The 115,343-nt window shown below is 44.5% G+C and carries 102 protein-coding genes (2 of these 102 cut by a window edge); 41 read left to right on the top strand and 61 right to left on the bottom strand.

The window, feature by feature from the left end; translation table 11 throughout:
- A protein-coding gene (locus M4S28_RS13435) for a uracil-xanthine permease family protein (RefSeq protein ID WP_004734317.1) crosses the window boundary here: on the top strand, window positions 1-274 show its 3' end. Its footprint begins 965 nt before the window's first position; the window shows 274 of its 1,239 coding nt (coding positions 966-1,239); the start codon falls outside the window, past its left edge; its stop codon occupies window positions 272-274.
- A gap of 150 nt (window positions 275-424) precedes the next feature.
- Here M4S28_RS13435 and upp read toward each other — a convergent pair whose 3' ends face one another.
- Window positions 425-1,051, bottom strand: coding sequence for a uracil phosphoribosyltransferase (gene upp, locus M4S28_RS13440; RefSeq protein ID WP_004734318.1), 627 nt, complete (start codon window positions 1,049-1,051; stop codon window positions 425-427).
- 169 nt (window positions 1,052-1,220) lie between these two features.
- Between upp and purM the strand changes: the two genes are divergently transcribed.
- Entirely contained in the window at window positions 1,221-2,261 is a 1,041-nt protein-coding gene (gene purM / locus M4S28_RS13445; protein ID WP_004734319.1) for a phosphoribosylformylglycinamidine cyclo-ligase, read from the top strand.
- A gap of 120 nt (window positions 2,262-2,381) precedes the next feature.
- A complete protein-coding gene (gene purN, locus M4S28_RS13450) occupies window positions 2,382-3,068 on the top strand; it encodes a phosphoribosylglycinamide formyltransferase (RefSeq protein ID WP_099426121.1) in 687 nt (228 codons plus the stop codon).
- 164 nt (window positions 3,069-3,232) lie between these two features.
- Here the strand turns inward: purN and M4S28_RS13455 are convergent, their stop codons facing one another.
- Together M4S28_RS13455 and lpcA are read right to left on the bottom strand one after the other, a co-directional pair.
- Window positions 3,233-4,078, bottom strand: a complete 846-nt coding sequence (locus tag M4S28_RS13455; protein ID WP_017079424.1) for a class II glutamine amidotransferase — start codon at window positions 4,076-4,078, stop codon at window positions 3,233-3,235.
- Between the two features lie 65 nt (window positions 4,079-4,143).
- A complete protein-coding gene (lpcA, locus tag M4S28_RS13460) occupies window positions 4,144-4,719 on the bottom strand; it encodes a D-sedoheptulose 7-phosphate isomerase (RefSeq protein ID WP_004734322.1) in 576 nt (191 codons plus the stop codon).
- 327 nt (window positions 4,720-5,046) lie between these two features.
- On the opposite strand from lpcA, the gene fadE reads away from it, so the two are divergent.
- Window positions 5,047-7,512, top strand: a complete 2,466-nt coding sequence (gene fadE, locus M4S28_RS13465) for an acyl-CoA dehydrogenase FadE (protein ID WP_249631954.1) — start codon at window positions 5,047-5,049, stop codon at window positions 7,510-7,512.
- 161 nt (window positions 7,513-7,673) lie between these two features.
- Here fadE and M4S28_RS13470 read toward each other — a convergent pair whose 3' ends face one another.
- The gene (locus M4S28_RS13470; protein ID WP_249631955.1) at window positions 7,674-8,921 is read right to left on the bottom strand and encodes a TIGR03503 family protein; all 1,248 of its coding nucleotides are present in this window, start codon (window positions 8,919-8,921) and stop codon (window positions 7,674-7,676) included.
- A gap of 9 nt (window positions 8,922-8,930) precedes the next feature.
- Window positions 8,931-9,698 (bottom strand): DNA polymerase III subunit epsilon, encoded by a 768-nt coding sequence (dnaQ, locus tag M4S28_RS13475; RefSeq protein WP_017084141.1) that lies wholly within the window; start codon window positions 9,696-9,698, stop codon window positions 8,931-8,933.
- Between the two features lie 56 nt (window positions 9,699-9,754).
- Here dnaQ and rnhA point away from each other — a divergent pair, with 56 nt between their 5' ends.
- Complete coding sequence (gene rnhA / locus M4S28_RS13480) at window positions 9,755-10,219, top strand: ribonuclease HI (RefSeq protein WP_004734327.1); 465 nt, start codon at window positions 9,755-9,757, stop codon at window positions 10,217-10,219.
- Between the two features lie 118 nt (window positions 10,220-10,337).
- Here rnhA and M4S28_RS13485 read toward each other — a convergent pair whose 3' ends face one another.
- The gene (locus M4S28_RS13485) at window positions 10,338-11,120 is read right to left on the bottom strand and encodes a class I SAM-dependent methyltransferase (protein WP_004734328.1); all 783 of its coding nucleotides are present in this window, start codon (window positions 11,118-11,120) and stop codon (window positions 10,338-10,340) included.
- A 53-nt stretch (window positions 11,121-11,173) separates the two neighbouring features.
- Here M4S28_RS13485 and gloB point away from each other — a divergent pair, with 53 nt between their 5' ends.
- The 3 genes from gloB to M4S28_RS13500 all read left to right on the top strand — a co-directional run bounded on the left by gloB (window position 11,174) and on the right by M4S28_RS13500 (window position 14,260).
- A complete protein-coding gene (gloB, locus tag M4S28_RS13490) occupies window positions 11,174-11,932 on the top strand; it encodes a hydroxyacylglutathione hydrolase (protein ID WP_004734329.1) in 759 nt (252 codons plus the stop codon).
- A 70-nt stretch (window positions 11,933-12,002) separates the two neighbouring features.
- Window positions 12,003-13,577, top strand: a complete 1,575-nt coding sequence (locus M4S28_RS13495; RefSeq protein ID WP_102540468.1) for a LysM peptidoglycan-binding domain-containing protein — start codon at window positions 12,003-12,005, stop codon at window positions 13,575-13,577.
- Window positions 13,574-14,260, top strand: a complete 687-nt coding sequence (locus tag M4S28_RS13500; protein WP_004734331.1) for a YIP1 family protein — start codon at window positions 13,574-13,576, stop codon at window positions 14,258-14,260. The genes M4S28_RS13495 and M4S28_RS13500 overlap by 4 nt, the downstream gene beginning before the upstream one ends.
- Window positions 14,261-14,381: 121 nt before the next feature.
- Here M4S28_RS13500 and M4S28_RS13505 read toward each other — a convergent pair whose 3' ends face one another.
- The 21 genes from M4S28_RS13505 to rpsB all read right to left on the bottom strand — a co-directional run bounded on the left by M4S28_RS13505 (window position 14,382) and on the right by rpsB (window position 37,181).
- Window positions 14,382-15,224 (bottom strand): endonuclease/exonuclease/phosphatase family protein, encoded by an 843-nt coding sequence (locus M4S28_RS13505; RefSeq protein WP_249631956.1) that lies wholly within the window; start codon window positions 15,222-15,224, stop codon window positions 14,382-14,384.
- Window positions 15,225-15,284: 60 nt separating this feature from the next.
- Window positions 15,285-15,623, bottom strand: a complete 339-nt coding sequence (gene glnB, locus M4S28_RS13510; protein WP_004738609.1) for a nitrogen regulatory protein P-II — start codon at window positions 15,621-15,623, stop codon at window positions 15,285-15,287.
- A gap of 130 nt (window positions 15,624-15,753) precedes the next feature.
- Complete coding sequence (locus M4S28_RS13515) at window positions 15,754-16,065, bottom strand: c-type cytochrome (protein ID WP_029222103.1); 312 nt, start codon at window positions 16,063-16,065, stop codon at window positions 15,754-15,756.
- Window positions 16,066-16,123: 58 nt separating this feature from the next.
- Window positions 16,124-17,458, bottom strand: coding sequence for a tRNA lysidine(34) synthetase TilS (tilS, locus tag M4S28_RS13520; RefSeq protein ID WP_249631957.1), 1,335 nt, complete (start codon window positions 17,456-17,458; stop codon window positions 16,124-16,126).
- 124 nt (window positions 17,459-17,582) lie between these two features.
- The gene (gene accA, locus M4S28_RS13525) at window positions 17,583-18,542 is read right to left on the bottom strand and encodes an acetyl-CoA carboxylase carboxyl transferase subunit alpha (RefSeq protein WP_004734336.1); all 960 of its coding nucleotides are present in this window, start codon (window positions 18,540-18,542) and stop codon (window positions 17,583-17,585) included.
- 45 nt (window positions 18,543-18,587) lie between these two features.
- Window positions 18,588-22,067 (bottom strand): DNA polymerase III subunit alpha, encoded by a 3,480-nt coding sequence (dnaE, locus tag M4S28_RS13530; RefSeq protein WP_017084146.1) that lies wholly within the window; start codon window positions 22,065-22,067, stop codon window positions 18,588-18,590.
- Window positions 22,068-22,260: 193 nt separating this feature from the next.
- Window positions 22,261-22,881 (bottom strand): ribonuclease HII, encoded by a 621-nt coding sequence (gene rnhB / locus M4S28_RS13535; RefSeq protein WP_004734338.1) that lies wholly within the window; start codon window positions 22,879-22,881, stop codon window positions 22,261-22,263.
- Window positions 22,882-22,914: 33 nt separating this feature from the next.
- Window positions 22,915-24,111, bottom strand: coding sequence for a lipid-A-disaccharide synthase (gene lpxB / locus M4S28_RS13540; RefSeq protein WP_102503509.1), 1,197 nt, complete (start codon window positions 24,109-24,111; stop codon window positions 22,915-22,917).
- A 129-nt stretch (window positions 24,112-24,240) separates the two neighbouring features.
- Window positions 24,241-25,029 carry an acyl-ACP--UDP-N-acetylglucosamine O-acyltransferase gene (gene lpxA, locus M4S28_RS13545; RefSeq protein WP_004734340.1) on the bottom strand — a complete coding sequence of 263 codons (789 nt, stop codon included), beginning with the start codon at window positions 25,027-25,029 and terminating at the stop codon, window positions 24,241-24,243.
- A gap of 1 nt (window position 25,030) precedes the next feature.
- Complete coding sequence (gene fabZ / locus M4S28_RS13550) at window positions 25,031-25,483, bottom strand: 3-hydroxyacyl-ACP dehydratase FabZ (protein WP_004734341.1); 453 nt, start codon at window positions 25,481-25,483, stop codon at window positions 25,031-25,033.
- A 93-nt stretch (window positions 25,484-25,576) separates the two neighbouring features.
- A complete protein-coding gene (lpxD, locus tag M4S28_RS13555) occupies window positions 25,577-26,608 on the bottom strand; it encodes a UDP-3-O-(3-hydroxymyristoyl)glucosamine N-acyltransferase (protein ID WP_017093244.1) in 1,032 nt (343 codons plus the stop codon).
- 4 nt (window positions 26,609-26,612) lie between these two features.
- Complete coding sequence (locus M4S28_RS13560) at window positions 26,613-27,113, bottom strand: OmpH family outer membrane protein (RefSeq protein ID WP_004734343.1); 501 nt, start codon at window positions 27,111-27,113, stop codon at window positions 26,613-26,615.
- Between the two features lie 27 nt (window positions 27,114-27,140).
- Complete coding sequence (gene bamA, locus M4S28_RS13565; RefSeq protein WP_017084150.1) at window positions 27,141-29,546, bottom strand: outer membrane protein assembly factor BamA; 2,406 nt, start codon at window positions 29,544-29,546, stop codon at window positions 27,141-27,143.
- Window positions 29,547-29,594: 48 nt separating this feature from the next.
- Window positions 29,595-30,953 (bottom strand): sigma E protease regulator RseP, encoded by a 1,359-nt coding sequence (gene rseP, locus M4S28_RS13570; protein ID WP_017079406.1) that lies wholly within the window; start codon window positions 30,951-30,953, stop codon window positions 29,595-29,597.
- Window positions 30,950-32,158 carry a 1-deoxy-D-xylulose-5-phosphate reductoisomerase gene (gene ispC, locus M4S28_RS13575; protein ID WP_102455826.1) on the bottom strand — a complete coding sequence of 403 codons (1,209 nt, stop codon included), beginning with the start codon at window positions 32,156-32,158 and terminating at the stop codon, window positions 30,950-30,952. The genes rseP and ispC overlap by 4 nt, the downstream gene beginning before the upstream one ends.
- Window positions 32,159-32,209: 51 nt before the next feature.
- Window positions 32,210-33,052, bottom strand: a complete 843-nt coding sequence (locus tag M4S28_RS13580) for a phosphatidate cytidylyltransferase (RefSeq protein WP_249631958.1) — start codon at window positions 33,050-33,052, stop codon at window positions 32,210-32,212.
- Window positions 33,053-33,067: 15 nt separating this feature from the next.
- Window positions 33,068-33,820, bottom strand: coding sequence for an undecaprenyl pyrophosphate synthase (gene uppS / locus M4S28_RS13585; protein ID WP_029222668.1), 753 nt, complete (start codon window positions 33,818-33,820; stop codon window positions 33,068-33,070).
- A gap of 98 nt (window positions 33,821-33,918) precedes the next feature.
- On the bottom strand, window positions 33,919-34,476 hold the full coding sequence (frr, locus tag M4S28_RS13590; protein ID WP_249631959.1) for a ribosome recycling factor: 558 nt from the start codon (window positions 34,474-34,476) through the stop codon (window positions 33,919-33,921).
- Between the two features lie 98 nt (window positions 34,477-34,574).
- Complete coding sequence (gene pyrH / locus M4S28_RS13595) at window positions 34,575-35,306, bottom strand: UMP kinase (RefSeq protein WP_017072669.1); 732 nt, start codon at window positions 35,304-35,306, stop codon at window positions 34,575-34,577.
- 156 nt (window positions 35,307-35,462) lie between these two features.
- Window positions 35,463-36,308 (bottom strand): translation elongation factor Ts, encoded by an 846-nt coding sequence (gene tsf / locus M4S28_RS13600; RefSeq protein ID WP_017072670.1) that lies wholly within the window; start codon window positions 36,306-36,308, stop codon window positions 35,463-35,465.
- Window positions 36,309-36,446: 138 nt separating this feature from the next.
- Window positions 36,447-37,181 carry a 30S ribosomal protein S2 gene (gene rpsB / locus M4S28_RS13605; RefSeq protein WP_004734351.1) on the bottom strand — a complete coding sequence of 245 codons (735 nt, stop codon included), beginning with the start codon at window positions 37,179-37,181 and terminating at the stop codon, window positions 36,447-36,449.
- Between the two features lie 458 nt (window positions 37,182-37,639).
- Between rpsB and map the strand changes: the two genes are divergently transcribed.
- The 3 genes from map (at window position 37,640) to M4S28_RS13620 (ending at window position 41,880) form a co-directional block, all read left to right on the top strand.
- Window positions 37,640-38,518 carry a type I methionyl aminopeptidase gene (gene map / locus M4S28_RS13610; protein ID WP_004734352.1) on the top strand — a complete coding sequence of 293 codons (879 nt, stop codon included), beginning with the start codon at window positions 37,640-37,642 and terminating at the stop codon, window positions 38,516-38,518.
- A gap of 138 nt (window positions 38,519-38,656) precedes the next feature.
- A complete protein-coding gene (glnD, locus tag M4S28_RS13615; RefSeq protein WP_004734353.1) occupies window positions 38,657-41,278 on the top strand; it encodes a bifunctional uridylyltransferase/uridylyl-removing protein GlnD in 2,622 nt (873 codons plus the stop codon).
- A 218-nt stretch (window positions 41,279-41,496) separates the two neighbouring features.
- The gene (locus tag M4S28_RS13620; RefSeq protein ID WP_004734354.1) at window positions 41,497-41,880 is read left to right on the top strand and encodes a DUF3461 family protein; all 384 of its coding nucleotides are present in this window, start codon (window positions 41,497-41,499) and stop codon (window positions 41,878-41,880) included.
- Between the two features lie 143 nt (window positions 41,881-42,023).
- Here M4S28_RS13620 and truC read toward each other — a convergent pair whose 3' ends face one another.
- Together truC and M4S28_RS13630 are read right to left on the bottom strand one after the other, a co-directional pair.
- Window positions 42,024-42,773, bottom strand: coding sequence for a tRNA pseudouridine(65) synthase TruC (truC, locus tag M4S28_RS13625; protein ID WP_065605781.1), 750 nt, complete (start codon window positions 42,771-42,773; stop codon window positions 42,024-42,026).
- Window positions 42,773-43,087 carry a YqcC family protein gene (locus tag M4S28_RS13630; protein ID WP_065605779.1) on the bottom strand — a complete coding sequence of 105 codons (315 nt, stop codon included), beginning with the start codon at window positions 43,085-43,087 and terminating at the stop codon, window positions 42,773-42,775. The genes truC and M4S28_RS13630 overlap by 1 nt, the downstream gene beginning before the upstream one ends.
- Window positions 43,088-43,174: 87 nt before the next feature.
- Here M4S28_RS13630 and M4S28_RS13635 point away from each other — a divergent pair, with 87 nt between their 5' ends.
- Complete coding sequence (locus tag M4S28_RS13635; protein ID WP_249631960.1) at window positions 43,175-44,215, top strand: DUF3549 family protein; 1,041 nt, start codon at window positions 43,175-43,177, stop codon at window positions 44,213-44,215.
- 147 nt (window positions 44,216-44,362) lie between these two features.
- Window positions 44,363-44,671: a DUF3301 domain-containing protein gene (locus M4S28_RS13640; RefSeq protein WP_004734358.1), complete on the top strand. Its 309-nt coding sequence runs from the start codon at window positions 44,363-44,365 to the stop codon at window positions 44,669-44,671.
- Here the strand turns inward: M4S28_RS13640 and M4S28_RS13645 are convergent.
- A complete protein-coding gene (locus M4S28_RS13645; protein ID WP_102573235.1) occupies window positions 44,637-45,155 on the bottom strand; it encodes a GNAT family N-acetyltransferase in 519 nt (172 codons plus the stop codon). The two genes, M4S28_RS13640 and M4S28_RS13645, sit on opposite strands and share 35 nt — an antisense overlap.
- A 770-nt stretch (window positions 45,156-45,925) precedes the next feature.
- Between M4S28_RS13645 and M4S28_RS13650 the strand changes: the two genes are divergently transcribed.
- From M4S28_RS13650 to M4S28_RS13670, 5 genes are all read left to right on the top strand, one after another.
- On the top strand, window positions 45,926-46,210 hold the full coding sequence (locus M4S28_RS13650) for a hypothetical protein (RefSeq protein WP_016800689.1): 285 nt from the start codon (window positions 45,926-45,928) through the stop codon (window positions 46,208-46,210).
- An 89-nt stretch (window positions 46,211-46,299) separates the two neighbouring features.
- The gene (locus M4S28_RS13655; protein ID WP_004734361.1) at window positions 46,300-46,743 is read left to right on the top strand and encodes a YaiI/YqxD family protein; all 444 of its coding nucleotides are present in this window, start codon (window positions 46,300-46,302) and stop codon (window positions 46,741-46,743) included.
- Window positions 46,744-46,861: 118 nt separating this feature from the next.
- Window positions 46,862-47,617 (top strand): MipA/OmpV family protein, encoded by a 756-nt coding sequence (locus M4S28_RS13660; RefSeq protein WP_249631961.1) that lies wholly within the window; start codon window positions 46,862-46,864, stop codon window positions 47,615-47,617.
- Between the two features lie 188 nt (window positions 47,618-47,805).
- Window positions 47,806-48,969: a BamA/TamA family outer membrane protein gene (locus tag M4S28_RS13665; RefSeq protein WP_249631962.1), complete on the top strand. Its 1,164-nt coding sequence runs from the start codon at window positions 47,806-47,808 to the stop codon at window positions 48,967-48,969.
- A gap of 9 nt (window positions 48,970-48,978) precedes the next feature.
- On the top strand, window positions 48,979-49,908 hold the full coding sequence (locus M4S28_RS13670) for a hypothetical protein (protein ID WP_249631963.1): 930 nt from the start codon (window positions 48,979-48,981) through the stop codon (window positions 49,906-49,908).
- Window positions 49,909-50,024: 116 nt separating this feature from the next.
- Here the strand turns inward: M4S28_RS13670 and M4S28_RS13675 are convergent, their stop codons facing one another.
- The 3 genes from M4S28_RS13675 to M4S28_RS13685 all read right to left on the bottom strand — a co-directional run bounded on the left by M4S28_RS13675 (window position 50,025) and on the right by M4S28_RS13685 (window position 52,386).
- Window positions 50,025-51,611: an AbgT family transporter gene (locus M4S28_RS13675; RefSeq protein ID WP_004734363.1), complete on the bottom strand. Its 1,587-nt coding sequence runs from the start codon at window positions 51,609-51,611 to the stop codon at window positions 50,025-50,027.
- A gap of 387 nt (window positions 51,612-51,998) precedes the next feature.
- Window positions 51,999-52,124, bottom strand: a complete 126-nt coding sequence (gene ykgO, locus M4S28_RS13680; RefSeq protein WP_081008126.1) for a type B 50S ribosomal protein L36 — start codon at window positions 52,122-52,124, stop codon at window positions 51,999-52,001.
- Window position 52,125: 1 nt separating this feature from the next.
- The gene (locus M4S28_RS13685) at window positions 52,126-52,386 is read right to left on the bottom strand and encodes a type B 50S ribosomal protein L31 (protein WP_054541634.1); all 261 of its coding nucleotides are present in this window, start codon (window positions 52,384-52,386) and stop codon (window positions 52,126-52,128) included.
- Between the two features lie 123 nt (window positions 52,387-52,509).
- Here M4S28_RS13685 and tsaA point away from each other — a divergent pair, with 123 nt between their 5' ends.
- The 6 genes from tsaA to M4S28_RS13715 all read left to right on the top strand — a co-directional run bounded on the left by tsaA (window position 52,510) and on the right by M4S28_RS13715 (window position 57,077).
- Entirely contained in the window at window positions 52,510-53,205 is a 696-nt protein-coding gene (gene tsaA / locus M4S28_RS13690) for a tRNA (N6-threonylcarbamoyladenosine(37)-N6)-methyltransferase TrmO (RefSeq protein ID WP_249631964.1), read from the top strand.
- A 101-nt stretch (window positions 53,206-53,306) separates the two neighbouring features.
- The gene (locus M4S28_RS13695; RefSeq protein ID WP_249631965.1) at window positions 53,307-55,025 is read left to right on the top strand and encodes a proline--tRNA ligase; all 1,719 of its coding nucleotides are present in this window, start codon (window positions 53,307-53,309) and stop codon (window positions 55,023-55,025) included.
- Window positions 55,026-55,227: 202 nt separating this feature from the next.
- Window positions 55,228-55,917 (top strand): tellurite resistance TerB family protein, encoded by a 690-nt coding sequence (locus M4S28_RS13700; RefSeq protein WP_017086220.1) that lies wholly within the window; start codon window positions 55,228-55,230, stop codon window positions 55,915-55,917.
- Between the two features lie 204 nt (window positions 55,918-56,121).
- The gene (locus M4S28_RS13705) at window positions 56,122-56,325 is read left to right on the top strand and encodes a YaeP family protein (RefSeq protein WP_009847436.1); all 204 of its coding nucleotides are present in this window, start codon (window positions 56,122-56,124) and stop codon (window positions 56,323-56,325) included.
- 1 nt (window position 56,326) lies between these two features.
- Window positions 56,327-56,518: a DUF4250 domain-containing protein gene (locus tag M4S28_RS13710; protein WP_102467014.1), complete on the top strand. Its 192-nt coding sequence runs from the start codon at window positions 56,327-56,329 to the stop codon at window positions 56,516-56,518.
- Between the two features lie 232 nt (window positions 56,519-56,750).
- The gene (locus M4S28_RS13715) at window positions 56,751-57,077 is read left to right on the top strand and encodes a hypothetical protein (RefSeq protein WP_004736794.1); all 327 of its coding nucleotides are present in this window, start codon (window positions 56,751-56,753) and stop codon (window positions 57,075-57,077) included.
- A gap of 337 nt (window positions 57,078-57,414) precedes the next feature.
- Here M4S28_RS13715 and glyA read toward each other — a convergent pair whose 3' ends face one another.
- Window positions 57,415-58,665: a serine hydroxymethyltransferase gene (glyA, locus tag M4S28_RS13720; protein WP_017084166.1), complete on the bottom strand. Its 1,251-nt coding sequence runs from the start codon at window positions 58,663-58,665 to the stop codon at window positions 57,415-57,417.
- 347 nt (window positions 58,666-59,012) lie between these two features.
- Here glyA and M4S28_RS13725 point away from each other — a divergent pair, with 347 nt between their 5' ends.
- The 3 genes from M4S28_RS13725 to M4S28_RS13735 all read left to right on the top strand — a co-directional run bounded on the left by M4S28_RS13725 (window position 59,013) and on the right by M4S28_RS13735 (window position 62,274).
- Window positions 59,013-59,615, top strand: a complete 603-nt coding sequence (locus M4S28_RS13725; RefSeq protein ID WP_016784986.1) for a YitT family protein — start codon at window positions 59,013-59,015, stop codon at window positions 59,613-59,615.
- 82 nt (window positions 59,616-59,697) lie between these two features.
- On the top strand, window positions 59,698-61,263 hold the full coding sequence (locus M4S28_RS13730) for a winged helix-turn-helix domain-containing protein (RefSeq protein WP_249631966.1): 1,566 nt from the start codon (window positions 59,698-59,700) through the stop codon (window positions 61,261-61,263).
- A 102-nt stretch (window positions 61,264-61,365) separates the two neighbouring features.
- Window positions 61,366-62,274 (top strand): hypothetical protein, encoded by a 909-nt coding sequence (locus tag M4S28_RS13735; protein ID WP_249631967.1) that lies wholly within the window; start codon window positions 61,366-61,368, stop codon window positions 62,272-62,274.
- A 145-nt stretch (window positions 62,275-62,419) separates the two neighbouring features.
- Here the strand turns inward: M4S28_RS13735 and treC are convergent, their stop codons facing one another.
- The 5 genes from treC to gmhB form a co-directional block, all read right to left on the bottom strand.
- Window positions 62,420-64,105 carry an alpha,alpha-phosphotrehalase gene (gene treC, locus M4S28_RS13740; RefSeq protein WP_249631968.1) on the bottom strand — a complete coding sequence of 562 codons (1,686 nt, stop codon included), beginning with the start codon at window positions 64,103-64,105 and terminating at the stop codon, window positions 62,420-62,422.
- A 140-nt stretch (window positions 64,106-64,245) separates the two neighbouring features.
- Window positions 64,246-65,670: a PTS trehalose transporter subunit IIBC gene (treB, locus tag M4S28_RS13745; RefSeq protein ID WP_102447363.1), complete on the bottom strand. Its 1,425-nt coding sequence runs from the start codon at window positions 65,668-65,670 to the stop codon at window positions 64,246-64,248.
- Between the two features lie 203 nt (window positions 65,671-65,873).
- Window positions 65,874-66,818, bottom strand: coding sequence for a trehalose operon repressor TreR (gene treR, locus M4S28_RS13750; protein ID WP_004734376.1), 945 nt, complete (start codon window positions 66,816-66,818; stop codon window positions 65,874-65,876).
- An 89-nt stretch (window positions 66,819-66,907) separates the two neighbouring features.
- Window positions 66,908-67,243 carry an MliC family protein gene (locus M4S28_RS13755; protein WP_249631969.1) on the bottom strand — a complete coding sequence of 112 codons (336 nt, stop codon included), beginning with the start codon at window positions 67,241-67,243 and terminating at the stop codon, window positions 66,908-66,910.
- A gap of 118 nt (window positions 67,244-67,361) precedes the next feature.
- A complete protein-coding gene (gene gmhB, locus M4S28_RS13760; protein WP_249631970.1) occupies window positions 67,362-67,913 on the bottom strand; it encodes a D-glycero-beta-D-manno-heptose 1,7-bisphosphate 7-phosphatase in 552 nt (183 codons plus the stop codon).
- Window positions 67,914-68,153: 240 nt separating this feature from the next.
- Here gmhB and metN point away from each other — a divergent pair, with 240 nt between their 5' ends.
- From metN to M4S28_RS13775, 3 genes are all read left to right on the top strand, one after another.
- Window positions 68,154-69,188: a methionine ABC transporter ATP-binding protein MetN gene (gene metN / locus M4S28_RS13765; RefSeq protein ID WP_004734373.1), complete on the top strand. Its 1,035-nt coding sequence runs from the start codon at window positions 68,154-68,156 to the stop codon at window positions 69,186-69,188.
- Window positions 69,178-69,861, top strand: coding sequence for a methionine ABC transporter permease (locus tag M4S28_RS13770; protein ID WP_004734372.1), 684 nt, complete (start codon window positions 69,178-69,180; stop codon window positions 69,859-69,861). Before metN ends, M4S28_RS13770 begins: the two co-directional genes overlap by 11 nt.
- Window positions 69,862-69,942: 81 nt before the next feature.
- Window positions 69,943-70,752, top strand: a complete 810-nt coding sequence (locus tag M4S28_RS13775; RefSeq protein WP_004734371.1) for a MetQ/NlpA family lipoprotein — start codon at window positions 69,943-69,945, stop codon at window positions 70,750-70,752.
- Window positions 70,753-70,844: 92 nt separating this feature from the next.
- Here M4S28_RS13775 and M4S28_RS13780 read toward each other — a convergent pair whose 3' ends face one another.
- The 3 genes from M4S28_RS13780 to M4S28_RS13790 form a co-directional block, all read right to left on the bottom strand.
- A complete protein-coding gene (locus M4S28_RS13780; protein ID WP_004734370.1) occupies window positions 70,845-72,050 on the bottom strand; it encodes a carbohydrate porin in 1,206 nt (401 codons plus the stop codon).
- 405 nt (window positions 72,051-72,455) lie between these two features.
- Window positions 72,456-73,232 (bottom strand): Zn-ribbon-containing protein, encoded by a 777-nt coding sequence (locus M4S28_RS13785; RefSeq protein WP_017079382.1) that lies wholly within the window; start codon window positions 73,230-73,232, stop codon window positions 72,456-72,458.
- Between the two features lie 245 nt (window positions 73,233-73,477).
- Window positions 73,478-81,883 carry a VCBS domain-containing protein gene (locus M4S28_RS13790; protein WP_249631971.1) on the bottom strand — a complete coding sequence of 2,802 codons (8,406 nt, stop codon included), beginning with the start codon at window positions 81,881-81,883 and terminating at the stop codon, window positions 73,478-73,480.
- A gap of 368 nt (window positions 81,884-82,251) precedes the next feature.
- On the opposite strand from M4S28_RS13790, the gene M4S28_RS13795 reads away from it, so the two are divergent.
- The 3 genes from M4S28_RS13795 to M4S28_RS13805 all read left to right on the top strand — a co-directional run bounded on the left by M4S28_RS13795 (window position 82,252) and on the right by M4S28_RS13805 (window position 86,181).
- Window positions 82,252-83,565 carry a TolC family outer membrane protein gene (locus M4S28_RS13795; RefSeq protein ID WP_249631972.1) on the top strand — a complete coding sequence of 438 codons (1,314 nt, stop codon included), beginning with the start codon at window positions 82,252-82,254 and terminating at the stop codon, window positions 83,563-83,565.
- Complete coding sequence (locus tag M4S28_RS13800; RefSeq protein ID WP_102444378.1) at window positions 83,565-84,176, top strand: OmpA family protein; 612 nt, start codon at window positions 83,565-83,567, stop codon at window positions 84,174-84,176. The genes M4S28_RS13795 and M4S28_RS13800 overlap by 1 nt, the downstream gene beginning before the upstream one ends.
- A 346-nt stretch (window positions 84,177-84,522) precedes the next feature.
- Window positions 84,523-86,181, top strand: coding sequence for an ABC transporter substrate-binding protein (locus M4S28_RS13805; RefSeq protein WP_249631973.1), 1,659 nt, complete (start codon window positions 84,523-84,525; stop codon window positions 86,179-86,181).
- 100 nt (window positions 86,182-86,281) lie between these two features.
- On the opposite strand, the gene syd is transcribed toward M4S28_RS13805, so the two are convergent.
- Window positions 86,282-86,827: a SecY-interacting protein gene (gene syd, locus M4S28_RS13810; protein WP_017089736.1), complete on the bottom strand. Its 546-nt coding sequence runs from the start codon at window positions 86,825-86,827 to the stop codon at window positions 86,282-86,284.
- Between the two features lie 131 nt (window positions 86,828-86,958).
- On the opposite strand from syd, the gene queF reads away from it, so the two are divergent.
- The 5 genes from queF (at window position 86,959) to xni (ending at window position 94,464) form a co-directional block, all read left to right on the top strand.
- A complete protein-coding gene (gene queF, locus M4S28_RS13815) occupies window positions 86,959-87,804 on the top strand; it encodes an NADPH-dependent 7-cyano-7-deazaguanine reductase QueF (RefSeq protein WP_017087479.1) in 846 nt (281 codons plus the stop codon).
- A gap of 58 nt (window positions 87,805-87,862) precedes the next feature.
- Entirely contained in the window at window positions 87,863-90,121 is a 2,259-nt protein-coding gene (locus M4S28_RS13820; protein WP_004734388.1) for a tetratricopeptide repeat protein, read from the top strand.
- Window positions 90,122-90,239: 118 nt separating this feature from the next.
- Window positions 90,240-91,805, top strand: coding sequence for a GGDEF domain-containing protein (locus M4S28_RS13825; protein WP_017080073.1), 1,566 nt, complete (start codon window positions 90,240-90,242; stop codon window positions 91,803-91,805).
- A 376-nt stretch (window positions 91,806-92,181) separates the two neighbouring features.
- Window positions 92,182-93,549, top strand: coding sequence for a nucleotide 5'-monophosphate nucleosidase PpnN (gene ppnN / locus M4S28_RS13830; RefSeq protein ID WP_004734386.1), 1,368 nt, complete (start codon window positions 92,182-92,184; stop codon window positions 93,547-93,549).
- A gap of 141 nt (window positions 93,550-93,690) precedes the next feature.
- Window positions 93,691-94,464: a flap endonuclease Xni gene (xni, locus tag M4S28_RS13835; protein WP_004734385.1), complete on the top strand. Its 774-nt coding sequence runs from the start codon at window positions 93,691-93,693 to the stop codon at window positions 94,462-94,464.
- A 198-nt stretch (window positions 94,465-94,662) separates the two neighbouring features.
- Here the strand turns inward: xni and M4S28_RS13840 are convergent, their stop codons facing one another.
- From M4S28_RS13840 to pomA, 8 genes are all read right to left on the bottom strand, one after another.
- Window positions 94,663-96,693: a TonB-dependent receptor plug domain-containing protein gene (locus M4S28_RS13840; protein WP_249631974.1), complete on the bottom strand. Its 2,031-nt coding sequence runs from the start codon at window positions 96,691-96,693 to the stop codon at window positions 94,663-94,665.
- A gap of 387 nt (window positions 96,694-97,080) precedes the next feature.
- A complete protein-coding gene (gene rlmM / locus M4S28_RS13845; RefSeq protein ID WP_004734383.1) occupies window positions 97,081-98,172 on the bottom strand; it encodes a 23S rRNA (cytidine(2498)-2'-O)-methyltransferase RlmM in 1,092 nt (363 codons plus the stop codon).
- Window positions 98,169-98,567, bottom strand: coding sequence for a DUF423 domain-containing protein (locus tag M4S28_RS13850; protein WP_004734382.1), 399 nt, complete (start codon window positions 98,565-98,567; stop codon window positions 98,169-98,171). Before M4S28_RS13850 ends, rlmM begins: the two co-directional genes overlap by 4 nt.
- The gene (locus tag M4S28_RS13855) at window positions 98,557-99,180 is read right to left on the bottom strand and encodes an alpha/beta fold hydrolase (protein WP_249631975.1); all 624 of its coding nucleotides are present in this window, start codon (window positions 99,178-99,180) and stop codon (window positions 98,557-98,559) included. The genes M4S28_RS13850 and M4S28_RS13855 overlap by 11 nt, the downstream gene beginning before the upstream one ends.
- The gene (locus M4S28_RS13860; RefSeq protein ID WP_017080068.1) at window positions 99,173-100,081 is read right to left on the bottom strand and encodes a transcriptional regulator GcvA; all 909 of its coding nucleotides are present in this window, start codon (window positions 100,079-100,081) and stop codon (window positions 99,173-99,175) included. The genes M4S28_RS13855 and M4S28_RS13860 overlap by 8 nt, the downstream gene beginning before the upstream one ends.
- A gap of 663 nt (window positions 100,082-100,744) precedes the next feature.
- Window positions 100,745-102,193 (bottom strand): tRNA uracil 4-sulfurtransferase ThiI, encoded by a 1,449-nt coding sequence (thiI, locus tag M4S28_RS13865; protein ID WP_004734408.1) that lies wholly within the window; start codon window positions 102,191-102,193, stop codon window positions 100,745-100,747.
- Window positions 102,194-102,532: 339 nt separating this feature from the next.
- Entirely contained in the window at window positions 102,533-103,480 is a 948-nt protein-coding gene (locus M4S28_RS13870; protein WP_004734407.1) for a flagellar motor protein MotB, read from the bottom strand.
- Window positions 103,481-103,492: 12 nt separating this feature from the next.
- Complete coding sequence (gene pomA, locus M4S28_RS13875) at window positions 103,493-104,257, bottom strand: flagellar motor protein PomA (RefSeq protein WP_004734406.1); 765 nt, start codon at window positions 104,255-104,257, stop codon at window positions 103,493-103,495.
- A gap of 298 nt (window positions 104,258-104,555) precedes the next feature.
- Here pomA and xseB point away from each other — a divergent pair, with 298 nt between their 5' ends.
- From xseB to dxs, 3 genes are read left to right on the top strand one after another with little or no spacing between them, the layout of a single operon-like run.
- Window positions 104,556-104,798: an exodeoxyribonuclease VII small subunit gene (xseB, locus tag M4S28_RS13880; protein ID WP_004734405.1), complete on the top strand. Its 243-nt coding sequence runs from the start codon at window positions 104,556-104,558 to the stop codon at window positions 104,796-104,798.
- 20 nt (window positions 104,799-104,818) lie between these two features.
- Complete coding sequence (ispA, locus tag M4S28_RS13885) at window positions 104,819-105,703, top strand: (2E,6E)-farnesyl diphosphate synthase (protein WP_004734404.1); 885 nt, start codon at window positions 104,819-104,821, stop codon at window positions 105,701-105,703.
- Window positions 105,704-105,724: 21 nt separating this feature from the next.
- A complete protein-coding gene (gene dxs / locus M4S28_RS13890; protein ID WP_249631976.1) occupies window positions 105,725-107,608 on the top strand; it encodes a 1-deoxy-D-xylulose-5-phosphate synthase in 1,884 nt (627 codons plus the stop codon).
- 125 nt (window positions 107,609-107,733) lie between these two features.
- On the opposite strand, the gene M4S28_RS13895 is transcribed toward dxs, so the two are convergent.
- The 10 genes from M4S28_RS13895 to M4S28_RS13940 all read right to left on the bottom strand — a co-directional run.
- Entirely contained in the window at window positions 107,734-108,093 is a 360-nt protein-coding gene (locus M4S28_RS13895) for a putative quinol monooxygenase (protein WP_004734402.1), read from the bottom strand.
- 50 nt (window positions 108,094-108,143) lie between these two features.
- Complete coding sequence (pgpA, locus tag M4S28_RS13900) at window positions 108,144-108,650, bottom strand: phosphatidylglycerophosphatase A (protein WP_249631977.1); 507 nt, start codon at window positions 108,648-108,650, stop codon at window positions 108,144-108,146.
- Window positions 108,650-109,624 (bottom strand): thiamine-phosphate kinase, encoded by a 975-nt coding sequence (gene thiL / locus M4S28_RS13905; protein ID WP_104215029.1) that lies wholly within the window; start codon window positions 109,622-109,624, stop codon window positions 108,650-108,652. The genes pgpA and thiL overlap by 1 nt, the downstream gene beginning before the upstream one ends.
- Window positions 109,625-109,738: 114 nt before the next feature.
- Window positions 109,739-110,206 carry a transcription antitermination factor NusB gene (gene nusB, locus M4S28_RS13910; RefSeq protein WP_004734399.1) on the bottom strand — a complete coding sequence of 156 codons (468 nt, stop codon included), beginning with the start codon at window positions 110,204-110,206 and terminating at the stop codon, window positions 109,739-109,741.
- Window positions 110,206-110,676, bottom strand: a complete 471-nt coding sequence (ribH, locus tag M4S28_RS13915; protein WP_004734398.1) for a 6,7-dimethyl-8-ribityllumazine synthase — start codon at window positions 110,674-110,676, stop codon at window positions 110,206-110,208. The genes nusB and ribH overlap by 1 nt, the downstream gene beginning before the upstream one ends.
- Before the next feature lie 280 nt (window positions 110,677-110,956).
- Window positions 110,957-112,066 (bottom strand): bifunctional 3,4-dihydroxy-2-butanone-4-phosphate synthase/GTP cyclohydrolase II, encoded by a 1,110-nt coding sequence (gene ribBA, locus M4S28_RS13920; protein WP_249631978.1) that lies wholly within the window; start codon window positions 112,064-112,066, stop codon window positions 110,957-110,959.
- Between the two features lie 108 nt (window positions 112,067-112,174).
- Window positions 112,175-112,831: a riboflavin synthase gene (locus tag M4S28_RS13925; RefSeq protein WP_004734396.1), complete on the bottom strand. Its 657-nt coding sequence runs from the start codon at window positions 112,829-112,831 to the stop codon at window positions 112,175-112,177.
- Between the two features lie 84 nt (window positions 112,832-112,915).
- Entirely contained in the window at window positions 112,916-114,040 is a 1,125-nt protein-coding gene (gene ribD / locus M4S28_RS13930) for a bifunctional diaminohydroxyphosphoribosylaminopyrimidine deaminase/5-amino-6-(5-phosphoribosylamino)uracil reductase RibD (RefSeq protein WP_102536676.1), read from the bottom strand.
- 40 nt (window positions 114,041-114,080) lie between these two features.
- Complete coding sequence (nrdR, locus tag M4S28_RS13935; protein WP_004734394.1) at window positions 114,081-114,530, bottom strand: transcriptional regulator NrdR; 450 nt, start codon at window positions 114,528-114,530, stop codon at window positions 114,081-114,083.
- A 156-nt stretch (window positions 114,531-114,686) separates the two neighbouring features.
- Window positions 114,687-115,343 carry the 3' portion of a glutamate-5-semialdehyde dehydrogenase gene (locus M4S28_RS13940; protein WP_050649653.1) on the bottom strand. The gene runs 594 nt beyond the window's last position, so 657 of the gene's 1,251 nt are visible here — the last part of the coding sequence; the start codon falls outside the window, past its right edge; the stop codon is at window positions 114,687-114,689.

Genomic DNA, 115,343 nt, shown 5'->3' on the forward strand with positions numbered 1-115,343 from the left:
TGTGATGGGCGGCATCATGATTCTACTGTTTGGTTCTATCGCGACGGTAGGCTTGAATACTCTAATTCAGAATAAAGTAGACCTACATAAATCACGCAACCTTGTGATTGTGGGTATTACGTTAGTCTTCGGTATTGGCGGCATGGCATTTGGCATCGGTGACTTTAGCCTACAGGGCGTAAGCTTATGCGGTATCGTGGCAATCCTACTTAACCTAGTCCTTCCAGAAGAATTAGGCGACAACACCGTAGTAGACAAAGCTCAAATCGATTAATTTATCGGTAAGGCTAGATTCAAAAGAATCACAACCTAACAAGATCAAAAAAGGGAGAGCATCGAATGCTCTCCCTTTTATTTATACGGCTAATTAAGCAGGTTCAGTTAAGTTTAAAAACTCTTTAAATTAACTTAAACCGAAACTGAATTACTTAGTACCGAAGATCTTATCACCAGCATCGCCAAGACCAGGAACAATGTAGCCCTTGTCGTTTAGCTTCTCATCGATTGCAGCCGTGTACAGCTCAACATCTGGGTGCGCTTTTTCTAGAGCAGCGATACCTTCAGGAGCAGCAACAAGCACAAGAATTTTAAAGTGCTTACAACCTTTCTCTTTCATAAGGTCGATAGTCGCGATCATAGAACCACCTGTCGCAAGCATTGGATCTACCACTAGAGCAATACGCTCGTCGATGTTAGATGCAAGCTTGTTGAAGTATGGTACTGGCTCAAGCGTTTCTTCGTCACGGTAGATACCAACAACGCTGATACGTGCACTTGGGATGTGCTCTAAAACGCCGTCCATCATGCCTAGACCAGCACGTAGGATTGGCACTACAGTTACTTTTTTACCTTTAATTTGGTCAACTTCTACTGGACCGTTCCAACCGTTAATCGTCACACGCTCAGTTTCAAAATCTGATGTCGCTTCGTATGTTAGAAGGCTACCCACTTCTGTCGCTAGCTCACGAAAACGCTTAGTGCTAATGTCACCTTCACGCATCAGGCCAATTTTATGTTTTACTAGCGGGTGTTTCACTTCAACAACTTTCATTTCCAACTCCGGCAATATTTAAACAAACCTGTAGATTATACACGAACTGTGGGGTTATTTCAGAATCTTTATTCTAATAAAAAAAACCGCGCAAACGTTTGCTCTTGGTAATCAAGCCCTGTTAGAATAGCGCCGTTTTCACATCCAACTTAAGTTCGAGGACTATCCCGTGAGTGGTAATACTTCTTCTCTAAGCTACAAAGACGCTGGTGTTGATATCGACGCAGGTAATGCACTAGTAGACCGTATCAAAGGTGCTGTTAAACGCACTCGTCGCCCTGAAGTAATGGGCGGTATTGGTGGCTTTGGCGCCCTATGTGAACTTCCAACGAAATACAAAGAGCCAGTACTTGTTTCAGGTACTGATGGTGTTGGTACTAAACTTCGCCTTGCTTTGGATCTGAAAAAACACGACACCATTGGTATCGACCTAGTGGCAATGTGTGTGAACGACTTAATCGTTCAAGGTGGTGAGCCGTTATTCTTCCTAGACTACTACGCAACAGGTAAGCTAGATGTAGATACAGCAGCAGACGTTGTTTCTGGTATCGCTGAAGGTTGTGTTCAAGCTGGCTGTGCACTAATCGGTGGTGAAACGGCTGAAATGCCTGGCATGTACGAAGGCGATGACTACGATGTTGCTGGCTTCTGTGTTGGTGTCGTAGAAAAAGCTGACATCATCGATGGCACTAAAGTAGCTGCAGGCGACGCACTTATCGCTGTTGGTTCAAGTGGTCCACACTCAAACGGTTACTCTTTAATTCGTAAAGTTCTAGAAGTTTCTGGTGCTGATAAAAGTGAAGAGCTAGAAGGTCGTACTATTGGTGAGCACCTACTAGAACCGACTAAGATTTACATCAAATCGGCACTTAAGATGATTGCTGAGCATGACATTCATGCTATCTCGCACATCACAGGTGGTGGTTTCTGGGAAAACATCCCACGCGTACTTCCTGAAGGCACTAAAGCAGTGATTGACGGAAAAAGCTGGGAATGGCCTGCTATCTTCAACTGGCTACAAGAGAAAGGGAACGTGGAAACATTTGAAATGTACCGCACTTTCAACTGTGGTGTAGGCCTAGTTGTTGCTCTACCTAAAGATCAAGCAGACGCTGCTGTTGAACTACTGAAAGCTGAAGGCGAAAACGCTTGGGTTATCGGTGAGATCGCAAACTCTGAAGCTGGCGAAGAGCAAGTAGAAATCAAATAAGTGATACGCTCACTTACTTAGTTAATCAATGAGGACCTTATGGTCCTCATTTTGCTATTTAGCCCGCAGAAAACCTTAGTTTATGTAGGTACATTGTAAATACTTCAGTTAACCAATCGCATGACCCACTCTATGAAGAACAGCCATTCTATGAATAACAGTCACTCTAAGAAAAACATCGTCGTTTTAGTCTCAGGAAGCGGAAGTAACTTGCAAGCCATTTTGGATGCCTGTGACAGCCACACGATTGACGCCTCTGTTAAGGCCGTTTTCTCAAATAAAGCGGATGCTTTTGGTCTAGAGCGTGCAAAATCAGCAGGTGTTGACGCTCACTCGGTGAATCCAAAAGAATTTAACTCCCGTGAAGAGTTTGATCATGAATTGATGGTTCAGATCGATGCTTACCAACCCGATCTAATCGTACTCGCTGGCTATATGCGTATTCTGAGTTCAGAGTTTGTTCGCCATTACGCGGGGAAAATGATCAATATCCACCCTTCTCTGTTACCTAAGTACCCAGGCCTACACACCCACCAGCGTGCCATTGATGCGCAAGACAAAGAACACGGCACCAGCGTTCACTTTGTTACCGAAGAACTCGATGGTGGCCCTGTGATCTTACAGGCTAAGGTGCCAGTATTTGAAGATGATGATGCTGACATGTTAGCAAGTCGAGTGCTGACTCAAGAACACTGCATTTATCCTATGGTCTGTAAATGGTTTGCCGAAGATCGTTTATCGATGGTAAACGGGCAAGCTGTCTTAGACGGTAAAGTATTAGGCAATCACGGTTACGCAGAAGAGTAATTTGTATAGCTGTTCGCGCAATAGTAAATCACGGAATAAAAAGTAAATCACTGAAGAGCAGCCCTTAAAAATCAGAAAACAAAAAGGCCGCTTACTGACTTATTAGTTCAGTAAGCGGCCTTTCTTTTGTTCGGATCAAAAATGATACTATTCGGAACGTTTATTTAGCTCAATGGCTCAGTTGGTGCTTGGCTTGCAACCTTTTTAGGTGCATAAGCAACATCTTCCAATGCTTTGTGGTTATTGCCGATCAGCTCACCAAAATGAAACAACGCGTATTCGCCCGGCTTCATTCTAAACCACTCTTCATTGCATGTTAGAGGCTGAGTTGCTACCACCGTGACCACATCATTCGGCGTGGTCTCTTCTTGGAAGTTTATCTCAACATCTTCATCAATCAGGCTCGCATTACCAAAAGGCGCGCGTCTTGTTATCCAGTACAAATGATTCGTACAGTAGGTCATCACGTACTCGCCATCACTGAGTAACATGTTGAAGACGCCTTTCTCTCTTAGCTGATCACAACACTCAGCGACAAAGCGAAACATACCTTCCATGTCTTGAGGTGGCTCAGGAAAACGATCTTCTAGTTGTTTCACTAACCAACAGAAAGACAGTTCACTGTCCGTCTCACCGACCGGTCTGAAACGACCACTAACCAGATCATCGTAATCCGTTAATTGGCCATTATGGGCGAAGGTCCAGTATCGTCCCCAAAGCTCACGGGTAAATGGGTGAGTATTTTCTAGATTAACGCCACCACGATTGGCTTGACGGATATGACTGACAACAGCTTGACTTTTAATTGGGTAGTTTTGAACCAACTCAGCGATCTTGGATTCACAACTAGGGTTAGGATCTTTAAACGTACGGAAACCCTTTCCTTCATAGAAAGTAATACCCCAGCCATCGCGGTGCGGGCCGGTATTGCCTCCACGCTGCATAAGACCAGTAAAGCTAAAACAAATATCAGTTGGCACATTCGCGCTCATACCGAGCAATTCACACATGGTTTAATCTACTCCCTATCAAAACCAATGGAGCCTAAGTTGGGCTCCAAATGTCTTTAAAACTATTATTCCATTTCTTTTTCAACAAGCTGAATCACAATGTGGATGATCTTAATGTGAATCTCTTGGATGCGGTCCGCGTAACCAAAATGCGGAACTCGAATTTCGATATCGGCACAACCTGCCATTTTACCGCCATCTTTACCGGTTAACGCAATGGTTTTCATGCCTTTAGCTTGAGCAGCTTCAATCGCTTTCAAAATGTTGGCAGAGTTACCTGAAGTCGACAAACCAAACAACACGTCACCCTTACGGCCTACGGCTTCTACATAACGAGAAAATACGTGGTCGTAGCCAAAGTCGTTACTTACACAAGATAAATGGCTAGGGTCTGAAATCGCAATACCAGCGTAACCTGGACGATTTTCACGGTATCGGCCAGTAAGCTCTTCCGCGAAGTGCATCGCATCACAGTGTGAGCCACCGTTACCACAAGAAAGTACTTTACCCTCTTGCTTAAATGAATCTGCAATCAGTTTTGCGGCAGCTTCAATTTGGGCAATGTTATGGTCATCACTCAAGAACTTGTTAAGAACGTCAGCAGCTTCGTTCAATTCACTTTTGATTAGGTCATGGTACATAAGGCTTATCTCTTATATTTTTTTACGCAACTTAAAGTACGTGAAATGAGAGCTGAGGGTTTTTCCCTCTATTACCTGAGTTTACCCACAAACATGAAATAGTGTCGACACTTAAGCCCAAAGATTGCCACCTTTATTAGCCTGTCACTGCCGATCCGCCCAAATATTCGCCACCAACCTCTCACAATTAGAACTTTAACTCTATTGAGATCACTTTTTATCCACTTTAGAGTTTTACAAATATTTAATATTTTGTTTACACTTGACTGGTTAGACCTCTTACCTAAACTTAATAACAATAAGTGATCTCTGAAAAGGAAATCGATCATGAACATATTGCTCTCCCTACTCGGCATGACAGCTGTCTTAAGCGTCTGTCTTTACCATAGAGTTAGCCTAGTACGCGCATTAATCGTATTAACCGGCGCAATGGTAGCATTAACACTGTTTGGCGGCGTAGCTGTCACTGGCTGGCTTTGTTATCTCTTAGCCATTGCGATTTTTGCTGTACCGGCAATTCGTCAGACTATCATCAGTCAAAAAGCGCTTTCTTTGTTTAAGAAAGTACTGCCTGCAATGTCTCAGACAGAAAAGGAAGCATTAGAAGCGGGTACTGTATGGTGGGAAGCAGAGCTGTTCAAAGGCAAGCCTGAATGGAAGAAACTTCAAAACATCGCTGACCCGAAGCTGTCTGAAGCTGAGCAAGCATTTTTAGATGGTCCAGTAAATACAGTGTGCGAAATGGTCAATGATTACCAAGTAACGCATGAGCTGGCTGATTTGCCACCAGAAGTATGGCAATACCTGAAAGACCATAAATTCTTCGCAATGATCATCAAGAAAAAGTATGGCGGTTTAGAGTTCTCGGCTTACGCTCAGTCTTTAGTGCTACAGAAGCTAACGGGCGTTTCTAGCGTATTGTCATCAACCGTTGGCGTACCTAACTCGTTAGGCCCCGGTGAGCTATTGCAGCACTACGGTACAGAAGAACAAAGAAACCACTACCTACCCCGCTTAGCGGAAGGTAAAGAGATCCCTTGTTTTGCCCTAACTAGCCCAGAAGCAGGCTCAGATGCCGGCTCAATCCCCGATTACGGCATCGTATGCAAAGGTCAATGGCAAGGCGAAGAAGTTCTAGGTATGCGCCTCACTTGGAACAAGCGCTACATTACCCTTGCACCTGTCGCAACAGTATTGGGACTTGCGTTTAAATTACGAGATCCAGACGGCCTACTTGGTGACAAGCAAGAGCTCGGTATCACTTGCGCGCTTATCCCTACAGATTTAAAAGGCGTGAAGATTGGTAATCGTCACTCCCCACTTAACGTACCGTTCCAAAATGGCCCAACCCAAGGTGATGATCTCTTCGTTCCTATCGATTTCATCATTGGTGGCCAGAAAATGGCAGGACAAGGCTGGCGTATGCTAGTTGAGTGTCTATCTGTTGGTCGTGGTATCACACTGCCTTCAAACTCAACGGGCGGCATTAAATCGGCTGCGCTGGCAACCGGTGCTTACGCTCGCATTCGTCGCCAGTTCAAACAACCTATTGGTCGTATGGAAGGGGTTGAAGAGCCGCTTGCACGCCTAGCAGGTAATGCCTACGTAATGGATGCAGCGAGTAACCTAACGGTTGCAGGTATCGATCTTGGCGAAAAGCCTTCGGTTATCTCAGCAATCGTGAAGTACCACTGTACTCACCGTGGCCAACGCAGCATCATCGATGCGATGGATATCGTCGGTGGTAAAGGTATTTGCTTAGGCCCATCAAACTTCTTAGCTCGTAGCTACCAAGGCGCGCCAATCGCGATTACCGTGGAAGGTGCCAACATCCTAACTCGTTCGATGATCATCTATGGTCAAGGTGCAATTCGTTGTCATCCTTACGTACTGAATGAAATGGAAGCCGCTTATTCTGAAAGCAGCGATGCACTGGATAAGTTTGATTCAGCGTTAGCAGGACACGTTAGCTTTACGATGAGCAACCTAGTCCGCAGTGTGTGGTTTGGTTTAACCGATGGTCGAGGCTCAGACACGCCAACACCATCTAATAAAGCGGACAAACAGACTCAACGCTACTACCAAAAATTGAACCGCTACAGTGCCAACTTAGCGCTACTTTCTGACATTTCAATGGCCGTTTTGGGTGGTTCACTGAAACGCAGAGAGCGCCTATCAGCAAGATTAGGCGATATCCTAAGCCAACTGTACCTAGGTTCAGCAACACTTAAGCGCTTCGAAAGTGAAGGCAGCCACGCTGAAGACTTGCCGTTAGTACATTGGGGTATGCAAGATAGTTTACGTCAGACTGAAGTTGCGATTGATGAGTTCCTAGCGAACTTCCCTAATCCTGTGATTGGGCGTTTACTTCGTGTTGTGTTGATGCCATTCGGTCGCATTCGTCGTGCACCAAACGACAAACTGGATAGCCAAGTCGCGCACATTCTACAAACGCCAAGCGAAACACGTTCTCGTATCGGCCGTGGCCAATACTTGGAAGCGACTGAATACAACCCAGTGGGTAAGATTGAAAAAGCACTAGAAGTGATTCTTCAAGCAGAACCTCTATTCGACAAAGTCTGCAAAGAGACGCACCAAAAGCGCGCTTTCTTACGACTAGACCTTGTTGCTCAATTAGGTTTAGAGAAAGGCATCTTAACGCAAGAAGAGGCAGACCTGCTGACTAGCGCCGAGGAACATAGACTGTACACGATTAACGTTGACGACTTCTCTCCAGAGGAGCTTGCAGCAAAGTCTCAGTACCCAGACCAATCGATTGATAACGTCGCTTAAGGTTAGAAAAAGAAACAAAAACGGGACTCCTATGAGTCCCGTTTTTTTGTTCATGACATCGTTGTCACAAATTTTAATGCTGACATTCTCGAAGCTTACTTTCTCGAGATTTGTTTTCTTGAAGTTTGCTCTCTCAGGACAACTCTAATGATATAGACAAGTTACTTTGGTGCCTTAAGCTGCATCTCTGGTTGAGCTTTTTTCTTCGCCTTTACCCGACGAACCACAAACCAAATCAATAAACCTATTAGAATCGCGACCACATTACCCACCGCAATAATGATCATACTGCGCTGTCTGTCATCTTCACGCTTCTGAAGTATCATCAACTCTGCTGCGATACGCTTTTGCTCAGCAAGCGCTTGTTCTTGCAGGCGTCGTGACTCCGCTAAGTCGATATCTTCAACAACGCTGTACGAGTGCTCGGTAATGGGAAAGATCAGTGGACGTTGGCTTGAGGCATCAGTGGCGTAAACCATCCCCGACCAGTTATAAATCCCCAAATCGCCATTATAAGGCACCTCTAAAGCGACTTTCATTGCATCGACCTCAGCTTGGCCCTGCTTATACATTTCGTATTCATCCGGAGCCTTGTGTTCAACATGAACCGCTAACGAACTCGGCGCAATCATGCCCGGCTCCCCTGAAACGACAATCGTATGAGGCAGCCCCTCTTTTCGAGACTGAATGAAGGTTGTAGTGATCGGTGTTGGGTACACCAAAACTTCTTGCTCTTGCGCTCGCAGGAACACACCATTGCCAGAAGTAATACGCGCGCGGTATTTACCAGGCTCAATATCAATAGGCAACGACACAGTGAAAACGCCATCTCCGGCTTTTTCATCAAGACCACTGCCATCGTCGGCAAACTCGCCCATCACAACCGGAATTGGGCGCGCCTCTCTCACTAAAGACTCTTCATTTTCAACGAACTTAGTAAAAGTGACCTTAAGTTTCACGCGATCTAAAAAATCACGCAGCACAAGAGGCTTGCCGTCAGAGGTCAAACGAGCCGTAAATTTAATGTGTTCGGTTTGATACAGTTTGTCTGGGAAGTCATTGGCATCTAAAACAAGGTGAGACAATAGCTTGATGTTGTTCTTAGGTGAGACTTTACCAACCGCTTGCCAAGGGCCTGGCATCGGATCGTCGATAGAGATAATGTCCATGGACGATTCTTCGTACCAGCGGACATTATCAGCATTGCGCCAAGAGTAGTATTTCTTGCCATCCGGACGAACCAAAACGACAGGTTTAGAGTTATCGGCTCGATAAATCACAAAAGTGACTTGTTCAATACTGGGATCAACTCGAAAACGGTTGTCTAATAAACTCATTACGGATTCTGTTGCCGCATGTAAGCTAAAGCTTAACAACAATAAGCAACCGGTAGCCAATACCCTTAACATACTTTCTCCCTACTGACGCCAGAGGCAGCTTCCGCTTTTCTCGACGAGGTCTAAACGACTTTGATGCGCTTCTACTTCATCGGCCGTAGCTCGTAAAACCTTTAGGGATTTTCGACCACTTTCTGCTCTTCGTATACTTTCACCTTCACCTTCCTTTTGGCCTGCGTTAAATTGCAGCGAAGTTTGCCCACCCGTCATCAATAAATAGACGTCGGCTAGGATCTCCGCATCGAGCAATGCGCCGTGGAGGGTACGGTGCGAGTTATCAATACCGTAACGATCACATAAGATATCTAGGTTGTTTCTTTTGCCTGGAAATATCTTCTTCGCCATGGCCAAGGTATCGGTAACTTTACAGTAGTCATCCGTTTTACCTATCGCAGGGTTGAGCTTCTCAAATTCATAGTCCATAAAGCCCGTATCGAAGGGCGCGTTATGAGCTACCAGCTCAGCACCTTTGATAAAGTCGAGAAACTCTTTATGTATGTCTTGGTATTCTGGCTTATCAATCAAGAATTCATCGGTAATACCGTGAACGCCAATCGCCTCTTCTTGAATCGCACGATCGGGCTTGATGTAGACGTGGAAGTGACGCCCGGTCAGCCTACGGTTGATGATCTCTACCGCACCAATTTCAACGATGCGATGCCCCATATAGTGAGGGCCACCTTCTGTATTCATACCTGTGGTTTCGGTATCGAGTACAATGATGCGCTTATTTTCGTCCGAACTGTTTTTTTCGTTCGTGTTTTGTTCTGGAGTGCTACTGGTATTCATAAGGATAACTGTGTCAGACTATGCCGATAATGTGCTTGAGGTAATAGTATCAAATCATGACGAAACAAGTTGAAATTTTCACTGACGGTTCTTGTTTAGGCAACCCAGGTCCTGGTGGCTATGGCATCGTACTTCGCTATAAAAAAGTAGAAAAGACACTAGCCGAAGGCTTTACACTAACGACCAACAACCGTATGGAAATGCTCGCAGCTGTCATCGCTCTCCAAGCACTCAAGGAACCTTGCTCTGTGATTCTGACCACGGATAGCCAATACGTTCGCCAAGGCATCACACAGTGGATCCACAACTGGAAAAAGCGTGACTGGAAAACCGCCGACAAGAAACCGGTTAAAAACGCAGACCTGTGGCAAAGGCTCGATAAAGAAACTGCTCGTCATAGTGTTGATTGGCGCTGGGTGAAAGGACACGCTGGGCACCGAGAAAATGAAATGTGTGATGATTTAGCGCGAAATGCAGCGGAGAATCCGACTCAAGAAGATACGGGCTATCAACCAAGCTAACCGTCTTTTAAATGAGATGCAGATTTCAGAAACAGATTCATACTTTCCAAACCTGATTGATAGTTTCCTAAACTAGTTGATAATTGATTAACCTAATTAATAGATAAAAAGCCGACTACTAGTCGGCTTTTTCTGTTTTCAACGGATATGAAGCTTTAGCTGAATCCATGGTACGACGCGTATTGGTTCTAAAGCTTGCTCCAACCGGAGAGAAACGTCGCTTAAGGTGCCAATGTGGCTTGATAGGCTTAAGTGGGTAAGTTCGTTTACGAGCAACAATAAAGTATTGGCTGCCAGCAAAGGAAGCACAGCCGCCTAAACTATTCTCCAACCACGTCCACATCGCCTGATACTTACTCATCGGAAATAGTGCATAGGTATCGCAATGAATCACTTCGTAGTTCAATACACCTAACCAGTCTTTAATTCGGTTTGGCGTGTACATACGTCCACTCCAAGGCAAGCTGTTCTTTCGCCAAGGCAGTAAACTTGCGAGTCCGGTAATACTAAACGGATTGAAGCCAGTAATGATGATATAACCATCGTCCATCATCACTCGGTCGACTTCTCTCAATAATCGATGCGGGTCATTGCTATAATCTAACTGATGACTCAGCACCACAACATCAAAGCTTTTCTCCAAAAAGGGTAAATTATAGACATCCGCTATCACATTATGTAATGGGTTCTGGATATCTAGGTTTACTTGATGTTGAATGTTGCATGTGCAGCTAGAAATCTCACTACTGAGACCGCCAAGCTTGAGCATATGGTAACCAAATAGCTTTGGGCACCACTCATCGAGTCGAGTTTGAATAGATTCTCTCAACCAGTCCCCATTGTGCAATTGTGCCCAAGTGTAAGGACGCTCAAACTTCTTTCTGCTACGTGCTGGCTTCATCAATAACCTGTCTCACTTATTCTGTCTCACTAAAAGTGACTGGAGAATCAATAATGTTACATATCAAAAGCATACCTGCATTTAACGACAATTACATCTGGCTGATTCAAAATAGCGATCGTCGTTGTGCTGTCGTCGACCCTGGTGATGCGGCTCCAGTATTAGAGTACTTAGCACATCATGAGCTAACTTTAGATGCAATCTTGATTACACACCACCACCATGATCACATTGGTGGCGTTCCAGAACTAGTCAGACAGTTTCCAAGCATAGATGTTGTGGGCCCAAGGAATGAACCGATCCCGACCTTAACTCACCCCGTTGATGATGGTGACCAATTAGAATTGTTTGGTGAAGTCTTTTTAGTACTCGGGCTCAGTGGCCACACAGCTGGTCACATTGGTTATGTGGGCGATGCCAAACTATTTTGTGGCGATGTGCTGTTTTCAGCAGGCTGCGGTCGAATCATGGAAGGCACGCCACAGCAAATGTTTGATGCACTGAACAAGATCACAGCACTGCCTCAAGAAACCGAGGTTTACTGTGCTCATGAATACACCGCCGCGAACATCGCTTTCGCACTGGCTGTTGAGCCTGACAACCAACATTTGCAGCAATATCGCGACCAAGTGAACCGACTGCGAGCTCAGAATAAGTCGACCATCCCCACAAATTTGAGACAAGAGAAGTTTGTGAACCCTTTCTTGCGCTATACCGAGCCAAGTGTAGTGAAATCAGTATCTAATCGTACTGAGCAGACCGATCCTTTATCGGTATTTACCGCTTTACGTGCGTGGAAGAACGAATTTTAACAAATACAGACTTGTCACTCATAGGGGGTGGCAAGTATTATCACCGGCCGTTAATTAAAAAGGCTGTAACATGCGAGTTAAGTACAGCTGGGCTTTGGTATTACTACTTTCTGGTTGCCAATTAACTCAGTCAGAGAATCCAGACCAAGCTTCCGAGCAAACCAACACATCTCCTACTAAAGAAGTTTCTCAAGCGAACGCTTCATCAGAAGCAACAGCCAAAGAAGATCAAAAAGTTGAAGCACCTGTCGTTACTCCACAAACACAAGAAGATGTTTGGAAACGTATTGCGATGCAACTTGAAATGGAAGTACCCGACCAAAAGAAGGTTGATTACTACCGAACTTGGTATTTAAAGCACCCTAGTCATCTAAAAACCGTCTCACAACGTGCTGAACCTTTCCTTTATCTGATCACAACTAAGATTGAAGAAAAAGGCTTACCACTAGAATTGGCACTATTACCCGTTGTAGAAAGTTCTTTCGATGCGTTTGCCTACTCTCATGGCAGCGCAGCAGGTCTATGGCAATTCATTTCTGGCACAGGCAAAGACTACGGGCTTGAACAGAACTTTTGGTATGATGGCCGCCGCGATGTTGCCGCTTCTACCGACGCCGCATTGGACTTCCTCTCAGACCTTAACCGACGTTTCGATGGCGACTGGAACCATGCCATTGCTGCCTATAATAGTGGCGGCGGTCGTGTAAACAGTGCTATCCGCAAGAACAAGAAACTGGGTAAGCCAATCGACTTCTTCTCTTTGGACTTGCCAAAAGAGACCAGCAGCTACGTACCTAAACTGCTTGCTCTAGCTGATGTGATTGCCAACCAAGAAAAGTATGGCATCGATATCCCTGCGATTCCAAACAAGCCAGTACTGGCCCTGGTTAACCCAAACGAACAGCTTGATTTAGCGATTGCTGCAAGCTACGCAGGTATTCCAGTCAAAGAGCTGCAAGGCTACAACCCGGCTTACAACCAGTGGGCGACAGCACCAGAGAAACACCAACAACTATTACTTCCTTTAGACTCAGTTGAGAAATTCAACAAAGAAGTCGCTGCCAATAAAGGCAAAGGCATGAAGTTGGTGCGTTACAAGGTTCAGTCTGGTGACAGCATTAGCGTGCTAGCAAGTAAATATAACACCACCAGCAAAGTGATCCGCTCTGCAAACGGTTTGAGCAACAACAATATTCGTATTGGACAGCACTTACTTATCCCAACATCCACCAAAGACGACAAGACATACGCACTAAGCGCTTCAAATCGCCTAGCAAGCACACAGTCGAAGAGTCGTGGTCAATATAAGCTTAGTCATACCGTAAAAAGTGGTGACAGCCTATGGACGATTGCACGCACAAATAAGGTATCTCACCAATCACTAGCTAAGTGGAATGGTATGGGGCCACGCGACACGCTTCGAATTGGTCAAGAACTGGTCATTTGGAAGAATAGTTCCGACGGTGCCATCATCCGAACTGTCTTTTATAACGTAAGATCAGGTGACACAGTCAGCGGTATTGCATCAAAGTTCAAAGTAAAAAGCGCAGATGTTGTAAAATGGAACGCTTTGCAGAACAAGAAATACCTACAGCCAGGACAAAAACTGAAGCTGTATGTTGATGTAACTAAGGTAAGTGTATGAACCCGTCAAGTAACCCACTCGTCATGCTGTTGGATATATTCCGTTCACCAACAGCTTGTTTCTTAGCGCTTTATCAGCGAAGTGCTTGGGGATGGCAACCCTACGTCGTATTAATGCTCAGCCCGTTTTTATTCTGGGGTGCTTATTTTTCGAATGTAGATTTTGCATGGTTAAGTGCAGAATTGTCACAACAACTGGCTCAAACGAACCCTGACCAATTGGCGTTACTTGACAGTAATACCCTACTCGCGAGTGAAATCATCAGCGATGTGTTTGGCCGAACATTAACCATCATTCTGTTGGCATTCTGGTTTAATCTAGCAACCAAACCAAGCCAGCATCAACATAGCTTTTGGCGATGGTTTGCAGCGGCATCGGTTGTGATATTCCCGGCTGTTTTAGGTGATGTAGCAAGCTACGCAAGCCTGATACTCAAGCATGGACAAGTGATGAGCTACGCTGCTGACTTGAACAGCTTAAACGGCTTAATCAAGTTACCACTGACCAATGATTGGTCGCAGTTTGCCAGCTCTTTACCACTGTTATTACCATGGTATATCGTGTTGGGTTATGCAGCCGTATTAACGTGGACTGAGTTTGAACGTGGGCAAGCGCTTGTGATTTCAGGCTTACCATGGGTTGGCTACTACCTAATCTGGGCGCTCTACATTTTAATCTTTTAAGTTGAAGAGATAAGGCTAGCGATAACTCTCTAGCCTATTTGCTCCGTTAGATTACCCAACGTAACCACCGTGCGAATGGCAAATAGCTAAGCTCGTATGACTAATAGCCAATAGCTTATTACTATTTAGCCTTAAAGGTCACTCGCATAGGGTTATGATCAGAAGCGTCCGTAATGGGCGCTTTTGCATTTTCTACCTCTAGCCCTCGATAGAACACATGGTCGAGCACCAATCCTGTCATAAACTGAGTTCGGTTATCCGGTTCAAAGGCAACCTCCGTCAAACCGACCTGTTCCAACGCGCCTTTCAATACCGCAAAGCGAGCCTCACTCCAGCTATTAAAATCTCCAGCAAAAATAACAGGCCCGCGATACTGTTGCAGATTGTCAGTTAAGCTCTTCAGCTGAGCCTCGTAATCTTCCGTACCAAAGGTAAAGTTCACGGCATGGATATTAATCACAGCCAACTCTTCGCCATTGCTTAGTTGGTAACGCGACCAAAGCGCCGATTTAGGCAATTGAAGCCAAGGTTCTTCATGAGTATAAGCACAAGCTTCGATCGGTAAATGCGTCGCTAAGTTAAGTACGCCAGCACTTTGTTCAAAGGCTTTAAACGCATTCACACGAGTGCTTCCCCAGTGGCCGCTTGTCACCCATTGGCGAAGCTCTACTGTCATACTCGCTTCTTGCAGCAAGACTAAATCGCTACCTGCCGACAGCTTATTTAACTCACTCTGCCAATTATTTCGGTTTTGCTTGTAGATATTCCACACCGTAATGTCTAAACCATCAGACACATCAATCGCTTTCGGTGCAGAGTTTTGGTAACAACTGTAGATGTCGTTACTGGTACTTTGAGAGGAAGTGATCAGGTTGGGTTTATTCGGGATCACGAAGATAAAATGAAAACTAACGACAGCAAGCGTTATCAATAGCGTGATAACAATGATGGTTTTCTTAAACATACAGCACCCTACCAGAAATGAAAAAGGAGCGATAAACGCTCCTTTTAGGGTAATAGTTTTTTATACGGCGTCTTCGTCTTCTTCGCCAGTACGAATACGTACCACACGTTCAACGTCAGTAATGAAGATCTTACCGTCGCCGATTTTACCGGTTTGAGCCGTTTCGATAATGGTATCAACACACTGGTCAGCCACTTCGTCGGTCACAACGATTTCCAATTTCACTTTAGGTAAAAAGTCGACCATGTACTCTGCGCCGCGATATAGCTCAGTATGACCTTTCTGGCGTCCAAAGCCTTTAACTTCAGATACTGTCATACCCGTAATACCCACTTCTGCAAGTGCTTCACGTACATCATCAAGTTTGAATGGCTTGATAATGGCTTCAATCTTTTTCATGTTCATCCCTTAAACTGTGCGAATAGCTCATTATCGGTTAGCTATAGTAAACATTCAATGAAAAAAGCCAGAGCTTTAAAGCTCTGGCTCGAAATTTATCATCTTGTTTAATCAGCGCTTTGAGAAGGTTTTACTTAAGGCTTGCGTAGTAAGCGGCTAGATTCGCGATATCTTCATCACTCAGCATAGAAGCTTGAGCCTGCATCACAGCGGCCAAGCCACCATTACGCTGTTTTGTTTTGTAAGCGTTGATCGATGAAACGATGTACTGCTCGTTTTGTCCTTTCAGGTTTGGGTAACCTGGGATCATAGCGATACCATCGGCGCCATGACAAGCCGCACAGATTGCTGCTTTAGCTTGGCCCGCAGCAACATCACCCGCCAGAGCGTTACCACTCAATAGTCCAAGTCCGAGAACTAATCCTAGTGTAATTTTCTTCATTGCATATTCCATTAATTATTTTTATTAAAGTGACGGTGAATTGTGACACAAACTTTTTCTACTTGCTCCAAAGCGCTTCACAATCTTGACCTTCGTAGTTTTTATCTACGAATAAGCCTAAAACAGCGATCACTCGATCGCCATCCATTAATATCGGCGTTCTGCGTCTTAACCAACTGGGTACTTGGTATTCCTGAAACAGCTTCTTGAGTTTTCTACTATGCCCGCGCCCAACAGGGTGAGCCGAAAGTCCTTCAGGGTTAAAGATCACTCTGAGTGTTGCGTTTGTATCCGACAAACTAAAGCTTTGCACATCACGGTTGTTCGATGCGCCATCACTCAGTGCTGAATTTAAGCTTAGCTCCCCTAAGCCATCGGGTAGCGTCACACTCTCTCCCATTGAAAGATGGCTTTGCCAGTCGGATAAGTCTTTAGTCTCTCTCACCAAATAGAGCTGATGATTAAAGCGTCGAACTTCGGCATCATTCAACACCAGCTTAGGGTTGGCGTCCGCCTGAGCGCATGCGACTTCATCCCAAATAAGCTTGAGCTGCTTTTGACTCGGCATCGGTTGATTGCAATGACTCAACCACATTCTTAGCAGGCGTGCTCGTAACAAGTCTGAGTGTTGAGATAACGTCTCAATGCTTAAGTTTTGGCTATCTCCTAAAGCTTGCTGAAAGTGTGATTCAAGCAACTCATCCAACAGTAACTCTTGCTCTGCACATAGCTGAGCACTACGACTGACCGCCTCTCGAAAATTAGGCCAACGCTCGGTCAGTGCCGGAGTGACTTGATGACGAATAAAATTGCGGTCAAAGCGAACGTCTTGATTACTCTCATCTTCGACCCAAGTTAAACCCATGTCGTGCGCCGACGCTTCAATGTCTGCTCGGGTCACTGAAAGTAGCGGTCGAACGATAAACGCTTCGCCAAACGACATCACTTTCGCCATTGAAGAAAGCCCTTTAGGGCCACTTCCCCGCTTCAACGCTAACAAGAAAGTCTCAAGTTGATCATCGATGTGTTGACCTGTAATGAGAACATCACCAAAACTCAGGTGCTTCTGAAACGCATCATAACGAGCATCTCGAGCCAGCTTTTCTACGCTCTCACCACTATCGATATCCAGCGAGACTCGTTCTATAGCTAACGAAACTGACAAAGCATCACACCATGTTTGGCACTGCTCAGCCCAGTGATCAGCATTCTTGCTTAAACCGTGGTGAACGTGCACCGCGCAGCACTCAATGCCATGCGTTTGCGCGTACTGCGCTGCTAACTCTAACAAAACTCGAGAATCAACACCGCCACTGAAAGCCACGATCAACCGATTAGGCTTGAGTGCGCTTTGATTAAGTACAGATGTGAAGGTTTCGATTATGTGAGTCATGAGTGAGTGAACCATGAGAATAGGTTTGAAGGGAGAATGTTCTAATAATAAAAAAGGGTTGGCACTGAGTCCAACCCTTTCATCATCTTGTTACTTGAAGCTGCCTCATTTCAAGGCACGCTTATCAGCAGTAACCGTAGCTCATTAGGCGTTGGTAACGACGCTCAAGTAGTGCTTCGTTATCAAACTGCTCTAGCTCTTCTAGCTGTTTAACTAGCATGTCTTTCATGTTCTGAGCCGTTTGTACTGGATCGCGGTGCGCGCCACCTAGAGGCTCAGGAATGATTTCGTCGATAAGCTCAAGATCTTTCAGACGAGGAGCAACTAGGCCCATCGCTTCAGCAGCTTGTGGTGCTTTATCTGAATCACGCCACAAGATTGAAGCACAACCTTCTGGAGAGATTACTGAGTACGTAGAGTACTGAAGCATGTTCACGTAGTCACCAACACCAATCGCCAGTGCACCACCTGAACCGCCTTCACCAACAACGTTACAGATAACTGGCACAGATAGGCCAGCCATAACTTTAAGGTTCTTTGCGATAGCTTCAGATTGACCACGTTCTTCAGCACCAACACCTGGGTATGCACCCGCTGTGTCGATGAAAGTAATGATTGGCATGTTGAAACGCTCAGCTGTTTCCATTAGGCGAAGTGCCTTACGGTAACCTTCTGGCTTTGGCATACCAAAGTTACGAATCACTTTTTCTTTAGTCTCACGACCTTTCTGGTGACCAATAACCATAACAGGACGACCATTTAGACGAGCCATACCACCCACAATTGCTTTGTCGTCAGCGAAAGCGCGATCGCCCGCCATCTCTTCAAATTCTGTGAAGGCATGCTCCAGGTAATCTTTGGTGTACGGACGTTGCGGGTGACGAGCAAGTTGAGCTACTTGCCATGCACCTAGGTCACTAAAGATTTTCTGTTTAAGCTCTAAGCTTTTTTTCTCTAGTTGTTCAATTTCTTTGTCTAGATCTACCGCTGTGTCACCACCGTGACGTGAAACGTCACGTAGCGCTTCGATTTTTGCTTCAAGTTCAGCGATAGGCTTTTCAAATTCTAGAAAGTTCAGGCTCATCTATGAATCCTTGTTGATTCAGCTCCGCATTCATGGAGCTAAATTTTAGTTAAATTCGAGTTCTACTTGGCTATTTCCAAGCAGCTGTTTTAATTCGTCTAGTAATGTATCACTTGGCGTCACACGCCATTCTGTGCCCAATGTTAACCGCGCTCTAGCGTCGGCACGCTGGTAGTATACATTGACTGGGACCGTTCCGGCTCTATAAGGTTCTAAGATTTGACTAAAGCGTTCAAAAAATTGACCATTAATTTGGGATTGGTCGATAGATATCGACACCCCACGAGCATATTTCTCACGGGCGCTTCCTAAGTCCATGACCTCGCGCGCGGACATTTTAAGCCCACCATTGAAATCATCAAAGCTGACCTGTCCAGAAACGACCACAATTTTGTCTTTTTCAAGCAATTCAGCGTAGCGATCGAGCGCATCAGAGAACAACATCACTTCCATTCGTCCCGATCGATCGTCGAGAGTCATCAAACCAATTCGAGTTCCACGCTTCGTGGTCATTACCCTAGCTGCGATCACCAAACCTGCAATCGTTAAAGACTGATCACGACGAGTTGGCGTAGCGTCTTTCAAACGACAGCTAGTGTATTTGGCTAACTCTTTAATGTAAGCATTAACCGGGTGACCTGTTAAATACAAGCCCAGCGTTTCACGTTCACCTTCAAGCCAAACTTTTTCAGGCCATTTAGGTACTTGGGTATACTTGTGTTCAACCTCTTCCGGAGCATCGGTTAACACACCGAACATATCCGATTGACCAAACGACTCGGCATGGTGATGTTGGCTCGCTGCCTTCACCGCATCTTTCAATGATGCCATCATCGCCGCTCGGTGAGGACCTAATCTATCTAAGGCGCCCGACAGAATCAACTTTTCAATAACACGCTTGTTCACTTTTTTCAGATCAAGTCGTGCACAGAAGTCGAACAAGTCTTTAAAGTAACCGCCTTTGTTACGCGCTTCAATAATGGCTTCAATTGGGCCTTCACCCACCCCTTTAATCGCACCGATGCCATAAACAATCGCACCATCTTCATCCACATTAAAACGGTATAAACCGGAATTAATATCGGGTGGAAGAAGCTTGAGCTTCATACGGAAACATTCATCAACAAGGCCAATAACCTTCTCGGTGTTATCCATATCCGCGGTCATTACTGCCGCCATGAATTCTGCAGGGTAATGCGTTTTAAGCCATAGCGTTTGATAAGAAACCAGTGCGTATGCAGCCGAGTGAGATTTGTTAAAGCCGTAGCCCGCAAACTTCTCTACCAAGTCAAAGATCTTCATGGACAGTTCGCCATCAACACCATTGGCTTCAGCACCTTCTTTAAAGGTACCGCGCTGTTTTGCCATCTCTTCAGGCTTTTTCTTACCCATCGCACGACGCAACATATCGGCTCCACCAAGCGTATAACCCGCAAGGATCTGAGCGATTTGCATTACCTGTTCTTGATACAGGATGATGCCGTAAGTCGGTTCTAGTGTTTCTTTTAACGATTCGTGTTGCCACGTTTCATCAGGATAAGATACAGCTTCTCGGCCGTGTTTACGGTCGATAAAGTTATCTACCATGCCTGATTGCAGAGGGCCCGGACGGAACAAAGCTACCAATGCGATGATATCTTCAAAAGAGTCGGGTTGTAGACGCTTGATCAGATCTTTCATACCGCGTGATTCCAGTTGGAATACCGCCGTCGTTTCAGAATTTTGTAATAGGTTAAATGACGCTTGGTCATCTAGAGGAATCGATTCAATACGAACCGGCTCTTTACCCTCTTTCTTCAAGCGTGGGTTTACGAGGCCTAACGCCCAATCGATGATGGTCAGGGTACGTAGACCCAAGAAGTCGAATTTAACCAAACCGGCGGTTTCAACGTCATTCTTATCGAATTGCGTTACCGGGAAGTTGCCTTCCGCATCGGCATAAATAGGTGCAAAGTCGGTAATCGTGGTGGGTGAGATAACAACACCACCCGCGTGCTTACCGGCATTTCGCGTACAACCCTCAAGAATACGACACTTATCAATCAGTTCGCGTACTTCTTCATCACCGTCGTAGAGTTCTGGCAATGCTGGCTCAGCAAGGAAGGCCTTCTCTAGCGTCATGCCCGGATCAGGTGGAACTAGCTTAGAAATACGGTCAACGAAACCAAACGGGTGGCCCAAGACTCGGCCAACGTCACGAATTACCGCTTTTGCCGCCATAGTACCAAAGGTGATGATCTGAGAAACGGCATCACGACCGTACATCTCGGCTACGTGATCAATAACTTGGTCGCGTTTATCCATGCAGAAGTCGATATCGAAATCGGGCATAGATACACGTTCTGGGTTCAAGAAACGTTCGAACAGCAAGTCATATTCAAGTGGATCAAGATCGGTGATATCCAATGCGTAAGCCACCAAAGAACCGGCACCAGAGCCACGACCCGGACCTACTGGTACGTCGTTATCTTTTGACCACTGGATGAACTCCATTACGATCAAGAAGTAACCCGGGAACCCCATATTGTTGACAACTTCAAGTTCAATCTTAAGTCGCTCATCGTATTCAGGTCTGCGTTCAGCTCGAATTTTCTCATCAGGGAATAGAAACGCTAAACGACGCTCAAGGCCTTCTTCTGATTTTTTAATCAAGAAGTCTTCAATCGCCAAACCTTCCGTTGGGAAGTTAGGTAAGAAGTATTCGCCCAGTCGAACTGTTACGTTACAACGCTTAGCAATTTCGACACTGTTTTCCAGTGCTTCAGGGATGTCTGAGAACAACTCACACATCTCTTCTTCACTACGCAAGTATTGTTGTGAGCTATAGTTTTTCGGTCGACGTGGATCAACCATTGTAAAACCGTCGTGAATCGCCACACGAATTTCATGGGCATCAAACAAGTCTTCAGAAATGAAAACCACTTCGTTGGTCGCGACAACAGGCAGGTCTTCTTGTTCAGCAAGCTCTAGCGCAAAGTGCAGATAAGACTCTTCATCCGGGCGCCCAGTACGAATGAGCTCCAGATAAAAACGGTCTGCGAAATGTGTTTTGTAAAACTCAACGCTGCTTGCAACTAACTCTCGATTGCCTTTCAGCAACGCCTTACCAATCTCACCCTCTTTTGCTCCCGATAGAAGAATCAGGCCTTCGGCATGTTCAATCAGCCACTCTTTATCAATAACAGGCTGATGTTGTACATGACCACGAAGGTAAGCTTTTGAAATCAATAATGTTAGGTTGTTGTAACCTTTATTATTCGTTGCAATAACAGTGAGTTTGGTCAATTCATCGCCAAAATCCTGAGACTGCATCAAGAAGTCAGCACCAATAATTGGCTTAACCCCACACCCATGGGCAGTACCGTAAAATTTCACCAAGCCACATAGGTTAGTAAAGTCGGTCAATGCTAGAGCGGGCATACCCATTTCAGCGACTTTCTTAACTAATGGTGGCACCTTAGATAGGCCATCCACCATCGAAAAATCACTGTGTACGCGTAGGTGAACAAATTTTGGATCTGACATTATTTTTCCTGAGTTCTAGGTTTAGGCCTAGGATTACAACTGTGTGTATTCTATTTTTTTCTACCGCAAATAAGCAACTTTATTCGATGCCTTGCTCCGGTCAACATGAGTCTAAGCAATATAAAGCTCTAATTATTATAAAGCTCTAACCAATACTAAGCCCTAATCAATATACAGCCTTAGCCGACGAGTTTTAATCGAGACCTAAAATGCGCTTTACTGGCTTAAAGCTTTTGCGGTAATGCTCGGTTACACCATGTTTTTCAATCGCTTCGAAATGCGCTTTGGTCGGATAACCTTTATGTTGAGCAAAACCAAACTCTGGATGAAGTTTATCAAGTTCTTCCATCTCTTGGTCACGAACAACTTTAGCGATGATAGATGCCGCACTGATTTCAGCAACTCGCAAGTCCCCTTTTACAATCGCAAGACCATCCATCGGCAGTTCAGGAACGCGGTTTCCATCGATTAGTGCCATATCAGGTTGAACGCTTAGCCCAGCGATCGCTCGCTGCATAGCAACCATGGTCGCTTGCAGAATATTCCACTCATCAATTTCTTGCGGGGAACAACGACCAACAGACCAAGCCAAGGCTTTCTCTTTGATTTCAGGAAACAGAGCCAGACGCTTCTTCTCAGACAGTTTCTTTGAGTCGTTCAAACCTTCGATTGGATTATTAGGGTCGAGGATAACCGCAGCTGTAACAACATCGCCAACTAACGGCCCGCGCCCTACCTCATCAACACCAGCAAATAACTGGTAGCCTTGAGGATACTCAAAAGGAGGAAGCTCTTTTTTCTCTTTTACTGCCATAATTCTTCTCTTAATGTTCTGTAAACAAGCACTTTATGACTCAACACATGGTCGATCTATCAATTTCAATACCGCATTAGCGGCTTGTTTATCCGCGTCTTTACGAATCCAATGATGCATCTCGGTAAAGCGTTCGATTAATGCACTGTTATCAGCGGATAGCATCTTATCGACAGACGGAAACAAGAAGTCTGGGTGACACTCTTCAAGAATATGCTCTTTCACAATCTCTTCGCCAGCCAAAATGTTCGGCAACGATACGAACTCAGTAATCGATAATTTCTTAACAATATAACCCGTCAGTTTATTTACTTTGTAGCCAACGACCATTGGGCGTTTCAACAACATGCATTCGAGAGCAACAGTACCCGAAGCTAACAGAACAGAATCAGCAGCGGTGATCACGTTGGTGGCGGTATCTTCTACCAATGTAAATTCAAGTTCAGGTGCCGTCGATTGCCAAATTTCAGTGAACTGCTTTTTACGTTGCTCATTAACGAGCGCAACAACAAAGTTGATATCAGGGTATTTTTGCTTAATACGCTGGCAAGTCTCAATAAAGGGTTGAGCAATCAAACTCATCTCACCACCGCGACTACCCGGTAATACGGCTAACCAAGGCTTATCTTGATCTAAACCTAAAAGCTCGCGAGCTTCTTTTTTATTCGGTTCTAGTGGAATGGTGTCTGCCAATGTATGGCCAACAAATTCACAAGCAACATTATATTTATCGTAGAATGCCTTTTCGAACGGCAAGAAAGCCAGTACCAAGTCGGTTGCTTTGTCGATTTTAAAGATACGCTTTGGACGCCATGCCCATACTGAAGGGCTGACATAATGAACGGTCTTAATACCCGCGTTCTTAAGATCCAATTCAAGTCTTAGGTTGAAATCTGGCGCATCGATACCAACGAAGACATCTGGCGGGTTTTGAGTGAAATACTTAACCAGTTCCGCTTTCACTTTTAACAAACGAGATAAACGACCAAGCACTTCTACAAGCCCCATCACGGCTAGCTCTTCCATTTCGAAAAGAGACTCACAACCAAGCGCTTTCATTTTTGGTCCGCCAATACCCACGAATTCAGCATTCGGATATTGTGATTTGACCGCTTTAATAAAACCCTCGCCAAGCGTGTCACCCGAGAGTTCTCCGACGACGATACCTACGCGTAGAGGTTCATTCGAAACAAAGTCCGAGCTATTGGTTGCTGCTTCTTGCTGTACCATAGTTTTCCAATTCCCTTCTTGCCTAAAACAAAAAAGACCGCCCAATGAGTAGCGATCTTTTTGTTATACCAATCTGATTAAGTCATTATTGTCGTACTTGATATGATTGGTAAACAATCATATCAAGTATTAACGAATAATACCGCGCTCAGAGTTCTCTAGCATTTCTAGCATAGGAGTAACCGAAGTAAACTCTTTCGCCATTTCAACTAAAGCCGCTTTCGCTTCTTCAAGTGTTTTACCTGAACGGTATAACTCTTTGTACGCTTTCTGTAGTGCACGAATTTCTGGTTTCTCAAATCCGTTACGCTTCAAGCCCACTAGGTTAAGGCCAAATGGAGCCGCATGGTTACCCTGTGCAAGCACGTACGGCAGTACATCTTGAACAACAGCAGAACAGCCGCCAATGTAAGCGTAAGCACCTATTGAACAGAAAGGGTGAATCGCAGATAGCGCCATTACACCAGCGTAGTCACCCACTGTTACGTGACCGCCAAGAATAGCGTTGTTACCAATGTGAGTGTGGTTACCAACAATAACATCGTGTGCTACGTGAGCATTAACACAAAGTAAGTTGTCATCACCGATCACTGTGGTTGCTTTGTCTTGAGTTGTACCACGGTGAATTTGAACCGCCTCACGAATCACGTTGCGATCACCGATCACAACTGTTGTCTCTTCGCCACCGTACTTCTTATCTTGGTTCTCTTCACCGATAACAGCGTGTGGGAAGATGCGGTTTTCTTTACCAATGGTTGTATGACCTTTGATCACCACATGCGACATCACTTCAGTGTCGTCACCAATTGTCACGTTACCAGCAATGTAAGTGAAAGGCCCAACCGTCACGTTAGCACCGATAGTTACATCACCTTCGATTACTGCTGCCGGGTGAATTTTCGCTGTTTCATGAATCATATTAAAACTCTCTACGAGCACATTTAAGTTCAGCTGAACATACAACTACGCCATCAACTTTAGCAACGCCGTTAAACGATGCAATACCACGACGCTCTTTTAAGAATTCAACTTCGATAATCAGTTGGTCACCTGGCACTACTGGCTTGCGGAATTTAGCTTTATCTACACTTGCAAAGTAGTAAAGCTCGTTACCAGAAGGGGCACCAAATGATTTAAATGCTAGAAGACCTGTTGCTTGCGCCATTGCTTCTAAGATCAACACGCCTGGGAATACAGGAAGTTGAGGGAAGTGGCCTGTGAACTGAGGTTCGTTAACAGAGACATTCTTAATCGCAGTGAGTGTTTTTTCTTTTTCAAAGCTAGTCACACGATCAACCATTAAGAATGGGTAGCGATGAGGTAATAGTTCCTGAATTTCAGTAATGTTCATCGTTGTCTGTTCAGTAGTCAAAGTCGTATTCCTATGTATATTCTTTATTTAATTAGAAGGATTATAAACGAAAAAGACTCGCTGTACGCGAGCCTTTTATTAGAAATGCTGGAATTATGATTCCGCGCTCTTCTCGATAAGTTTTTCAACGGTTTTCAAACGCTTGTTCATTTCATCAATACGATGTACACGCGTTGCTGTTTTACGCCAATCTTTGTTTGGCTGTAAAGGAATACCCGAAGAGTACATGCCTTTCTCAGTGATACTGCGCATTACCATCCCCATACCGGTGATTGTAACGCCGCCAACGATTTCAATATGACCATTAATCACACAACCGCCACCAATAATACAGTACTTACCTATCGTCGTGCTGCCTGCGATAATAGTACCACCTGCAATAGCAGAACCATATCCGATGTGAACATTGTGAGCAATTTGAAGCTGGTTATCTAAGATAACGTTATCTTCAATGATTGTGTCATCTAATGCGCCACGGTCGATGGTTGTACACGCGCCAATTTCCACACGGTTACCAACGCGAACTGAACCGACTTGTGGAATCTTAACCCACTCACCTTTCTCGTTCGCATAACCAAAGCCATCAGAGCCAATGACAGTGCTTGATTGAATCAAACACGCGTCACCAATCACGACTTCATGGTAAACACTTACATTAGCCCATAGCTTAGTGCCTGTGCCAATATTTGCATTTTTACCAATAAAACAACCAGCTCCGATGATCACATCATCACCAAGTACCACACCAGACTCAATCACAGCGTTCGCACCGATAGACACATTTTGTCCAATGGTTGCATCGCTTGAAATTGAAGCAGAATCAGCGATAGCCGCTGCGGGTGCAGGAGTAGTATCAAGCGCTTGAGCAACTTTAGCAAAAGCAACGTAAGGGTCGCTGACCACAATCACGTTGGTCTTACACAGTTCGCGCTCACTCTCTTTAACCATAATAGCGGATGCTTTACAGTCACCAAGGTGCTTGCTGTACTTCACGTTCGAAAGGAACGTAATGTTTCCTTCTTGCGCTTTATCCATAGGAGCAACTGCTGAAACGGTAACCGTACCGTCTCCGTGTAGCTCTCCCCCGGTAATCGTTGCCAATTCGGCTAAAGTCAGGTTCTTCATAAACTTATTTCAGTGATTTAATTACTTGCTCGGAGATGTTGTATTCCGGCTTGCCGTACTGCAGAGCTTGAATATCAACAATCATGTCGTAGCCTTCTTTCTCTGCAACTTTAGTTACAGCATCTTGAATCACTTTGAATAGCTTCTGCTTCTCTTGTGCTTCACGACGTTGGCTTGCTTTTTCTAGTGCTTGAGCTTTGATTTTGTACTTACTGTCTAGTTGACCGACTTCGATACGAAGCTTCTCAACTTCGTCAGGACCTAGTAGTTCACCATCACGCTTAAGCTTTTCAATCTTAGTTTTTGCTTCTGCTTGAATGCTCTGCAGCTCAGCAGCTTTATCTTTGAACTCTTCCTGCATTTTTTGAAGAACAACTTCGCGCTGAGGTAGAGCCTGGAATACTTGTGCAGTGTTTACATAACCCACTTTTTGCGCAGCTTCAGCAGCTGTTGCAAAGAAAGAAGAGCTAAGAACTACAAGGCCTAAACCTGCTGCTTTAATCATATTTTTCAAAATATTGTCCTTTAAATATTAGAAAGTTCTACCAATGGTAAATGTGAAGAATTCCTCATCATCACCTTCGTAAATTTTAACGGGTTTCGCTAGAGAGAAAACCAATGGGCCCATCGGCGACATCCATTGAAGGGCTGCACCATAAGATGAACGGTAATTTGTTGGATCAGAGTAATCGTAGTAATACTGGCTGCCACTGTTAGGTGCACCACGGTCTACGAACTCGGTATCCCATACACTTGCCATGTCAAAGAAGACACTGGTTCGAATCTGGCTACGTGCTTCATCAGAAGCAAACGGCGTAGGTACAATTAACTCTAAACTTGCCAAGGCAACCGCATTACCGCCAACCGAATCATCGGTTGCTGAGCTGTACGTTGGGTTGTTACCCGTACTGCTCCCGTAAACGGCTTTTGGACCCGCTGAGTTAGAGCCAAAGCCACGCAACGTTGTAAAGCCACCCGCGTAGTAGTTCTCGTAGAATGGGAACAAGTTATCATTACCATCCGTTTGACCGTAACCATTACCATAGCCTAATCGGCCACGCATCAAAAGTGTGAACTCATGCTTTTTGGTCAGCGGGATGTAATGTTTTACATCGTACTGAGCTTTGAAGTACTTAGCGTCAGAGCCTGGTACAGTCATTTTAGCGAAAGCACGTTGGTGGTTACCCTCGGTTGGGAAGAAACCACGGTTAAGGTTGTTACGAGTCCAAGAGATATTGATATCGAAGTCATCGGTTAAGATGTTTTCGTCACCATATTGGTTAATACTTCTCGCGAACTGTTCCACTTGGATATAAGTCGGAACGTTACCGATCTTGTTATGCGTATAGCCAACACCAAATTCGATACGGTTCAGCTCATCCATAGGGAAGCCCCATGTCAGGCTGGTACCATAACTTTGGTTGGTATAATCGACAATACCCGCTTCAGAGGCTTCGAATTCGTTGTAGAAGATCTTACCGCCTAAGCTCACACCATCAAGGTTCCAGTATGGATCACGGTAGTCTAAGCTCACGTTCTTTTGGTAATCGTTCATCATGGCACTTACGCCAACACGGTTACCTGAACCCGCAAAGTTATCTTGTTGCAAACCAACTTGGAAGCTGACACCTGATTCGGTACCGTAACCAACACCAAAGTTGATACTGCCTGAGTTCGCTTCCTTAACGTTGTAAACCAAGTCAACTTGGTCTTCACTGCCAGGAACACGCACTGTTTGTACATCAACCGTTTCAAAGAAACCTAAACGGTTAAGGCGGCTCTTACCGGTGTCAATTGACTTAGAGTTAAGCCAGCTGCCTTCCATTTGACGCATTTCACGACGTAGTACTTCATCTTTGGTCGAGTTATTACCCGTAAATCGAATATCACGAACGTAGATACGGCTGCCTGCTTCTACATTAATCACCAATGATACTTCTTTGGTCTCATCGTCAAATTCAGGAATAGTACGTACTTGTGGGTACGCATAACCAGACTCACCAAGAATACGCTTTACGCCCTCTTCTAGTGATGTAACAGAAGAGCCGTTGTACGTATCGCCGTCTTCAAATGGAACTAATGCTTCAAAATCAGCCTCACGGCCAATCAGCTCACCGCGAAACGCGACATCTTTAACGGTGTAGGCTTCGCCTTCATCAATACCAAGCGTGATGTAAACGCCTTTCTTATCTGGAGAGATCGCTACTTGTGTAGAATCCACCTTAAATTTAAGGTAACCACGGTCAAGGTAGTACGATTTCAACGCTTCGATATCACCCGCTAATACTTGCTTCTGGTATTTTTCATCCGCAAGGAAATTCCACCATGCAACATCAACATTCAGGTTGAAACGGCTCAGTAGCTCAGCATCAGAGAAGACTTCATTACCAATAAAGTTGATTTGCTGAATCTTAGCGGATACGCCTTCAGTAAATACAAACTTAAGGTCAGAACGGTTACGTGGCAAAGGTGTCACAACCGCTTTTACTGTCGCGTTGTACTTACCAACACTGTAGTAAAAATCTTCAAGGCCTTTCTCGATGTTACTCAGCGTTGTGCGGTCAAGGGCTTCACCTTCACGAACACCAGATGCATCTAGGTTCTGCTGAAGTTGCTCTTCTTTGATCGCTTTGTTCCCTGAAAATGAAATGCTTGCGATGGTCGGTCGTTCTTTTACTTGAACAACTAAAACACCTTCATCGCGAAGGACCTTAACATCCTCAAAGTTACCTGAAGCATACAGTGCACGAATGATCTCAGATACATCGCCTTCATCCACTTCATCGCCAATACGCACTGGCATTTTCAGTAGAGCTGCACCAAGTGCAACACGCTGTAAACCTTCGATCTTGATATCTTGAACTACAAAGTTTTGTGCTCCGTTCGCAGCCACACTAGTGGCCAATAGACTTGCGAACAGAATTTGCTTAATCGCCATACTTATTCTAATTATTCCTTGCTACTACCAATGCCTGTGAGAAACCATTCACAGACGAGTAAAATCATTAAATATTGCCAGAGCCATCAAAGAGAAGAGGATTGCACCTCCCACTCTGTATCCCATTTCCTGAATTTTTTCAGGGACAGGTTTACGAGTAATGGCCTCAATAGCGAAAAAGAGCAAATGTCCGCCATCAAGCATAGGCAGCGGAACCAAATTAATAATACCCAAATTGACACTAATCAGAGCCAAAAATCCTAAGAAGTAAACCAAACCGTAATCGGCGGTTGTACCTGCGCCTTTAGCAATTGAAATCGGGCCACTCAAGTTGTTTAAGCCGACATCGCCAACGATGAGCTTCTTGAGCATTGTCAGCGTCAAACTAATGATTTGACCTGTTTTATCAAATGCTTTTCCTACAGACTCAATTACACCAAATTGTAACTCAAAGCGATAATCTTCTGGCCATTCTGCGACTTCTGGAGCAATACCCGCATAGCCGATTATTGAACCATCAGAAAGCTCTCGACTTTTTGGCGTCATAGACAACGACTGTTCAAAACCATTACGCAGTACAATAAGGTTCATGGATTTCATCGGGTTCGAGCGAATCAACTCAACAACCGACTGCCACTGTTCAATTGGCTGCCCATTAATTTCAACAATTTTGTCACCAGCTTCTAGCCCCGCAGAGTATGCAGCGCCATCATCAATAACTTGAGCAAGCACTGTTGATATCTCTGGAGAGTACGGTCTAAAACCAAGCGTTGTCATTGCAGACTCAGTTTCTGGGTTGAACGACCAGTCTGAAATATCCAATGTCATCTGTTGCTCAAAGCCAATATCGTCTTGAGAAGAAACCGTTACTGTCATGGATTGGTCACCAATATGTGATATCAAACCCATATTGACTGATTCCCAATCTGCGGTTTTGATTCCTGAAATAGATTTAAGTTCCATTCCAGTTTCAATTCCGGCTTGTGCAACAATAGATTGCGGGGTGACCTCACCGATCACCGGTTTAACCGCAGGCACGCCAATCAAAAATACCAGCCAATACGCAAACACCGCAAAGATAAAGTTAAATGCTGGGCCTGCACCGACTATCGCCGTGCGCTTCCACAATGGCTTCTTGTCAAAAGCGTATTGCTGCTCTTCTTCAGAAAGGTCGTCAACACGCCCATCGAGCATCTTAACGTAGCCGCCCAGCGGAATCACTGACAAGCTGTATTCAGTACCATCACGGCCGATCTTGCTCCAGATTGATTTACCAAAACCAATCGAGAATTTTTCTACTTTCACACCACAACGACGAGCAACCCAGAAGTGTCCAAACTCATGAACAGCAACCAGAATACCAAGCGCTACAATAAAAGATGCGAAGTTCCACAGAATTCCACTCATGTTAGCTGCTCTTTAATAAATTGAATGGCTATTTGACGAGACATATTATCTAGCTCAAGAAGGCTTTCCAAGCTATCTAAGCCCTCAGAGCTATATTGTTCACATACTTTGCTCATAACATACTCGTTAATGACAGCAATATCGGTAAACTTAACCCGATTGTTCAAAAAGGCATCGACTGCAATTTCATTGGCAGCATTAATTGCTGTTGTTGCATGCTGCCCTAGGTAGCACGCTTCAATTGCTAATCTTAAACATGGGTAACGGCTAAAATCGGGTTCTAGAAAAGTAAGCTCGCCCACTTTGGTGAAATCCAGAGGCTTAACACCAGCTTCTGTACGCTCAGGATAAGACATCGTCAAAGCGATTGGCGTCGCCATATCGGGTTCGCCCATTTGAGCAAGCACCGAGCCATCCTTGTACTGGACCATAGAATGAATCACAGACTGAGGATGAATAATGACTTTTAACTGTTCTTGAGAAGCATTAAATAGCCACTTAGCTTCAATATACTCTAGACCTTTATTCATCATGGTCGCAGAGTCAACAGAGATCTTAGGGCCCATAGACCAGTTAGGGTGTGCAATAGCGCGAGCCGGTGTTACCGAACCTAACTCAGCAACATCCGTATAGCGGAAAGGGCCGCCAGAACCTGTCAAGAGAATATGGTTGATACCGTTCTCTTCCAGATTACAACGACCTAGATGGGTTTGTACATTTTGCGGTAGGCATTGGAAGATAGCATTATGCTCACTGTCTACAGGAAGTAGTTCAGCACCGTACTTTTCCACGGCGTCTATAAACAACTGTCCAGACATCACCAAGGCTTCTTTATTAGCAAGCAAAATACGCTTACCAGCCTTAACCGCAGCCATCGTAGGAAGCAAGCCTGCTGCTCCCACAATCGCAGCCATTACCGTGTCCACTTCCTCTAGAGAAGCAACCTGACACATGCCTTCTGGGCCTGAAAGTACTGTAACGTTAGGGTAATTAGCGGACAGTATTTCAGTCAGCTGAGATGCTGCATCAGGGCAAGCCATAGCAATATAGCTTGGTTGCCACTTTTCAACTAACGCCAACATCTTTTCGACATTCGACCCGGCAGCCAGTGCCACGACCGAATAGAGATCTGGGTTTTGTTCAACGACTTTTAGTGTACTTGCACCAATTGAGCCGGTAGCGCCAAGGATAGTTAGATTTCGCATCACATATGACCGTAGAAATGAAATAAAGGGCAGAATCACTGCCCTTTATTATTAGAATGCTAAATAAAGCAGAGCAAAGACAGGGAATGCAGCCGTTAAGCTATCTATTCTATCAAGTATACCACCATGACCAGGAATCAGATTACTGCTGTCTTTCACCCCTGAAACACGCTTAAACATGCTTTCAACAAGGTCACCAAGAACAGAGATAACGACAGTCACAAGGGTAATTACAATCATGTGAAGAGGGCTTGTGAATTGGATATCAAACAAGTCAGCAAAAATCCAAGCTATGATCACCGCTGTAATAACGCCACCAATAAGACCTTCAATCGTCTTATTAGGGCTTACCGCTGGCGCCATCTTACGTTTACCAAAACTCTTACCAGAGAAGTATGCGCCGCTATCTGCAGCCCACACGAGCAAGCAAACAAACATCACTAGCTTTGCACCATGGTAAGGATCCGCATCGATACCGTTAGCGCGCAGAATCACCACACTCCAGAAAAATGGCAGCAGAGTCAGCACGCCAAATGCGTGACGAAGGAGAGAAGAATCTTTCCATGCGGGCATAGACTTAGGATAAGTCACTGCCATACCACTCGCTATTAACCACCAAATAGAGCCAATCGTTAGAATGGTATAGTGAGCGCTAGATAAATGATTAAGGCTAAATGCATCAAAAGGGATAAAAGCAAAACTTGCAGCACTGACTACAACTGTTGGAATCAGCGCTAAATAACGCGATTTGCTTTCAACAAACTGAGTCCACTCCCAAAAGCCCAATAGCGAGATTACTGCTAGTGAAAGAATAAACGTGGGAAGTGATAACTCGAAAATACCTAGAATAACTAGGGGAGCTAAAATCAACGCCGTAATAATTCGTTGTTTCAAACCAAAAAATCCTTATTAACTGTCCATCAGAGCTTTAATCTGCTCACCCGTGCATCCAAAACGACGCTCACGGTTTACAAACCAAGTCACAGCTTCTACTAAGCTGTCTTCATTAAAGTCTGGCCAGAATTGTTCAGTGAAATACATTTCGGCGTAAGCCAATTGCCAAAGCATAAAGTTACTAATGCGGCACTCGCCACTGGTGCGGATAAGTAGGTCAACTTCAGGAATATCTGCCATAGTCAGGTGCTGTGTAATCATAGCTTCATCAATGTCATCTACATTAATATCGCCAGACTTTACCTGTTGAGCAATAGAGGTCATTGCCTGCTGGATATCCCACTTGCCGCCATAGTTAGCAGCAATATTAATAACCATACCCGTATTGGTGCTAGTCAAAGCTTCTGCTTCTTCTATCTTCTTTTGTAGTCGATCATTGAAACGACTTTTATCACCAATAACACGCAATTGTAGATTATTTTTATGAAGTTTTTTCACTTCACTCGACAGCACTGAAATAAACAGTTCCATCAAGATACCGACTTCTTCTTCAGGACGACGCCAGTTCTCGCTACTAAACGCAAAAAGTGTAACGGCCTTAATGCCAAGTCTGGCAGATGAAGAGATGGTTTTACGAACGGCTTGAACACCGTTTTTATGACCAAAGACGCGAGGCTTGCCCTGAGCTTTTGCCCAGCGGCCATTACCATCCATAATGATAGCAATGTGTTTAGGAAGAGAGTCTGTGAACGCTTGAGAATTATGCATAAAAGAGTGAATCAAATTCTAATAGTCGAACAGAGTAGCATAAAAAAACGCTGAACCGTGAGTACAGCGTTTTTCCTGAAAGAAAAGAATATGGAAAATTAAACTTCCATCAACTCTTTTTCTTTAGTTGCTAGAACTTCATCTACGTTCTTAACCGCAATGTCAGTTAGCTTTTGAATTTCGTCTTGTGCTCTACGATCTTCATCTTCAGAGATTTCTCTGTCTTTCAGAAGTGCTTTTAGATCGCCATTCGCGTCACGACGGATGTTACGGATAGCAACACGGCCACCTTCAGCTTCACCACGAACGATTTTAACAAGGTCTTTACGACGCTCTTCCGTTAACGCTGGAAGTGGTACACGAATAACCGTGCCAGCAGACATAGGGTTTAGGCCTAGGTCCGATGTCAGGATTGCTTTTTCAACTAAAGGAGTCAGTGTTTTATCAAACACTGTAATTGCTAGTGTACGTGCATCTTCTGCAATAACGTTAGCAACTTGAGCCAAAGGCGTTGGTGCACCGTAGTACTCTACAGTAAGACCAGACAGTAGGCTTGGGTGAGCACGGCCTGTACGAATCTTTTGCAGGCTATTTTTAAGTGCATCTACACTTTTATCCATACGCTCTTGAGCGTCTTTTTTGATTTCGTTAATCACAATTTCACCTTGATTATGTTCTTTCTTCAAGAAAGCTTTTTATTTGGAGTGATAAGGATAAGCTTACCAAAGCATAACACCTCAGTAAGCCCGAAAAATTAGTCAGCGTCGCTGATTAATGTACCTTCAGTTTCACCCATAACCACGCGACGTAATGCGCCTGGTTTATTCATGTTAAATACACGGATTGGCATTTTATGATCACGTGCTAGCGTAAATGCAGCCAAATCCATCACTTTAAGTTCTTTTTCAAGAATAGTGTTGTAAGACAACGTATCATACAGCTCTGCGTCTGGGTTTGCTACTGGGTCAGCAGTAAATACGCCATCTACCTTTGTCGCTTTTAGAACTACGTCAGCTTCAATTTCGATACCACGTAGACACGCAGCAGAATCTGTAGTGAAGAATGGGTTACCAGTACCAGCAGAGAAGATCACAACACGACCTTGACGTAGTTGGCTGATTGCATCTGCCCAGTTGTAGTCGTCACATACACCTTTAAGAGGAATAGCTGACATTACACGTGCATTTACGTAAGCACGATGCAGGGCGTCACGCATTGCAAGGCCGTTCATTACCGTTGCTAGCATACCCATGTGGTCACCAACAACGCGGTTCATACCTGCTTCAGCAAGGCCTGCACCACGGAAAAGGTTACCGCCACCGATAACAACGCCTACTTGAACACCTAGTTCAACCAATTCTTTTACTTCTTGAGCCATACGATCAAGGACCGTCGCGTCAATACCAAAACCTTCTTCGCCTTGTAGTGCTTCGCCGCTAAGTTTTAACAGAATACGTTGATACGCCGGTTTAGGGTTCGTAGTCATGGAGTTTACCTTCCAAAGAGTTGATGATTAACAGTCATGGATAAAAACTGAAGAGCTCAGTTTGCATTCATAACAGCTAACAGCCGAAAAATAATTCACTATTCATAAAAAGACCGCAGCATTTGCCACGGTCTTTTTCAATCAATACACTAAGGATTAACCTTGTTGTACCGCTGCAACTTCGTCTGCGAAGCTCATTTCAGCCGCTTTCTCGATACCTTCACCAACTTCTAAACGAACGAAGGTAGTAACTGATGCGCCTTTCTCTTTAAGAATGTCAGCAACAGTTTTCTTAGGTTCCATGATGAAAGCTTGACCAGTAAGAGATACTTCGCCCGTGAATTTCTTCATACGGCCGATAACCATTTTCTCAGCGATCTCTTGTGGTTTGCCTTCGTTCATAGCGATTTCAACTTGAACAGCTTTTTCTTTTTCTACTACGTCAGCAGGTACGTCAGATGGGTTAACGTACTCAGGCTTAGAAGCAGCAACGTGCATAGCGATGTGCTTAAGCGTTTCAGCTTCGCCTTCACCAGCAACAACAACACCGATTTTCTCGCCGTGACGGTAAGAAGCAAGTGCAACACCTTCGATTAGCTCAACGCGACGGATGCTGATGTTTTCACCGATTTTAGTTACTAGCGCAATACGTGCGTCTTCAAACTTAGCTTGAAGTGCAACGATATCTAAACGCTCTGCTAGAGCAGCTTCAGCAACTTCGTTAGCGAATGCAAGGAAACCTGCATCTTTAGCTACGAAATCAGTTTGGCAGTTAACTTCAAGAAGAGCAGCAACGCCAGCGTCTTCTTTAATAACGATTGTGCCTTCTGCAGCAACGTTACCAGCTTTTTTAGCTGCTTTCGCTGCGCCAGATTTACGCATATTTTCAATTGCTAGCTCGATGTCGCCTTCAGCAGCAACAAGCGCTTTTTTACATTCCATCATGCCCGCAGCTGTGCGTTCACGAAGTTCTTTAACTAGAGCTGCAGTTACAGTTGCCATTCTCTATTCCTCAGTAAATTCTAAAAAAGATAAAAAACAGGGGCCTCATTAAATGGCCCCTGATATTGACTGTATTTAGCTTGCTTCAAATATCAATATGACACCTGAATATGAACTAAATATGGCTCAGAGCCGCTATTATTCAGCTTCTACGAAACCGTCTTTTTCAGCAGCAGCAGCGATAACAACGTCTTTGTTACGGCCTTCTTTAACCGCGTCAGCAGCAGCGTTAAGGTAAAGCTGTACTGCACGGATTGCATCGTCATTACCAGGAATGATGAAGTCAATGCCGTCTGGGTTAGAGTTAGTATCAACTACAGCGTAAACTGGGATACCTAGGTTGTTAGCTTCTTTAACTGCGATGTGTTCGTGATCAGCATCGATTACGAATAGAGCGTCAGGTAGGCCGCCCATGTTCTTGATACCACCAAGAGATTTCTCTAGCTTCTCCATTTCGCGAGTACGCATTAGAGCTTCTTTCTTAGTAAGCTTGTCGAAAGTACCGTCTTGAGCTTGCGCTTCAAGTTCTTTCAGACGCTTGATAGACTGACGAACAGTTTTGTAGTTCGTTAGCATACCGCCTAACCAGCGGTTGTTAACGTAGAACTGGTTGCTGTTGATAGCAGCTTCTTTAACAGCTTCAGATGCAGCACGCTTAGTACCAACAAAAAGAACTTTACCTTTCTTCTCGCCAACTTTAGCAATTTCAGCTAGAGCTTCGTTGAACATTGGTACAGTTTTTTCTAAGTTGATGATATGAACTTTGCTACGAGCACCAAAAATGAATGGCTTCATTTTTGGGTTCCAGTAACGAGTTTGGTGACCGAAGTGAACACCAGCTTTAAGCATATCGCGCATTGATACAGTTGCCATTTTAAAATCCTCTATGGGGTTAGGCCTCCACACTCCCCATGAATCCGACCCCTAACAACTAACCACTTTTCAGCCGTTATCTGTGTTGTTGAGGCACCCCGGAACATGTGTCGGAATGTGTGTGATTTAAAGAAATAAGTTAATGGACACAAAGCTTGTTTCGCCAAATGGAGAAAACAGTCCTGATGTCCGGCGCGCTTTATACCATATTTTGTCTATCTATGGCTAGAAAAAAATCTAAAAATGGCGACTGCTATACTGATCTTTGACACTGTATTTCTCTTATAAAGAGTATCAATAACACAAGAGACAAACCGTCTAAATTTGAACACTATTCAATCATGCTTAGTAATGTCCACCAGCATTATATGGGTATCAGAATGTTGCGCTAAAATACTGCACTGCTAGAATAGCCCCAATATGCACACTTAGGTGCTACCAAATTTAAGAGATATGCAATGGCTGTAAAAATTAAAACTGCTGAAGAAATTGAAAAAATGCGCGTTGCCGGCAAGCTGGCTTCAGAAATTCTAGAGATGATTGAACCTCACATCCAAGTGGGTACAACGACAGAAGAGCTTAACCAAATCTGTCATGAGTACGCTCTAGAAAGAGGCGCATACTCAGCACCACTTGATTACCACGGTTTCCCTAAGTCAATCTGTACGTCTATCAACCACATCGTGTGTCACGGTATTCCAGCATCACAAGATGAGACGGGTAGCACAGGTCAATTCAAACCTGCAGTACTAAAAGATGGCGACATTCTAAACGTTGATATCACTGTGATTGTTCCTGATGACGAAAATGCTGATCTAAGTGTTCGTCCACAAGGCTACCACGGTGACACATCTAAGATGTTCCTTGTGGGTGAAGTTTCTCCAGCAAACAAACGTCTGTGTATGGTTGCTCAAGAAGCACTTTACGAAGGCATGCGTCAGGTTAAACCAGGTGTTCAACTTGGCCAAATCGGTACTGCTATTGAGAAGTACATCAAAACAAACAACAAGAACAACCCACGCGCTAAATTCTCTATTGTAAAAGATTACTGTGGCCACGGTATTGGTTCTGAGTTCCACGAAGATCCACAAGTCGTTCACTACAAAAACAGTGACCGTACCGTACTGAAAGCAGGCATGTGTTTCACAATCGAGCCAATGATCAATGCGGGTAAGTTTGGCTGTCGTCTAGATGACGAAGATAGCTGGACAGTGTACACAGCCGACAGCAAGAACTCTGCTCAGTGGGAACACACTCTGGTTGTAACGGATACTGGTTGTGAGGTACTAACACTACGCAGCGACGATACGATCCCACGTATCATGAAGAACGCTTAGTTCAACAAGCTGAATACCTCAGACTTTTAAAAATATCCTCGCATGTCGAGGATATTTTTTTATCCGCTCAATTTCGATTTTCCATCAGCTTCTGTTAAATTGTTTACTATTCTCATTTGCTTGCACGGATAGCAGACTATGCCTTATCAATGTCCCCTTACGTTCAATGAAGAACAAATTGAAATCTGCGAAATAAAAAATCAGCTCGAAATCTTCACGCAGTATCAAAAAAATGAATTTCTGAACCATCATCCAGTCACCGATTTGGTGCTGCTTCGTTCCGAATACATGGATTTGCTTCTCAATCGTTTATGGGAGCACTTTGGATTCAACAAACTGCCTCATATTTCACTTGTTGCGGTGGGAGGCTATGGCCGTGGTGAACTACACCCTTTGTCCGATATTGATATCCTCATTGTCTCGCAAAAAACACTGCCACCCGCACTGGGTGAAAAAGTCAGTCAATTCATTACCCTACTCTGGGACTTGAAACTCGAAGTCGGCCACGCGGTGCGTACCATTGCAGAGTGTCTTGAGATCGGCACCGATGATTTAACCGTTGCCACTAACCTGCAAGAATCGCGCTTACTGTGTGGCAGTGAAGACACCTTCCAAGAGCTGAAGCTAAAGATTCATTCCGATTCATTTTGGCCAAGTGAGACGTTTTACAAAGCTAAGATTCAAGAACAGAGAGAGCGTCATGCTCGCTACCACGACACCACCTACAATCTAGAACCGGACATCAAATCAACACCCGGTGGATTAAGAGACATCCACACCCTGAGTTGGGTAGCACGTCGCCATTTTGGTGCCACATCTCTACTTGAGATGAGCAAATACGGATTCCTAACCGATGCTGAATATCGCGAACTAGTCGAATGCCAAGATTTCTTATGGCGCGTTCGCTTTGCATTACATATCGAACTGCGCCGGTACGACAACCGCCTCACGTTTGCCCATCAAGCTCAAGTAGCGGAACACCTGGGTTACAGTGGAGAAGGTAACCGTGGCGTCGAGATGATGATGAAAGAGTTCTATCGAACACTTCGTCGTGTAGCAGAGCTCAACAAAATGCTCCTTAAACTGTTTGACCAAGCGATCATCAACGGTGGTCAAACGCAAGAAGCGGAAATTCTCGACAACGACTTCCAACGTCGAGGCTCACTGATCGAAGCCCGTAAGCCTGCCCTATTCCAAGCTCGTCCGGAAACGATTCTCGATATGTTTATCCATATCGCGAATGACTCTTCCATCGAAGGGGTCAGCCCACCAACCTTGAGACAGTTACGTACCGCACGTCGCCGATTGAACCGCTTCTTGCACACCATTCCTGAAGCGCGTGACAAGTTCATGGATTTGGTTCGCCACCCAAATGCACTGCACAAAGCCTTTAGCTTGATGCACAAATTGGGCGTACTTTCGGCCTATTTGCCACAATGGAGCCAAATTGTCGGCCAAATGCAGTTTGATCTGTTTCACGTATACACCGTGGATGAACACAGTATTCGCCTACTCAAACACATCAACCGTTTTGGCCAAATCGAGAACCACGATAAGCACCCTATCTGTTGTGAAGTGTATCCACGAGTTCAAAAGAAAGAGCTGTTGATTCTGGCGGCAATCTTCCACGACATCGGTAAAGGCCGCGGCGGAGACCACTCAGAAATTGGCGCTGTTGAAGCTTACTCTTTCTGTATTGAACACGGCTTGTCTAAACCCGAAGCCAAACAAGTCGCGTGGTTGGTGCAAAATCACCTATTAATGTCAGTAACGGCTCAACGTCGTGACATCTACGACCCTGATGTGATCACCGAGTTCGCTAAGAAAGTTCGCGATGAAGAGTCATTAGAACTGCTGGTGTGCCTAACGGTCGCGGATATATGTGCAACCAACCCCGAACTATGGAACAGCTGGAAACGCACCCTACTCGCAGAGCTGTTCCATTCTACGCAGCGTGCACTGCGCCGCGGCTTAGAAAACCCTGTCGATGTCAGAGACCGTATCCGTCATAACCAACAAATGGCATCTGCACTGCTGCGTAAAGAAGGCTTCACGGCTCGTGAGATTGAGGTGTTGTGGCAGCGCTTCAAAGCTGACTATTTCTTGCGTCATACACACACTCAAATCGCATGGCATTGTGAACACTTACTTCGCTTAGAAGACCCGAGTCAACCTTTAGTGCTTATCAGCCAAAAAGCGACACGTGGCGGCACAGAGGTATTCGTTTACTGTAAAGACCAAGCGGCACTTTTTGCAACCGTGGTTGCCGAGCTCGACAGACGCAACTTTAACGTTCACGACGCACAAGTCATGGTCAGTAAAGATGGCCACGTATTGGATACCTTTATCGTACTGGATCAGCACGGCGAAGCGATTGATGAGGCAAGACACAAAGCCGTCGCTAAGCATCTGACTCATGTTCTGGCTGATGGCCGCCCGACTAAGATTAAGACTCGTCGTACGCCACGTAACTTGCAGCATTTCAAGGTAAAAACCTTGGTTGAGTTCCTACCAACCAAAAGCAAGAAACGCACCTTGATGGAACTAAGAGCACTGGACACCCCAGGATTATTGGCTCAAGTCGGTGCAACCTTTGCAGAGTTAGACATCAATTTGCACGGTGCGAAAATCACCACCATAGGTGAGCGAGCTGAAGATTTGTTTATTCTGACCAGTGACGCGGGAGGAAGACTGTCTGAAGAACAGGAGCAAGCGCTAAGAGAAAGGTTAACTGAGCATGTTTCAGAACTCGCACCTTAGAAAACTAATTTAGTGCTAGAAGTCAGTTATAACAAGGAAACAAGTTTAGCTCTAAGAACAGCTTTAATAGCCAAATAAGTGTGGGCAAAGATAGAGAGCGATCTTGCCCACAACTTACAATCAATTCACAGATATCAACTATCTAGCTCGTCGTTAGGCTGCTACATTGATCAAGTCAATTACATAAAAGTATTACATTCATAACCTAGAGGTCGCTTATGTATCCAAACCTCACTGGCTTAGGTATCCACGAACCTAAACAGATTGAACGTTACTCCCTTCGCCAAGAAGCTCATAAAGATATCCTGAAGATTTACTTTCGTAAGCAGAAAGGTGAACTGTTCGCGAAAAGCGTTAAGTTTAAGTACCCACGACAAGTAAAAAGTGTGCTTGTTAGCGGCGGCAATAATCAATACAAAGAAGTGACAGAGATTAACCGCAACCTCACTCTTGTGATTGATGAACTCAACAAGATCACCAAACCGACGCCAACCGCTGAGGTCGATGTGAAGCAGAAGATCCTTACCGACTTACGCCACTTAGAGAAGGTTGTATCAAGTAAGATCGCTGAGATCGAAGCGGATCTAGAAAAGCTAAAATGATCTCGCGATAAACGACGATCTATGACCGGCTAACAACTAAATATTAGTTACCCGTTCAAGTTACACAGACATTAAAAAGGGCTGATATCACTATCAGCCCTTTATTTTTATTCTATTTTCTATGTTTACTAGACGCCTGATCTTTACTTAGACGACCGTGCTTCAGCATTCACCAAGCTGGTATCCCACTCAAAGGTTTCAAACAACCTTAACCACGTTTCATCTAGGCTGGCCTTCATTACTAATTCTTTCTTTGTAAAAGGATGAATGAAACGCAACTCAGAAGCGTGCAACAACAAACGGTGCGAATCTAAATCATCGCGGAACAGTCGGTTGTGCTTACCATCACCATGTGAAGTATCACCAACGATTGGATGTCTTAGATGAGCCATGTGACGACGCAGCTGATGTTTACGTCCTGTCTTAGGCATCATCTCAACTAAGCAATAACGACTGGTAGGAAAACGGCCTGTTGAATACGGCACTTCGACTTTCGCTAACGGCTCGTAAACGGTGACAGCTTCTTGTGGTTCTTTATCTTCTTTTGCAAACTTGTCTGCGATCTTATCCAATTCGACCTTGAGTGCGTAGTCGAGCGTATCACCTTCTTCTATCCAACCACGAACAATCGCATGATAGGTTTTTTGCATCTCATGGTTAGCGAACATCGGCATCACCTGTGAAGCAACCTCGCTTGACAACGCAAACACCAACACACCAGATGTCGGTCTGTCTAAGCGATGCAATGGAAATACATGCTGACCAATTTGATCTCGCAGTGTCTGCATAACAAATTGAGTCTCGTGTTTATCGAGCCATGAGCGGTGTACTAGCATGCCGGCTGGCTTATTCACCGCGACAAAGTACTCATCATGATAAATGATCTCTAACATTACGCACATACCTCATCAATACTCTGAATCGTCACTAGCAGTTCAGCTTTTTCTGCCTCATTTTTCCATACTTCACCAAAATAAGGATGAATCGCAAAGCCTCTCGGTAGGCTCATTTGTGCATCCATCATTGCGTTGATCTTTACGATAAAGATCCACTGCAACCACTCTTCTGGCTGTAGCGAGTCAATCGCAAAAGGCTCAACGCTCGCCAGAGCTTCATCCGAAGGTGAAACATCGCTCCATAGGGAACATTGGCGCATTTGTTGTTCTAATTGTTGAAGTAAAAGAGGTAACTTTGTGGCTGTTGTCATTTTTCACCAAGTTATTTATCTAGTGACCTTGAAATTGGGGCATAGAGTACCATCTATTTAGGAAAGAAAGTTAGGAGCTTTATTACTATGGAAACCATTCACACGCTCACTCAGTTGCTAAAGAATAGCGGTTGCCAATACGACATATACGACCTAGGTCGTCGTATCCAGAAGATCGACAACACCCTATTCTCTGATGTTGAGCAGGGGAAACAGCCATACCCGTTTCCACTTCAGAAACAAGCTCACTTAGCCATTAGCTACTGGAACGAGCACAAACAGCCATGGATTTGGTTTCTAAAATTCAAGCTAGACGAAAGAGGCCTACTGCATCAAGGCGATGTAGGTAATTTTCTTAAGTTTGTTATCGAAGCAATGGGCACGCGTTTGAACGGTGATATCAGCGAAGAGCAACAACAAAAGCTGTCAAACAACCCTTATACCTTCAAACCTTCTGAAGACAAAATGGCCGTATTCCATAGCCAAGTAAGAGCAGGTTTAGACCTTGCCACGAGCCAATATTACGAGCACGCTCAGCATTACTTCACTGGCGAGCTAGGCTGGGATAACTGGAAAACGGTTGGACTACAAGGCATCACCGATATGTGTGCGCGTTTAGGCAGCCAACAAAACGGTGTCTCTATTCGCAAAGCCATCAATAAGCTGCCATCAGAACCGCTATACGCGACGCTAGGTGCGCTTGAGCATACACAAATCAATGACAAACTCGCGCAACGCTTACAAGAGCTTGCAGAGAATGAGATCGCTAGTAAAGAGCCTGATTTGTTCTTACTTTCAGCCTTGGTTCGTGCCCTTTCCGGTGCAGAACAAGGGATCGCGAATAACATCATTAACCAAGTTCTGGCTAGCCCACGCTTGAGCCACCAAGAAGTGTTGATTGGTTTAGCGGGTCGCAGCTGGCAAGCGCTACAAGACCCCGCGATAGCTGAGCAATTCTTGCTACGTCTCGCACAAACGGGCAATCAAAACTTGTTCAATCAGTTATTTGCAGATTTAGTGATGATTCCGACACTAAGAATGGTATTTTTACCCTTGTTGAATTCGAACCCATCACCTGAGCTCGCCAACGCATTGATTGAGTTACAACAAGCGGCTAAGTCTCAATAGTAGGGTAAATCAATACCGGATTAACTGAAGCACATGCTGGCTCAAGTAACGGACCAGTTCAATAGCTCGTAAAAACAAGCCCAATAGCTCGTAAGAGCATGCTCAAAACACGATTGGAATAGAGAGATAAAAGGAAGTATGGATTAAATGATAGATAACTTATTGGCTATTTTGATGCTGTGCTTCTTTTGCTTTTTCTTTTGGCAGCAGCGCAGGCAATCAGAGCTTGCGAAAACTGCCATTGCGAGAAAATGTAAAGAGCTCGACTTGCAGCTACTAAGCGTTGCCTTCAGTGGTCATAAATTTAAGATGCGCCATGAGCTAACCACCATTTGGCGCTGGCACACTGTGTACCAATTTGAGTTTTCAGCATTGGGTGATGATCTGTACCAAGGAAAACTGACTATGGTCGGCTTCCGCTCTATGCGGTTTGAGCTACAGCCTCATAGAATGTAACGTCGCAAAACTCGGTATAACTATATTCATGATAAGGGCCAAACTGATCTTGTTTGGTCTCTTTAAATGCAAAGCCTAACTTTTCGAGTAACTTAATCGATGGGTTATGACCGACATTAACGGTCGCAACCACATTCGTTAAGTGCTCTTCAAAACACACCAAACTGAAGAAAGGTTTTAGCACTTCGCTAGCAAGGCCTTGATTCCAAAACTCCTTGTCTAGAATAAATCCCAGTTCATGCTTCCCTTCCTCAGACGAAACAAACAAATGTCCAAGGTATTCACGGGTTTGGTTATGGATAATGGCACGACAAAACCCAACGTTGTCGTTCAATATTTCTTGAAATAGGTGTTTTGCAGAGGCAATCGAATGCGGTCCGTTCATTTCAGCACGATTAATGGGGCAGCAATTCAACTTGATAAAGTCGTGTTGTAGCTGTTCGGTATAAGGTACCAACAGCGTTCTTGAGGTTGCTATCGTCATAAAACACTCCTTGTGTTGACCATTAGCAGAAAAGCAGATGTTGCGCTCTTAGATGAAAAAGCTCTCGATTAAAAAGAGCCTCCTAGATAGAGAAAAGCCTCAGGAAAAGAAAAGCCCCGACACCGAAGTGTCAGGGCTAGGGTCTTACTCGCAGCAGTCCGGCTACTAATAAATGCTCCATGCATCATCCATAATAGTGGCTGTAATCCTTCAGCTCTTTCCTTTACTTCGCCGTCCTAGCGGTGTCCAATCATCCTGAAAGCTAACAATCCTAGTTAGCGCACATCACTTGTTCCGTGAGCGGTGTCCTTTACATCGTCCTGATGCTAATCCAACCCTTTAAGTCCTAAAGGTGTCCATTGTCATTCCGTTGCAGCTAACTTCCTGTTAACTGGCTGTATCCCTACAATGTCCTTACGCTCCATGCTTAACTACTCAATCCTAAGTAACCAAATCTTCATCCTGAAGATAACCAAATCCTTGGTGCTTTCCTGTTCCGTGTCAGAATCCTTCCGACAAGGTTTAATTTACGCGATTTAGGATTTTGGACAATAGATTTGCATCACACTTTCAATTCAATAAAGTTGTTAATTATATAAAACAAATAAAATTCAACACCTTAGTCATATGCACTTAAATCTCTCTAGTGATGTATTCGTGTTATCTCACAGCCTTTGTAAGAGATCTCTCACAAGCTATGGGCGATTTTATGATTCGCTATCATTCACTGGAGCGAGTAAAATGACCAAAGACTAAAAATGGAGGTCAACATGCTGACAAAAGATGTGTCTGAAGAGTTGAAATCAGTGCTTGAAGGACTACAAGCACAAGGGAAAGAGCCGACAGTTGCTTTAGTTAAAGCTCGTATGAGCACATCCGTTCCGATGCCAGCTTTAATCATGACTATCAAAAGCTGGAAAAGCGCCAATCGCGTCCCTAAAGTTGAAGTAGCGACACAAGAAGAGCCGACACTTGATCGTGTTAGCCAACTGGAAAAGCAAATCCTTGAACTTACCGCTCGCGTTGCCACGCTTGAAGCCAAATTAACTGAGTAATAAGTTAACGGAGCAATAAGTTAACTGGCCAATAAGGCAACTGAGCAATAAGTTGACCGATAAATAAGCTAACAGAGAAATAGAACACTATGAAGATATGGGTTGATGCGGACGCTTGTCCAAAGGTTATCCGTGAAACAATCGTACGCGCAGCTGAACGCACAGGGGTCGAATGTACCTTTGTCGCGAACCATTTAGTTCCCGTTCCCAAGCGTAATAACATTCACTCAATTCAAGTTCCAAGCGGATTTGATATTGCAGATGATGAAATCGTAAAACGCACTGAACCCGGCGATCTCGTGATTACCTCTGACATCCCTCTGGCTGATGAAGTGATCACCAAAGGTGCGCTTGCTTTAAGCTCTCGCGGCGAGCTTTACACCAAAGAGACCATTAAAGCGCGTCTCAACATTCGTGACTTTATGGATACTATGCGTTCAAGCGGCATCCAAACTGGCGGACCAAGCACCCTTTCTCAAACCGACCGTCGTGAGTTCGCAAACCACCTCGATCGCCTGTTAGCTAAACGCTAGCCACAGCCTTTCTAATGACGACAACTTTAGAAGTCGTCATTTAGTCACTATAGCCCAGATGAAATTTTAATCGACATACTCCGTTCTTAATATTTATTACAATAACGGAGTATTGCTTATGATTCGTCGAATCGCCCTCTCACTATCCATTGTTTTTGGCAGCATCCCACTTTCTTTTGCTGATGAAGACTTTGCCGATGAACACTTTGCTGATCAAGAGTTCGGAATCATCGGAGGCAGTATCACCTATGGTGAAAGTGTTTTCTCCACTAAAAGTGCCCCTCAATTTGGCGCGACACCAAACCTATTCTACTCAGGTCCAAAAGGTTTCATCGATGGCAGCCTAGCCAATTGGCAACTGCTACCTTATGTGGGGTTATCTGGAAACTGGCGCTTTGCAGAGGTGTCAGACACTTTTGTAGACCTACCTAACGGCATTCAAGACAGAGATGGTAATGGAGAACTGGGGATAACTTTAGGAACGGTAGGGGCACGCCTCACCTACTTACACGATGTGACTTCAGAACATGACGGCTACGAAGTTCAGCTTCACTTAGGCAGAACATTAGAAACCTGGACGCAACCATTCACTATTACGCCTTACCTAGAAGTCGATTATCGTGACAAGAAACTGTCCAATCACCTTTATGGGATTTCCAACTCCGAATCTTCAGCTTCAGGACTAAACCAGTTTGATGCGGGGTCGACGTTTGTTTATCAAGCAGGGTTAATCGGGCTTTATGAGTTCACGCCAACCTGGATTGGTATCGCACGCGCAGACTTGATTCATCACGACAGCGACAGCGCGTTGATACAACGAGATTTAGGCTGGTCATTTGAATTTGGCGTTACCTATCGTTTCGCCGGATTATGAGTTTACTCGTCCAAATAAACGAGCCAACCTATTTTACATGTACCATTTTGAAATCGGTCAAGATGGTGCTCCAAGCCTTATCCCAACAACGATATACACTTAACACATATCAGATATTGAAACGGATCATTACCTCCTCGTAGCACAGACATAGATACTCCCTCTTTTAGTGAACACATGAGTACACCATGCTACGTAAAACAACGACTATTTTTGGCTCGTTGCAATGGATCTGCTCCCTGCTCCTTGGATTCTCTTCTACTTCTTTAGCACAAGAAGATACCGTTACCCACTCAACACCAGACAACAAAGATAACGGATTATTTTCACTGCTTGGGGGCCCAGCTTACATGCCAGAAACTGGCTTTATGCTTGCCATCGGTGGATTGTACTCATTTAACACGACACCTGAACAACCGAGTAAAACTCAACGGTCTTCCATCACATTAGTGGGTATCGCCAATGAGATGGATAGCGGCGTAGGTTTTGGGGTTCGCTCTAAACAAAAAATATTCTCTCCACAGAATAAACTGCGCTACTTCGGCCAACTATCGATGGGCAAACAAAGCTTGTACTATTTCGGTACTGGTTATCAGTCCGGGGCCAATAACGGTAAAGATGAAGAGAACTTGGTCGACTATGACTTCGTCACCTACAACGCTGATCTCGGAATGCACTTGGGTAACAACATTTACCTAGGGCCAATACTTCGCCTGCAGTACAAAAAGGCGATTGAAGAATCTATTTCATCAAACGTCGCTCAAGATACCGATTTTATCTACGGTCAAGATAACCCCTTCACGCTCGGGGTAGGTGTAGCCTTACAATGGGATACCCGCGACATCGCAGTAAATGCACGTCAAGGCCAGTTTCTGAGCCTTGAATACGCGAGCTACCAAGACAACTTTGGCAGTGATTCCAATTTTGAAAAAGCTGAAGCCGATTATCGTCTGTACTGGACACCAATTAAAGGCTCCACTTTGGCTTTTCTCAATACTGCAAACTTCAGCGAAGGCGACGTTCCCTATTACGAACTGCCAACCTTTGGTGGCCAAGATTCCATGCGTGGCATCTATTACGGACGCTACCGTGATATGCACAGCGTCGAGCACACTATGGAGTATCGCCAGTCATTTATGAGCAATGGTGATTACACCAAACACGGTTTTACGATGTGGGCCGGTCTCGCAACAACGGCTGAAAACACCAATGACCTGTATCAGGATAAGATTTACAGCTATGGCGTTGGCTATCGTTATGAACTCCAACCTCGTATGAACGTTCGTGTCGACCTCGGCTTTGGCTCCAATGATGCACAAGGCCTTTACCTGTCGATCAACGAGGCGTTTTAAGAGGTCACCATGACAAAGTTTATAACGTTGAGCGCTGTTGTCGCATTGGCTATAGGCTCAACACCAAGCTGGGCAAAAGAAAGTGCACGAGTCGATTTTCCTGATGCAGAAACACAGCAGAAGCTCAATAAGAAGTGGGAACACGCTTTACCCTTTCATGCCCAAAAAGCCATTGATCTCGGTTATGCCCTGCCTCTACCGTTTTCTATTTCATTCATCGGTAACGCTTCTGCGCAAAATATCGAAATGTATGATTTGGGCGTGCAAGTTGGTGACGTAGATTTAGGAGACAGATACGATCTTTCACAGGTGTCATTTGGCGATCCTGAAATCGAGAGCAAAAGCATGCAGCTGCGCGCAGCGGCTTGGGTGTTTCCCTTCTTACAAATGGGCGTACATGTCGGGCGTTTCTCGGGTGGAACACAATTAACAGCCGAAATACCGACCTCACTTTTTAAAGCTTGCGATAATCACCCAAGGTTGCCCACTTGCGCTAAAGAATCCGTCAGCACTCCAGAGTTTTACCCGGATGTGGAAGGCACAAACTGGGGGTTCTCAATGAATATTGTCGGTCAGGTTGGGGATTTCACTTATGTACTTCCCGCCAGTATGACGCACTCTCGCACCGATGATGAGCGTACAAATACTAAAACAATGTTGTTCAGCCCTCGAGTTGGCCCACTTATTCAAACTGAAAACTGGGGTAACATTTTCCCCTATGTAGGTGCCGCTTACATGCACAGTGAAGGGTTAACGCAAGAAAACAACGCGTTAGGTGTAGACGGGCTGTCTTATCAATTATCCCAGCAAAGCGCAGAAGACTACTCTGCGATAATCGGAGCGAATTGGAATATCACAAAAACTTACGGAGCAAACCTTGAATTCATTGGTGGCCCGGGCAGAAAAATCGTCAATGTCATCATGACTTACTCCTACTAGTTCCCGGTGGCATAACGAAAAAAACCTGCGATAAACGCAGGTTTTATTCTCAATAAGAGATATCTGTAAGAAAGAGTTGTCTATAGGAACGAGCCATCTATAGACAAATCTTAAGACTAAGGCGTGTAGTACGTTGCAGCGCCTGGACCTACTGGTAGACCAAATACGAATACCCATAGGTAGAACAAGATGCTCCAACCGAACATGAATACCATTGAGTAAGGCAACATTGTCGCGATCAGTGTACCGATACCTAGGTTCTTCATGTAGCGAGTTGCTACGGCAAGGATAAGACCGAAGTAGCTCATCATTGGTGTAATGATGTTCGTTGTTGAATCACCGATACGGTAAGCCGCTTGAATCGTTTCAGGTGCGTAGCCTACTAGCATTAGCATTGGAACGAAGATTGGCGCTGTTACTGCCCACTGTGCAGAAGCTGAACCGATCATCAGGTTAATGAATCCACACATTAGGATGAATGCGAAGAACAACATTGGACCCGTTAGGCCAATATCCTGAAGGAATGTTGCGCCACCAACAGCGACTACTTGACCAAAGTTCGTCCACTTAAAGAAAGCAACAAACTGCGCAGCAAAGAATACAAGAACAATGTACATGCCCATTGAAGACATAGACGTTGCCATTGCATTAATCACATCACGGTCATTCTTCATTGAACCCGTAACTTTGCCGTAAACAAAGCCAGGAATAGCAAAGAATACAAAGATAAACGCGACGATACTTTTCAGGAATGGAGAACCTGAAATCGTACCTGCCTCTGAACGCAAAACACCGTCAGCAGGAACCACAGTCCAAGCTAAAAGTGCACTCACGATTAATACAGCAACACCCGCTAGCTTAAGGCCTTTCTTCTCAATAGCAGTAAGCTTACCCATTGAGTCATTTGAAAGATCTTCAGACGCGTCTTCGTCGTTGTATTTACCCAATTTAGGTTCAACAATCTTCTCTGTTACCAATGCACCGGCAATCGAGATAAAGAAGGTCGAAACAAACATGAAGTACCAGTTTGATTCAGGGCCAACAGAGTAAGAAGGATCAAGCATTTGTGCTGCTGTTTCTGTAATACCAGAAAGCAGTGGATCAACCGTACCGATAAGTAGGTTTGCAGAATAACCACCAGATACACCAGCAAATGCTGCCGCTAGACCTGCTAATGGGTGACGACCCAATGAGTGGAAAAGCATTGCTGCAAGAGGAATAAGAACTACGTAACCCAGCTCAGATGCCGTGTTAGAGATAATACCGGCAAATACTACGGTTACAGTAACCATGCGCTGAGATGCGCCCATTACCATGCCGCGCATTGCCGCAGATAATAGACCTGAGTGTTCAGCTATCGCAACACCTAGCATTGCAACAAGCACAGTACCAAGTGGCGCAAAGCCAACAAAGTTCGAAACTAGATTCGTTACGATGAGTTGTAAGCCTTCAGCATTAAGTAAACTTACAACGTGGATCATGCCATCAGCAGCACGACCGCTAGCACCTTCTGGGCGAGGATCCATTACAGATACTTCGAAGTAACCAGCAATTCCTGAAGAGACTAGGATTGCGACACAGAAGATTGCGAAAAGAGTGATTGGGTGGGGTAAAAGGTTCCCCAAATATTCAACGCCATCGAGAAAGCGGGTAAAAATTGGTTTCTTTGGCGAGTTGTTTTTTATTGAAGCTGATGAACTCATCAGTTCCCTCCTTGTAGTGATTCCTGTGCAATTGTGACAAAAATGTTCAAATTGCCAGCGCAGAGTACGCGACAAAATTATCAATTAGAAATTCAAAATGTTACAAAATGTGTAACAAATGACTACTTTTAACTCTATAAGAACAATTAATTAGCAAATAAATCTACATTAAATACAAAAACTAGATTTATAATTCACAAGAACACATTCACTACAAAAATAAATGGCGATATAACTCATTGATTCATTTAAAAATAAAACACACCGTACGCTAATTTAACACGCAATATTCTGCAAGGTTCCTCTCGAAGGAAAAGAAAAACAGACAAATGAATGAAGTTTGACTTTCCCCTCGTTTTTACACTCGTGTCACATCAATTTGACTGACTATTTTTGAACCGCTTTGAATCTCGGGTTGGATTTACAGATGACATAGTGACGGCCTCTGCGCTTTACTATTTGGCAATCTGGATGACGGCTTTTCGCACTTTTAAGTGATTTTATAACTTTCATTCTATTTCGCTCCCTTACCTAATTGACCAAAGCGACGAGTAAAGTTAGCAACACGTCCCTCTTTATGTAGCACTCGCTGTTTACCCGTATAGAAAGGGTGCGACTTTGCAGACACTTCAATCGTGAAATAAGGGTAAGTATTGCCATCTTCCCATTCGATAGTGCGGTCTGTTTTCAGCGTAGAGCCTATTAAGAAGTACTCATCAACGCTGGTGTCATGGAACACCACTGTGCGGTAGTCAGGGTGGATATTCGGTTTCATTGTATTTCCCTAAATAATTAAATTGATACGTTATAACATATCAAATGATAATTATTATCAAAAGAAAAACAAGCGATTTTATGATATTTTTCCGTCTTAACTGAAACCAGAGAACACCTTGCTATGTACACCATTAAACCTGTTGGCTTTATTGAGTCTCCTTATAAAGAGAAGTTCGCTGTGCCAAGACAGCCTAGGTTAGTACCCACTTCGACCTCAAGAGTTAGGTTAGTTGAAGCAGCGAACTGCCTTGAGTCTGTTCGTGATATTGAGCAATTTAGCCATGTGTGGTTGTTGTTTTTGTTCGATAAGAACTTTGAAGCAGGCTGGAAACCAACCGTGAGGCCACCTCGCCTTGGCGGCAATGAACGTATTGGTGTCTTCGCGTCTCGTGCCACATTCAGACCCAATGGAATTGGCATGTCTGCGGTTGAACTCAAAGGTGTATCTCAAGAGAAAGGGCAGACTTGGTTGGATCTTGGCAGCGTCGACTTAGTAGACGGCACACCGATCATCGACATCAAGCCTTATATCCCCTACTCAGATTCGATCCCGGATGCATTGGGAGGGTTTGCCGCCGATGAACCAGAAGTGCTCGACGTTAACTTTTCGCAGCAAGCGCAAAGTAAGCTCGCAAGCCATCCACAAGCGCGCCATATCATTCAGGTGATCAAAGAAGTATTAGGCCAAGATCCTCGCCCTGCCTATAAGAAAGGTAAGCCTGACAACAAGGAATATGCGGTAAATTTGTTCGATCTTAACGTGAAATTCGTGGTTGAAACGCTTTTCATCAATGTAACTGACATTGAACGCTTTTGAGATCCCAAATAGGCTGATATTATATGCGGCTATATCAGATTTGCTGTCGTCACTCACTGCAGCAAATTTTCTTTTATCAATGATGAAACGGATACCATAGAATGCGTACCAGTAACTACCTTCTTTCTACTCTGAAAGAGACTCCAAACGACGCAGAAGTTATCAGCCACCAGCTGATGCTACGTGCAGGTATGATCCGTAAGCTAGCTTCAGGTTTATATACTTGGCTACCTACTGGTCTACGTGTACTGCGTAAAGTCGAAAATATCGTTCGCCAAGAGATCGATAATGCAGGTGCCGTTGAAATCTTGATGCCCGTAGTTCAACCGTTTGAGCTTTGGGAAGAGACTGGCCGTTCTGAAAAGATGGGCCCTGAGCTACTTCGTTTCACAGACCGCCACTCTCGTCCTTTCGTTCTTAGCCCAACAGCTGAAGAAGTAGTGACGAGCCTAGTACGTAACGAGATCAGCTCTTACAAACAGCTACCTCTAAACCTGTACCAAATCCAGACTAAATTCCGTGATGAGCGCCGCCCTCGTTTTGGCGTAATGCGTGCACGTGAATTCTCTATGATGGATGCGTACAGCTTTGATATCGATAAAGAAGGCTTAGAAAAGTCTTACCAAGCGATGCACGATGCTTACTGTAAAGCATTCGACCGCATGGGCCTTGAGTACCGTCCAGTATTGGCAGACTCTGGCGCAATCGGCGGCAGCGGCTCTCAGGAGTTCCACGTTCTTGCTGAAAGCGGCGAAGACCTAATCGCATTCTCTTCTGAGTCTGATTACGCAGCGAACATCGAGAAAGCAGAAGCACTAGCTCCTACTGAAGAAGTAGCAGCGCCAACTCGAGAGATGGAACTGGTTGATACGCCAAACGCAAAAACAATTGCTGAGCTTGTAGAGCAACACGGTCTAGCAATCGAGAAGACCGTTAAGACTCTATTCGTTAAAGCGTCTGATGAAGTAGAAGCAGATATCATTGCTCTAATCATCCGTGGTGATCACGAGCTTAACGAAGTGAAAGCTGAAAATCTTCCACAAGTAGCTTCTCCGCTAGAGATGGCTTCTGAAGAAGAGATCCGTGCACTTGTGGGTGCAGGCCCTGGTTCACTTGGCCCTGTTGGCCTAGAGCTACCATTCATCGTTGACCGCTCTGTTGCTGTAATGAGTGACTTCGGCGCTGGCGCAAACGTAGACGGTAAGCACTACTTTGGCATCAACTGGGGTCGTGACGTTGAACTTGCTCAAATTGAAGACCTACGTAACGTTGTTGAAGGCGACCTAAGCCCATGTGGTCAAGGTACTATCCAACTTAAGCGCGGTATCGAAGTTGGTCACATCTTCCAGCTAGGTAATACTTACTCTAAAGCAATGAATTGTAACGTGCTTGGTCCTGATGGTAAGAGCGTAATCCTAGAAATGGGTTGTTACGGTATCGGTGTTTCACGTGTTGTTGCATCTGCTATCGAGCAGAACCACGATAAATTCGGTATCACTTGGCCAGACGCACTAGCACCGTTCCAAGTTGCTATCGTACCAATGAACATGCACAAATCTGAGCGCGTTAAAGAAGCCGCTGAGAAGCTATACGCTGAACTAACGGCTATGGGAATCGAAGTACTATTCGATGACCGTAAAGAACGCCCAGGTGTTATGTTTAAAGATATCGAGCTTGTGGGCATCCCTCACACTATCGTTATCGGTGATCGCAGCATGGACGAAGGTAACTTCGAATACAAAAACCGTCGTACTGGTGATAAAGAAGTTATCGCAATGGACACGGTTATCGAGCACCTTAAGGCTCAACTAGCTAAGTAATCCTATTGCTTGCTAGCTAATAAATATTTAGTTAGATATTGAAAGGCTGCCGTCAGGTGGCCTTTTTTGTGCCTGTCGTTTCTCTTCAAACTCCCTTCTATTTATCAGTAGAGTAAATAACGTAAGTTAATCCCCTGTTCATCTTCAAATCCGTATATTGGTGTCATCAACTTTTTGGACATGCTCACCATTGGAGGTATCGATGGATATCAAAAGCTTACTGAACCAAGCACTTAAATCAGATCTCGTTAAACAAGGCACTCAGAAACTGTCACAAGGGTCTTCAAGTTTAAGTGGCCTTTCTCAAGGCAGCAATGGCAAGAGTAGCAGTAAAAGCACACTTGGAGCCTTCGGCGCAGGCGCAGTTGGCGGCGGACTCTTAGGTGCGTTAATGGGCTCTAAGAAGACTAAGAAAATGGGTAAGAAAGCCGCAGGTATTGGTGGCGCAGCAGCTCTTGGCGCACTCGCTTACAAGGTCTATAACGACTATCAATCTAAACAAGGGCAAACACCGAATGCCGAACAAGCTCAATTTGATGAGAACGACTCAAACCATAGTGTGCTGATTCTAAGATCGATGATTGCTGCGTCCAAAGCCGATGGTCATGTCGATGAGGAGGAAATGGCCAAGATCGAGCAAGCGGTCGAAAATATGGGCGCGGACTACCAACTGACTAAATTGGTCTCTGAAGAGCTGCACAAACCACTCGATCCAAGTGAAATTGCTCAGCTCGCTACTTCACCTCAACAAGCGAGTGAGATCTACTTAGCGTCTTTGATTGTGGCGGATGAACAGAACTTCATGGAGAAGGCTTACCTCAAAGAGTTAGCCAAGCAACTCAACCTTGCAGATGAAGTTACTTATCAACTTGAACAACAAATATCCGGCTAATCATTAGATACTAAGCGACTAAATAAATACCAGCGAATCATAAAGAACGACTCAAATGGCATGCTAGCAAAGTTATACATTGAGCATTAACAGAATGAGATATTGAGCAAGAACAAACTAACTCTGAACTTAATCAGATCCACTTTGTTTTTGCTTATCTCTATGTGTATATTGAGATCAGTTATCATTTGGTTAGGTATAAAAATGAAAGTATACGATTGTTGTGATTTGGTGCGTGAACTGTATTCTCAAATTGGCAGTGGCGACCAAGGTTATATCCCTAAAGCGATCACCTGCGCGGTAAAAACATTGAATGACCTTGCTGCAGATGAATCTCTTCCTAAAGAAGCACGTGATCGCGCTGCATTTGCCGCAGCCAATCTGCTGATCTCAGATTTCGAGGACTAATATGAACCTCGCTAACTTTGAAAAGATGGACTCTGTGATGTTGATGAGCATCGTCAACATGAAGCTCCGTGACGACTTCGGTGGTGATTTGGATCGAGTAGTCAACTTCTACGAAATCGACAAAGCAGCATTGATCGCAAAACTTGCGTCTGCTGGTTTTGAGTATCTTCCAGAAGCCAAACAATTTCGATAATAGTTGAAAACAAGCTTCCTATTAAAAGACCAAACTCTGCTTTGGTCTTTTTTATTGCTGATACGTATTGGATAAACATGTAGTTAACCAGTTATAAATTATCTGTCTACATCTATACTTTTATATCTTAGAGTCAACGAACGCTCCTTGAACCGAAGCGTATTGTTGTATAGGCTACCTCAAATAGCATATAAAACTCATCACCCAATCTGATGATAGCGAAGGATTAACAATGAAAAGACTCGGACTTTTGGCAGTTTTCGCTGCAACACTGACTGCAGGTTGCGCTTCAAATACACAGCAAGACAACTTTCGTGAAGCCTCTTTTGAGCTGTGTAATACCGAAGTCGATATCTACTCAGTAAGCCATGATGAGCGAATTCGTATCGTCTGTTCTGATGGTTCTAAATTCGCTTTGAACAGCGAAGATACGCTAGAAGTAATGCGTGATATCAACATCGACTATTGTGATGGCGAAGGCTTAGGTAAATTCAACGAGAGCCGTAGCTACTACTCGTTTAGATGTAAGTCAGGTACTTTACTGAGCATCAAAAAGTAAAACCGATACCAACAAACAGCAAAGGGTTGATGTGCAAACATCAGCCCTTTTTTATTACCTGCCTTTCTGTATTCTCAGATAACCCAACGCTCATACCGACCAATACAAAAAAGGCTCCCAACAGGAGCCTTTCAAATCGTATTTTTCAATCAAATAGCTTTAGTTCAAGGAACAGGTGCAGAATCTTCAACACCTTTCCCTAAAACAAAAAGGGACTCAATGAGCCCCTTTAAAGTATTTTTCAAAGTAGTCGTTTGAAATTCTAGGAGAGCACGCGGAGCTTACGGATGTAAGTGAGCATGCTCGACAACGAAGTTCAAATTACTACGCAGAAAAATTAAGCGTAAACCGGTAGACGCTTACAGATTTCTAATACTTTTGCTTTAGTTGCTTCGATAACAGACTCATCACCCATGTTATCTAGGATGTCACACATCCAACCTGCTAGCTCTTTCGCGTCTGCTTCTGAGAAACCACGACGAGTAATAGAAGGAGAACCGATACGGATACCAGACGTAACGAACGGGCTACGTGGATCGTTTGGTACTGAGTTCTTGTTCACTGTGATGTTAGCTGAACCTAGTGCTGCATCTGCTTCTTTACCTGTGATGTCTTTGTCGATTAGGTCAACTAGGAACAGGTGGTTCTCTGTAGAACCTGAAACGATGTTGTAACCGCGTGCTAGGAATTCAGCAACCATTGCTTTTGCGTTAGCAACAACGCGAGCTTGGTATTCTTTGAACTCTGGCTCTAGAGCTTCTTTGAACGCTACTGCTTTACCAGCGATAACGTGCATTAGAGGACCGCCTTGGCCGCCAGGGAATACTGCTGAGTTTAGTTTCTTGTAAAGATCTTCGCCTTCGTTAGAAAGGATAAGACCACCACGAGGACCAGCAAGCGTTTTGTGCGTTGTCGTTGTTACAACGTGAGCGTGTGGAACTGGGTTCGGGTAAACGCCTGCAGCGATTAGACCGGCAACGTGAGCCATATCTACGAAGAAGTAAGCACCTACTTTGTCAGCGATTTCACGCATGCGTGCCCAATCACAAACTTGAGAGTAAGCTGAGAAACCACCGATGATCATCTTAGGTTTGTGCTCGATAGCTAGCGCTTCCATCTCTTCGTAATCGATTTGACCTGCTTCATCGATACCGTAAGGGATGATGTTGTAAAGCTTACCAGAGAAGTTTACTGGAGAACCGTGAGTTAGGTGACCACCGTGCGCTAGGCTCATACCTAGAACAGTATCGCCAGCATTCAGTAGTGCCATGTATACAGCGTTGTTTGCTTGAGAACCTGAGTGAGGTTGTACGTTCGCGTATTGAGCGCCAAACAGTTCACATGCACGTTCGATTGCTAGAGTTTCAACTTTATCTACGAACTCACAACCACCGTAGTAACGCTTACCAGGGTAGCCTTCAGCGTATTTGTTTGTAAGTTGAGAACCTTGAGCTTCCATTACACGTGGGCTTGTGTAGTTTTCTGAAGCGATAAGTTCGATGTGCTCTTCCTGACGAAGAGTTTCTTCTTGGATAGCTGCGAATAGGTCCGCATCGTAATCAGCAATGTTCATGTCACGCTTAAGCATCTGTATCTCCTGACTCAGATTGTACTGAAAGTTTCAAAAAAACCACACAACGACCGAAAGCAAACGTTTCCGTCACCGTTTTGATGTGACGCATTCTACATAATTTGATCTAGGTCATAAAGAGCTAATTGCAATTTTATCATGCAGTTTTTTCATAATCACATATAAGATTCATCATGGTTATTAAGCTTATCCAACCAAAGATGACGCTTACTGTCAATTTTACGCTTTACACCCTGTAAAACGCAGATTACATAGGTTTACCTTAATTTTGCCCCTCAAGCTACCGAAAGCTAAGGTTTTTCTCTACTATGCACGCCTTTATTGGTTAGGTAATTATTAAAACGATGGAAAAACACTCACGTAAAGAAGATTGGGTAGCTATTCTCACTGGCACGTTTTTAGTGGCGTTAGGCGTCTTCTTTTTACAGTCAGCGAACCTGCTTACCGGTGGTACTACTGGCTTGGCTCTGCTTTTGAGTCAATTCTTACCTGTAACCTTCGGTATTTTGTACTTTGTGGCCAACTGTCCATTCTATTTATTGGCATGGAAACGATTTGGCCGTAGTTTTGCCATTAGCAGTGCAATTGCTGGTGCGTTAGTTTCTGTGTTTGCCGATCATTTATACCTCGTTATCTCACTAGAAGTTCATAACGAGATCTACTGTGCTGTTGCCGGTGGCTTATTAATGGGCTTAGGTATGTTAATCCTATTCCGTCATCGCTCCAGCTTGGGTGGCTTCAACGTATTATGTTTGTTCATCCAAGACCGCTATGGCATCTCTGTAGGTAAAACTCAGATGGGCATTGATGCCTGTATTCTGTTTGCGTCTTGCTTCTTCGTATCGCCTTGGGTAATTGCCGTTTCGGTATTGGGCACCGCAGTATTGAACATCGTATTGGCAATGAATCACAAGCCTACTCGTTACTCGGTGAATTACGCGTCTTAATACCCATCCCCCTATGAATTACTAGCTGTTTTTAGTAACAAAAACAGCTAGAATTTAGGTTTTATAAACCGTCGCCTTTTCTATGCAAGATTACCTCTCCAGCGCCAAAGACCAACAAGCCTCTATTTATATTGAAGGCTTGGAGTTCAACCCCAACACACGAGCCTTAAGCTGCGACGAGCAGGTCATTGATTTAGAGCCTCGTTCTATCGAGCTCTTAGAGTTATTTCTTACCAGCGTTGGTCAACCGCTCGCCGCCGAGCACATCATTGAATCTGTCTGGCAAAGCAACTTCATTTCCAAAAATGTTCTGACCAACCGAATCAGTACGTTACGTTCAGTACTTCAAAAACACCTGCCTGATAGCGACGCAACCAAAATACTAGTGACTTACCCACGTAAAGGCTATTTTCTAAACCCAAACTCGGTTAGTTTTGCCGCGACCTCCCCTGAAACTGCACCGAATGATGCAGAACTGGAATCTCCAGTCAGTCAAGAAGGGAATAGATCTAATCCAGTTAACCCTTGGTTAATCGTGGTGTCTTTGGCTTTGCTGATCAGCACTGCGGTAATGGGTTACATGCTTTGGCAATCTCCCACTCGCGCTTCAGAAATTGAACGTGACCAACGATTGATTCCTAAGGTCGAGCTTCTCCTGAACCGATTGGATGCCATTGGTGAGAATTCCAGAAAATACCGAAAAGTCGTAAAAGCATTATTACTTCAACAGCAGATTGAATACGCCTACACCGATCTTGCTAACCAAGATGCGCCAAGCTACTTCCTTGACCCTATTGATAGCTCTCCCTTCTTTCCGGGCGCAAAGAACATGCGTACCAGTGATTACCTGCTTAACATTCAGCTCAAAGATCAAGAAGTGGACAAACGCCTTATCGCAAAGATAAGCCTGATCTACCCAAACTCAGGGAAGCTCGCATTTGGTGGTGCTTACTCTATTGATGTCAATAATATCAGCAGCAGCCTTATGGAGATCAACCGAGAGCTAGCTAACTATTTTGCACTGCCAGCACCATTACCGCCAGAATGGTCAGTCGACAATGCCGAAGTCAGCGAATTGCTAAGTGGAAAAGCCATAGCGCTGGATGGCATTAAGCTCAACACCATGACGTCGACTCTGATTGCGCGTCAACTTGCGCTATTTGAAACAGATCAGAAGAAGCTCGTCGCGTTCACTAACCTTGTTCAAACTCGTTTTAACCGACTACCAGACGAACTGAAGCTGTGGCTTGGTATCATTCATTTCAAACTAAGAGACCTGCAAACCGCAAAAGAGCTTCTGACCAATACCTCAGGCAACTCTACGATCGAAAATGCGTTGGTTTATATGATGGTATCTCATATCGCTTATAAGCAAGACAACATGGAGAAGTTTCGCCTGAACTACATGGAGTCTCTAGTTGCCTTATTGAGAGTGGTTCCATCCGAAGATCTATTCGCCCGGCTATCCAAACCAGAATCAAAATCGACCTGCCTGCAACCTTGGAAGAGCTTGAAGCTAAGCGTTAAAGACCCACTTATCATAAAACAGTGGGAAAGCTTAATGCTGAATTACTGCACAGCTGTTGGGCAACAGATCTCAAATCAAAACAAAAAACCATTTAAAATAAATAACTTAAACATAAATTAAGATCTTATGTGACTTCGTTTTTTGCCCTATTTACTCTTCAAACAATAACATTCCTAAAAACATCGGGCCCACCAAGGGCTTCCAACTTTAGGAATGTTCAACATGAAAAAAACAATGACGCTGCTAGCGACCTCTCTCTTTGCTCTCTATGGTTGTGGCGGCGGCGGCTCTTCTTCTGGTTCTACAGATGGTAATAAAGGTCCAAGCAGTCAGGTTGATTACCCGATTGCGAGCTCTGCATTTTCCCCTAAACCAGAAACAACATTGGGCTACTCGTTTACCAAAGATGGTCAGACTGAAGGCGTGATGACAATGAACTTCACTCCTTTAAGCGGTGAGCTCATTATTGCAGGGTTACAAGAAGAGGCCGGCAATGAAGCGGTCGTTCAAGTTATCAATGACCTCATCAATTACGGCGGCATCACCGAATTTTATGTTTCTGAAGACATCATCACAAATGTTGAAGGTACCCAAGAAGACGGCAGTATTTATTTTGCAGGCCCCGACCGCAGTTTACACGAGATCACCAATGCCTACTTTATTGGTAGCCAATACATCACAACCGTCATGCAAAGCAGTCCACTTTTCCGTTTAAAGGGTGCTGACGTAAAAGAGAGTAACCCAATCATTGATATCAGTGAGGAAACCGTTTCATTACAAGTGACGTTAGATGGCGAAGCTGTCGCTAACTTGCTGAATGATTTTGAAGACCATTCGTGGGTAGCAAGCCTTCCAACTGATGCATCATGCCGAGTCACATGGCAACAACAGATTGAAGAAACAGGCGTGCGTAAGAGTTTCAATATCTCTGCTAAATCGATCGAAGCTGCGAACCTAACAGAGAAAAACACCTACAACATCAACTGTGAAGGCATGGATTCCGCAGAATTTGGCACATCATCAGAGCGCTGGTTCAACCCAAGCATCGGCTTAATTGAACAGATTGAATTGATGTCTGTAGAGCAATCTACTATTGAAGAATCAGCAGCGATACTGACCTCAATTAGCTAGCCTGGACTTAGATTCACTAAACCTAAGCTTAACCGTGAGCTAACCGCAAACAATAAAAAAGGCTTTGGGAGCACTCCAAAGCCTTTGTTCAAACCTAAATCTTTAGGGGGAACTGAGAATTAGGTTTATTGAAATAGTAACGAGGCTAATCTTCAATCAAGAGAATACGAGTCTCGTAAGGTCGTAGCACTTGGTGATGAGACGCCACTAAACTCTCGCTCACTTGATAATTAGACAACAAGCTCTTAGCCTTCGCCATCTCAAAACGTTCAGGTAAAACGCATTCAGCCTCTTCACCATAATAGTTGTTAATGCACAGCAGAGTTTGTCCTTCACTCTCACGAACATACGCAAAAATGGATGGATGCTCAGGCAGTAGGTCTTGATAGCGACCATGAGTAATCACCGGCACTTCTTTACGCAATTCAATCAAACTCTTATAGAAATAGAAGACCGAGTCTTTATCTTCAAGCGCTTGCTCAGCATTGATCTCAGTGTAGTTATTCGCAACATCTAACCATGGCTGTGATAGCGAAAAGCCAGCGTAAGGCTCACTGTTCCATTGCATTGGTGTACGAGAGTTATCACGAGATTTTTGCGCTAAAATCGCCATCATATCTTCATGAGTAACACCATCACGATTCACCATGATGTCGTACATATTGGTACTCTCTACATCACGATACTGGCTGATCTCGGTGTAACCCGGGTTGGTCATACCAATCTCTTCACCTTGATAGATATACGGCGTGCCTTGCATCATATGAACTGACGCAGCAAGCATCTTGGCTGATTCAACGCGATATTGTTGATCGTTACCTAAGCGGCTCACGACTCTTGGTTGGTCGTGGTTACACCAGAATAGTGCACCCCAACCTTTTCCGTTCAAGCCAGCTTGCCAGTGGTTAAAGATCGACTTGAGCTGTAAGAAATCGAAGGGAGCGTTGGTCCATTTCTCACCATTGGTGTAATCGACCTTAAGGTGGTGGAAGTTAAACACCATCGATAGCTCGCTGTTATCAACGTTTGAATATTGCTGACAATGCTCCAACGTGGTTGAAGACATCTCACCTACGGTCACGCTACCGTATTTCTGGAATACCGCTTCGCTGATCTCTTTTAGATATTCGTGCACACGTGGGCCATCGGTATAGAAACGACGACCATCACCAATATCATCATTAGGGAAGTCTTGCTGCTTCGAAATCAGGTTAATGACATCAAGGCGGAAACCATCGACGCCCTTCTCTGCCCAGAAGCTGATAACGTCTTTCACTTCTTCACGTACAACTGGGTTCTCCCAGTTCAAATCAGCCTGTTCTTTGGCGAATAAGTGTAGGAAGTATTGCCCTGTCGCCTCATCTAATTCCCATGCATTACCACCGAACTTAGACTGCCAGTTCGTTGGTGCTTGGCCAGCTACTGGATCTTTCCAGATGTAATAATCGCGGTACGGGCTGTTTTTGTCGCCCAAAGCAGATTGAAACCATGCATGCTCTGTCGAAGTGTGGTTTACCACGATATCCATCACGATGCGAATGCCACGTTGGTGCGCTTCAGACAGCAATAAGTCGAAGTCTTCCATGGTGCCGAATTGAGGATTAATCGCGTAGTAGTCTGAAATATCGTAGCCATTATCGATCATAGGAGATGCGTAAACAGGGGTTAGCCAAATCGCATCCACGCTCAAGTTTTTGAGGTAATCCAGTTTCGAAATGATCCCTTTAATATCGCCAGTACCTTTACTGCCACTGTCACAAAAGCTCTTTGGGTAGATTTGATAGATGGTTGCGGTTTTCCACCAGCTTTCATCATGTTCAGTCATCGCCATCTCTAACACTCACTTACCAGAAAATATAAAATAAAAATCACCATGTGAATCATGGTCGAATAGCCGTTATAACTAAAAGAAAAAGCTATAAATAAGAGAAAAAGCGATGACTTACTTGAAGTCATCGCTTGTTAAATGCATTACGCGTTGGCGGTTTCTAGCTCGCCTTTCATCTGTGCTCGTTTATAGAAGAACAATGTCAGCGTTATCGGCAGTACAATCGCCACCAGCATCGCGACTAAGTAAATCGACCAATATTGAGGTTGAATCGATAGGATGCCCGGCAAGCCGCCGACACCGATGCCATTCGCCATCACACCTGCGCTGCCACAAATCGCGGCTGCAACAGCACTACCAATCATTGCGCTCAGCATTGGGAATTTGTATTTAAGGTTGATGCCGTACATCGCAGGTTCCGTCACACCTAGGTACGCTGAGATTGCAGCTGGTACTGAGATGTCTCGTTCGCCTTCGCGCTTACTCAAAATGATGATGCCTACAACCGCTGAAGCTTGTGCAATGTTTGATAGCGCAATCAAAGGCCAGATTGGTGTGCCACCTAAGTCTTGCATCAGTTGTAGATCCACAGCGTTGGTTGTGTGGTGAATACCTGTAATAACCAAAGGTGCGTATAGGAAGCCAAAGACCACTGAACCAAGAATCGCGAAGTCACCAGTCATTGCCACTTTAGCCGCGAATGCCACACCATCGCCTAACATACGACCGAATGGGCCAATAAAGGCGTGCGCTAGAATCACAGACAAGATGATCGAGACAAATGGCACGACAACCAGGTACAGATAAGAAGGAACAATGCGCTTAAGGTTGGTCTCGATGAAGGCCAGAGCCACACCCGCTAACATCGCAGGGATCACCTGAGCCTGATAACCGACTTTCTCTATCACGAACAGACCAAAGTCCCACACCTCAGGTACCGATTTACCTATCATGTAAGCGTTCATCAACTGTGGAGAAACCAAGGTCACACCGAGTGTGATACCCAGAATTGGCGTTCCGCCGAGTTTCTTAACCGTTGCCCAACACACACCAACCGGTAAGAAGAAGAAAATAGCTTCGCCAATCAACCATAAGAAAGAGTGAACGGTTGCCCAGAACTGGCTGATTTCAACTAAGGTTTTGCCGTCGAACATGCGAATGTCGCCAATCACATTACGGAAACCAAGAATCAAACCACCCGTAATAATGGCAGGCAGCAGTGGTACGAAAATTTCGGCTAAATGGGAGATACCACGCTCAAGGAAGTTCATATTTTGACGAGCAGCCAACTTCGCCTCATCTTTTGATGATGCATCTTTACCGGTTTGCTCAATCAGAAGTGCGTACACCTCATCAACCTCGGTGCCAATCACGACTTGGAATTGACCTGCGTTCGTAAAGCAGCCTTTTACCAGTTTAAGCTTCTCTAATTCTGCTTTGTTCGCTTGTTCCGTATCGTTCAATACAAAACGCAGTCGAGTTAGACAATGGCTGACACTCGCAATATTCTCTTTGCCACCGACTAACTCGATAAGACGCGCAACGTCTTGCTTCGCTATCTTACTCATACTACCCCACCCTGGTTTCATTCAATTACTCTTCTAAACCATGCAGCTATAACCACTCGATTTAGATTAATGGGAACATTCCCAATCACAGGTATTATAATGCCTTCATGAATAATAAATTAAAATGGGAACAGTCCCATTAATTGAAAGAGATCACACTCTAATTTTAATCTAAGCGGTTCAATTTCGCTTGATTGAATGGATTATAGAATAGGAGATTGAGTGTGATGAGAGATCTCTGCATTGCCTAAAAGCTGAGAGATCAATAGATTAGCGGCCAATTTCCCCGCAGATTGATATCCAGGATCAATGCTAAATACTCGAGGGAACAAGAAGGAGAGAAGATCATTGCCACCAACGCCAGTCACCACCACATCTTCACGTTGTAACTCTTGCAGACGTTTGATTACGCCAAGAGCCAGTGTATCACTTGCACAGACAATCGCTTGAGTCGCAGGAGCAAGCACCTCATCCACCAACTGATAAGCGCTTTCATGATGAAGTTGACCAGTACGATAGTTCGCAATTGAACCTGTATTTTCACACCACTCGAGATAAGCCTTAAGACGCAGTTCACCGGTTGATTTATCACTAGGATCAACGCCAATGAAGCCAACCTCAGAGATCCCCTGATCTGCTAAATGCGTTAACGCACTATTGATCACCTGTTGGTTATCATAGTTAATCGACGTCACGTTCTCGGTATCCAGAGCAATCACCACCGCTTTGTGTTCCCAAGCTTCAATCGCAGGAATATCACAGTCAGTAAAACCGAATACAATAATGCCGTCTACATTGCGACGCTTGAGAACCTGCAGATGTTCATTGGCTTTTTCTCTATCAAGCTGACTTTCCATGATCACGACATCGTAATCCGCTCGATACAATTCGGCCAGCATCGTACTTACCGCTTTGTTTTCAGAAGGAGAGTCCAGACGAGAAATGATTACGCCGATGACTTTTTGACTGCCACCACGCATAGACTGTGCAGACTTTGAAGGCGAGTACCCAGATTCTTGAATTACTCTTTCCACCCTTTCACGGGTTTCAGGTTTCACTTTTGGATCATTGGTCAGAACGCGAGATACAGTTGACTTACCAACACCGGACAGCTTAGCAATATCGAGAATAGTGAGTTTTTTGCTCATAAAAAGTCTAACGTTAAAGGGAAGAGAGGAAAAAGCGAGGGCATATTCCCTCACTTAACTGTTTGTAAATCCTAGAAGTTAACTATGACTTACTTTCGGCAATTTTTATAGACGACACGACCAAGTTCTAGACGTGCGTTGTCACCTTTAGTGCGTAAAGTGACGCTATTGATCAGTTCAGAGGTTCCATCATCTAAGATGTACTTCGTTCCTGAACCTGCCGCTATTTGAGTTAGGCGATATTCATTCTCTGGCAAACGTAATACCGCTTTTTCATTACCAAGGTAAGCGACCTTAAATGAAGCGTCAGACTCACATTGATAAGTCACGAATTGATCATCCGAGACTGCACCATCAGGCGCCGCGGATTTAGAACACCCGACTAACACTACCGTATATAGAGATGCTGCTAACAATGCTTTCATACTGCGTTCCTCATCTTTATATAGTTAACGGCGCTGATATCTTATTGATGGGTTAGCACCCCAGTTGACTGGTTAGAACCCACGTAATAAGTAAGCCTGTTAACGGTAGGAAAATGTATCAGCCTTTCAGGAAAGCTGGTACATCTTTAATGCTATCTAACACGACACTGGCAAGTGCCTCACCCTTTTCAGTCACGGGTTTACCGGTTCTCACCAATACTCTGGTACCAACACCAGCGGCTTCTGCGGCCATCATGTCTTCAGCTTTATCGCCAATCATGACAGAGTTAGCCATATCAATTTTGAGAAAGTCACGCGCAGAAATGAACATACCAGGTTTAGGCTTACGACATTCACAATCTTGCTTGTAGTCGCCAATGCCGTGTTCAGGGTGATGAGGACAGTAATAGATACCATCTAACTCAACGCCATTATCGACAAAGTTCCAATCCATCCACTGCGTCAAAGAAAGAAAACGATCTTCGCTAAACTTGCCACGAGCAATACCAGATTGGTTGGTCACAAGTACCAATAAATAGCCTATATCTTTAAACGCTTTTGCCGCTTCAAACACACCATCGATGTATTCAAAGTCATGCTCATCATGTACGTAGCCATGATCAACGTTAATCACACCATCACGATCTAAAAAAACAGCCGGTTTAGACAAAATTCAGTTCTCTATCAACTCTCTATTAATCATTAATTATTACACGCTTTATTTGCTTCATCACTATCTATTTAGTTTTGCGTTCGTTAACGATTTGTTTCTACCTTAGCAACACAATCGACGTTTAGCCGTCTAGACGTAAAAATATCTATTGACTTAGATCATAGAACACCATAGCATCGTCTGTAAATCGAGCGAGCTATCGACATATTATTCTGTTCCACCTGCACGGGTTTCTCTATGATTAAAGTGAATCAAGTCAACAAGGTTTTTTATCAAGGCACTAAAGAAATCAATGCCTTAATCGATATCAACCTTCACATACCTCAAGGTCAAATCTTTGGAGTTATCGGCTCTTCAGGTGCAGGCAAAAGTACCCTGATCCGTTGTGTAAATATGTTGGAAGCCCCGACCTCAGGTGAAGTGATTGTTGACGGTATTGACCTGACAAAACTCAGCAAATCAGAACTCAGCGAAGCTCGCCGTAACATCGGCATGATCTTCCAACACTTCAATCTGCTGTCTTCTCGTACTGTATTTAACAACGTAGCACTGCCTTTAGAGCTTGCTGGTAGAGATAAAGCTGCGATTGAAGCGAAAGTGAGTGAACTACTTGAGCTTGTTGGTCTATCGGATAAGCGTGATACCTACCCTGCGAACTTAAGTGGCGGTCAAAAGCAGCGTGTCGCGATTGCTCGTGCGCTAGCGTCAGACCCAAAAGTACTGCTATGTGATGAAGCGACCAGTGCGCTGGATCCAGCAACGACTCAATCTATTCTTGAGCTGCTACGTGAAATCAACCGTAAGTTGAGTATCACTATCCTACTGATTACTCATGAAATGGATGTGGTTAAAAGCATCTGTCACGAAGTCGCGATCATTGGTGATGGTGAGCTAGTAGAGAAAGGCACTGTGGGTGAAATATTCGCACACCCTAAAACAGAGCTGGCACATCAGTTCATTCGTTCAACGCTCGATCTAACGATTCCTGAAGATTACCAAGCACGTTTGCAAGATACTCGCGTAAACAGCAGCTATCCACTGGTACGCCTTGAGTTTACTGGCGCAACGGTCGATGCTCCGTTAATGACGCAAATCGCACGCAAATTCAACATCGACGTTAGCATCTTAAGCTCAGACCTTGATTACGCCGGCGGCGTGAAGTTCGGCATGATGGTTGCTGAATTGTTCGGTAATGAAGCAGACGATAATGCTGCTATCCAATTCCTACGCGACAACAATGTAAAAGTAGAGGTGCTTGGCTATGTCCTTTAGTTTCAACGAGATTGCTGACTGGATCAGCCTTAACGGTAACCTTCTATTAGGCGCAACAGGCGAAACTCTTTACATGGTTGCTGTTGCAGGCATCGTTGGTTTCGCTGTCGGTATCCCATTAGGCGTGATTCTACACACGACTAAAAAAGGTGGTCTGTTAGAGAACACCAAGCTAAACAAAATTCTTGGTGCGGTTGTCAACGTAGGCCGTTCAGTGCCCTTCTTAGTACTGATGGTTGCAATCATCCCACTGACTAAGATGTTGATTGGTACCTTCATCGGTACAACAGCAGCGATTGTTCCACTAACAATTGGCGCTATCCCATTCGTGGCTCGACTTATCGAAAGTGCGCTACTTGAAGTACCAACAGGTCTAGTAGAAGCCGCTCAATCAATGGGCGCAACACCAACACAAATCATCAATAAGGTTCTACTTCCTGAAGCACTTCCGACTATCATCAACTCAGTAACGATTACGTTAGTGACTCTGGTGAGCTACTCAGCAATGGCCGGAACTGTAGGCGGCGGTGGCCTAGGAGATGTCGCGATTCGTTACGGATTCCACCGCTACGATGTGACCATCATGGCTGTGACAGTAGTAATGTTGATTGTGCTTGTACAAATTATTCAATCAATCGGTGATTCATTGGTTCGCCGCGTTGACCACAGATAAAGACTCAGCGTTAAAACGCAAACTATCTAAGACAAGAGTCGTCTGAACCAAATTAAATAGATTTATTAAAAGGAGATTATTATGAAATTTAGCCTTAAAGGTTTACTGACTATCGCAGCGGCAGCTTCAGCGCTAGTACTAGCAGGTTGTGGCGAGAAAGAAGTGGATACTTCTAAAATCAAAGTTGGCGTAATGGCAGGTGCTGAAGCACAAGTTGCAGAAGTAGCAGCTAAAGTAGCAAAAGAGCAGTACGGCCTAGATGTTGAGTTAGTGACGTTCACAGATTACGTAACACCAAACGCAGCTCTAGATGACGGTTCTATCGATATCAATGCATTCCAACACGCACCGTACCTAGATCAGCAAGTGGCTGACCGTGGTTACAAGCTAACAATCGCTGGTAACACGTTTGTTTACCCAATTGCAGGTTACTCTAAAGAAGTGAAATCTGTAGATGAAATCCAAGACGGCGCTCGTATTGCAGTACCAAACGACCCTACAAACCTAGGTCGCTCTCTACTTCTTCTTGAGCAACAAGGTCTACTTGAACTTCGTGAAGGCGCTGGTCTTCTAGCAACCGTTCGTGACATTGTGGGTAACCCTAAGAACCTAACGATTGTTGAACTAGACGCAGCTCAACTGCCACGTTCTCTTGATGATGTTGCACTGTCTATCATCAACACAACTTACGCGAGCTCTATCAACCTGACTCCGCAAAAAGACGGCATCTTCGTTGAAGACAAAGACTCTCCATATGTAAACCTAATCGTTTCTCGTGAAGAAAATCTAAACGCTGAAAATGTACAGAACTTCGTAAAAGCTTACCAAACTGAAGAAGTGTACAACGCAGCTTCTGATATCTTCCAAGGTGGCGTAGTTAAAGGTTGGTAATCAACTAAACGACAGCAACCTATAGATACCCGAAGGGGCTGACATAACGTCAGCCCCTTTTTTAATGGTTATGATTTACAAGAAAGTTCGACTTACCACCAAGCTTCCACTTGCATACCAACGCTCATTTCACTGTTTTTACCTTCACCGAAGGCATTGTCATTTTCAGCATCGTTTAGGTAAGTCGCAAAGATACGGAATTCAGGACGAGACCAGAAACCCACTTGTGGAACCCAGGCCTGAGCGATTGTAAATTTACCACCCGCCCCATCTTTGTTATCGATAGTTTCAACAAAGCCACCAATTTCAAGAATGGTACGCATACGCTTGTCCCACTTGTAAAGCGGGCGAATTACCGCACTGAAAGAATCATCATCACTGTTATTAGCGCCAACACCGGTTGATGCTGCATAACGTACTGTGTGGCCAAACTCGATGTTCTCGCCAATCGCAAGCACGCCCCAGTTAATCAATCGGAAACCCTCGGCGTCATTATTGTTTGCATCACGTACGATGCCCTTACCGGTACCAAAGGTTGTCATCTGCTCGGCATAGCCAGAGTTAGCAACCTGTAGAATCGTTTTGTTGAAGCCACCAGTAAGATTTTGATTCAAACTTGCCGTTAACATTACGCTGTCATCCGCATCGATCGTTTGACCTTGTTTTTCATTGGCGAAGTTCATATCAATACCGACCTCAAGATCCGCATTGTTCCACAGTGGAATCCCGGCATAGCGCACGTCTGCAATCATGGCTGTGGTTTCTTTGCCATCAAATACATCACCCGTAACGGTGTCTTGAATCAAAGCTACCGATAATTTACCTGGGCCCATATTGATGTGTTCAACACCAGCACCAATACCACTGACATCCCAGTAGTAGTTGTCAACGATGTGCACATCATGACGCTGGTAGTAACGTTCACCCGCCCAAATTCCAATGTCCTTATCTTCAAAAAGCCCCACAGCCTGAACATTCAATTGCACCACATCAACGCTTTTATCCGCCGCGTTTTCATCTTGGCCTTGCCAGTACGACAACATGGAATCAACTAAAAATGAAACGTCGTCCTCTGCATACACCTCTTTCTTAAAACCAAACTCACCATACAGGTCATTTTCGTTGCCGAGTCGGCCAACTTTACTCACCTCCCACTTGCTGTTTGAGCCGCCTTCATTACTCAGGCCAACGCCTCCGCGCATGTAACCATTGAACTCCAATGGCGTGGTTTCATCAGCGTATAAATTAGGGGCAAGTAAAGCAGTAGAGAGTGCAGCAGCAATAGGTAACAGTTTCATCGTCCATTCCTTTCAGATCTAGAATCAGGTTATTTTTACAAATGGGAACATTCCCATGGGATCGATCCCATTTATATTGAGAAGAATATAAATTGAAAGAGAACTGATTGATTATTGTGATCAGGCTAACTATTGAGGTAACTAAAAGTTGATGGGTGTTGGATTATTTCTATGAATACGTTGGAGCTACAGAAAGAGGGGAATATCACGTTCTGTACCTACTTGGGGGGGAACAGTAGCGAACAATTAGGGAGTAATAAAGATTGGGAAAAGATAGCTTGTGAGTCGCGAAATCGAGTAAGAAAACAAGATGATAAACGATTGATATAAAGGGGAAATCGATATCGGAGCACTTAAGCAATACTCCGATATCTAAAATACGACGTTTAAATAACCACAGAAGGGTTACTTCAGGTGATCCCAAGAGATGTTTGACACCAATCGACAGTCATCACACTTGAAATAGAAAATATCGTGAATAGGCGTATCAAGCAGCCATTCGCCACCACATTGTGGGCATTTACGCTCTTTTTCAGCTTTTAAGCTAATGCCGCCCACACGGTATAAGTAGTAATACGTTGGGATCTTAGTGAGGTACTCAATGCGCCCTCTCAAGCCCCAGCCGCGTTTGAACAATACGCTTTTGGTATCGCTAATCTCGGTCAGCGTTGCATGTTCAGCACGGCAACCCCCGCCCATTTGTACTTCATCACAGGCTTGCCATTCAGTCTGCCATTTCAACACGGCTTTATGGTCACCATTGAAGGTTGGCGGGTTGCGGTACAAAGGGATCGGCAACAAGCTATCGCCACTACGCAGCGGCGAACAGGTATGCACGAATGTCGTGTATAACACCTGCCAACTTGGCGTTTCATCTTCTGCCACTTCTTCTGAGTTCAGATCTCGACCAAGCAGACGCATCTTAGGTGCTAATAAACTCGCAGCTGATAAGCGTTCAAAACAGACCTTTACGAAATCTGAATGATTACGTGGGTGCAAGCTGTCTTGCTCTGGGCACACAACGCGAACATAGAATTCGCCGTCGCCCATCACGATTGGAAACTCACGGCCTAGCACTTGTCCATTGTAACGAAGTGCATCCATCAAGCCATTAACTGCCTTATCGACAGCGCTGACCGTTGTGTTATCAAAACACTCAAATTGAAGCTCTAGTACGTACATCTATTTACTATATGTGGTTCTATTAATAGCATCATTATAACGACTATTTATACTATTGTACTTAGCTTAATAATACGGATGACCCCGAATTAAATAAATATTCGCTTATAGCTTAATCCTACTGCCTGGAGCTCTAGAGCTCTAGAGCTCTAGAGCAGCCAGTTAAAAACGCATATCATCTTCAGGCAAGTAGAAAACCAATTGATGGGCTTTCTACTCTGTTCAACACAAGTTAAACCACGTTTTTACGTAAAAGTTTGTTGTTGGAACAACTGCTCTACAATTTCATTGGATGTTGTCATAGCGCTCATATCGAAGCCTGATAAATCCAAGTTGGTCATCTCAACTGCAACAGATTGGCCAGATTCCGCTTCGATCGCTAACTCAATACTACTATCCGCAGTTAATGAAGCTGTAACATGCTCTAGTAGCATTTCCATATTAGTAACATCATCTCCAGTCAGGTCAAGAAGGTCTGTGAGGTCAATATTGTCATCACCAAAAGTGAAATCAGTAATAGTATCGCGTGACAAACCATCCACTGAGTCTTGCTCAAAAACAAAAGCGTCTTTGCCCTCTCCCCCCGTCAAAATGTCATTACCTAAGCCACCAATGAGTACATCATCACCTTCACCGCCAAGTAAAAAGTCATCCCCTTGGTTACCATGTAAGGTATCACTGCCTTGCTGGCCGAGTAGTATATCAATACTTTCAGAACCAAGAATCGTATTACCCAACTCATCGCCAGAAAGTGTCACACTCTCTTGAATGACAGGGACTGCTCCTTTTTCGGTTAGAATTAAACTAAATACATTGTCACTGTTTTGCCCTTTACCGTCCGTAACCTCAAAAGCAAAATTCATATTTATTTGCTGACCATTCGACAAGTTAAAGTTCTCGTCTTGGGTAAAGTTATAACTTCCATTTGAGTATACTTCCAAGACACCAAACTCTGTTGTCACACTCAGAAGACCATTTTCACTAGCAACAGAAGAGGTCACATTGGGCGGTGTATCAAAGCCCATAAACTCGGTATTCATCAATCTAAAGTCATTAGTTTGAGTAGACACCTGTAGCGTATCACCATCGGGATCGAAACTACCCGACAATAACTCACCAGCAATAGGCTCCGGCGTGTAATGTTTAAGCAGTTGTCCTAAACTTTCTCCAGAGTCTACATATACGACAGTATCAGTAATGCCATTCATTGCATCCGCAACATTTTCGTCACCACGCGTCGCAATACCAATACCATAAACAGAAGCTTGGTTATCTTGAACATATTGCTCCCAGCGGTCACTTAGGTCATCAGCAACCACAGCCCCGTCTCTAGGGTTCGGAGCTCCATCTGACATGAAGAAGATAGAATCATGGCTCTCGATTGGCTGCTCTTTAAGTAAAAGATCCCAATCCAGTTCACCTTGATCGTTTAGGCCATCCTGCCACGGGAAACGATTAGAACTATCACTTGGTGCCATGACAGCTTCCAAGGCATCATTGTAATCGGTGTTCATTCCTCTATTGTCGATCCAGCACCACTCATTCACATACTTATTGACATCCGTCAGGTAAGTCATGTCCGTGAGCTCACGCCCATTCAGCTCTGGCGGACGTGTCATCTCAAGAACGTCACCAAGTTCAAACCAACTTTGCTCTTCAGTTTCACCTGCAAATTTAACCAAGCGAATGTAGCTATTTGAAGCTCCACCTTGTTGTATTAGATCTTCAACCATTTCATGTAGAGCTTCTGCTGCCTTATACGCTCTTGACTCTGTACGTGAAGCAAGAACTTCATCCGGTAAGCCACTATCTCTATACGTATTCGTCCCATCAAAAGTCCGAGTCATACTGCTAGAAACATCGAACACAACTGTGATCTTATTGATAGGTTGCTCTTCTACTTCAGCAAAACCAACTACTGCTGTGTTCTCCGGCGCCCTATTTTCAACGACATTCAGAGTAACTGTAGTTTGATCTAAGTCGCTGCCATCACTTGCTTCTACGAACAATTCATGAGCTGAAGAAAGATCAAAATCTAAAGCGTCTGAATCTTTTAACCAAATCTCTCCCGTATTACTGTCTATGCGGAATTTGTCACTATCATCCCCTTTAAGGGTATAAGTGATCGTATCGTTGTCAGGGTCAAATGCTGCAACTTTACCAACCAAAATTCCGCTCTCATGCTCAGCAACGTCAAATCTAATGGTGTCGGTGGTTGCTAAACCGTGTCCATCAGAGCCTCGAATCTGATCTTCATCGTTTGGAGAAATAAATTCTGGGGCACCGTCTTTGATATTTATTGTAATATCGTTAGTTGCAATATCACCATCAGCATCAATGACTTTGAATGCAAAGCTTTCACTTTGATCACCATCGACATTATTCGCTTTATAGTCATACCAACCATTTTCAAAATTAATCGTTAACTGGCCAAAGTTCGTTTCTACTTCAAGCAGAGAATGTTCTGAAACTTGAGAAGATATCCCATTAACATCCGTTTTCGATACTGTGCCTGTTTGTTTATCAAACTGGTAGTTTTCACCTTTGATTTCAATAGAATTAACCCATTGAATTTCACCGCCAACTTGAGAAAAAACATCACTTTGAACTTCACCAGGAACGGTAGTCACTAAAACATTCTCTACATTTGACTCGTCAACAACCAATGCAGAACCAGAACTAGTCGCCACTGGTTTGAGATAATTCAAAGAAGCACTATCACCAATACCAAGCGCCCAAATATTATTAAAGGTATGCCCATTAGCTGACATTCCATTTTCCATCGCTAATTCTAGAATCAATTTTTCTTCGGCATCTGTCGGAGCCACTCGGCCAGCTAACAAGTCATCATAATGTGATTGGCTACTAAAATGCGCCGGGTCTAAGTCATCCATTAAGCTTGTTCGAGCTTGAGAGGAATAGAAATCTTGACGAGTCCAGCCACTGAAATCTGAAGGCTGCCCATCAGAGATAAAGTACAACTGGGTATTAGAACCCGCGACTTGGCTAGAGAAACTATCAGCTGAAACGATGTCTTCAACCTGCTCAATCGCTTCATAATAAGGTGTCCAACCAGATGGAGATACAGTAGCAAAGAAATCTGTAATGTCTTGCTCTGACTCGATCCAACTAGAGATTTTACCGCTTGGAGAACCAGAGTGAGTAGCAATTTGGAACTTCACATCTCCCAGTTCATGGTATTTCTCAAACATACTTTTTATTGAAGTTTGTGCTAGATCCCATCTTGTCGTTTGCACACCATTTGAATCCAGAACGGTATCCTTCATAGAGTCAGATGCATCTAGTGCAATCACGACCGAGTTAGACTGAGGTTGCACATCTTTTATCGTATGTTGATGAACTCCAGCTTCAGGAACAACATCAACCACTTCAATATTTAGCTGTGCTTGCTCCACTTGATGACCGACATCTAGCGTGATATTTAACTCAAGCATCAATGAATCATTACCCTGTTCTAGATGATCAAGTGCCGCATGTTGCGATACTTGATACTCACCAGTAGCCTGATCAATCTTTGCCGAAAGCACATCAACTCGATGACCATTAACCTCAGTAAACGCACTAAATTCTGTTTGGTCTTGAGAAAGTTCAAACTGGACTACCAAACCGTTACTCGTTAAACCAAAAAGATCTTGTGTACTATCGAATCGATACTCCGCTTCTTCCGCTGAACCAAGATCTGCATCAAGTTCACCTTCGACAAATACGGTCTGATTCGCACCTAAGTCAGATTCTTCAAGAGTAACTGATTCATTATCAAGTGAAATAGATTCTCCGATTATGGTAACGGTGACGCTGGCTGTATCCTGCAACCCATCCTCATCTTGAATAGTGTACTCAAACTCTACAGTTTTAACTTCACCTGCACTTAATGATTGCTCTGTTAACGGTAAGCTATCTAGGTACTTTTCGGCATCAAAAACAAATTGACCGTTTTGAAGCGTTATATAGTCCGCCTGTGGGTAATCAACAATAGTTAACTCATCGTTTTCTGGATCACTATCATTGGTGAGCACATCTAAAGTTAATAGGCCAGTTCCGTGTGTGTGGTAATTACTATCGAAAGACGTTAAATCAGCAGACACTTCAGTAACGAAATATTCGGAACCTTTAGGGTCAACAACCCCATCTTTATAGCCAATTGCAGACAATTCAATCGTATCAAAGTAGCGTCCGGAGGCATCAATAGAAACTAATTGGCTACCACCACGATTTCCTTCAAATACGCCTGTTGCAATTAATTCACCCTCAAAATAGGCTTTCCATACGCCTTGCTCAATACCCGGTTCCCAGCTTCCATTATTTGTATCTGTCCATAAGTTTTTAACTTCAACTTGTGCATGATTAGCAAGTTGATTATTAGCAAAAGTGAAACTCATCGCTTCACTCTTCTGAGTTGCATCATCGTAACCAATTTGGCCAGATTGAACACGATCAGAAGGGTTATCAAGTTCAGAATGCACACCGTATTTATTGTCACCATCCCCGGTGTAATCTGCCAGAGTTGCATCTGCAACTTTTTCTCCAGTCACACTGTCAATCACATAGACATCGACTTTGATATCGTTGCTGGTTATCCAGTTCGATGAATCTAATGTTTTGGTTTCAGTCGTGATGCCTTTGTCATCTAGAGCAGTCGGACCTTCATTAACGTCACCGACTTTTATATGTACTTGAGCGGTGTCTGTCTCTCCGGACTCATCGGCAACGAGCACATCTACACTGTAGCTTTCATTGTCTTCGTAGTTGAGTGATACACCAGATTTCAATGAAATCTCACCAGATGCAGCATCAATCTGAAAGAGGTCGGTATGATTGCTAAGAGAATAGGTCAATTGACTTGCGCTATCGACATCAAATGCCCCGACCTGACCAACAGTTTGACCTTGGCTATTTTCAGGCACAGAGAATGAATAAACATCATCATCAACGAGTCCCAAACTGTTTAGGCCATGCGAGTCGTTGTTGCCACTGACAAATTCAGGTTTATCGTCTGTTCCAGTGATGGTCACTGCAATCTCATGCGTGCTGCCATCCGCAGTTGATACCGTGAAGGTGCGAACAATTGGAGTAGAGTCGGCGTCCAGAGCTTGGACATCCGCGTGGTCATTGTTGAGCACATAGGTCCACTCACCGTCTGCATCGATACTGAAGGTGCCGTAGTGGCCATCTTGAACATCGCTCTGCGCGGTAAACACCGCTTCGTTCAAATCCGGATCGTCAACATTGAGGTTGCCACCAGTCGTTAGCGTCACGTCTTCTTGCACTGCGCCTTTATCATCACCCGGAATACTTGGCGTGATAACCGCTGCGTCGTCTGAGCCCGTGATGGTTACTGCAATCTCATGTGTGCTGCCATCCGCAGTTTCTACCGTGAAGGTGCGAACAATTGGAGTAGAGTCGGCGTCCAGAGCTTGAACATCCGCGTGGTCATTGTTGAGCACATAGGTCCACTCCCCATCCGCATCGATGCTGAAGGTGCCGTAGTGACCATCTTGAACATCAGTCTGCGCGGTAAACACCGCTTCGTCCAAATCCGGGTCGTCAACATTAAGGTTGCCGCCCGCGGTCAGCGTCACGTCTTCTTGCACTGCGCCTTTATCATCACCCGGAATACTTGGGGTAATAACCGCCGCGTCGTCGGAGCCCGTGATGGTCACTGCAATCTCATGCGTGCTGCCATCTGCAGTTTTTACCGTGAAGGTACGAGTGATTGGATCTGAGTCGGCGTCCAGCGCTTGAACATCCGCGTGGTCATTGTTGAGTGTGTACGTCCACTCACCGTCCGCATCGATACTGAAGGTGCCGTAATTGCCATCTTGAATATCAGTCTGCGCGGTAAACACCGCTTCGCCTAAATCTGGATCGTCAACATTAAGGTTGCCGCCGGTCGTTAGCGTCACGTCTTCTTGCACTGCGCCTTTATCATCACCCGGAATGCTTGGGGTGATAACTGCCGCGTCGTCTGAGCCCGTGATGGTCACTGCAATCTCATGCGTGCTGCCATCCGCAGTTTCTACCGTGAAGGTGCGAACAATTGGAGTAGAGTCTGAATCTAGCGCTTGAACATCCGCGTGGTCATTGTTGAGCACATAGGTCCACTCCCCATCCGCATCGATGCTGAAGGTGCCGTAGTGACCATCTTGAACATCAGTCTGCGCGGTAAACACCGCTTCGTCCAAATCCGGGTCGTCAACATTAAGGTTGCCGCCCGCGGTCAGCGTCACGTCTTCTTGCACTGCGCCTTTATCATCACCCGGAATACTTGGGGTAATAACCGCCGCGTCGTCGGAGCCCGTGATGGTCACTGCAATCTCATGCGTGCTGCCATCTGCAGTTTTTACCGTGAAGGTACGAGTGATTGGATCTGAGTCGGCGTCCAGCGCTTGAACATCCGCGTGGTCATTGTTGAGTGTGTACGTCCACTCACCGTCCGCATCGATACTGAAGGTGCCGTAATTGCCATCTTGAATATCAGTCTGCGCGGTAAACACCGCTTCGCCTAAATCTGGATCGTCAACATTAAGGTTGCCGCCGGTCGTCAGCGTCACGTCTTCTTGCACTGCGCCTTTATCATCACCCGGAATGTTTGGCGTGATAATCGCCGCGTCGTCGGAGCCCGTGATGGTCACTGCAATCTCATGCGTGCTGCCATCCGCAGTTTCTACCGTGAAGGTGCGAATAATTGGAGTCGAGTCGGCGTCCAGCGCTTGAACATCCGCGTGGTCATTGTTGAGCGTGTACGTCCACTCCCCGTCCGCATCGATACTGAAGGTGCCGTAGTGGCCATCTTGAACATCGGTCTGCGCGGTAAACACCGCTTCGCCTAAATCCGGGTCGTCGACATTGAGGTAGCCGCCGGTCGTTAGCGTCACGTCTTCTTGCACTGCGCCTTTATCATCACCCGGAATACTTGGGGTAATAACCGCCGCGTCGTCGGAGCCCGTGATGGTCACTGCAATCTCATGCGTGCTGCCATCTGCAGTTTTTACCGTGAAGGTACGAGTGATTGGATCTGAGTCGGCGTCCAGCGCTTGAACATCCGCGTGGTCATTGTTGAGTGTGTACGTCCACTCACCGTCCGCATCGATACTGAAGGTGCCGTAATTGCCATCTTGAACATCGGTCTGCGCGGTAAACACCGCTTCGCCTAAATCTGGATCGTCAACATTAAGGTTGCCGCCGGTCGTCAGCGTCACGTCTTCTTGCACTGCGCCTTTATCATCACCCGGAATGTTTGGCGTGATAATCGCCGCGTCGTCGGAGCCCGTGATGGTCACTGCAATCTCATGCGTGCTGCCATCCGCAGTTTCTACCGTGAAGGTGCGAATAATTGGAGTCGAGTCGGCGTCCAGCGCTTGAACATCCGCGTGGTCATTGTTGAGCGTGTACGTCCACTCCCCGTCCGCATCGATACTGAAGGTGCCGTAGTGGCCATCTTGAACATCGGTCTGCGCGGTAAACACCGCTTCGCCTAAATCCGGGTCGTCGACATTGAGGTTGCCGCCGGTCGTCAGCGTCACGTCTTCTTGCACTGCGCCTTTATCATCACCCGGAATGCTTGGCGTGATAACCGCTGCGTCGTCGGAGCCCGTGATGGTCACTGCAATCTCATGCGTGCTGCCATCCGCAGTTGATACCGTGAAGGTGCGAACAATTGGAGTAGAGTCGGCGTCCAGAGCTTGGACATCCGCGTGGTCATTGTTGAGCGTGTACGTCCACTCCCCGTCCGCATCGATACTGAAGGTGCCGTAGTGACCATCTTGAACATCAGTCTGCGCGGTAAACACCGCTTCGTCTAAATCTGGATCGTCAACATTGAGGTTGCCGCCGGTCGTCAGCGTCACGTCTTCTTGCACTGCGCCAGTATCATCACCCGGTTTGCTTGGCGTGATGACCGCCGCGTCGTCTGAGCCCGTGATGGTCACTGCAATCTCATGCGTGCTGCCATCCGCAGTCGCGACCGTGAAGGTGCGAACAATTGGAGTAGAGTCGGCGTCTAGCGCTTGAACATCCGCGTGGTCATTGTTGAGAACATAGGTCCACTCACCGTCCGCATCGATACTGAAGATACCGTAGTGACCATCTTGAACATCGGTCTGCGCGGTAAACACCGCTTCGTCCAAATCCGGATCGTCAACATTGAGGTTGCCACCGGTCGTCAGCGTCACGTCTTCTTGCACCGCGCCGTCATCACTTCCACTAATAATAGCGGATACTGATTCAGAAATAACATCAATAGAAGAATTCAAAACAGTGTTCAAAGTGACTTGTTGAGCTTCATTTACCCCCTTGGTCTCAAAGAACGTTTTCGCTAAAACTTCCACGCCATATCTTTCAATGCTTCCAGAAGTTATCAAACTAGAGCCACTGACATTTCCAGACGCGGTAGCAAATTCACTCCCTAATAAAGTAGGGTCTAAGCCGTCTTCGAGAGCATTGAATAACGCAATAACATCTGGTGATATGTCAATATTTTCGTGTTGATCAACAAACGTAATTTCAGGTTCTTTATTGCCTTCAAACGTTTCGACAATAATTTCACCAGGAAACAACTGCTGCCCAGGTTCGACTACTTTAATTTTACCATCTAAACCTATAACAACATACGTTTCTACTGCTAACTTCATTCTGTCGACCACTGCTCATATCCCCTAGAAATCATCGATTAGATTCATCAATCAAACCCAACACAACAAGCTCATTTATTGACAAGAAAAATAATTGGGTAATTTATCATCAAACGGCCCCTATAAAACACGCACTTTTATGGGCTTAAATTTTCATGTTTTAAATTTGTTTTATTTTTATTCAAACAATAATATTTTATTAAAACATTCAAAATTGAAGAAGTGACATATATTTTTCGATTAAAAATAAGTTTGTAGCCAGTAATAACCTAAGAATATTGAATGACATTCTTTAAGCATGGTCATTCATTCTAAATCAATAAAAACAAATAATGATTTAAATATTATTAACAAATTGGAGAATTTCCTTGAAGCTAATTTACTGTAGCTTACTGTGCAGTGGACTTTTATTACCACTACCTTCTTGGGCACAGTCTTTAGAGCAAGCGGTATCACAAACCTTTGCTACAAACCCAGAAATTAAAAGTGCGTTTAATGAATATATAAGCAAACGCTATTTAATTGATGCATCTACAGGAGCCTATAAACCGAGTTTGGATTTAGATGCAGGAATAGGATATGAAGCAATTAATCCGTCTTCTGAAATCGCTCGCGGATCAACTGAAATGACACGTAGAGAAGCATCACTTACGCTAAATCAGTTGATATGGGATGGTTCAAAAACTCTGAATGATATTGATCGTGTCTCGGCAGATGCTGAGTCAGTTCGACTACAGCTATTATCGAATGCACAAAATACAGCACTCGACGTAGTCAGAGTTTATATTGAGACTATTGAAGGCTTTGAGATTCTCGCTCTATCAGAAAGTAATCTCGCAACACACGAAAAAATATACGTGGACATAAAAAAGCGCACTGATTCGGGTATCAGTTCAACTGCAGATCTCACGCAAATTGAAGCTCGCCTAGCAAAAGCACACAGTAATTTAATCGCAGCTGAAAACAACTTGATTGACTCACAGACCACTTTCATACGCCTTGTTGGAGAAGCTCCTCAGTCCCTTGTTTTTCCTCGAGCCGATAAAAACTTTATCCCATTAACGTTAGAGCTAGCTCAAGAGCAAGCCTATGAATCTCATCCTGTTATTAAAATATCACAAGTGGATGTTGAGTCTGCAAAATTCCAATATAAACAAAGCCAATCGAACTACTTCCCAACACTTTCTTTTGAAGCTAAGCAGAGCTGGAAAGAGGATGCTGGAGGAATAAAAGGTAGTAGCGATGAAACAACAGCGATGATACGACTTAATTATAATCTTTATAATGGAGGTCGAGATTCAGCAAAGAGCTCAGAAATGGCTTACCAATTAAACAAAGCCAAAGATTTAAGAGAAAGAGCATATCGATCAGTTAAAGAAGAGCTACAACTTTCTTGGAGCGCTTTAGAAATGACATCTCAACAAAAAGTGTTCCTTGCAGATCATGTGGACTCGGCTTCTGAAACAGTAATTGCTTACGAAAAACAATACTTAATAGGCAAACGTACTTTGCTCGATCTTTTGAATACTGAAAATGAACTTTTCGAGTCACGAAAAGGTTACGTTGAAGCAAAATACTCAGAGCAATACGCTAAATATAGAGTCCTTACTTCTACAGGCAACCTATTGAATGCATTGAGAGTTAACTTACCAAATGAATGGACAGATAAGGTGGATTACTAATGTACAAACAAACCATTTTTTGGTCTTTTCTATTTTTTACTTTCAACATTCAAGCAAGTGATGAAATTAGTTACATCCCAACCCCGACTATAAGTCAAGTTGCAGACCAGTTTGACCAAGATAGTGATGGGGTCATCAATGAAAGAGACCTTTGCCCAGACACCCCACAATTTGCTGAGATAGACAATGATGGATGTGGAAGCCTTGTTGAGACAGAGGATTCATATGTTATTCGAATCTTATTCAATAATGACTCCGATATAATAAATTCAATTTATGATCAGCAAATCAAAGGTATGGTTAACTTCTTAAAGCAGTATTCGAATACCGCAATTGAAATTCAAGGTTACGCCAGTAACGTCGGAAATCACCAATACAACATGACTCTTTCGACACGTAGAGCTAAACAAGTTCGTAACAAAATAATAAATTTGGGCATAAAAGAAAGTCGAATAAGGATTGTAGGCTTTGGTGATACTCAACTGAGTTCAATAGGTATTGATGAAATAAGCCATGCTCTAAATCGAAAGGTTACAGCTACGGTCGTAGGGCATAAAGGTGAAGTAAAAGAAGAGTGGAATATATTTACAACTCTTCCAAAAGCACATTAACACGATAAGATGGGATGCAGTGCATCCCATCCTCGTCTCAATATTGAGACTTTATAATAACAACCAAAAAACAACCACCTATTATTTATAAATAGTTATATTATTAGCCCGAAAATAAAAAGGGAAATAATGGTGTGTTAAAATTAGCAATCATTAGCAATCACTTCACGCCAATATAATACTAATAAAGTTTCATACATTACCAGAATCATCAAATAATGCTTATAACAACATCGTTAATAGCGTATGTACACCATATTCCCAACTCTATATTTAGATTAGCTCAACTATATCCACAGAACTCGATTTACTTAAAAGCCCAAACACATTATATAGCGATAGAAATATGACTGAAACATGCCTTCGCAGGCTAAACCAATTGTTGGGCCACTACGATCATTCAGTCCTTTATGAGGTTAACTTAGATGAACTGGAAAACGTGTTTGCCACCTCCCGACGTAACACATCCAACATTCTAAAAATTTTAGGGGATTACAATTGGATTTTCTGGCAACCAGGAATAGGGAGAGGAAAAAGTAGCACCATCCAAATAACAGTCTCAATGTATCAAGCAATCTATCAGACCCTTAGCAGTGAAATCGAATCAAGTAACTTTGACGTTATTGCTAAGATTCTACATACCTATCAAGAAGTTGCGGCCAACGCTTTAAATCAAGCAATGCTTGAATCCAATAGGAATAAAGAAGAATCAAATTCTCTAGTGATCACTCAATATCCCTGGGTTAATGAACTAAATCCAACTTTGACTTACCGGTTTTCAGAGCTACAAATAGCTCGAAGTCTTTACGACACCTTACTCATAGTTAATGTACACGGGAAATTGGAGACTCAACTAGCCTATGATTACAGGGTAGATGGCAAACGTATCTACCTCTGGATCAGACCAGAAGTTATTTGCCATGATGGATTGCCTTTGACTATAGATGATGTGGTTTTTAGCCTTAGAGAACTAAAAAATACACAAGGTCCAGTTAGTCTATTATTCAAGCAAGTTGAAGATATCTATTTTTCAGAGTCTGAAAGAGCCGTTTGCATTCAACTAGAAAGTGAAAATCCACTTTTCCTATATTGTCTTGCTACAGCGAATGCTTCAGTTTGTACTAGTCGCAACCTTTCCTTCTCTAAGAAGAGAAATATACCCATCGGTACCGGTCCATTCTCACTATCTTGTTGGGATAAAGATAAGGTCGTACTAAGAAAGAACCCACATTACTTTGCTAAAAACGCATTGCTTCAAGAAATAACACTTTCACACCAAGGCAGCCAACTTGAGCACTTTGTAAGTTTCAATCATCCAGCCCTCGAAACAGAAAAGCATCTAATCCAAGCCTTTTCATACTTAGCTTATAATATGCGTGAAAGTAGTGATATTTCACCCCACACGATCGATAACCTTTTTAAGTACCTAAAATCAATTCGAAACCAATTTAGCGCCAGTGAAAACTTACACCCGATGACACTAAATGAGTCTTCTTCATGCTCTATAAACCCGATTTCGACACCTATATTAAGTGGAAAGTTGGTCTTAACGCACCCGAAATGGACAATTAAGTATCTTGAGCACCTTTCTAACTGGTTAATTAAAAAAATTTCCGAGACAGGTATAATCGTGGATGTCGTTATCTTACCCAATGCGAGCACACCAGAAATGCTTAGAGATCAAGCCGATCTCTTATTTGTAGAAGAGGTTATAGAACAACCCCTAGAGTTCGGCCTTTATGAATGGCTGTTAGCCAGCACTGCCATTCGATTTATTTACCCTTATGAACAACTTTTAGAACACACATCTGACCTTCATAAGCAATTAGCAAATGAAGACCAACTACCGCAATTAGTCACGCGGTTTAATCAACTATGTTCTGAAAGCTCTTTACTCCCACTTTTTTGGGGACAAGAAGAAGTAGTTCAAGCGAAACAAGTTAATGGGCTTTACATAAACAAGTCGGGATACAGTGATTTTTATAAGCTTTGGATCAATAACTAACCAATAGTGTAAATATCATCGTCAACCTAGGCTTAGGTTGACGTTCCTAGTCTTTTGGTATCATAGAAAGTCTTCATTAGAAGAGCTCACTTGATTCACTTTATACCGCTGGTTGTAGCTTTTCTAAAAATTCTGCCAATGTCTCTGCTAGTACATCACGATTTTTGGTGCCTAAGCGCTCTAGGATCACGTTACCCGTCAGATTACAGATAGAGATAACATCAAGCTCTGCATCGGTCGCGGCAATGAAAACCGTTGGTTTTAGCTTTAAACGACGCTGAGTGACTAGGTGACCTAAAATGTTTTCTTGCAGGCATTCGAAGTCTTCGTCACTCCAAATCTGTAACAGAGTCAATTCGTTACCATCGAAGGTCGCGTTCATATCTGCGCTGAATTGTGCACCGTAGAAAGTCTTAATGTCTTCATGCAGAGTCAACTCAATACCGGTTTCAACGTTGGTGAAATCCGCGAATTGCTCACGTGGATAGTGCTTCCACAACACGGCATCGCCACTCTTTTCTTCTACGCATGGCGATACGATGTCCACCAACTCCTCATTACGAGGTAAGCTTTGGTGTTGCTGCTGCCACGCGTCAACGTATCGCTGACTAAAAGAAAGTAGTGCGTCTTGAGCACGTTGAGTCATGAAAATCTCCTAAACACAAAATAATAAATAGAATCCGAGCCCTTTCAGCACCGATTAAGCGATGACTTAATGACAGGGTAATGGGGATTCAGTAAAATCGACCCCATTCTAATCGAATTTGAAACGAAAGTATGAGCAAATATTCTGACGCAAAAGAGCTAGCGGGTTTAACCCTTGGCCAAAAAACTGAGTACTCTAACCAATACGATGCAAGTTTATTGCAACCAGTGCCTCGTAGCCTTAATCGCGATGATCTTGCGCTAAACGGCGAGCTGCCTTTTGTTGGTCATGATATTTGGACGATGTACGAGCTTTCGTGGCTAAACACCAACGGCCTACCACAAGTAGCGGTGGGCGAAGTTTTCATCCCAGCCACCAGCCAAAATTTAATTGAATCAAAATCTTTCAAGCTGTACCTAAACAGCTATAACCAGACTCAATTTGAAAACTGGGCTCAAGTCACTGAGCGCCTGACCCAAGATTTGTCTGCATGTGCAGGCGAACCTGTGATTGTGAATGTAAACTCAGTAACCGACTACACTAACCAACCAATCGTGACGATGGAAGGTGACTGTATCGACAACCAAGATATCCAAATCACCAGCTATGATTTTGAAGCGTCACTGCTTGAAGGTGCTGCTGGCGAACAAGAAGTAGAAGAAACTCTGCATAGCCACTTATTGAAGTCGAACTGCTTGATCACCAACCAACCGGATTGGGGCAGCGTTGAGATCGCATATTCAGGCAAGCAAATTGACCGTGAAGCTCTGCTACGCTACTTAGTTTCTTTCCGTGAGCACAATGAATTTCACGAACAATGCGTTGAGCGTATCTTCACTGATATCATGAAATACTGTGCGCCATCGAAGCTAACCGTGTTTGCACGCTACACGCGTCGTGGTGGTCTGGATATCAATCCATACCGTTCAACAGAGCAAGACAGACCAAGCCACAATAAGCGTATGGCTCGCCAATAATCAGGCGTGAACCACCCACACTTATTTGAACCTACCAAATCTTTAAAGGGACATTGAAATGCGTTGGTTATACGTTGTTAGTCTATTTATTTTAAGCTTAAGCACATCGGTCAATGCGTCGGTTTATTCGTCGGCGCTACTCAATGAAGCCAATAACTTGGTTGAGATCGAGCCGAGCCAAGCAAAACAAATGGCCAACAGCTACCTAACGCTTCGTGTCCTTTCTGATCAACGTGAGAAAAGCCCTTCAGCAATTTCTCGCGAAGAGACAGACTCTTCAATTAGAACGCCAAACAGCAGTATCGATGCGTATAAGATCTTAGCCAAGGCGGAATACAACCTAGGCAACATTCGTATTGCGATTAAAAACATCGACAAGGCCTCTGAGCTCGCAAAAACCTATAAGCTTAATTACTTAAAGTTGGACCTTCAGATCCTAAAAGTTCGCTTACTTTGGCTGAGTGACAGAAAGTCAGCCACAGCAACAGCAGAGCTGACAAGTATTGAAGCAAACCTAGAATCGGTGAATAAAACCTTACGTTTAACAGAAGGTATTACCTATCGTTTGATCATGCTGAAAGCTGATATCGCCTCTTATGACAATAAGGTCGACGAAGCCGAGAAGTTCTACCAAGAAGCGAAAACCTACCTCGATCAGCGTTACTCAGAAAAAGTTACCATCGACTACCACATCTCGGTCGGTGAATTTTATCTAACCCATAAAGAGTACAACCACGCACTCTCTGAGTTGTTGTATGGCTACTGGAAATCAGTAGAAGGTAACCTGAGTTCACGCTTAGCTAAGGTCAATCGCCTGCTTGCACAGCTTTTCTTTGAGCGCCAAGTCTTAGACAAGGCATTAGAACATCTATCTCAAGCTGCTGATTTTTACGATAACTTTGAAAACTCTCCCATATTAGCTCAAGTACTTAAAAAGATGGGTGATGTGTACTTCTTACAAGGTAAATATAACCTTGCTCTTGTGCATTTTTTCAACGTCCTTGACCACGAAAGTACCGACAGAGATATCCACCAAGTCATCGATATTCGTCTAAGTCTATCGGCAACTTACTTACGCCTCTATAACTACCCTCTAGCTGAGCAGTACTTAACCCGTGCCCTTGAACTGCTTGAGTACACCGACATTCCAAAACTGGAAGGTCGTGCTGCGCTATTATCAGCAGGATTGGCTTACCACCTGCAAGAGAGCGAAGATGTAATCAAGCATGCGACACGTGCACTTGAGATCTCGCGACAGGTAGAAAATATGCGCCTGTCGCAACGCTCATACTATTTACTCTCTTTGGGTTATGAACAGGCAGGTCGTCCACAGCAAGCGTTGGCAAACCTCAAGCAATACAACAGCCTTGTCTCTTTAGAGCAGCAAAAACTCAACCGTGTTGGGGAAGACGCATTCCGCCAACAGAAAGAGTTTGCCGAACAAACCCTGCACTATGCAGGCCAAGAGCAAGAGCTAGAGAAATACAAACTAGAACATCGTAAGTTCCAAAAGATTTCGTTTGCCCTATTCTTGTTCAGCATTGTCTTATTCTTCTTTGTGCTGCGCCGAGGCTACCTCATTCAAACCTTAGCCAAAGAGGTCGATTCACTGCGTACCGACCTCTTTACGCATTCGCGTTCTAAGCTTCCTAATCTAAGAATGCTGAATGCTAAACTCTCAAATTCATTGGAACAAACCAGCCAAACCTTTGAGCAGTGGCAGCTTGGTGAACTGATTCATGAACCGCTCAACGACCGTTTACGCTTCGTGATGATTGACTTACCTTTCCTACGTAATATGTACACGCAGAACGGTTACAAAGCGGGTCTAGAACTCGAAGATGCTTTTGGCGAATTCCTCAAATCTAAGCTTGAAGGCCCAGCTCGTGTCTACCATTTCTCGGATGCGAACCTGCTTTATATCGAGCCCAACGCTGACCGTGATTTATCACCAGAGGCCCTGTTCAGGAAGATTCAATCTTGGGTTAATAACTTCGAACCCGAGCGAAACATCAACCGAACAGTCCGCATGGGCATCGCTGACTACCCGTTCCTGCCACGCGCTTACACTGCAATTAACGACCAAGAACTGCTCGACGTGTTATTGATGTCGACTAATCTAGCGCGTGAGATCAGTCTCAAAGAGCGCAGCAGTCAATGGGTATACTTAAAAGCTATCGATAATGCTCCCGCAGCGAGCCTTGCAACTGGTAACATAAGAGAAGCGTGTAAACATGCGATTAATCAAGGGTTAATAAAGATACAATCGTCATACCAGAATGAGGACAACATCAAAAAAATGCTAAAAGATGACTGATTTGCGAGCGGTTAAGAGCGGCAAGCCGTGACCTTATTTTTAGTTTTGTTATTATCGATGCAACGGAATTTCATCAAAATGATCGAGCTCGGTCTACGCGGCGCTAATTAATACATCTATGGGCATTCTTGAAAAAGACATTCAGGCGCAACTCCACCAGCTGAAACTTCAGTTGGAGCAGGTCCGTTTGACGCAAAGAGACACCTCGTTCAAATTTATTAGAGAACAAAAAGTTCTAAAGCGTATCGTCACATCTTTAAGTGACGCATGTGTTGGCAGTAACAGCCATTTAGATGAAAACCTCATTGCCCTTCGGGAAGAGCTAGAAAAGCAAAAAGACATTAGCTCGATGATCCCAAAGCTGGCAGTATTAGAAAGGATGCTTAAGCAGAAAACGTTGGCTATGGATAAACAGAACGGATATCTGGACGATAGCATTAAGCACAGTGGGGAAACGCTGCAACGCATAACAGGCCTTCCAGCGCAGCTTAAACGCGACCTACGAAACTTACTTAGCTTCTCCGAATGCAATGGCAGTCAGAAAGTCGACCATGCCATGAAACTTCTCGGTATTTATGAGCGTGCCATTAAGATTATGGCGAATAACTCACGCACTCATTTTGCCGACGTTACGCATTCTCCAGAACAAGAACTCCTTTCCGACCTATCAAACGAATTACAACATCTGATCACTGAACTCGATTTCGAGGGTGAATCGGGTGATTTGCTTACCGATATTCGAGCGAAACTGCTACTGGGGGTTTCCACACAAAATCTGCTTGAACTGACACTTCAGATCCTCAAACTGGTAATTGAAGGCACCAACCTAGAGCGTAAGAAGTCTGAACAATTTATCGATCAGCTAAACTCCTCGCTGGCCTCCAGTATCAAAACAGCAGACCAAAATGCCGATCAGAGCCAAAGTTACTTTGAGCACCGCCAGGGCCTTAATTCTGAGTTAAGTGAACTTGTCACTAAGAGCCAGAACTCTGTAGAGAAAGCGAAGGAAATTGATAGTTTAAAGCGAACGATTAACCCGCTACTCACTGAAATCGCCTCTCTTTCAGAAAGGCTGAATCACGCAGAACAGAAAGAACAAGCTCTAATAGAGAGAATGAGTTATGGAAAGACTCAGTTAGACTCACTCTATGAAGTCACCCAAGATTACCGCAAGCGCTTAGAAGATCAGGCTCAACGTATGCTACTTGACCCGCTCACTAAAGTTTACAATCGCACCGCCTTTACTGATCGCTTAGAGCTTGAGTATCGCCGTTGGATTCGAGCACAACACTCACTGCGCGTAGTGCTGCTCGACATCGACAACTTCAAAGCCATCAACGACAGCTTTGGTTATACCGCGGGTGATAAGGCACTTAAAATCATCGCGAGAACTATTACTAAAGAAGCAGGCACAACCGATACCGTGGCTCGCTTTTCTGGAGAAGAGTTTGTCTTGCTGTTGCCAGAACAAACCGATGAATATTGCCACCAGGTGATTCAAAACATCCAAGCTCAAGTAAGCCGCCTACCCTTTAAGTTCCGTGACCAACAAATCACGATTACCTTGTGTGCGGCAAGTACTCAGTTTAAAGAGTCTGATACGCCTGAAGAAGTATTAGAGAGACTCAATAAGACGCTAAACAAAGCAAAGCAACGCGGTACCAACCAACTTGTTTGGAACTAAGCCAGCCTTAGATTTAATTTATTTCATTTTTTCAAATACTTATCACATACCATTTCCCTCAATGTTTGCTAAGCTAATGATTAACATTCGCTTAACAAGCATTCTTGGCAAGCAATGCTGTATATACGCTCTTAATTTATTTTATATTAGCTCTTAAGCATCTATACATCTGCTATTAAGCACCCATGTATATACTGTTAAGCACCTTCATATAGACTGTTAAGCACGACTATATAATCCATTAAGCAACGCTGTCGTAACCGTTTCGTCTGGTTAACTCTCTCACCTTTAACCAAACACTTTCAACGTTTGCTTCTCACTCTCGAGCCAGAGGGTCACTTCAACGTCCCCCTGCTCTTTTCAACAAGGAGGCACTATGATCACTCATATCAGCCCTGCCGGTAGCATGGATTTACTCTCTCAACTTGAAGTTGAGCGTCTTAAGAAAACCGCATCTAGTGATCTGTACCAACTGTATCGTAACTGTACGTTAGCGGTACTTAACTCGGGAAGCCACACCGACAACTCCAAAGAGTTGCTCGACAAGTATCAATCGTTTGATGTTGAAGTCGTGCGACGTGAGCGTGGTATCAAGCTCGAACTGAGCAACCCACCAGAGCACGCCTTTGTCGATGGTGAAATCATCAAGGGTATCCAAGAGCACCTATTCTCAGTGCTGCGTGACATTGTCTACGTCAACATGCATCTTGCAGACAACCAAAGACTCAACCTGACTAATGCCACTCATATTACCAATCTCGTATTTGGTATTTTGAGAAATGCAGGCGCACTTACGCCGGGCATCGAACCTAACCTGATCGTGTGTTGGGGTGGCCACTCAATTAATGCCACTGAATACCAATATACTCGTGAAGTAGGTAATGAACTTGGCCTACGTGAACTCAACATCTGTACGGGTTGTGGACCGGGTGCAATGGAAGGGCCAATGAAAGGCGCGGCGATTGGTCACGCTAAGCAGCGCTATACTGATCATCGTTACTTGGGGCTTACCGAGCCTTCAATCATTGCTGCTGAGCCGCCAAATCCGATAGTGAACGAATTGGTGATCATGCCAGATATCGAGAAGCGTCTTGAGGCATTCGTTCGTATGGCACATGGCATCATTATTTTCCCTGGTGGCCCCGGTACGGCTGAAGAGTTGCTGTATATCTTAGGGATCATGATGCACCCAAATAACGTCGACCAACCCATGCCGATTGTATTAACGGGTTCAAAAGAGAGTGAAGCTTACTTTCGCTCTATCGATAAGTTCATCGGTGAAACCCTCGGGGAAGAGGCTCAGAAACACTACGAAATCGTTATTGATGATCCAGCACGCGCTGCGAAAATCATGAAACAAGCGATGCCAGATGTACGCTCTCACCGTAAAGAGACCGGCGATGCTTATAGCTATAACTGGTCACTGCATATTGAGCCTGAGTTCCAACTGCCCTTCGATCCGACACATGAGTCTATGGCAGCACTTGATCTTCATATGGACCAGAAAACAGAAAGCCTTGCGGCTAATTTACGTAAAGCGTTTTCTGGTATTGTGGCCGGTAACGTCAAAGCCGAAGGTATTCTAGAGATAGAGAAACACGGCCCATTCTTGATTGATGGCGACAAAGAACTGATGACCAAAATGGACCAACTGCTGAATGACTTTGTTGAACAGCATCGAATGAAACTGCCAGGTGGCACAGACTACGTTCCTTGCTATAAAATTATGCCTAGCAGCGAATAACGACAAGTGATTGATAACAGGCCATAAGCATAAAGCTAAACAAGTCATGACGTTTACGCCGCCAGCGTTTCAACTCACCAAGTGATACGTTACTATAAGGGGCTAGCAGCCCCTTATTTATTGCCTATTTAGTGGAAACTTATGTCTATCCATCTTGTTATTATCGATGCCTTGAATCTCATCCGACGCGTTCACTCTGTTCAGCCGGACCCAACCGATATTGCAAGAACCATCACCACTACCGCTCGTACTCTTAATCGCATCCTAAAAGAATCAAAGCCAACCCATATCATTGCGGTATTTGATCATCATTTACAAGATCGAGGCTGGCGTGCAGAAGTCCTTCCTGCCTACAAGCAAAATCGCAAGCCGATGCCTGAACCATTAATGAAAGGCCTTGATGCTATCCAACAAGCTTGGTGGGAATTAGGGATTGATTCACTGCTATCTGATGGTGATGAAGCGGATGATCTAGTCGCTACTCTCGCTAAGAAAGTGGCCGATCACGGAGAAACGGTCACCATCATCTCGACGGATAAGGGCTACTGCCAACTGTTATCACCAACGCTACAGATCCGTGATTACTTTCAGCACCGTTGGTTAGATAAACCCTTTATCGAAGCGGAATTTGGCGTAAAACCTGAACAGCTCGCAGATTACTGGGGATTAACGGGCGTCAGCTCAAGCCAAGTGCCGGGGATTCCTGGCGTTGGACCAAAAGCGGCCAAAGAGATATTAACAACGTATCCAGATATAGAAACGGCATTCCTAGCTGAAGACTTACCGAAAAAGTATCGTAAGAAATTCGATGAGCATATTGAATCGGCTCGCGTATGTAAGCTCGTTTCAGCACTCAAAACAGACATCGATTTGGGTTTCAATCTGCAAGATATTCGCTACGAAGCGGTGTCTTAATTCGACGTTACAAGCTCAATCACTAAAAAGCTAACCGATAAAAAATATCGATTATAAATCAATAACTTAGAAACACAGTCATTAGAAAGTAGAAAAGCCTTAGTCTGAACTAAGGCTTTTTTGGTTTCAGTTAAGGCGAAACATGCCGCTTATACTGGTTAACTTCTATTTCTAGAATGACTTGCAGTAAAGAGTGGATTAGAAGCTATAAGCGATTGAGGCTTTGAAGTTACGACCTGCTTCGTAGCTGGTGTACTTATCTGAACCCCAAGAGATACCAAAGCCAGTATGCTCTGCGTACTTCTTATCAAGTAGATTATCGACACCAAGATTCACTTCTAGATCTTTAGCAAACGTAGGTGTGTAAGCCGCCCAGATGTTATGAGTTGCGAAACCTGCGCGTTTAATTTCATCACCATCTTCATCCGTGTAATCATTACCCGGTACAAAGCGTGAATCCCAACCAAACACAAACTCACTGTTTAGGCTGTAGTTGAAGCCCGCCTTGAAATTATGAATCCCTGTTTTACTCATATGGCTAGTTTTGCCATTTTCTAGGTCTTTCTGATCGCCATCTGAGTACGAGTGATTAGCGTAAACACTTAACGCATCTAGCTCATAACTTAATACCGTTTCAACACCCCACACTTCAACATCATACTGGTTAGCTAATGTTGAGTTGTTCTTGGTTGGATGCATTTGATTATCAAGGTTGTAGGTGTAAGCCGTAAAACCTAAGATAGCGTAATCAGCCGCAAGTAAGCTTGTCAGTTCGTAATCAAAGCCCGCTTCATAGTTGTTACCCGTCATCGCCTTGGTATCAGACTGGTCAACATCAGGTGCTGCTTTCATCGTTAGCGTTTCTGGTAGTGATGCACCTTTAAACAGACGACCGTAACCAACACGAAGTTTTAAGTTATCCGTAGTTTGATATTCACCCTTGAACTTTGGAGACAGCTGATCAAAATCACCCGTGTAAACACCGCCCAACTTGTGAACGTCGTAACGCAGACCCGTGGTTAAGCGGAAATCGCTGAACTCATACATATCTTGCACGTAAAGGCCGTAAGCGGTAACCGTGCCGCCATCCATGCAGTACTTCTTGGTTTCGCCTTGCTTTGAACCGCTTTGGTAAACGCCATCGCCAGCATCAATCCATTGTTCAGCTTTGTAACCATCAAGACCGTAAGTAAGCTCATGCTCACCAACCCAAGAAATGTTACGAATGTCACCACCGATGGTTGTCACGTTATATTCACGATCTGGAATAGCAATTTTACCGTCTTTAATCCAGTCGCCGTTCGCGTCTTTGTCCCAAGCAGTATCAACTAGCGCATCACGCTCCATGTACTGACGGTTGTAGTAAACATTGGTTTTCAGATGCACCAGATCACTACCCGCATCGTATTCATGTTGCAGAGTCACTGTATCGCGATTTAGTGAGTGGTAGTTGTGTTCATCATCAGCATACAGTGCACCGGCCTTCTCACCAGAAAGTTGACGCTTACCGCCATCGTTATAACGGTTGAAGGTCAGTTTAAATTCGTTGGCATCGTTCGGGATGAAAACAACCTTAGCCATACCAGATTTAAGCTCGCCCTGCTTGGACGTTACAGCTTCCTGATCAGGAATATGTAGATCACCATCTTCTGAGTAGTTTGCAATACCCATGAACTGTAACTTGTCGTTCACTTTTGCATACACAGCGACATTGGTTGCGAAACGCTCATAAGCCGTTTGATAGCTCGTTTTTACTCGTGCACCGACACTTTCGCCCGGCTTAAGAAGATCGCTAGGATCTTTGGTTTCGTAGCTAAATGAACCGTTAATCGCACCAGAACCCGAAAGTGCTGAGTTACCGCCGAGTTCAATTTCAGCACGCTTGAGCATCGCAGGGTCAATCGCCTGATCGCCCGAGTGGTGAAATAGCTGACCTTCTTGACGAGCACCATCAATGGTCACAACAGCAAATTTGTCTTCCATACCACGTACATAGACTTTACGTGAGTAGCGTGCGTTTCCGTCTACCGTTACGCTAGGCATGGTGTTGAGAACATCTTTGATGTCCGCTGCTTGTTTCTTTTCAAGGATATCTGAATTTATTTCTGTCTGAACAAGTTGATCAAGAGCGGAACCGATAACGACAACGGTTTCTGTTTCGTCTGCAGCAAGGGCAGTAAATGAAGTCAAGGCAACCGTAACGGCCACTGATAATGCTTTAAGTTTCATATTGTGTTTTTATAGTTTATAGAATCAAGTAAGGAAGTGTGAATATTACACACTTTGAATGATAATTCTTATCATTTACATTCTTTACTTACATTCACTTACTTTTAATAAAATCACTTTTAGCTAAGATGTTCTTGTTGTAAAACTGACTAGTTTTGCCGCTGAATTATTAAATAAACCCTTCTTCGTATCATCCCTGAATTAGGTAGCCGTAAGTCTCGATCTCTTACGGCTTTTTTAGGCCTCAATCGCAGAAGTTAATTACAAATCGGCGACGATAACCAAACCGTTTGCCAAAAACGTCACCGTTCACATAACCAAACTGCAGATACAAAAAATGCCCCTTAAAGGAGCATTTTCTTTATCACTGACACACTAATGTAAATATTAGTACGGCGATATATTCGAAAGCGACTGAATATGAACCGTGATCTCTTCGCGATCGTGGTAAAGGTGCTTCGCCTGCATCTTGAATTTAACTTTGTTATCAATCAGGAACTGTTTCAGGTTCTCGATATCCTGCAGTACTTCATCGTAACGGCCTTTCATTGGCAGTTTAAGGTTGAACAATGCTTCTTTCGCCCAGCCTTTGATGATCCACTCACCCATTAAGTGAGCAACACGAGCTGGCTTCTCAACCATGTCACAGATAATCCAAGTCACGTTCTTACGGTCAGGTTCGAATTTAAAGCCATCTACCATATGGTGCTTGATTTGACCCGTTTCCATTAGGCTGTCCGCCATCATGCCGTTGTCAACACAGTGAACGAACATAGAACGCTTAACCAGTTGGTAAGTCCAACCACCTGGACACGCGCCTAAATCTACGCCCCACATACCTGGAGCAAGACGCTCATCCCACTCATCACGAGGGATGAATACGTGGAACGCTTCTTCTAGCTTCAATGTAGAACGGCTTGGCGCATCTGATGGGAACTTCAAACGAGGAATGCCCATAAAGAACTGTGAGTTATTGGTTGGGTAAGAGTAACCGACCAAGCAATGACCCGGAGCGATAAAACATAAGTGAAGCACAGGCTTCTTAACATTGTCTTTCGCTGTCATCAGACCTTTACCACGCATAGCTTGACGCATTGGCACGGTAAACTTACGGCAGAACTTCAAAAGCTCTTTCGCTTCATTGGTGTCTGGCGTTTCAATACGGATATCGCCACAACGTGGGAAACCTTCTTTCTCAGAAAGCGCCTCAAGAATTGGAGAGATACGATCATCAGTCGGCAGATCTTTGATTTCAGCTGCTACCGCGATCATTTGACGAGCAAAGATCAGCGATTGGAAGTCGATCTCTTTAACCAATTTATCGGCTTCGCCTGCTTGATAACATTCAAACAATACAAAGCCTGTATTGTTCTTTAAGCGAGGAAAACCAAACACTTCCAGTTGTGTTGCCTTGTCTTGAATTTCGCCAGCACATTCTTTTTCAAAACCAGAGCGACAATAAAGTAGTACGTGTTTCACTGAGTTACCTCTTTTATATTCAAAGCAGCGAAGGAGAAGACTCCCCAACCAATGATAAATAGTAGACCACCAAACGGAGTGATAGGGCCAAACCATTTTATTCCTGTCAGTGCCAAGCCATAAAGGCTGCCACTAAAACAAAGGATGCCGATGATAAAGCAAATTGCCGCAATGAAAAAATATTTTTGTGATTTAGCGCCAAGTTTCATCTGCAGCAGAGCGCCACACGCCAATATCGCTAAAGTATGGATAAACTGATACTGAACACCCGTCTCAAACACGCCTAGCAGATATTCTGGCAAGATAGCTTTCAACCCGTGAGCCGCGAAGGCACCAAGCATCACAGCAATCGCACCAGAGATACCTGCAAACGTGAGTAAATACTTACTTCTCATCGAGTACCCCTTTGATAAACGCCGACAGCTTCTCAACAGTTAAGGCAATATTCTGCTGCTCTGTGTAACCAGAGCTCTTACGAGGCTTAAAGCTGTGATCACCGTCTGGGATAAATTCAACACGAATAGAATCCGACAGGTCGAAATCAGCAAACTCTTCACGCTTACCAAAGGTATCGCGCTCACCCTGCAAAATAAGACATGGCTTTTGTAACTCAGCTAAGTGCTCACCTTTGTACTTCTCTGGCTTACCTGGAGGGTGGAAAGGAAAGCCTAAACACGCCATCGCTGCCACCTTATCAACTTCAGACAAATGGCTCGCCATACGCCCTCCCATCGATTTACCACCAATCACAAGCTTATCGACATCGCACTGCTCAATGATGCCTTGGTAAGCTTCAAGCAGCTTAGGGGCTCTGTCAGGTGGACGACGCTTGCCATCTTCAGCACGTTTAATCATGTAAGGGAAATTAAAACGAATCACTCGTATCCCTTTAAAGGCTAACCCTTTTGCCACCGACTGCATGAATTCATGATCCATACCTGCGCCAGCACCATGTGCAAAGACAAAGGTGATTGGATTGTCTTCACCGTCAATGATGACGTTATTCATCGAGTAAATCCTCTTGTTCACTTTGCGCTTTCGCCAGCATCCAATCGCGGAAGGTGGCGATACGGCCCATATCGGCTTGTTTCTCATGACAAACCACATAGAAGGCATTCTTGCTCACCAACACTTCGTCAAAAGGCGCAATCAAACGACCCGCTTCGATTTCAGGTTGCGCCAACACATTGTTACCCAGTGCAATGCCTTGGCCGTGAGCTGCTGCCTGCAACACCATGGTTGAGTGGCTAAAGATAGGACCGTGATTGACGTTTACCCCATCGATGCCATTTTGCTTAGCGAACTGCTTCCAATCCTTTCGAGAAGTATCATGTAATAGCGTATGACATGCTAAATCGCTTAGAGATTCTAATGGTTTGGTACCAAGCAACACTGAAGGTGAGCAAAGAGGGATCAAGTATTCTTGATAAAGCTTATCGGCTCTAAGCCCCGACCAATTGCCTCGACCATAATAAATAGCTACGTCTACGTCATCGGTCAGCGAGCCTTCATCCATATCAACGGCTTTAATTCGTACGTCGATATCAGGTTCTTGCTGATTAAAGTCTGCAAGCCTTGGCACTAACCATTGAATGGCAAAGCTTGGCGGTAAGCTGATGGTCAATGCGCCCTTCTCACTTCGCTCAAGCACTTTATCCGTCGCTTCAGCCAGTGATGTAAAAATATCTTTGATGTCTAAGAAGTAGCTCTGACCTTCTTCAGTCAGCAGCAAAGAGCGATTTCTTCGACGAAACAGCTTCAAAGACAAGAATTCTTCAAGCGCTTTAATCTGATGACTCACTGCAGCTTGAGTAACAAACAACTCTTCTGCAGCACGCGTAAAACTCAAGTGTCGAGCAGCGGCTTCAAACACTCTTAGCGAGTTTAATGGGGGTAATCGACGAGACATAGGTACTCTCTAAATAAGCATTAGTTTTTTTTATCTGAAACATTATAATTTGTCCATTGCCTAGCGGCCAGAGAAATTCTATATTTCATCCCGCAGCAGCTAGCCTGAACGGCTTGATTCTCTCTAGAATCAATTGGTTTAGCTCCTGCGATGTTGTGTTTGCAAACTCGTTCTTTTCGAGTTGGGTAGAGTTCTACCAAATGTTTTGTTGCAGTTCTATACTGAAACGAGACATGTACTTCCTGTATTTATTTTGACCTGTCTGTCAAATTTGTTTACACCGCCTTATGGGCGGTGTTTTTTTATGTGCAAAGAAAAATAACAACAAGTTTATCAATAGCTGTGCTAATTAATCTTTGTTATTTTTCATCGTTAATCACAGAATCAGACACCCACTCAAATAATCAACTGAACACATACAAATAGAACCATTGAATAGCACTAAAAAGTAACAGAGTTCCTCAGATACTCACACTTCTTCGGTCACCTACAAGCCAACTTAAACCCCATAATTTCAATCTCAGAGTCTCAAGAAAGAGCATGATGATAACTCGACAAACTCGCGCCTCTTACTGCCTACTGTAAAACATTCACAATAGAAAATAAAAAAGCCGCTTACTTTTCAGTAAACGGCTTTGCAAAATATTCGGCTACTCTATACCACTATGGGCGGTAAACCTTCACGTTATGGAAGCCTTGCTCTTTTAGATAAAGTGCCTGTAGACGGCTCATTACACCACGGTCACAGTATAGCAAGTACTCTTTTGCTTGGTCCAAGTCGCCAAACTGAGTCGAAAGCTTGAAGAACGGGATATGTTTAATTTCAACACCATCGATCTCTAGTGGGCTCTCGTCTTCTTCGTCTGGGCTACGGATATCAAGAACGATAGCATGCTCAGCAACAGCTTGAACTTGTTCAACTTCCGGCGCTTGCTCTTGGCTCTCTTTCTCGATGTCACGGATATCCATAACTCGAGCGTTCTCGATCACTTGCTCCAGCACTTCAAAGTTAAACTTAGCTTCTTCTGCTTCTAATTTGCCTTTCTTCGCTTTCACTGTTGGCTTCTTAGAAATAACACCACAGTACTCAGGCATTACTTTCGCGAAGTCTTCAGTGCCAATCTTACGAGACAAGTCGATGATGTCTTCTTTGTCCCAGTTAATAAGCGGACGAAGGATCAAAGTATCGGTCACGTTGTCAATGTGGCGAAGGTTAGTTAGCGTTTGGCTAGAAACCTGACCTAATGCTTCACCAGTTACTAGAGCTTCGATACCGAAGCGTTCTGCAACCATACCACCAGCACGCATGAACATACGCTTAAGAACCACGCCCATTTGGCCATCTTCAACGTTCTCAAGAATCTCAGCGACTACCGGTTCAAAATCGATAGAGATGAACTTCACCTTTGCCGATGAGCCGTATTTATCCCATAGATAGTGAGAAACTTGCTTAACACCAATTTCGTGCGCAGGGCCACCAAGATTGAAAAAGCAGTAATGCACTTTAGAACCACGTTTGATGTGTAAGTAGCTTGAAACGCCAGAATCGAAACCGCCAGAGATCAAGCTCAGTAGATCTTCTTGAGTACCTAGAGGGAATCCGCCTAGGCCTTTATGACGTTCAATAACTTGGTTTAGCTTTTCGTTCTCGACTTCAACTTTAACGGTAATATCTGGATTTTTCAGTTTTACTTTTGCTGATTCAACCGCTTGGTTTAAACCACCACCTACGTAGCGTTCTAGCTCAATAGAAGTAAAGTCATGTTTACCACGACGCTTGGCTCGCACAGAGAAAGTCTTGCCTTCAATAAGAGCACCGCTTCGTTCAAGAACTTGCTCGTAAATATTGTGCAGGTCTTTAAATTCTGATTGCTGAACCTCAAGGGAGTGATGAATACCCGGAGTTTGCGTCAATACTTCGAGTGTTTCTTTAAAGTACTTGTCGCTCTCAGACGTCACTTCGATGTAGTCACGGCGGTTGAAGACAGCCACAGACTCAGTACGACGCTGAAGAATAGTACGAATATTACGTTCTAGAATCTTTGTGAAGCGCTTACGCACCGATTCACTTTTAATAAAAATTTCCGGATGAGGCTTAACAATAAATTTCATAGTACTTTCACGCCAATAAGGTTCACAAATTTTAGTAGGTTCATCACCACGTAAAAGGTCATTTCACATAGTTATTGAAGCAATAATAGATCAATATTAAATCTAAGGGCGCGAATTATACATGAGAAAGTGAAGCAAGGAAAAGAGTGGTTGCTTTAACCCGATAATTAAACCGCCTGTTATTAAAAGTAGCAGGTTTCAAAACGACATAAATACCGCTGAGAGCATCATTGAAGACCACAAAACAAAAAGCCCAACCTCATCATAAGGTTGGGCTTTCGATGCTATCTGCTGACTAACGTATGTGTACCTGAAGACTAATCGCTGTCTCTCTGCCTACTACTGACCAATAACAGGTACTTCATCACTGTAAAGCGGCTCACCCTGCATAATGCTGATTTCAACACGGCGGTTGAGGCTACGCTGCCATTCAGTATCGTTCGGCTCTACTGGCTCTGTGTCGGCCATACCGCGCACTCTCAAGCGTTGATGAGAGAAGCCACGCACCTTTTCCATCTCTTGAGCCACAGACACCGCACGCTGCGATGATAAGTCCCAATTAGAACGATAAAGCTCTGAATCAAGTCTCTGATTATCGGTGTGGCCAGAAATACGAACAATACCTGGTACATCTTTTACCAATTCAGCAACCTGTCTAACCAATGGTCGAAACTTAGGTTGTAGGAAAGCAGAACCCGACGGGAACGCGCCTTTCTCACGAATTCGAATGACGATCTGCTGGCCAAGGTTTTCCACCTCAATCGCGCCTTGGTCGATCTCTCGCTCCAACGCTTTCTTGATACTTTCCATCAAGGTTTCCATCTCTTGCGATTGAGCTTCAGCTTGCTGTTGCTGTTGGTCTGACTCAGAATTTTGATTGTCGTGAGTTGAAACCTCTGGCGACTTGCCTCCCGTCATCTTGCCTTGGTCACGCATTGTGCCGCCAGCACGCTCAGATTCACCTTCATGAAACTCAAGCGTTTGCTGCGTAATATCAATCGTCTGCTGCATGATCACATCAATCGGTGTCGGCTCTGGGCGACCAGGACGGAACTCTTGTGCAATGATGCTGGTGCCTTTAGGAATGTCTTTCACTTCCAAGCGGTTTTGCACACCAAACGCAAATTTCATCGAGCCAGCGATCTGTTTGAACTTCAGTACATCCATCTCAGAGAATGAGAGCAGCAGTACGAAGAAACACATCAGCAGTGACATCAAGTCAGCAAATGTCCCCATCCATTGAGGTAACCCCGGAGGAGGACATTTGCATGGATTTTCTTCATCCATCTTCAAATCCTCTTACGCGGGTTCACCATCAATCGTTCGCTTACCTTCATTGAGGTAGCTCTTGAGGTAACCATCGATAACTCGTGGGTTCTGGCCATCTTGAATCGCTAATACACCATCCATAACCAAACGACGGTTGAGTGTCTCTTGGTCACGACGCAGCGCAAGCTTGTCCGCAATGGGGAAGAACACCATGTTCGAAAGAATTGCACCGTACAGGGTCGTTAAAAGTGCTACCGCCATCGCAGGGCCGATCGCTTTTGGATCATCCATGTTAGAAAGCATGGCAACCAAACCAACCAAGGTACCAATCATACCCATCGCGGGTGCTACATCACCAAATGCAGAGAACACTTTCGCGCCCTGCTCATGACGCTCTGTGGTTAATGCGATGTCTTTTTGCAGTGCAGCACGCACCACATCACCATCATGGCCATCTACCAATAGGTCGATGCCCTTTTGCATGAAACTGTTGCTGATTTCCATCTCTTCAAGAGCCAAGAAGCCACCTTTACGTGCTGCATCCGCCATCTCTACCACTTTAGCGATAAGATCTTCAGGCTCATCGGCCTTAAACATAAATGCTTTGCCAGCGATTTTAGTTGCTCCAAAGAATTGTCCCATGGTGAACTTCATTAGAACAACAAACGTTGAACCACCCACCACGATCAAAATGGATGTCGTGTCATAGAACATCCCGAGGCTTCCACCTAGGATCATTGCCATGATTACAAAGGCAAATCCACCAATCAAACCTATTAGGGTTGCTAAATCCACTGAGCACTCCTCATGCTTTTTTGTAGCTCTACGTCGACGATAATCTTTTTATCGGCCAGACTATAAGATCTTTTAGTAAATTCTTGGCCTAAATATCACACTTTTCGTTTTTGAATCACAATTATTGGCTTACTTTGCTCTTATCCTTAGCGCATAAACTCGATAAAGCTAAGGTTATTCAACCAAAGTGAGTTCAAGCCCCTTAAAAACGAACTTTCTAGCAAAATTTCTTGGTTACATTTGACCATCTCAGCGGCCTAGGGTAACGTTCGTTCATATTTCCAAACGCAGATTTATTATGGCTACTAAGAAACCTGAAAATATGAGCTTTGAAGCGGCTATCGAAGAGCTTGATGGCTTGGTTGATCAACTAGAAAATGGTGATCTAGCTTTAGATGATGCGCTGAAAAAGTTCGAACGAGGCATCTCCCTCGCTCGTGCTGGTCAAAGTAAACTAAACGATGCTGAACAGCGTGTTAGCATCTTACTGCAAAATGATGAAAATGCAGAACTTAGTGACTTTAACCCACAACCAGAATAACGAATTGTATGAGATCCCCTATGATCGAGACTTTATTGTCTTATCAAGCACGTAATAACGAGCAACTGAACCTTTGGCTTGATCGCCTGCCACACCAAAATCAGAACCTTATCAACGCGATGCGTTATGGGTTACTTTTAGGCGGCAAACGCGCACGTCCATTTCTTGTCTACATTACAGGGGAAATGCTCGGCTGTACCGCTGAAGAACTCGATACTCCAGCTTCTGCAATCGAATGTATTCATGCCTATTCTCTGATTCACGACGACCTTCCAGCAATGGATGACGATGAACTTCGTCGTGGCCATCAGACTTGTCACATCAAATACGATGAAGCAACGGCAATTTTAACTGGCGATGCCCTACAAACTCTCGCGTTTACTATACTTGCGGAAGGCACATTAAGTGCTGATGGGGAAAGCAATCGCGTTCGAATGATTCAACGCCTAGCTGAAGCGTCTGGTGCACAAGGTATGTGCATTGGGCAAGCTCTTGATATTGAAGCTGAAAACCGCTCTGTCACGCTAGAAGAGTTAGAAGAAGTTCACCGTAACAAGACTGGCGCTCTAATGAAGAGTGCGATTCGTTTAGGTGCTCTGGCTGCTGGCGAAAAAGCGTTTGAAGTGATGCCTCAATTAGATAAGTACGCCGATGCAATCGGGTTAGCCTTCCAAGTTCAGGATGATATTTTAGATATCATTAGCGATACCGAAACTTTGGGTAAACCACAGGGCTCTGACCAAGATTTGAACAAAAGCACCTACCCTTCTTTGTTAGGTTTAGAGGGCGCTCAAGAAAAAGCGCAAACTCTGCTACAGGAAGCGCTTCAAGCTTTGGCTGCAATCCCATACAATACCCAGTCACTCGAAGAGTTCGCCCGATACGTCATCGAGCGCAAGAACTAAGACAATAAGCGCGCATTACCTATGACTCTTGATATATCAAAGTACCCAACTCTTGCTTTGGCTGATAAGCCAGAGGATTTGCGTCTACTTCCAAAAGAGACGCTTACACAGCTTTGTGATGAATTACGTACCTATCTTCTTAACTCGGTGAGCCAGTCAAGTGGTCACTTAGCGTCAGGCTTAGGTACAGTAGAGCTAACCGTTGCTCTGCACTATGTGTACAACACGCCTTTTGACCAATTGGTTTGGGATGTTGGCCACCAAGCCTACCCACACAAGATTCTTACAGGTCGTCGCGACCGCTTGTCGACTATCCGTCAAAAAGATGGACTGCACCCATTCCCATGGCGTCAAGAGAGCGAGTACGACACGCTTTCTGTTGGTCACTCTTCAACATCGATCAGCGCCGGACTTGGTATGGCGATCAGTGCGAAGAAAGAAGGTAAGAACCGTAAAGTCGTGAGTGTGATTGGTGATGGCGCGATTACCGCAGGTATGGCCTTCGAAGCCATGAACCACGCCGGCGATATTCACAATGACATGCTGGTTATCCTTAACGATAACGAGATGTCGATCTCTGAAAACGTCGGAGCTCTAAACAACCACCTAGCTCAAGTTCTTTCTGGCAGTCTTTACACGTCAATTCGTGAGGGTGGCAAGAAAGTGCTATCAGGCGTTCCGCCGATTAAAGAGCTCGTTCGTCGTACAGAAGAACATTTAAAAGGCATGGTTGTCCCCGGCACCATGTTTGAAGAGTTAGGCTTTAACTACATTGGTCCAATTGATGGTCACGATGTCAATGAGCTGATTAAAACGCTGAAGAACATGAGAGATCTTAAAGGCCCTCAGTTCCTGCATATCATGACGAAGAAAGGCAAAGGCTACGAGCCAGCTGAGAAAGATCCAATTGGCTACCATGGCGTACCTAAATTCGATCCTGCACATTCAAGTCTGCCTAAGAGCACCAGCTCTAAACCAACTTTCTCTAAGATTTTTGGCGACTTCCTGTGTGATATGGCCGCTCAAGATCCTAAGCTAATGGCGATAACGCCAGCAATGCGTGAAGGTTCTGGTATGGTGCGTTTCTCGAAAGAGTATCCAGAACAGTACTTTGATGTAGCAATTGCTGAGCAACACGCTGTGACGCTAGCAACGGGTATGGCGATTGCCGGTGATAAACCAATTGTGGCTATCTACTCGACTTTTCTACAACGTGGCTACGATCAACTGATCCACGATGTGGCAATCATGGACCTACCGGTTATGTTCGCTATTGACCGTGCAGGTCTTGTCGGTGCCGATGGTCAAACACACCAAGGTGCGTTCGACTTAAGCTTTATGCGCTGTATTCCAAACATGGTGATCATGGCGCCAAGCGACGAAAACGAATGTCGCCAAATGCTATACACTGGCCACCAGCACACAGGTCCAAGTGCCGTTCGTTACCCTCGTGGTAATGGCATGGGTACTGAGATTCAAAGTGAGTTTACTGCGCTAGAGATTGGTAAAGGCCGTATCGTTCGCGAAAGTGAAAAAGCAAAAGATGGCTCGAAAGTCGCTATCCTGAGCTTTGGTACTTTCCTTGAAAGTGCACTTCAAGCCGCAGACGCTATCGATGCGACAGTTGCAGACATGCGTTTTGTGAAACCGCTAGATGAAGCTCTGATCAAACAACTTGCTGCTGACCACGATGTACTAGTGACTATCGAAGAAAACGCGATTGCAGGTGGTGCGGGCGCGGGTGTGATTGAGTTCTTGATGCAAGAAAAACTACTGATGCCTGTTTTAAACCTTGGCCTACCTGACAAGTTTATTGCTCAAGGTACTCAAGGTGAGCTGCATGAAGAGCTTGGCTTAGATGCGAAAGGTATTGAGAAGTCTATCTCCGACTACCTTGCCAAATAGCTTTCACAAGCAAACAGCATAAGCGACAAAACAAAAAAGGTTGGCCCTAGGGTCAACCTTTTTAGTATCTGCTAACTGATAAACTATTCGTTGTTTAGCTGTTAGTTATTAGCAATTAAGCCTGCTTAGCAACAAGGCTTAAGCACTGGCGCGTCATAGTTCTCTGGTTCGTCAGAGTAGATAGCAACGTTGAAGTTCTCAACCAAGCCTGTCTCTTCAACACACTGCTCTTGGAAGAACTGTTGAATCTCACGACGTTGACAGTGTGCTTCGAATGCTTCGTTGTCCGCCCAGATCTCATTGAATGCAATAGGGAAACTCTCACCCTCTGCAAATGGGCTCTGAATGTGACGAGTCACTGTATATTGGATACAACCGTCTTCACGCATTGTGTTTGGCTCTAGTGATTTAAGAACTTCAAACAACTCGTTCAATTTGCCTTCTTTAGGCTGAAATTGAGCAACACAGTAAACCTTCTTAGACATTGTAATTCCTTGTTTTTATGTATTATTGTTCGTTCTTTAGATATTGATTCTTAAACGAGCCAACCTGAAAAATGAGCCACTGCATACAGCGAAATCGCCGCCATAATACCCGCCACGATATCATCAATCATGATACCTAAGCCGCCGTGAACTCGCTTGTCTAACCAACCAATTGGCCAAGGCTTTACCATATCGAAAAAACGAAACAGAACAAAGCCGGCGAATAGCCATTTCCAATCATTAACAGGAATACCCAACAACGGCACTAGGCCCATGGTGATCCAAAAGCCCGCAAACTCATCCCATACAATAGAGCCGTGATCGTGCACGCCCATGTCATCAGACGTCACTTGGCATATTTTGATACCAATAATGCAGCTCACAACCACAAGAATGACATAAATAGGGAAAGGTAACTGAACCAGCAATAGATAAAATGGGATCGACGCAAGCGTGCCCATGGTGCCGGGAATAATCGGCGATAAGCCACTACCAAAACCCGTTGCCAATAAGTGCCAAGGATTTTTAAGAGAAATAAGAGAAAGTGGGGTTGTCATCAATTAACCTTAAAGTGATCGTAACCAGTTAAGTTCCAACTCAGTGGTTCACCATTATTGTGTAATTCAAAATATTCTACAGGTCTTATCTGGCCAATGCAGGTGACTTTTGTTCCAGTGTGTGACAAAGCACTTTCCAATGAGCCTTTATTCTCTTCCGGCACAGTAAAGCACAGTTCGTACTCTTCACCACTGGTCAACGCATACTGTTGAGCCGAAGCAATATCAGATGCGAACTGGCGTAGTTCTGGAGAAATTGGCAACGCACTCACATCAATGCTCGCACCAACCTGAGAACGCTTAAGGATATGTTTTAAATCAGCAATAACACCGTCAGAGATATCAATAGCAGACGAAGCAAGGTTCACGAGCGCTTGACCAGCCAATACTCGAGGAACGCTCATATAGTGCCTTTCTTCAAGCTCAAGAGCATAAGGTTTGACTTTGTTCTGTTCTGGCTCAAGCAATACTTCTAGGCCGGCTTTGCTATCACCTAGGTTACCCGTTACGTAAATCCAGTCACCCACTTTAGCGCCATCTCTACGCAGTGCTCGACCTTCTGGCACAAAGCCTTGTACAGTCAATGTCAGACTTAGTGGCCCTTTGGTTGTATCACCGCCAATTAACTGAATACCAAAGTAGTCAGCGAGCTTGAAGAAGGAGTCACAGAAGGGAGCAAGCCATTCTTCATCGACTTCTGGCATAGTTAACGCAAATGAAACCCAAGCAGGCGTTGCTCCCATAGCCGCAAGATCACTGATGTTCGAAGCCAAGGCTTTGTGTGCCACCCAAGCTGGGTTTGCTTCCGCTAGGAAGTGAGTGCCCGCCACTAAGGTGTCCGTACTGATCGCTATCTCAACATTGCCCGGCGCTTTGACCAAAGCACAGTCATCGCCAGCAGCCAGAAGAACGTCTTTGCGTTGTGGTTGTCGATTTACAAAATATTTTTCAATCAGGTTAAATTCGCCAGACATCACATGCCCTATCTTTAGTCTCATAAAAATCGCCGTAATCATGGAGATTACAGAAATTTAGTTACAAAAAAGGCCAGCATAAAAGCTGACCTTTAGATTCAATATACGAACGTCTTATTTCTTACGAACGTGTGGTGCAGCTTTATCAAGCACACCGTTAACAAACTTATGGCTGTCTTCTGCTGCAAATACTTTTGCAAGCTCGATAGCTTCGTTGATAACCACTTTGTATGGTACATCTTCGCGACGAGTCATCTCGTACATAGCTAAACGTAGAAGCGCTAGTTCCATCAAATCCAGATCTTGCATAGGGCGAGATACGAATGGACGAAGCTTGCTATCAAGTTCCATGTGGCTAAGAGCAACACCAGTTAGTAAGTCGCGGAAGTATGCAACGTCTGTTTCTGGCATAGCTAGAGCAGGTTCTGCGGCATGATGCTCTTCTTCATCATACTTACCACCAGATAAGAACTGTTCTTCAACGGTAGCAATATTTTCTTTAGTAATTTGCCAAGAATAAATTGCTTGTAGAGCAAATTGACGTGCGTTACGACGTGCGGCTGGTTTCACACTGGCCCCCATTAGGAATCGATTTCAGAAAGAACGTTGATCATCTCAAGTGCGCTAAGTGCGGCTTCTGCACCCTTATTACCAGCCTTGGTTCCTGCGCGTTCAATAGCTTGATCGATCGTATCAACAGTAAGAACACCAAACGCTACTGGAAGAGAAAATTCCAGAGACACTTGTGCCAAACCTTTATTACATTCACTACAAACATAGTCAAAGTGAGGTGTACCGCCACGGATTACTGTACCAAGAGATACAATCGCATCGAACTTACCTGTTTTTGCAACGCGTTGCGCTACAAGTGGAAGTTCTACTGCACCAGGGCAACGAACAACAGTGATGTTGTCTTCGCTTACTTGTCCATGACGCTTTAAAGTATCGATTGCACCAGAAAGTAAACTTTCGTTAATAAAACTGTTGAAACGAGCAATAACGATAGCAATTTTTGCATTTGGCGCTGGGAAGCCACCCTCGATCACTTTCATAAGCCTTCCTTTAACTATTTTCATCAAGTGAGAATCGCCGGATTCTAGCACAAAACTGTGAGCAATATCTAATGCTAATTTAGAAGAACAGACACCGGAGATGTAAAGATGATAACGCAGCACGGCTCTCAACCATATAGGAGCAACCAGTAGTCAAGCTCGTGTATTTAACACGTTTTGAATCGGGCTCAACTACTTTGCTCTTTTGGCAAAACGAATCACCAAAAGAGCCACTGGAATCATCGGTAAATTATGTTGCTATAAACAGAGATATATCGACTTACTCGCAAACATACTCAACAACGTTAAGACCAAAACCACCCAATGCGTGGTAACGCTTAGTGCTTGAAGAAAGCAGACGCATATCGTGTACGCCTAGGTCTTGAAGAATCTGAGAACCGACACCAACACGACGCGAGGTACCTTGCTTCTTCGCCATGGTTGGCTGCTCGTTCTTGTCTTGCGCTTCGAATGTCTTCACTTTGTGAATCAAAGAATCAGACGACTCTTCGTTGCCAAGAATAACCAACACACCGCCTTCATCGCCAATGCGCTTCATCGCTTTATCTAGTGACCAGCTACGCTCTGTACCACGGTCTGAGTGAAGTAAATCGGTAAACGTGTCATGCAGGTGAACACGTACTAGAGGAGCGCCTACAGACAAGTAGCCTTTTTGCATCGCGTAGTGGATCTGGTTATCAATCGTGTCACGGTAAGTCACAAGCTCAAAGTCACCAAACTCTGTTGGCAAATGACATTGTGCTACGCGTTCAATCGTCGTTTCTGTGTTGTTGCGGTATTCAATCAAGTCAGCAATGGTGCCTAATTTGATATCGTGTTTTTCAGCGAAGACTTCAAGATCAGGGCGACGTGCCATGGTGCCGTCGTCATTTAGGATCTCAACGATAACAGATGCTGGCTCACAACCTGCTAGACGAGCTAAATCACAACCTGCTTCAGTGTGGCCTGCGCGTGTTAGAACACCACCTTCTTGAGCTGTCAGTGGGAAGATATGACCAGGTTGAACTAAGTCAGCCGCTTTCGCATCTTTTGCCACAGCCGCTTGAACGGTAACAGCGCGGTCTGACGCAGAAATACCCGTTGTTACGCCCTCAGCAGCTTCAATTGAAACCGTAAAGTTTGTCGTGTATTGAGCATTGTTGTCTTGAACCATAGGCGCTAGACCCATGCGATTTGAACGCTCTTTGGTCAACGTTAGGCAGATTAAGCCACGGCCATACATCGCCATGAAGTTAATCGCTTCTGGCGTCACATGTTCTGCTGCCATGATCAGATCGCCTTCATTCTCGCGATCTTCATCATCCATCAGGATAACCATTTTTCCTAGGCGAATGTCTTCAATAATTTCTTGAGGAGTACTAATTGGCATTGTTCTATATCCTTTGAAATGGTTCTGCTTCCTAGAACCGACACTATTTAAACCTGATGATATTGCTCGCTTTTACAAAGTGATGTTTAGTGCACTTTGTACCAACGGTTAGGCAAAACCATTCTGCTGTAAGAATTCCATCGTTAATCGAGATTCAGGCTCAGACTCTTGCTGCTGGCCTTGCAGTAGACGCTCCATATAACGCGCTAATACATCGACTTCTAGATTCACTTTACGACCAACATTGAATTGATCAATGGTGGTTTCTGAAGAGGTGTGAGGAACGATAGTCAACTTAAAGGCATTCTTGCGTAAATCATTCACAGTCAGGCTAATACCATCAACAGTGACTGAACCTTTTTGAGCTACGTACTTTGAGATCTCTGCAGGCATTTCTACCCAGAACTCAATCGCACGACCGACTTGATTACGCTCAACAATCTCACCCACGCCATCAACGTGACCCGATACAATATGCCCACCGAAACGCGTGGTCGGTAGCATTGCTTTCTCGAGGTTGACCTTGTCGCCGGCTTGGTAATCCACAAAACCCGTTTTTTTCAGGGTCTCAAGCGAAAGATCTGCACTGTAGCTGTGGTCGTTATACTCAACAACCGTCAAACAAACACCATTGGTCGCGATACTGTCGCCTAACTTAACGTCAGCCATATCAAGATTACCAACATTAACCGTTACGGTGATGTCTTCTCCGCGGGGAGTGATTGCACTCAATGTACCTACGGCTTCTACAATTCCTGTAAACATTTTAAAACTCTTTTTGTTGTCAACAACACGTATGCAGTTGGAGTAACTATTTCTACTGTGGTTTCGTCACGATTTATTTCGCGACTATTGGTTAGCCGCAATTGGTTTCGCGACAGTAGGTTTCGTAACAATTGATTTCGCAATAATAGGTTTCGCGACAATGCGAATATCCACACCAACCTGTCGAACATCTTTAATTTCTAGGTCAATAACGTCAGACATTGAAGTGAGCCCTAATGCGCCCATCAAACCTCGTCCGTCACTGCCCATAAGTTTAGGTGCTAAATAGAGGATTAGCTCATCCACCAGCTGTTCTTCAATCAAGCTTTTTGCCAATGTCGCGCCCGCTTCTACCCAAATATGATCAATATGGTTCGCAGGCAATTGACGCATTAGATCGCGTAAATCGAGCTGACCTGCCTTTGTGGTTCCGACTTCAATATCAGCAGACGCTTCAGCGACTCTCAATACCGATGTTGGAGTTTGGAATAACTTGAGCTCAGGGCGCAGTTGATTTTGACGATCAAGAATCACGCGAATAGGCTGACGCAGCTCGTCTTCAGCGTAATGATCTTTGATACTGCTTGGCAACTCTGCCCAACGAACATTCAACGACGCGTTGTCTTCAATCACCGTCTGGCTAGTTGATAGCACAGCGCCTGACTTTGCTCGGTAGTTCTGAACATCACGACGCGCTTCTGGCGATGTGATCCACTGGCTTTGACCATTTTCCAATGCCGTTTGCCCATCAAGGCTAGCCGCCATCTTTAACTGAACGAATGGCATGCCCGTTTGCATACGCTTGATAAATGCAGGGTTCAAGTCTAGAGCATCTTGCTCTAATAAACCGATTTCAACCTCAATGCCTGCGTCGCGTAGCATTTTGATACCACGACCTGCAACTTTTGGGTTTGGGTCCTGCATGGCACAAATCACTTTTGAAACTTGAGCCTTAATCAAACCTTCAGCACAAGGTGGCGTTCGACCGTAATGAGAACAAGGTTCTAGCGTGACATAAGCAGTCGCACCTTTTGCTTTGTCGCCCGCCATTCGCATGGCATGTACTTCAGCATGAGGCTCACCGGCTTTGGCATGAAAACCTTCGCCAACGATCTGACCGTCGGTTTGTACGATGACACAACCCACATTCGGGTTGGGTGCAGTGGTGTAAATGCCGCGTTTGGCTAACTGAATAGCACGCGACATCATTTGAAAATCTAGGGGAGTAAAGTTTGACATGATTGAGGCGTTAATCCTCTAATTTAGCGATTTCTTCGCCAAACTCTCGGATGTCTTCAAAGCTGCGGTAAACAGAGGCAAAACGAATGTACGCCACTTTATCCAATTCTTTCAATTGGCCCATCACAAGATTACCAATCATCTCGCTTGGTACTTCACGCTCACCAGTTGCACGGAGTTGTGACTTAATCGTACTGATCGCAAGTTCAATCGCATCAGCACTCACTGGACGTTTTTCTAGGGCGCGCTGTACACCACCCACCATTTTATCTTCATTAAATGGTTCGCGGTTTCCATTCGACTTTATGACTTTCGGCATCACAAGTTCTGCCGATTCGAAAGTCGTAAAACGTTCACTACATGCAAGGCATTGACGGCGACGACGAACCTGATGGCCATCGGCTACCAGTCTTGAATCGATTACTTTAGTGTCGTTCTCTGAACAAAAAGGACAATGCATATCACCTCCAAATAATTGAATATCAGTGTAACGGAATTGCCAAACGTTAGGAAAGAAAAAGGGCCAATTAAGGCCCTTTTGTGTGGTGATTCATTGATTATTGCTACTCGATCGCCATTTCAAAAATGAGCTGAGGAGTAAAATTAACGACCAGCGTTAACCGCGAACTAAATAGTTCGCTTTACCTACCCATTTGTAGCTTGTCAGTTCTTCTAAGCCCATTGGGCCGCGAGCGTGCAGCTTCTGGGTTGATACTGCGACTTCAGCGCCTAAACCAAACTGTGCGCCATCAGTGAAACGTGTTGATGCATTCACATAAACCGCCGCAGAACCAACAGAGTTAATGAAACGCTCTGAGCTCTCTAGACTATTAGTCATGATCGCATCTGAGTGACTCGCGTTGTGTACGCGCATGTGGTCAATCGCTTCTGCCACATCCGCTACCACTTTCACGCCTAACGTGTAGCTTAGCCATTCAGTGTCAAAGTCACCTTCAACCGCATCACGTTGGTCTTCAAAACCTGCTATCAGAGATTTTGCGCTAGTGTCAGCAACCAAGGTAACCTTGCCTGCTAAACGCTGTGTCAGCTTAGCAAGGAAAGCCTCAGCAACCGCTTCATGCACTAGCAATGTATCTAACGAGTTACACGCTGATGGGCGTTGAACTTTTGAGTTTTCGACAACATCTACCGACTTTTCAAGGTCCGCACTTTCATCAACAAAGATGTGGCTGATACCAAAGCCGCCGATGATCACTGGGATGGTGCTGTTCTCTTTACACATCTTGTGTAAGCCAGCGCCGCCACGAGGAAT

Source organism: Vibrio sp. J383, assembly GCF_023503985.1.
In the GTDB taxonomy this organism is placed as follows: Bacteria; Pseudomonadota; Gammaproteobacteria; order Enterobacterales; family Vibrionaceae; genus Vibrio; species Vibrio splendidus.

Excerpts from the sequence above, each read along its gene's own strand:
- upp (WP_004734318.1), bottom strand. The coding sequence starts at position 1,051 with ATGAAAGTTGTTGAAGTGAAACACCCGCTAGTAAAACATAAAATTGGC.
- purN (WP_099426121.1), top strand. The coding sequence starts at position 2,382 with ATGACCCACTCTATGAAGAACAGCCATTCTATGAATAACAGTCACTCT.
- M4S28_RS13455 (WP_017079424.1), bottom strand. The coding sequence starts at position 4,078 with ATGTGTGAATTGCTCGGTATGAGCGCGAATGTGCCAACTGATATTTGT.
- lpcA (WP_004734322.1), bottom strand. The coding sequence starts at position 4,719 with ATGTACCATGACCTAATCAAAAGTGAATTGAACGAAGCTGCTGACGTT.
- fadE (WP_249631954.1), top strand. The coding sequence starts at position 5,047 with ATGAACATATTGCTCTCCCTACTCGGCATGACAGCTGTCTTAAGCGTC.
- M4S28_RS13470 (WP_249631955.1), bottom strand. The coding sequence starts at position 8,921 with ATGTTAAGGGTATTGGCTACCGGTTGCTTATTGTTGTTAAGCTTTAGC.
- dnaQ (WP_017084141.1), bottom strand. The coding sequence starts at position 9,698 with ATGAATACCAGTAGCACTCCAGAACAAAACACGAACGAAAAAAACAGT.
- rnhA (WP_004734327.1), top strand. The coding sequence starts at position 9,755 with ATGACGAAACAAGTTGAAATTTTCACTGACGGTTCTTGTTTAGGCAAC.
- M4S28_RS13485 (WP_004734328.1), bottom strand. The coding sequence starts at position 11,120 with ATGAAGCCAGCACGTAGCAGAAAGAAGTTTGAGCGTCCTTACACTTGG.
- gloB (WP_004734329.1), top strand. The coding sequence starts at position 11,174 with ATGTTACATATCAAAAGCATACCTGCATTTAACGACAATTACATCTGG.
- M4S28_RS13495 (WP_102540468.1), top strand. The coding sequence starts at position 12,003 with ATGCGAGTTAAGTACAGCTGGGCTTTGGTATTACTACTTTCTGGTTGC.
- M4S28_RS13500 (WP_004734331.1), top strand. The coding sequence starts at position 13,574 with ATGAACCCGTCAAGTAACCCACTCGTCATGCTGTTGGATATATTCCGT.
- M4S28_RS13505 (WP_249631956.1), bottom strand. The coding sequence starts at position 15,224 with ATGTTTAAGAAAACCATCATTGTTATCACGCTATTGATAACGCTTGCT.
- glnB (WP_004738609.1), bottom strand. The coding sequence starts at position 15,623 with ATGAAAAAGATTGAAGCCATTATCAAGCCATTCAAACTTGATGATGTA.
- M4S28_RS13515 (WP_029222103.1), bottom strand. The coding sequence starts at position 16,065 with ATGAAGAAAATTACACTAGGATTAGTTCTCGGACTTGGACTATTGAGT.
- tilS (WP_249631957.1), bottom strand. The coding sequence starts at position 17,458 with ATGACTCACATAATCGAAACCTTCACATCTGTACTTAATCAAAGCGCA.
- accA (WP_004734336.1), bottom strand. The coding sequence starts at position 18,542 with ATGAGCCTGAACTTTCTAGAATTTGAAAAGCCTATCGCTGAACTTGAA.
- dnaE (WP_017084146.1), bottom strand. The coding sequence starts at position 22,067 with ATGTCAGATCCAAAATTTGTTCACCTACGCGTACACAGTGATTTTTCG.
- rnhB (WP_004734338.1), bottom strand. The coding sequence starts at position 22,881 with ATGGCAGTAAAAGAGAAAAAAGAGCTTCCTCCTTTTGAGTATCCTCAA.
- lpxB (WP_102503509.1), bottom strand. The coding sequence starts at position 24,111 with ATGGTACAGCAAGAAGCAGCAACCAATAGCTCGGACTTTGTTTCGAAT.
- lpxA (WP_004734340.1), bottom strand. The coding sequence starts at position 25,029 with ATGATTCATGAAACAGCGAAAATTCACCCGGCAGCAGTAATCGAAGGT.
- lpxD (WP_017093244.1), bottom strand. The coding sequence starts at position 26,608 with ATGAAGAACCTGACTTTAGCCGAATTGGCAACGATTACCGGGGGAGAG.
- M4S28_RS13560 (WP_004734343.1), bottom strand. The coding sequence starts at position 27,113 with ATGATTAAAGCAGCAGGTTTAGGCCTTGTAGTTCTTAGCTCTTCTTTC.
- bamA (WP_017084150.1), bottom strand. The coding sequence starts at position 29,546 with ATGGCGATTAAGCAAATTCTGTTCGCAAGTCTATTGGCCACTAGTGTG.
- rseP (WP_017079406.1), bottom strand. The coding sequence starts at position 30,953 with ATGAGTGGAATTCTGTGGAACTTCGCATCTTTTATTGTAGCGCTTGGT.
- ispC (WP_102455826.1), bottom strand. The coding sequence starts at position 32,158 with ATGCGAAATCTAACTATCCTTGGCGCTACCGGCTCAATTGGTGCAAGT.
- uppS (WP_029222668.1), bottom strand. The coding sequence starts at position 33,820 with ATGCATAATTCTCAAGCGTTCACAGACTCTCTTCCTAAACACATTGCT.
- pyrH (WP_017072669.1), bottom strand. The coding sequence starts at position 35,306 with ATGACTACGAACCCTAAACCGGCGTATCAACGTATTCTGTTAAAACTT.
- tsf (WP_017072670.1), bottom strand. The coding sequence starts at position 36,308 with ATGGCAACTGTAACTGCAGCTCTAGTTAAAGAACTTCGTGAACGCACA.
- rpsB (WP_004734351.1), bottom strand. The coding sequence starts at position 37,181 with ATGGCAACTGTATCAATGCGCGATATGCTTAAAGCTGGTGTTCACTTC.
- map (WP_004734352.1), top strand. The coding sequence starts at position 37,640 with ATGGCTGTAAAAATTAAAACTGCTGAAGAAATTGAAAAAATGCGCGTT.
- glnD (WP_004734353.1), top strand. The coding sequence starts at position 38,657 with ATGCCTTATCAATGTCCCCTTACGTTCAATGAAGAACAAATTGAAATC.
- M4S28_RS13620 (WP_004734354.1), top strand. The coding sequence starts at position 41,497 with ATGTATCCAAACCTCACTGGCTTAGGTATCCACGAACCTAAACAGATT.
- truC (WP_065605781.1), bottom strand. The coding sequence starts at position 42,773 with ATGTTAGAGATCATTTATCATGATGAGTACTTTGTCGCGGTGAATAAG.
- M4S28_RS13630 (WP_065605779.1), bottom strand. The coding sequence starts at position 43,087 with ATGACAACAGCCACAAAGTTACCTCTTTTACTTCAACAATTAGAACAA.
- M4S28_RS13635 (WP_249631960.1), top strand. The coding sequence starts at position 43,175 with ATGGAAACCATTCACACGCTCACTCAGTTGCTAAAGAATAGCGGTTGC.
- M4S28_RS13640 (WP_004734358.1), top strand. The coding sequence starts at position 44,363 with ATGATAGATAACTTATTGGCTATTTTGATGCTGTGCTTCTTTTGCTTT.
- M4S28_RS13645 (WP_102573235.1), bottom strand. The coding sequence starts at position 45,155 with ATGACGATAGCAACCTCAAGAACGCTGTTGGTACCTTATACCGAACAG.
- M4S28_RS13650 (WP_016800689.1), top strand. The coding sequence starts at position 45,926 with ATGCTGACAAAAGATGTGTCTGAAGAGTTGAAATCAGTGCTTGAAGGA.
- M4S28_RS13655 (WP_004734361.1), top strand. The coding sequence starts at position 46,300 with ATGAAGATATGGGTTGATGCGGACGCTTGTCCAAAGGTTATCCGTGAA.
- M4S28_RS13660 (WP_249631961.1), top strand. The coding sequence starts at position 46,862 with ATGATTCGTCGAATCGCCCTCTCACTATCCATTGTTTTTGGCAGCATC.
- M4S28_RS13665 (WP_249631962.1), top strand. The coding sequence starts at position 47,806 with ATGCTACGTAAAACAACGACTATTTTTGGCTCGTTGCAATGGATCTGC.
- M4S28_RS13670 (WP_249631963.1), top strand. The coding sequence starts at position 48,979 with ATGACAAAGTTTATAACGTTGAGCGCTGTTGTCGCATTGGCTATAGGC.
- M4S28_RS13675 (WP_004734363.1), bottom strand. The coding sequence starts at position 51,611 with ATGAGTTCATCAGCTTCAATAAAAAACAACTCGCCAAAGAAACCAATT.
- ykgO (WP_081008126.1), bottom strand. The coding sequence starts at position 52,124 with ATGAAAGTTATAAAATCACTTAAAAGTGCGAAAAGCCGTCATCCAGAT.
- M4S28_RS13685 (WP_054541634.1), bottom strand. The coding sequence starts at position 52,386 with ATGAAACCGAATATCCACCCTGACTACCGCACAGTGGTGTTCCATGAC.
- tsaA (WP_249631964.1), top strand. The coding sequence starts at position 52,510 with ATGTACACCATTAAACCTGTTGGCTTTATTGAGTCTCCTTATAAAGAG.
- M4S28_RS13695 (WP_249631965.1), top strand. The coding sequence starts at position 53,307 with ATGCGTACCAGTAACTACCTTCTTTCTACTCTGAAAGAGACTCCAAAC.
- M4S28_RS13700 (WP_017086220.1), top strand. The coding sequence starts at position 55,228 with ATGGATATCAAAAGCTTACTGAACCAAGCACTTAAATCAGATCTCGTT.
- M4S28_RS13705 (WP_009847436.1), top strand. The coding sequence starts at position 56,122 with ATGAAAGTATACGATTGTTGTGATTTGGTGCGTGAACTGTATTCTCAA.
- M4S28_RS13710 (WP_102467014.1), top strand. The coding sequence starts at position 56,327 with ATGAACCTCGCTAACTTTGAAAAGATGGACTCTGTGATGTTGATGAGC.
- M4S28_RS13715 (WP_004736794.1), top strand. The coding sequence starts at position 56,751 with ATGAAAAGACTCGGACTTTTGGCAGTTTTCGCTGCAACACTGACTGCA.
- glyA (WP_017084166.1), bottom strand. The coding sequence starts at position 58,665 with ATGCTTAAGCGTGACATGAACATTGCTGATTACGATGCGGACCTATTC.
- M4S28_RS13725 (WP_016784986.1), top strand. The coding sequence starts at position 59,013 with ATGGAAAAACACTCACGTAAAGAAGATTGGGTAGCTATTCTCACTGGC.
- M4S28_RS13730 (WP_249631966.1), top strand. The coding sequence starts at position 59,698 with ATGCAAGATTACCTCTCCAGCGCCAAAGACCAACAAGCCTCTATTTAT.
- M4S28_RS13735 (WP_249631967.1), top strand. The coding sequence starts at position 61,366 with ATGAAAAAAACAATGACGCTGCTAGCGACCTCTCTCTTTGCTCTCTAT.
- treC (WP_249631968.1), bottom strand. The coding sequence starts at position 64,105 with ATGGCGATGACTGAACATGATGAAAGCTGGTGGAAAACCGCAACCATC.
- treB (WP_102447363.1), bottom strand. The coding sequence starts at position 65,670 with ATGAGTAAGATAGCGAAGCAAGACGTTGCGCGTCTTATCGAGTTAGTC.
- treR (WP_004734376.1), bottom strand. The coding sequence starts at position 66,818 with ATGAGCAAAAAACTCACTATTCTCGATATTGCTAAGCTGTCCGGTGTT.
- M4S28_RS13755 (WP_249631969.1), bottom strand. The coding sequence starts at position 67,243 with ATGAAAGCATTGTTAGCAGCATCTCTATATACGGTAGTGTTAGTCGGG.
- metN (WP_004734373.1), top strand. The coding sequence starts at position 68,154 with ATGATTAAAGTGAATCAAGTCAACAAGGTTTTTTATCAAGGCACTAAA.
- M4S28_RS13770 (WP_004734372.1), top strand. The coding sequence starts at position 69,178 with ATGTCCTTTAGTTTCAACGAGATTGCTGACTGGATCAGCCTTAACGGT.
- M4S28_RS13775 (WP_004734371.1), top strand. The coding sequence starts at position 69,943 with ATGAAATTTAGCCTTAAAGGTTTACTGACTATCGCAGCGGCAGCTTCA.
- M4S28_RS13780 (WP_004734370.1), bottom strand. The coding sequence starts at position 72,050 with ATGAAACTGTTACCTATTGCTGCTGCACTCTCTACTGCTTTACTTGCC.
- M4S28_RS13785 (WP_017079382.1), bottom strand. The coding sequence starts at position 73,232 with ATGTACGTACTAGAGCTTCAATTTGAGTGTTTTGATAACACAACGGTC.
- M4S28_RS13790 (WP_249631971.1), bottom strand. The coding sequence starts at position 81,883 with ATGAAGTTAGCAGTAGAAACGTATGTTGTTATAGGTTTAGATGGTAAA.
- M4S28_RS13800 (WP_102444378.1), top strand. The coding sequence starts at position 83,565 with ATGTACAAACAAACCATTTTTTGGTCTTTTCTATTTTTTACTTTCAAC.
- M4S28_RS13805 (WP_249631973.1), top strand. The coding sequence starts at position 84,523 with ATGACTGAAACATGCCTTCGCAGGCTAAACCAATTGTTGGGCCACTAC.
- syd (WP_017089736.1), bottom strand. The coding sequence starts at position 86,827 with ATGACTCAACGTGCTCAAGACGCACTACTTTCTTTTAGTCAGCGATAC.
- queF (WP_017087479.1), top strand. The coding sequence starts at position 86,959 with ATGAGCAAATATTCTGACGCAAAAGAGCTAGCGGGTTTAACCCTTGGC.
- M4S28_RS13820 (WP_004734388.1), top strand. The coding sequence starts at position 87,863 with ATGCGTTGGTTATACGTTGTTAGTCTATTTATTTTAAGCTTAAGCACA.
- M4S28_RS13825 (WP_017080073.1), top strand. The coding sequence starts at position 90,240 with ATGGGCATTCTTGAAAAAGACATTCAGGCGCAACTCCACCAGCTGAAA.
- ppnN (WP_004734386.1), top strand. The coding sequence starts at position 92,182 with ATGATCACTCATATCAGCCCTGCCGGTAGCATGGATTTACTCTCTCAA.
- xni (WP_004734385.1), top strand. The coding sequence starts at position 93,691 with ATGTCTATCCATCTTGTTATTATCGATGCCTTGAATCTCATCCGACGC.
- M4S28_RS13840 (WP_249631974.1), bottom strand. The coding sequence starts at position 96,693 with ATGAAACTTAAAGCATTATCAGTGGCCGTTACGGTTGCCTTGACTTCA.
- M4S28_RS13850 (WP_004734382.1), bottom strand. The coding sequence starts at position 98,567 with ATGAGAAGTAAGTATTTACTCACGTTTGCAGGTATCTCTGGTGCGATT.
- M4S28_RS13855 (WP_249631975.1), bottom strand. The coding sequence starts at position 99,180 with ATGAATAACGTCATCATTGACGGTGAAGACAATCCAATCACCTTTGTC.
- M4S28_RS13860 (WP_017080068.1), bottom strand. The coding sequence starts at position 100,081 with ATGTCTCGTCGATTACCCCCATTAAACTCGCTAAGAGTGTTTGAAGCC.
- thiI (WP_004734408.1), bottom strand. The coding sequence starts at position 102,193 with ATGAAATTTATTGTTAAGCCTCATCCGGAAATTTTTATTAAAAGTGAA.
- M4S28_RS13870 (WP_004734407.1), bottom strand. The coding sequence starts at position 103,480 with ATGGATGAAGAAAATCCATGCAAATGTCCTCCTCCGGGGTTACCTCAA.
- xseB (WP_004734405.1), top strand. The coding sequence starts at position 104,556 with ATGGCTACTAAGAAACCTGAAAATATGAGCTTTGAAGCGGCTATCGAA.
- ispA (WP_004734404.1), top strand. The coding sequence starts at position 104,819 with ATGATCGAGACTTTATTGTCTTATCAAGCACGTAATAACGAGCAACTG.
- dxs (WP_249631976.1), top strand. The coding sequence starts at position 105,725 with ATGACTCTTGATATATCAAAGTACCCAACTCTTGCTTTGGCTGATAAG.
- M4S28_RS13895 (WP_004734402.1), bottom strand. The coding sequence starts at position 108,093 with ATGTCTAAGAAGGTTTACTGTGTTGCTCAATTTCAGCCTAAAGAAGGC.
- pgpA (WP_249631977.1), bottom strand. The coding sequence starts at position 108,650 with ATGACAACCCCACTTTCTCTTATTTCTCTTAAAAATCCTTGGCACTTA.
- thiL (WP_104215029.1), bottom strand. The coding sequence starts at position 109,624 with ATGTCTGGCGAATTTAACCTGATTGAAAAATATTTTGTAAATCGACAA.
- nusB (WP_004734399.1), bottom strand. The coding sequence starts at position 110,206 with ATGGGGGCCAGTGTGAAACCAGCCGCACGTCGTAACGCACGTCAATTT.
- ribH (WP_004734398.1), bottom strand. The coding sequence starts at position 110,676 with ATGAAAGTGATCGAGGGTGGCTTCCCAGCGCCAAATGCAAAAATTGCT.
- ribBA (WP_249631978.1), bottom strand. The coding sequence starts at position 112,066 with ATGCCAATTAGTACTCCTCAAGAAATTATTGAAGACATTCGCCTAGGA.
- M4S28_RS13925 (WP_004734396.1), bottom strand. The coding sequence starts at position 112,831 with ATGTTTACAGGAATTGTAGAAGCCGTAGGTACATTGAGTGCAATCACT.
- ribD (WP_102536676.1), bottom strand. The coding sequence starts at position 114,040 with ATGATGTCGCGTGCTATTCAGTTAGCCAAACGCGGCATTTACACCACT.
- nrdR (WP_004734394.1), bottom strand. The coding sequence starts at position 114,530 with ATGCATTGTCCTTTTTGTTCAGAGAACGACACTAAAGTAATCGATTCA.